Origin of the sequence: Streptomyces sp. NPDC015532 (assembly GCF_043078065.1) — a bacterium.
Lineage (GTDB): Bacteria > Actinomycetota > Actinomycetes > Streptomycetales > Streptomycetaceae > Streptomyces.
The window spans coordinates 1-115,343 of sequence record NZ_JBIBSY010000021.1 but is presented as its reverse complement, the minus strand read 5'-3'; the positions used below and the strand labels follow the sequence as shown (position 1 = coordinate 115,343).

Sequence of the window (115,343 nt, the reverse complement as noted above, 5' to 3'; positions counted from 1 at the left end):
CCGCGGCACCGGCGCGCCGCTGCGCTACATGGACAAGCCCTCCAGAGACGGTTCCTCCCGCGACTACTGGGACTCCTCGCTGGGCGGCATCGACGTCCACTACTCCTCGGGACCCGCGAACCACTTCTTCTACCTGCTCTCCGAGGGGAGCGGTGCCAAGACCGTCAACGGGGTGTCGTACGACAGCCCGACCCATGACGGCCTTCCGGTGGCGGGCATCGGCATCGAGAACGCCGCCGCGATCTGGTACCGCGCGCTGACGACCTACATGACGTCCACGACCGACTACGCCGGTGCCAGGACCGCGACCCTGCGTGCCGCGGGCGATCTCTTCGGGGCCTACAGCCCCACCTATCTCGCGGTCGCCGACGCCTGGGCGGGCATCAACGTCGGTGACCGCATCGCCCTGGGCGTCAACGTCTCCCCGGTCGCCGACCAGACCTCGGGGGTCGGCCAGGACGTGTCCCTTCAGGTGAACGCGTACACCACCAACACCGACGCGAGCCTCGCCTACACGGCCACCGGACTGCCGGAGGGCCTGTCCATCGGAGACACCGGACTGATCACCGGGATCCCCGTCACGCCAGGGACCAGCGACACGACGGTCACGGTGACCGACAGCACCGGCGCGGCCGTGTCGGTGGCCTTCCACTGGCGGATCGCGTACGTCTACGCCAACGGCACCCGGGTCGACATCCCCGACGTCGGCCCGGCGGTCGAGTCGCCCATCACGATCACGGGCCGGCCCGGCAACGCCTCGGCGACCACCGAGGTCCACGTCACCATCGTGCACACCTACCGCGGTGACCTGACGGTCGATCTGGTCGGCCCCGACGGCACCGTCTACTCGCTGCTGAACCGCAGCGGGGGCTCGGCCGACAACGTGGACCAGACGTTCACGGTGGACGCCTCCGCGCAGCCGGTCGACGGCACCTGGAAGCTGCGCGTCCGCGACCTCGCGTCGATCGACGTGGGATACATCCAGGAGTGGAGGATCACCCCCTGATCCCCGACTGACCCGCGCCCGTCCGGATCGCCTCGCGGTCCGGACGGGCGAGTTCTCCCGGCCGAGTGCCCGGGGGTGTCGCGCCGTTGTGACGGCGGACGCCCCCGGGCACTCGGCCTTTTGCCGTCCCCGACCGTGTTTCGCCTCGGTTTCTGTGCGCTCTCCGCGTGCTCCGCGCCTTCAAGGCTTGACGGATCAGGGCGGTCTCCCGGCCGTCCGCGTCGACGCCCATCCAGGTCAAACCCCGTGAAGTGGCCCATCAACAGGGGCCCAGCGCACACGAGTTGAAGAAACCCGTGTCACGGGACTTGCCACTCTGATGGTTCATTACTTAAATCAAATCGTGAACTAAGAGGGCCGTAAGGCCAGTTCACATCGATCCCGCCCACATGGCAGAGCTGTGTCCACAGCTCCCGATCCACTGTGTCCGCTCCGCTCGTCACCCCACCCGCATGGAGTCACGGCATGAAAATCAGAACCCTGGGTGTCGCGCTGGCCGCTATGGCCGCGCTCGTCACCCTGCCCTTGCAGAGACCGGCCGCCGCGGCCGATCTCCCGCTGTCCCAGGGCAAGACGGCCACGTCCTCGTCGGACGAGAACGGGGGCACTCCCGCCGCCTACGCCGTCGACGGCGACACCGCCACCCGGTGGTCCTCGGCCGCCACGGACGCCCAGTGGCTCCAGGTCGACCTCGGTGCCTCGGGCACGATCACCAAGGTCGTCCTCAACTGGGAGGCCGCGTACGGCAGCGACTACCGTATCCAGACGTCGCCGGACGGCAGCACCTGGACCGACATCAAGACGGTGACCGGCGGTGACGGGGGCACCGACACCCTCGACGTCTCCGGCCAGGGCCGCTACGTCCGGATGACCGGAGTCCACCGCGCGACCCCGTACGGCTACTCCCTCTGGGAGTTCCAGGTCTTCGGCACCGGCGGCACCAGCACCCCGACGACCTGCGACACCGCCAACGCGGCGCAGGGCAAGGCGGCAACCGCCTCCTCCACCGAGAACGCGGCCGGCGCCGCCTCGGCGGCCTTCGACGGCAACACCGCGACGCGCTGGTCCAGCGCCTTCTCCGACCCGCAGTGGGTCCAGGTCGACCTCGGTTCCTCCAGCGACCTGTGCCGGGTCGACCTCAACTGGGAGGCGGCGTACGGCAGGGCCTTCCAGATCCAGTCCTCCACGGACGGCCAGAACTGGACCGTCCTGAAGTCCGTCACCGACGGCACGGGCGGCACCGCCTCCTACGACGTCTCCGGCAAGGGCCGCTACGTACGGATCTACGGGACGACCCGGGGCACCGCGTACGGGTACTCGCTGTGGGAGGTCGCCGTGCACACCGGCACAGGGACCAGCGTCCCGCCCGTGCAGGGCGGCGGAGACCTCGGGCCCAACGTCATCGTCGTGGACCCCTCGACGCCCGATCTGCAGGGCAAGTTCGACCAGGTCTTCGCCCAGCAGGAGTCGAACCAGTTCGGTTCCGCCCGCTACCAGTTCCTGATGAAGCCGGGCACGTACAACGGCATCAACGCCCAAGTCGGCTTCTACACCTCGATCTCGGGCCTCGGCCTGAATCCCGACGACACCCACATCAACGGCGACATCACCGTGGACGCGGGCTGGTTCAACGGCAACGCCACCCAGAACTTCTGGCGTTCGGCGGAGAACCTGTCGATCACCCCGGTCAACGGCACGGACCGCTGGGCCGTGGCCCAGGCCGCGCCCTTCCGCCGCATCCACGTCCAGGGCGGTCTCAACCTCGCCCCGAACGGCTACGGCTGGGCCTCCGGCGGCTACATCGCCGACTCCAAGATCGACGGTACGGTCGGCCCGTACTCCCAGCAGCAGTGGTACACCCGTGACAGCTCCGTCGGCGGCTGGACCAACGGTGTCTGGAACATGACCTTCACGGGCGTCCAGGGAGCACCGGCGACGAACTTCGACTCCGGCCCGTACACCACCCTGGACACCACCCCGGTCTCCCGCGAGAAGCCCTACCTCTACCTGGACGGCAGCACCTACAAGGTGTTCGTGCCCTCCAAGCGCACCAACGCCCGCGGCGTCTCGTGGCCCAACACGGCCGGTACGTCGATCCCGCTCGACCAGTTCTACGTCGTCAAGGCCGGCGCGACCGCGCAGACCATCAACGCGGCGCTCGCCCAGGGCCTCAACCTGCTGTTCACCCCGGGTGTCTACCACCTCGACCAGACGATCAACGTGACCCGGGCGAACACCGTCGTCCTCGGTCTCGGGCTGGCGACCATCGTGCCGGACAACGGCATCGACGCGATGCACGTGGCGGACGTGGACGGCGTCAAGCTCGCCGGATTCCTCATCGACGCGGGCCGCTCCAAGTCCGACACCCTGCTGCAGATCGGCCCGTCGGGCGCCTCTGCCGACCACTCCGCCAACCCGACCACCATGCAGGACGTGTTCGTGCGGATCGGCGGCGCGGGCCCCGGCCTCGCCACCAACTCGGTCGTGGTCAACAGCGACGACGTCGTGATCGACCACACCTGGCTCTGGAGAGCCGACCACGGCGAAGGGGTCGGCTGGGACACCAACCGCGCCGACTACGGCCTCGTGGTCAACGGTGACGACGTCCTGGCGACCGGCCTGTTCGTCGAGCACTTCAACAAGTACGACGTGCTGTGGAACGGCGAGAACGGACGCACGATCTTCTTCCAGAACGAGAAGGCGTACGACGTGCCCAACGCCGCCGCCATCACCCATGACGGCATCGTCGGATACGCGGCCTACAAGGTCGCCGACTCCGTGTCCGTGCACGAGGCATGGGGGCTGGGAAGCTACTGCAACTTCACCACGGATTCGTCCATCGTCCAGGCGCACGGCTTCCAGGTCCCGGTGAAGACCGGGGTCAAGATGCACGACATCCTGGTGATCTCCCTGGGCGGCAAGGGTCAGTACGCCCACGTCGTCAACAACACCGGCGCACCCACGTCGGGGTCGGACACCGTCCCGTCCAAGATCACTCAGTTCCCGTGATCCTGAACGTCGCGGGCTGACAGGAAAGCGGGTGCCGGTGCTCCCCCCTGTTCGGGGGGGAGCACCGGCACCCGCGCGCGTCGCGCGTCACGCCCGGGGCGCGCCAGGTGGACCTTCCCGGCGGCCGGCCGGCGTCACCCTTGACGCCTTCGCGGCAGGGGTCACGACACGTCGGCGGCAGTCTCCTGGGCGGCGTCCTCGGACGCCGGGTGATCGGGACCGTCGGCCGGGGCGGCGGCGCGCAGTGCCGCTTCGACCCGGCGGTTGCTGGTCATGGATGCCGTGACGGCCGTCATCGCCAGGAGGAGGCCGGCGGCGGCGTAGAGCGGGGTGCGGATGTCGTAGGTGGTGGCCAGCCAGCCGCCGAGGAAGGCGCCGACGGGGGCGGCGCACATGGCCAGCATGCGGGAGGTGGAGGCGACCCGGCCCATGAGGTGGGCGGGGACGATCGCCTGCCGGAGGGAGGGCGCGAGCACCATCGTGGCGCCCATGCCGGCTCCGCAGACGGCGAGCGCGAGGCCGGCCACGTACGGGTTCGGGGCAGCGGCCAGGCCCAGGATGGCCAGCCCTTCGACGGCGGCCGTGCAGGTCAGCGCGGTGCCGGTGCCCAGTCGTCGGCCGAGGAAGGAGGCGATGCCCGCGCCGAGAAGACCGCCGGTGGCCTCCGCCGTGAGGAGCAGACCGAAACCGTAGGTGTCGATGCCGAGGCGGTCGTGCGCGAAGAGGGCGAGGACGGTCTCCACGGCGAGGAAGGAGATGTTCCCGACCGCCGGGCGGAGCGCGAGCCCGAGCAGCACCCGGTCCCGGAAGACGTACGAGGCCCCGGCACGCGCCTGGCGAAGCAGCGACTCGCGGACCTCCGGCACGGGCCGGGGCATGGCGGGCAGCGTACGGACGAGCAGGGCGGAGAGCAGGAAGGACACCGCGTCGGTGAGCAGCGGAACCGCCCGTCCGAGCGCGAGCAGCGCACTGCCCGCCGGCGGCCCCGCGAAGCCGGACATGGCGGTCTGGGCGCCACGCAAGCGGGAGTTGGCGCGCTCCAGGAGTGCGGGGTCGCGGCTGAGCAGATCCGGCAGATAGGCGGTGGCGGCCGTGTCGAAGAAGAGTCCGCCGATGCCGAGCAGGAAGGCGACGGCCGCGAGCAGGGGAATGCTCAGCGTGTCGAGCGCGGCCGCCGCGGCGGGTATCGCGAGCAGCACCGCACGGGCCGTGTCCGCGACCCACATCGTGCGCCGGCGGTCCCAGCGGTCCACCAGCGCACCGCCGAGCACCCCGAAGAGCAGCCACGGCAGCGTCCCCGCGGCCGTGACGACGGCGAGCGCCATCGGATCGCGCGTCAACGTCAACGCGATCAGCGGCAGCGCGGCGTGCGACACCCCGTCACCGAGCGAGGACACCGTCTGCGCGGTCCACAGCCGTCCGAACCCGGTCGGCAACTTCCGTATCTCTGAAGTCACTTGGTGCCCCCCTTGGTCTGCTCGCCCTGTGCCGGGTGGAAGAGTGCGAAGACGAGTGAGGAGTCCGGCAGCGACGGATCGGACAGCTTCCGGTACTCGTCCGCCAGTGCCCCCAGCCGCGCCCCCAGCTCCGCGAACTGCTCGTCGGTGAGCCGCAGATGCGCCATCCGCACGTGCCGCTCGCCATCCGCCGGCGACGCCTCCAGGTCCGCCACCGCGTGGCGCATCAGCACATCCGGCCCTCCCTCGCCCGGGTCCGGCAGCGCGATCGACCCGGCGGCCATGGCGTAGTACCGCTCGGTGACGCCCCGGACCTTCCGTGTCCGGACCACCTTGACCAGGCCGGCCCGCTCCAGCAGCCGCACGTGATAGCTGGAGCTTCCCTTCGCAAGGCCCACCCGCGCGGCGATCTGCGTGATCGTCGCGGGCTCGAAGCGGAGCACGGCCATGATCCGGTGACGCGTGAGATTGGAGACGGCGCGCAGTTGTTCGTCCGTCGTGACGTGAAACGTCTCGGGGAGATCATCGGTAGGCATGCAGCAATGGTCAACGATTCTTGACCATTGCGCAAGGGGTTTCGCGCGACTCGCCGGAAACCGCTGTTTCGGCGCGCGAGATCTTCCCGGGGACGTGACGACCACTCAGGAGGCCGCGTACCGCGCGGACATGCTCGTCGCCGACCCGCTCGCGCGCGCCGAGAAGTCGCGGACGGCGGTGATCGGTCCTGTGGTCCGGAGGTGGCTGAACGGTGCCGGCTTCGTCGACCCGGTGTCGGGGGCCGTCAAGGAAGACGCCTCACATGGCGGTGCGAAGGTGGCGACATGACGGATGGGAGGCGGGTGGACCAGCCGGTCCACCCGCCTCCCATCGCTGCCTTGGGCCTCGCCCACGCTTCCCGCGTGCCCGGACGGCGCTCAGGCGGAGCGGTGTCCTGGGCCGAGGGCCGTGGTGGCCCCCGTCGTGCCGCGGGGTGTGGTGAGCCGCATGTCATGGGCCCGGGGCGCTTCATGGTCGGGCGGCCCCGCCGGCTCCACCTCGGCGGCGTGCGCGAGGAGGCGACGGGCCAGTTCACGTGCCTCGGCGGGGGTGAGCGAGGCCCACACCCCGTGCTCGTCGCCCTGGTCAGGACCCACGTCCAGCGTCACCCGGCCGATCGGCCGGCCCGGCGTGGCCAGCCGCAGCTCCTTCACGAGGATCCTGCGGCCGCACGAGGTCACCAGGGGCAACTCGCCCGCCCCGGCCGCGCGTAGCCGCCGCTGTCCGGACGCCGTCATCGCTCTCACGCCTTTCCACGAGCAGAACCGCCGGTGGGTCCACCGCCCTCGGTGGAACTCCGCGCTCCGGCATCTGCCGGCCTGTTCAGGTCAGCGTCGAGTGGTACCGGTTTGTTCCCGGCCTCCGCGTGCCACGCCCCCTCGCGAGTGGACGCCACGAGCCGCCCGCCGGCCGCGCGGGACCCGAACACGGGGCGGTGTGCCCGTGGTTGGCGAATCCCGGCTCGGTACGGGGGTAGGGAGCGTCCGGCGGACCGAGCGGCCCGCGGCCGGTCCGCGTCAGCGCGGGGTGGAGCCCTTGGCGCGCAGCGCGCCGAGGCGTTCCAGGAGCAGGCCCTCCCGGGTGGACCAGGGAGAGACCTCCACACTCGTGGCCCGGCAGGCCTCCATCAGGGCTTCCGCGACGAGCGCCCCGGCCAGGGACTGTCCGGCCCGGTGACGTGAGATGCCGGGCAGGCGGCCGCGGCCCGCGGACCCGTTCTTGGCGAGAACGCCCACCGCGGCCCGTACCTCGTCGAGTGTCAGCCGCTGCGGGGTCCGGGAGCGGTCGCGGCCGGCGGTGGTGTAGCGGGCGAGCTGGGTGAAGGTCTTGGAGCAGGCGAGCACGCGCCCGTCCGGGTCGGCGCGCGGCAGGTCGGCCACCTCGGCGAGTCGGTCGCTGAGGTGGTCGCGCACCTCGGCGAGCCGCCGCTTCGAGGACACGGCCTCGTCCAGCTTCCAGGCGCGGGTGACCGTTCGGGCACCCAGCGGCAGGGAATGGGTCGTCCGGGGCTGCCTGGACGACCCGGACGCGACCTCCACGGTCCCGCCGCCGATGTCGAGCACCAGCAGGGAGCCGGTCCGTTCTTCCGCCCAGTGGCGTGCGGCCACGTAGGCCAGACGGGCCTCCTCCTCGCCGGTCATCACCCGCAGCCGGGTGCCCGTGGCGCTGGCCACCTGGGCGAGGACCTCGTCGCGATTGGGCGCGTCGCGAATCACCGACGTGGCGAACGCGTACACCTCCGGCAGGGCCCCCCGGCTCTCGGCGAGCGTCTCGGCCACCGCCCGCTGCACGCTTCGTACGCCCGATTTGTCCAGCCGTCCCGTGGCGTCCAGTGTCTCGTGCAACTGGAGCCGCACCTTTCGGGACAGCACCTCCTCCATCGCGACCCCGGCGCGGCGCCGCGCCACGGTGAGCAGAACGCTGTGGCACCCGACGTCCAGTACACCTGCCTGACGCACTGTGTTAACCACCCGTTTCCTGCCGAAGGGGACCCCGCGAACTCACCATTGTCCCGTAAGGCAGCCGTGGTGACGCGACACGATTTCGTTTCGGCTCGTCAGGGGCGTGCCGAGGACCGGCGGGGCGCCCCGGCGACGCCGGGCGGCCGTCCGAGGGGACTTCCCGCGCGCTGTCGTGCCCCCGCCGTCGCACCGGGGGCGGGGGACCGGTGTCAGGTGGCGGAGCGGCTCATGTCACTGTCCGGCGTGTCGGCCAACGTCACCACGGCGGTGATCCGTTTGCCGACGGGTTCCCGGTGCGCCTCGAAGGCGTGGCACACGGCCATGACGATCTCCAGCCCGTGCTGACCGACGCGGCCGGCGTCCGCCGCGCGGGCCACCGGAAGGGTCGGGTCGGAGTCCCACACGGTCGCCCGGACGGCGCCCTGGCCGACCTCCAGCGACAACAGGCACGGTCCGCCCGCGTACTTGACCGCGTTGGTCACCAGCTCGCTGACGACGAGAGGGACCATGCCCATCACCCGTCCGGAGACGGGCAGTCCGGCGACCGCCTGCACCCGCGTCAGGAAGTCGCGGGTGAACGCCCGCGCCTCGGCGATGCACGCGGAGTCACCGTCGTACGCGACTGAGGCCTCGATGAGCGCACCCCGCTGTTCCTGCTGTTCCGCTTCTCTCACCTGCTGACCCATACGATCCGTCCCGCGTTCGCCTCTTCGACGTTCGGCGTATGCCCCGGAAATCCGGCTTCACTCCACCCGGCCGCGCATTCGTCCGCGGAGCACCGCGACAGGGTGCCGGCGCGGTCAGGCGTCGGCGACCGTCACGGCGACGGGGGTGCCGGCCTCGATCGTGCGGCTGACCGTGCAGAGCCGGTCGTGCGAGGTCTTGACGGCGCGGGGGAGGATGGCACGGGCGCGGTCGCCCGGCTCGCCGTCCGGGAACGCCACGGAGAAGGTGACCGCGAGGTCGGTCATCCGGTTCCCGAGCTCGTCGCTGATCTTGTCGCCGGTCACGGTCAGGGTGAACGCCGTGGGCTCCACATGACGGCCGGTCGCGACGTCGACGTCGGCCGCGGTGCAGCCGCCGATGGCCGCGAGCAGCAGTTCGACCGGGGTGAACTCGTCCTCCCCGCCGGCTCCGGAGCCGGTCCCGAAGGCGATCGTCCCGCCGCGCGCGTTCGTCGCGGTGAAGTGTCCGGTGCCGGTCCGCTCGACGGTGACGCGGCGCAGGGTGTCGTCAGTCATACCGCCGAGCCTAAGGTCGCGCCGCGTCGCCCGCCTTGCACGTGCCCTCGGGCCGGTCGGGCGGGTTCGGCCGGACGACACCGAGGTCGTAGGCCAGGATGACCGCCTGGACACGGTCGCGGACGCCCACCTTCGACAGGACGCGGCCGACGTGCGTCTTGACCGTCGACTCCGCCACGACGAGGCGCCCGGCGATCTCGTTGTTGCTCCAGCCCTCGCCGATGGCGACGAAGATCTCGTACTCCCGCTCGGTGAGGGCTCGGAGGCGAGGGTCGTCCTGGGGCCCCGCGCCCGACGGATCGTGCGGGAGGTGCCGGGCGTAGGCGTCCAGGAGACGCCGGGTCAGGGCGGGGGCGATCACCGCGTCCCCCGCGGCGACCGCCCGGATCCCGGCCAGCAGTTCCTCCGGATGGGCGTCTTTGAGGAGGAACCCGCTGGCTCCCGCGCGCAAGGCGGCGTGGGCGTACTCGTCCAGGTCGAACGTGGTCAGGATCAGCACCCGGGACCGGCCGCCGGAGGCGACGACCCGGCGGGTGGCCTCGATGCCGTCCATCCCGGGCATCCGTACGTCCATGAGGATCACGTCCGGGCGCAGTTCGGCGGCCCTGCGGACGGCGTCGGCGCCGTGCGACGCCTCGCCGACGACCGCGGTGTCCGGTGTGCTCTCCAGGAGCATGCGGAAGCCCAGGCGTTGCAGTGGCTGGTCGTCGACGATGAGCACGCTGGTCACACGGCACCGCCCGTGACGGCCGGCCGAGCCAGATCGGTCCCGGCCGGAGGGGTGAGATCCAGGGTGGCCCGCAGTGTCCATCCGCCGTCGGGGCCGGGCCCCGCGACGACCGTTCCGTCGTAGAGGGCCGCGCGTTCTCTCATACCGGGGATGCCGTGTCCTTCGTCGTCGTGCGGCCGGGTGCGCCCGGTGCCGCTGCCCGGGCCGGTGTCGTGGACGTCGATGCGCAGCAGCGCCTCCTCGACGCCCACCGAGAGATCGACGCGGGTCCCGGGGCCCCCGTGCTTGAGGGCGTTGGTGAGAGCCTCCTGGACGATGCGGTACACGGCGAGCTGGACACCGCGGTCCAGGGTGCGCAGTTCGCCGCTGCTGCGGTGCACGACCACCGGACCGGCGGCCCGGATCCGCTCGCACAGGGCGTCGATGTCGCCGATCCCCGGCTGGGGACTCAGCTCGGGCGCGCTGGGAGTCGCGGGCTGCTCGCGCAGCACGCCGAGCATGCGGCGCAGTTCGCCGAGCGCCTGGCGTCCGGTGTCACCGATGAGCAGCAGGGCCTGCTTCCCGCGTTCCGGCGCGAGGTCGTTCGCGTACGCGCCGCCGTCGGCCAGGGTGATGATGACGGAGAGGTTGTGGCCGACGATGTCGTGCATCTCGCGGGCCACGCGGGTGCGTTCGGCGGCGGCGGCCAGTCTGCTGCGCTGGTCGCGCTCCACCTCCAGCCGGGTCGCGCGGTCCCGCAGAACGGCGAGCTGGCCGCGCCGGATCCGGACGGCGAGTCCGAGCGCGACGGCCGCGGTTATCGTGCTGAAGAGGAAGAACAGCGCGTCGAGCACATGGACGCCGGCCGGCAGTCGCACCGCGACCAGCCCCAGCGCACCGGCCGTGACCGCGCAGGCCAGGGGCAGCCGCCGCAGCTCTCCGTGCAGGACCAGGCTGTAGAGGGCGATCAGCACGGCGACGTCGGCGCGCAGCCAGACCCCCAGCGCCAGCTGGAGGATGAACACCGCCGTGATCACGGAGAAGGAGAGGAAGGGCCTCCTGCGCCGCCACAGCAGGGGCAGCACCAGCCCGGCCTGGAGCGCGAGCGTTCCCGGCAGGTTCAGGTGGGTGAACTCGGTGTCGAAGGGATGGTGCCGGCCGTCCCCGTCGTGCACCAGGTCCGGCAGGCAGAACAGGATCGCGACGGCGGCCGTCACCACGGCGTCGAGGATCCAGGGACGATTGCGGTCGCCCCGCTTGAGCCGGCGGCCGAGACGGGACAGCGCACGGGCCAGCGGGTGGTTCCACGGCAGTTCCGCCTCCGCGAAGGGCGGGTCGTCCGCCGGCGCGCGCGGGGCGGTGTCGTCGCTGTTCATGGGAGTCACTGGTCCGCGCTCATGGGTCTCACCTGTCCATTGTGGATCCGGACGCTGTGGGTCCGGCCGCGTCTCCGTACGCGCCCGCGGGCTTACTCGTACGGGCGTGACCGCGGGTCTTCGTACGCGCCTCAAGGGTTCCCCGTACGGGCGTGACCGCGGGTCCTTCGCGGTGCCCGTGCCGGGTGCCGGGGACCGGACGGCACGGCCCCCGACCGGGTGATCCGGCCGGGGCGCCGTGCCGGCCGCGATGCGTCGGGCGGGTGGCCGGTGCGGTGTGTCAGGCGTCCGTGCGGACGAGACGACAGGCGGCGCCCGCCAGCGCGAGCACGGTCCAGCCGAGGAAGACCACCAGCCCGGCGGCGGGTGACAGCGAGGTCGTGTCATGGGTCAGGGCGAACATCGACTCGCCCGCATTGCTCGGCAGGTACGGGCTGATGTCGTCCTGCCACGAACTGGGCAGCAGCGAGATCAGGCCGGGCACCAGCATCAGCGAGGCGACCAGGACCGAGATGCCGCCGGCGACCGAGCGGAGCAGAGCGCCCAGCGCGGTGCCGATCACGCCGACCAGACCGAGGTAGAGGCCCGCGCCCAGCAGGCCGCGGACCACGCCCGGGTGGGACAGCGTGAGGGCCGCGGGCGTGCCCGAGACCAGGCCGCTGTCGATCGTGAACGCGACGAAGACGCCGACGGTGGCGACGACCAGGGCGACCAGGCCGAACACCGAGGCCTTGGCCCACAGGACCGGCAGCCGGCGCGGTACGGCGGCCAGCGTGGAGCGGATCATGCCCGTCGAGTACTCGCCCGCGGTGATCAGGACGCCCAGCACACCGAGGGCGAGCTGCGCGAAGTTCGTACCGAAGACCGAGAGGCTGAGCGCGGTGGCCGCGACGTCGTCGCGGTGCAGGGGGCGGCCGGAGTTCAGCTCGGACTTGTAGTGCGCGGCGGCGATCACGCCGAACGCTACGAGGAAGAGCAGTCCGAGGCCGAGGGTGATCCAGGTGGAGCGCAGGGACCACAGCTTGGCCCACTCCGAGCGCAGCACCCGGCGCCCGGTGACCTTGTACGCCGGACGTGCCGCTCGTGCGGGCCCGGTCGCGGGGCTGTCGGTGACGGTGACGGTACTCATGCCGCTCTCCCGGGGGTCTCGACGGTGGCGCCGGCCTGGTACTCCACGGCGTCGCGGGTGAGTTCCATGAACGCCTCTTCGAGGGAGACGGTCCGGGAGGCGAGCTCGAACAGCGCGATGCCGTGCTCGGCGGCCTTGAGACCGATCTCCCGCGCGGACAGCCCCGTGACCTGGAGCTTCTCGGAACCGGCCGCGCCGGCGATCTCGACTCCGGGGCCGGCCAGCACCTCGCGCAGCCGGGCCGTCCGTTCGGACGCCACGGTGACGGTGTCACCGCCGGCCCGCTGGACCAGCTCCCGCACGGTGGTGTCCGCCAGCAGACGTCCCCGTCCCACGACGATCAGGTGGTCGGCGACCAGCGCCATCTCGCTCATCAGATGGGAGGAGACGAAGACCGTACGGCCGTCCGCCGCGAGCCCGGTCAGCAGGTTGCGGATCCACAGCACGCCCTCGGGGTCCAGTCCGTTGACCGGTTCGTCGAGCATGATCGTGGCCGGGTCGCCGAGGAGAGCCGCGGCGATGCCGAGGCGCTGGCCCATGCCGAGGGAGAAGGCGCCCGCGCGCTTCCTGGCCACGGACCGCAGACCCGTCTGTTCGATGACCTCCTCCACCCGGCGGCGCGGAATGCCGTGAGTGTGGGCCTGGGCCATGAGGTGGTCGAAGGCGGAACGGCCGGGGTGGATCGACCTGGCCTCCAGCAGCGCGCCGACCTCCTGGAGCGGGGCGGTGTGCTCCGCGTAGTGCTTGCCGTTGACCGTGACGCTGCCGCCGGACGGGGCGTCGAGACCGACGATCATGCGCATGGTGGTGGACTTGCCCGCGCCGTTGGGGCCCAGGAAGCCGGTGACGGTGCCGGGCTTCACGACGAAGTCCAGCCGGTCCACCGCCGTCTTCTCCCCGTACCGCTTCGTCAGCTGATGTGCCTCGATCATCGATGGTCCCTTGCTTTCGGGGGCAGGCCCCCCACCTGACTGCTGCTCACCCACCACGCTAGAAGCCCGCGGTCCCGGATCCGTGGTACCGGAGAGCCCGGTCGGGGCAGGCGCGTAGTACCGCGGTATCACTGCGGCTACGGCTCGCGGATGACAGGACACGGGCGGCGCGCCCGCCGGGCTCCGGTGGACGCCCAGATCCCGCGCCCGCCGAAATGGCAGGGCTGACAATTGACAGACCCGGCGCCGGTGGTGAGGGTGTCACCATGCCAGAGAGAACCGAAAGGCCCGGTCTGCGCGAGCGGAAGAAGGAAGAGACCCGGCGCGGACTGCGCGAGGCCGCCGGACGGCTCTTCGCGGAGCACGGTTTCGCGCAGACGACCGTGGCCGGCATCGCCGCGGAGGCGAACGTGTCGGAACGGACGTTCTTCCGCTACTTCGACAGCAAGGAAGCCCTGCTTCTCCCGGACGGGATCGAGCTCTTCGCGCGCATAGAGGAAGCCTTCCTGGCGCGGCCCGACAGCGACACCCCGCTCGAAGCGGCCTGCGGAGCCATCACCGACGCGGTCGCCTACTTCGCCACCAGCAGCCTGACCGCGCTCGCCCATCCGCTCGGCGAGATCCGCGAACAGGCGCGCGAGGGACTGTCCCGGCAGTTCCAGCAGTTCGAGGCACGTCTGACCGCACTCGTCCTGGAGCGCCTTCCGGAGGGGGCTCCGGACGCAGACCTCCAGGCCGCCGTGATCGCCAACTGCGCGCTCTCGGCCGCGCGCGCCGTCCTGCGGACCCTGCGCGACCGCCGTACGGCGGGCGTGCCCGTGGAACCCGACCGTCTGCTCCCGCAGGCGTTCACCTTTCTGACCATGATCGGAGCAACCCCCTCGTGAACCGTCGCCGTCGTCTCGCCGTCACCGCCGGATGTCTGACCGCCGTGATCGCGGCAGCCGTGACCACCGACCTCGTGGTGGAGCACAAGGTGCGGGGCCGGGTCGCGGAGAGCGCCGAGTGCCGTCTCGGCACGACCAAGGGGGTGCGGGTCGACCTCGACGACACCCTGGCCGGACTCAAGGCGCTCACCGGCACGGTCGGCGCCGTCCATGTCAGCGCCGAGGGAGTGCGCCGCCAGGGCACCGACATGGACGTCGACGCGCACCTGCGCGACGTGTCGACCGGCGGTGCCACCTCGGGCGGAACCGCCACCGCCACCATCGCCTACGACGCGTTGGACCGGAGCGCCGGTGTACGGGAAAGTGCCGGCGCCGACGGGCTGAGGACGGGAACCGACGGCAGGCGCCTGACCCTCACGGGCGCCGCGGGCGGTTCCGGGCTGCCCGTCACGGTCGTCACCACGCTGTCCACCACGTCCCACAGCCTGACCATCACCCCCGCGAGCGTCCTGGCCCTCGGCCGCGAGATACCGGTGGCGGCGCTCTCCGCGCTGCCGGGCGGCTCGGGGCTCGCCGGCAGGCTCAAGCCGCGCACCATCGACATTCCGGAGCTCCCCCGGGGCACCGCACTCGTCGGAGCCCACGCCGAGAGCGCCGGTCTCGTCCTGGACTTCAAGGTGGCTCCCACCGGTGCGGAGCGGGCGGTGAGGACGGCGAGCGCGGCGTCCGGGTGCGCGTCCGGGCGGGCGCAGGCCGACAGCTGACCCGCGGCCGCGTGGTCCGTCCGCGATGCCCTGGACCTCTTTTCGCGCCGCGCCGCGCCGCGTGGTCCCGTCCGCGAGGCGCGGGTCAAGGTCCAGGGCAGGGGATGCCAGAAAATGGCATGGATGACAATTGACGGCACTGTCACCTTCCCGGTTTAGTTGTGGCAGCCCTGTCACTTCTCTGGAGGCGCGGTGTCCCTTCCTCCTGCCCCCCTGTCCCTGGCGCCTCTTCCCGTCACGCCCCGGCCGTCCGCCCTGCACCGCACAGGCACCTTCTGTGCCCGGCGTCCCGTGTGGGTGATCACCGCCTGGCTGCTGGTGCTGGCCGCCGCGTTCGCGGGCCGGCACGCGGTCGGCGCGACCTTCGGCGACGAGGTGAGCCTTCCCGGCAGCGGGACGGCCATCGGCGCCGGCCTGCTGGAGAAGTCCGACCCGACGGCGGGCGCGGCCGGCGGGAAGGTCGTGTTCCACACGGACTCGGGCACGGTGTCCGACCACGCCGCCGCACTGGAGGCGACACTTCGGCGCTTGACCAGGCTGCCCCGTGTCACCGCCGTCGCCGCACCGGTGACCAGCACCGACGGCGCGACCGCGTACACCGCCGTGTCCTTCGACCGCAAGCTCAAGTCCCTCGGCCACGGCTACACCGAGCGGCTCGACGAGGCGACGGCTCCCGCCAGGGACGCCGGGATCGGTGTCGGCTACGGAGGGGACCTGCACGACATCGTGCGCGCCCCCGCCGACGACGCCGCCGCCGAGGCCACCGGTGTCGGCGCCGCGCTGATCGTGCTGCTGCTCGCCTTCGGCAGCGTCGCCGCCGCCCTCATGCCTCTGCTCACCGCCCTGATCAGCGTCGGCGTCGGCCTCGGCGTGGTCGGCATCGTGGCCGGCACGCTCACGTTCGCCACCTCGGCGCCGACCCTGGCCACGATGATCGGGCTCGGCGTGGGCATCGACTACGCGCTCTTCCTGATCACGCGGTTCCGTCAGTACGTGATCGACGGGGACGACCCCCGCACGGCGGTCGGCCGCACGACCGCCGTCAGCGGGAAGGCGGTCCTGGTCGCCGCCGGCACCGTGGCCGTGGCCCTGCTCAGCCTGTACGCCTGCGGACTCACGATGATCGGGCGGCTGGGGCTGGCCGCCACCGTCGCGGTGGTCGTCACGGCGGCCGCGGCGCTCACGCTGGTGCCCGCGGCGATGGGGCTCGTGGGCTCCCGCGTCGACGTACTCCGTGTCCGCCGCACGCCCGTCGCCGAGAGTTCCGGGGACCACGACGGATGGCACCGTTACGCACGCCTGGTCGCCCGCCACCCGTGGAGGTTCCTCTCCGCCGGACTCGCCCTCGTCGCCCTCTGCGCGATACCGCTGTTCTCGATGCGTCTCGGACACATCGACGACGGTGCGGATCCGGTGGGCAGCACCACCCGCGACGCCTACGACTGGACGGCCCATGCCGACGGTCCGGGATTCGGGCCGGGCGTCAACGGCTCGTTCACCCTGGTCGTCGACCTCGCCCACGCGACCGTGTCCTCCGACCGGATCGCGGACCGGGTCACCGACGGACTGAGCGGGACGGACGGGGTCGCCCGCGTCGCGCCACCGCGCCCCAGCCCGGACGGCAAGGTCCTCGTCACCACCGTAGTCCCCGCCACCGGACCTCAATCGGCCGGCACGGCGGCCCTGTTCGACACGCTCACCGGCACCGCCGTGCCCGCCGCGCTCGAAGGCACCGGCGCGACGGGGTACTTGACCGGCAGCACCGCGGGTCATCTCGAGTTCCGCGACACCGTCACCGAACGCCTGCCGCTCATCATCGGCATCGTGCTGGTCTCCGCGTTCCTGCTGCTCACGGTCGTCTTCCGCAGCCTGGTCATCCCCCTCAAGGCGGTCGCCCTGAACCTGCTCACGACCGGTGCGTCGTACGGCGTCCTGGTCGCCGTCTTCCAGTGGGGCTGGGGCGACGGCCTGCTCGGCCTGAGCGAGTCCGTGCCGATCGAGTCCTACGTCCCGATGATGATGTTCGCCATCGTCTTCGGCCTGTCGATGGACTACGAGATCTTCCTGCTCTCGCGCATCGCCGAGGAATGGCACGCGACCCAGGACAACGAGCGGTCGGTCGGCACCGGACTCGCCCTCACCGGACGGGTCATCACCTGCGCCGCGTTCATCATGACGGCCGTGTTCCTGTCCTTCACCGGCTCCCCGGCCGTCGTGGTGAAGATGCTCGCCCTCGGCCTCGCCGTCAGCGTCGTCCTCGACGCCACCGTCATCCGCCTGGTCCTGATGCCGTCGCTCATGTTCCTGATGGGGCGGGCCAACTGGTGGCTGCCGGGATGGCTGGACCGACGCCTGCCCCGCGCGACCGTCTGATCCGGAACGACGGCCCGCGGTGCCCGCGCCTCGGACCGGGAGCCGGACCGCTCCGCCGGGAAGCGCCGATGTCGGGTCGTGCCAGTGCGGCCGTTATCATCCGATAGTGTCGTTTTCTTAATATTTCTTTCCTGTGTGGCTTTTCCTCCGGGGTGGCCGATGTCCCGCAAGCTGCCGACGGGCGACGACGACGAGCTGCTCGCCAGGCTCGGATCGCTGACCGCCCAGGCACGTGAACGCGCGGAGTTCCAGCGCTCACAGGTCGAACTGGCCATCGCGCTGCAACGCGGCATGCTTCCGGGGGACCTGCCCTCCGCCCCGGGTTTCGACGTGGCCGTCCAGTACGCGCCCGCCTGCTACGGCCTCAACGTGGGCGGGGACTGGTACGACGCCTTCAGACTGCCCGACGGGCGCATCGGCCTGTCCATAGGCGACGTGCAGGGCCACAACATCGAGGCCGCCGCGTTCATGGGGCAGGTCAGGGTCGGCCTGCGCGCCCTCGCCTCCGTCACCAGCGAGCCCGGGGAACTGCTCGCCCGGACCAACGACCTCATTCTGTCCATCGGCTCCGACCTCTTCGCGACCTGCACCTTCATGCGGCTCGACCCGGTCACCGGCATGCTGGAGAGCGCGCGGGCCGGGCACATACCCTGCGTCTGGGCGTCGGCGGACGGGAAGTCCGGCATCACCGAGGACGAAGGCGGGCCGCCCCTCGGCGTCGAGGCCGGGACGCGGTACCCGGTGACCCGGCACCGCCTCACCACCGGCGGAGTCTTCGTCCTGCTGACCGACGGTGTCGTCGAGGGCCCGTCGATGAACGTGGACGAGGGTCTCGACCAGGTCGTACGGCTCGCCGGAGTCGCCGCCGTCGCGGGTCTGTCGGCCGGTTCGCTGGCCGCCGCGGTCATCAAGGGCGCCGAGCGTGTGGGCCACGAGGACGACGCGGCCGTACTCGTCGTCCGCCACGGCGCACCCGCGGCCCGGTTCCGGTGAAGCGGCCGTCGTCCGGTTCGCCTCGCCGACGGGGCCCCGACGGTGTCTGATGACTCTGTGGTGGCTGCACAGAAGATGCGCCGACCGGCCGTCGTCGCGCTTCAGACCCTGGGGATCGCCGCCTGCTACTACGGAGCAGGACGGCTGGGACTCATGCGGCGGCTCACTGTCGAAGGAGCGGTGTTCACACCCATCTGGCCGCCCACCGGCGTGGCCGTCGCCGCCCTGCTGCTCCTGGGGATCCGGGCGTGGCTCGGGATCGCGATCGGGGCCCTCCTGGTCGTCCTGTCCCTCTCCTCGTTCACCTCGCTCCAGCTCTCCGCGGCAGGCATCGTCGCGGGCAACACCGTTGCTCCGGTCTGCGCCTACCTCCTGTTGCGCGCCGTCCACTTCCGCGCCGATCTCAGCCGGTTCCGCGACGGTCTCGCCCTGGTGTTCCTGGCGGCCCTGGGCGCCATGACGATCAGCGCGACCGTGGACGTCGGCCTGCTGGTGGTCACGGACAAACTCGCCCTGGGCGACTTCTGGCCGGTCTGGCTGGCCTGGTGGGTGGGCGACGCGATGGGCGTCCTGATCGTCACCCCGGTCATCCTGATGCTGTACGCCCTGCGAGCCCCGCTGAGACTGACCCGGTGGAAGGAGGCCGCCGTGATCCTCGTCGCGGCCGCCGTCATGGTGCCGGTCGCCACCCGCAGTTCCATCAGCATGCTGTTCCTGATCTATCCGCTGCTGATCTGGGCGGCCCTGCGATTCGAGCTCCCGGGCAGTGTGGTGTGCGCCCTGTTCGCCTCGGTCATGGCCACCGTCGCGGCCACGCAGGAGGTGGGCCCGTTCTACCGGCTGAGCCACACCGAGGTCATGATCAAGCTCCAGGCCTTCAACGGAACCATGGCCCTGACGGCCCTCCTCCTGTCCGCCGTCATCACCGAACAGCGCAACACCAGACGCTCCGTGGAACGGGCCTGCCAGGAACTGGTGGAGGTCCTCGAACACCTGACCGCAGGGAATCCCTCGCCCCGACCGCCTCCCCTGGAGGAGGACGGCCACGCCTGACGGCGGCACGGTTGCGTCGTCCGGCCCGGTGCCGCCGTCGGGCCCGGTGGGGAAAGATGAGACCACCAGCGAAGAACCACCGATGCGGAGGTGCGGGCACATGCAGCACGAGCGAGCGGGCCGTCCGGCCGGTCCCGAGGATCTCGTCGACGTGGCCCGGTTGGTCACCGCGTACTACGCGCTCCACCCCGACCCGGCCGAACCCGGCCAGCGCGTCTCCTTCGGCACGTCCGGACACCGCGGTTCGTCCCTGGCGACCGCGTTCAACGAGGACCACATCGCCGCGACGAGCCAGGCCATCTGCGAGTACCGCGACGGCCGGGGCATCGACGGCCCGCTCTTCCTGGGCATCGACAGCCACGCGCTCTCGGAACCCGCGAAGGTCACCGCCCTGGAGGTGTTCGCGGCCAACGACGTGACCGTGCTCCTCGACAGCGCGGACGGCTACACACCCACCCCGGCGGTGTCGCACGCCATCCTCACGCACAACCGCGGCCGCTCCAAGGGCCTCGCGGACGGTGTGGTGGTCACCCCTTCCCACAATCCGCCCGCCGACGGCGGCTTCAAGTACAACCCGCCGAACGGAGGCCCGGCGGGCTCCGAGGCGACCTCCTGGATCCAGGACCGGGCCAACGAACTCATCAGGGACGGCCTCAAGGACGTACGCCGCATCCCCTACGCCAGAGCGCTCGCCGCTCCCGGCACCGGTCGCCACGACTTCCTCGGCACCTATGTGGCCGATCTGCCGCAGGTGCTGGACCTGGACGCGATCCGCACGGCCGGGGTCCGCATCGGCGCCGACCCGCTGGGCGGGGCCTCGGTCGCCTACTGGGGCCGTATCGCCGAGCAGCACGCGCTCGATCTGACCGTCGTCAACCCGCTCACCGATCCCACCTGGCGGTTCATGACGCTGGACTGGGACGGCAAGATCCGGATGGACTGCTCCTCGCCGTACGCGATGGCCTCCCTCATCGAGCGGCGCGACCGTTTCCAGATCTCGACGGGCAACGACGCCGACGCCGACCGCCACGGGATCGTCACCCCGGACGGCGGCCTCATGAACCCCAACCACTATCTCGCCGCCGCCATCGCCTACCTCTACTCCCACCGCGAGCGGTGGCCGGCCGGGACGGGGATCGGCAAGACCCTGGTGTCCTCCGGAATGATCGACCGGGTCGCCGCCGATCTCGGCCGCCGGCTGGTCGAGGTGCCCGTCGGATTCAAATGGTTCGTGGACGGGTTGGTCGACGGCTCGCTCGGGTTCGGCGGGGAGGAGTCGGCGGGCGCCTCCTTCCTGCGCCGTGACGGCTCGGTGTGGACCACCGACAAGGACGGCATCATCCTGGCCCTGCTCGCCTCGGAGATCACGGGAGTCACCGGGAAGACGCCCTCCGAGCACTACGCCGGACTCACCTCGCGCTTCGGGGAGCCCGCCTACGAGCGCATCGACGCCCCGGCGTCGCGGGAGGAGAAGGCCCTCCTCGCCAAGCTGTCGCCCGCGCAGATCACGACCGACGCGCTCGCCGGGGAGGCCGTCACCGCGGTGCTCACCGAGGCGCCGGGCAACGGCGCGCCCATCGGCGGCATCAAGGTGACCACCGAGAACGCCTGGTTCGCGGCCCGTCCGTCGGGCACGGAGGACGTCTACAAGATCTACGCGGAGTCGTTCCTCGGAACCGATCACCTGCGCCGGGTGCAGGACGAGGCGAGGGCGGTGGTCTCGGCGGCCCTGTCCGGCTGACACCACGCTTCGGGCCGAAGGCGCCGTGGCCACCGCGACGCCTTCGGGCCCAGGGCGCCGTGGGTCACCGCGGCACGGCGCCCTCAGCCGTACATCGCCACCCGGTACAGGGCCGCGAGGGCCTCGTCGATGGGACGGGGCTGCGGCAGGCCGGAGGAGTCGAGCCTGTCGGCGAGGCCGCTGGTGTGGTTGAGCAGCATGCGGACCGTGATCGCCTCGCCGCGTCCGCCGGGAACCAGCGCCGGACGGATCGCGGTCCTCGTCTCCGCGCTGATCGCGTCCGAGGCCGGGGTCCGCACGGTGAGCCCCGAAGAGCGTGAACAGGGCCTGGAGCTGTTCCGCGTGGCGGTGCTCGGCGCCGACCCCGAGCGCTTCCCGGCGCTGGCCCCCTTCGCCCGTGACCTCCGCCCGCTCGGGACGGACCGCCGCGCCGAGTTCGAGGAGATCCTCACCGCCCAGCTCGACCAGATCGAAGCCGCGGTCCGTCCGGGCCGGCATCCGCTCGGTCCGCGGGAGCCGGCCGACGGCTGAGCCGCCGCGGGCGTGGCCGGTACCCCCGGGCGATTCGGCGGCATGATGGCCCGTATGCACATCCGTATCGACGCCGTCGACCTCCCCGGCCTCCGTTGCCCGGCCCCCGAAGGCCGCGGCACCGTCCCGGCGTACGACAACATCCACGTGGCGGTGCAACGCCGTGACCGTCCGGCCGAACTGCTCGATCCGCAGCCGGGCGACGGCACCTTCGCGACCTGGACCCTCCCGTGCACGGCCGCGCCCTCGCCGACGGGGATCGAACTGAAGGGCCCCTACGTGCAGGACCGGCTGGGGCACCGGTTCATCTATCTGTCGTGGGGCACGGTCGACGGGGCGGGCGTCTTCAGCATGTTCCGCCGCGCCAAGCTCATGCTCGACGCGGTCCCCGCGGAGGTGCTCGACGCGGCAGCGCGCGAGGGTCTCCTCGTCGGGCGGCTGGGGCTGACCGACGCGCTCGGAGGCCCGCGGTGCGCCCGTGTCGCGCCGCCGGACATCGAGTGGACGGCCGAATCGCCCGGGTGATCTCCGCGCGCACCCGAGGTGGTGGCGCGCCCGACGGGTCCGGCGGCTCTCCGAGTTAGAACCTCTAACGAAAACTCTTGACGCTCACACTCCTTCGTTATAGCTTCTAACTAAAGCGATAGCAGATAACTCGCACGGAGCGCAGTGGAGGTCGTCATGAACGCCGAAGGACTCGTCGAGGTCGTCCTGCCGGGCAAGGTGGAGCCGGAGGGGCTGGAGATCCGGCACGGCGCCGTGCCGGTCGCGGGCCCCGGCCAGGTCGTCGTACGGATGGAGGCGACCGGCGTCTCCTTCGCCGAACAGCAGATGCGCCGCGGGCGGTACTACGACCAGCCGCCGTTCCCCTTCGTTCCCGGCTACGACCTGGTCGGCACGGTTCTCACCACGGGCGACGGCGTCGACCCGGGCCTGACCGGCACCCGGGTCGCCGCGCTGGTCAAGGTCGGCGGCTGGGCCAGTCATGTGCGGGTGGAGGCGGCCGACGTCGTCCCGGTGCCCGACGGCATCGGGGCGGCCGAGGCGGAGACCGTGGTCGTCAACGGCATCACGGCCTGGCAGATGCTGCACCGCAAGGCACGGATCGGCGCGGGCCGGACCGTTCTCGTGCACGGCGCCAACGGCGGCGTCGGTTCGGTCCTGGTCCAGCTCGCCCGCGCCGCCGGCGCCCAGGTGATCGGTACGGCCTCGGCACGTCACCACGACTCCCTGCGCGAACAGGGCGTCACCCCCGTCGACTACCGCACCGAGGACGTCGCGGCGCGCGTCCGCGAGCTCGCGCCCGGCGGGGTCGACGCCGTGTTCGACCATGTCGGCGGTCGCAGCGCCGTCGACTCGTGGCGCCTGCTGGCTCCCGGCGGCACGCTCGTCTCGTACGGCAGCGCCTCCACCCGGGACGACACGGGGTCCAAGCAGTGGCCCGTGCTCAAGCTGCTCGGCCGTGTCTGGCTGTGGAACGCCCTGCCCAACGGCCGCCACGCGTACTTCTTCAACATCTGGGCCGGGCGCGCCCTGTCCCGGACCCGGTTCCGCGCCCGGCTGCGCGCCGACCTCACCCAGGTCTTCGGCGCCCTCCAGCGCGGTGAGGTCACCGCCCGGATCGCCGCGCAGCTGCCGCTCAGCGAGGCCGCCGCGGCCCTGCGCCTGGCGGAGTCCGGCACCGTCGCCGGAAAGGTCGTCCTCAATCCGTAGGCCGGGACCGCCGCTCGGAGCCGCGGCGGCCGTCGGGCAGGCCCTAAGACGGCTCCTCGACGGTCATCTCGCCCAGGAGGGACCAGTCGTCCTGGGGGATCTTCATGTTCACGATGCGCGGTGTCGTGGTCAGGTGGCGAGGCAGGGCCTGCTGGGCCGCCTTGAAGTGCGCGGACTGGACGTGCGACGCCCCGGCCTCGTCGTCCCGGAAGGCCTCGACCAGGACGTACTCCGTCGGATCGTCGAGACTCCGGGACCAGTCGAACCACAGGCAGCCGGGCTCGGCGCGGGTGGCCGCCGTGAAGTCGGCCGTGATCTCCGGCCACTTCTCCGCGTCCTCGGGGCGGACGCTGAACTTGACGGTGATGAAGATCATGAGGGCTCCTCGGATCGGTGTCGAGCCATTCTGTGCCGTCCCCGGCAGGTGAACACCAGGGACCTGTGGGCCGATCGGCGGAACCTCCCCGCGCCGTGGCGCGATGCTCCGGCAGGACCTGGTCGTACGACCGCCCGTCACCTGACTCCCGGGGCCTCGGCTTCGGGCCGCTCCTCGGTGAGTTCGGGTTCCAGACCTTCCCCGATGTCGGCGTGGGGCCTGCCCGTGTCGGCCCGCCAGGCCTCGAACGCCCAGGCGGTGAGGGCGACGACGGTCAGACCGAGCAGCCAGCCGCCCAGCACATCACTGAACCAGTGAACGCCCAGCGCGACGCGGGTGAAGCCGACGCCGACGACCGAGACCACGGCGGCCACCCAGCACAGCGCGCGCCAGGAGCGCGGCACCATGGGCAGCAGAACCAGCAGCAGGACGGCGAACGAGGTGGTGGCGGTCATCGCGTGGCCCGAGGGGAAGGAGAACCCGGGCGCCCGGGCCACCGGATCCTCCAGCGACGGACGTGCCCGCTCGACGACCGTCTTCACCAGGAGCCCGATGAACCCGCCGGCCACCGCTGTCACCGCCGACCACGCGGCCAGACGCCAGGCCCGGCGGTACACCAGCCAGAGGGTCAGCAGCGCGACAGCCGTACGCAGGGTCACCGGATCCCAGACCCGGTCGGAGAGGAAACGCAGCGTGCCCGTCCAGGCGGGATGCTCCAGGGCGACCTCGTGCAGCCGGCGGGCAGCGCCCGCGTCCAGCCGGCGCAGGGGACGCCACTGGCCCTCGACCAGGACGAGGAGCAGGCCGAACGGCACCGCCGCGACCGCGGCCACCGCGGCCGAGCCGAGCAGCCGGGCGCCGAACCGCCGGTCGGCCACCCGGCGGCGTTCCCTCAGGTTCCGGACCGTTGTGCGCGCCATTCAGACTCCTGGGTCGGGCTGGACCGGACCGGGGCGCCGCGCGCGTGAGGCCTCCAGCTGGGCGGCGAAGGACAGTCCGAGGAACAGGGCGATCGATGTCAGGTAGGCCCACAGCAGCAGCGACATGAAGGCGCTGAGAGGGCCGTAGACCGTGTCGAAGCTGCCGCTGACCCCGAGATAGAGGCTCAACAGCCAGGTCAGCGTCGTCCACAGCACCAGGTACACGGCGGCACCGAAGGCCAGCCAGGTGTAGCCGGGCTGGCGACGACGGGGCGAGCGGCGGAAGATCGCGCTGGCCGAGATGAGGGCGAGGATCAGGCCGAAGGGCCAACGCAGGATGTCCCAGGCGGTCTTGGCGGCTCCGTCGAGGTGGTAGACCGTCACGACGGCGGACGCCAGATCGCCGCCTGCCACCATCAGGACGAAACCGAGGCCGAGCGGGATGCCCGCGCTCAGCGACATGACCAGGCCGCGCAGATACTTCCGGTGGAACACGCGGTCGCGTTCGTTCCCGTAGATCCGGTTGGCACCGCGCTCGATCTGGCACATCGCGGTGGTCACGTTGACCAGGGAGAAGGCCAGCCCGAACCACAGGGCGACCTGCCCCCCGTCGCCCGCCGTGTGCCGGCTGCGGCGCAGCGCGTCGTCCACGACCTCGGCGCTCGGGCCCGCGGCGATCCGGCGGATCGTCAGTTCGGCGACGCTGCCGATGTTCTCGGAGTGCACGACCGAGGACAGACCCACGAACGCGATGGCGAGCGGGACCAGGGCCAGGACCGTCTGGAGGGCGAGCGCACGGGAATGGCTGAACCCGTCGGCGTAGCGGAACCGGATGAACGCGTCGCGCAGCAGGGGCCAGCCGCCGTACCGGCGCAGCGACGCCAGGGCCTCGTCGGCGGAGAGTTCGTCGCCGGCCATGACATGGGTCTCCGGGACCTTCGTCGCGGTCCCCATTCACTTCTCCTGGGAGGGCAGCAGGACGGTCAGGGCGCCGGGGCGGACCTCGGCGGTGAGGCGCCGGCCGGGGCTGACCGGATCCCCGTCGAGCTCCCTGGACTGCGGCGCGTCGAAGGTGAGTTCGGCCCGCCGGAAGGTGAAGAACTCCACGGGGAGCCCGTGGTGGTCGTCGCCCTCGGCGGTGAGCGCGCGTACGGGGGACGGCCGCCGGGGTGTGGCGCGTCCGCGCAGCAGGGTCCGCAGGGCCCGCAGCCAGCCGCCGGGTCCGCGCGGGTCGAGGACCAGGAGGTCGAGCAGTCCGTCGTCGGGACGGGCGTCGGGCAGCAGGGTGACCCCGCCCTGGACGGTGCCCACGTTGGCGACGAGCACCATGCGGGCCGTGCGGCGGAATTCGGGGGATCCGTCCAGCCGGATCGTCACCCGCATACGGGGCGTGCGCAGTGTTGCGAACCCGGCCAGCGCGTAGGCGGGCCAGCCGAGGGTGGCCTTGGCGCGCGGATCGGTGTGCTCCATCATCGCGGCGTCGAGCCCGGCCCCGGCCATGGCGGCGAACCGGGTGGCGGGCAGGCCGTCGCCCTCGATGCCCGCGAGGTCGAGCCGGTGCGGAGCGCCGCCCAGCGCGGCTTCGAGCGCGGCGACGGGGGAGAGCGGCAGACCGAGATTGCGGGCCAGCAGATTGCCGGTGCCGCAGGGGACGACGGCCAGGGGAACGCCGCTGTCGGCCAGGGCGTCGGCGACCGCGCGGACCGTTCCGTCCCCGCCGCAGACGACGACGAGTGTCGCTCCCTCGCGGACCGCGCGGGCGCTCTGTCCGGCCCCGGGATCGTCCGCTGTGGTCTCCAGGAACACGGGGTCGCGGTGGCCGTGGCGTTCAAGGGTCTGCCGCAGTTCGTGACGCTGGGACTCGTCGGTCACCGTGGGGTTGAGGATCACGGCGGTCGTACCGGTCGTACCGGTCGTACCGGTCGGACGCTCGGCGACGGTCCGTGCGGAGGGGGTGCCGCCCGTGGACGGCACGGCGGTCACCGAGCGGTCGACCAGCAGGGCGCGCCCCACGATCAGCAGGGACAGCCCGCCGTTGACGAGGCCGCCCAGGACGTCCGTGGGGTGGTGCATGCCCCGGTAGAGCCTGGCAGCGCCCACGAGCAGCGGCAGGAGCAGCAGCAGTCCGGCCACGACCCTGCGCCAGGGCCCGCGGACCCGCGACAGCACGAGAACCGCCAGACCCGCGTAGAGCGCGGTCGCCGCCCCGGTGTGCCCGGAGGTGTAACTCGACGTGGGCGGCGACGCGTCGAGGCGGTCCACGTCCGGCCGGTGACGGTCCACCGACTCGGTGATGGCCAGGAAGACCAGCGACTGGAGCGAGACGGCGACGGAGAGGAAGATCGCCTGCCGCCACATCGGGAGGCGGGGTATCAGGAGCAGCCCCAGGCAGGTCAGAAGCGTGAGGGCGACGATCGTGAGGGTGTTGCCGGCCTCCGAGGCGATGGACGACACGGTGGTGAGGGTGCCCGTGCGGACCTGTTCGAGGCGCTCGTTCACGGTGTCCTCGGCCGTCAGCGGCCACCATCCGCGGGCGGGACCGGTGATCAGCAGTCCGAAGCCGACCATCGACGCCGCCTGGCACGCGGTCAGTGCGGCGATGCGGGCGGTGGTCCGGCCGGTGCCCCGGGGCAGGGCGAACGAGCGGGTGGAGCCCGCGGCTTCGGTGTGGCCGCCGGTCACGTCGGCGGCTCCGTCCGGTACGGCGGTCGGCATCGGGGACTCCCAAGGGGCAGGCGCGGTGTGGCCGGTTTCCGCCCGGGAGGCGCTTCCTCCCGGGTCCACCGCCGTTTGCCCCGGATCGCCTCGGACAGGCCTGGCACGGCGTGGATCCGGACGAAAGCCCCCGGTCGTCGCGGTCGTCCCGCCCCGGACGGAGCGATCGCGTCGCGCCGGGGGAACGGCTCCGCCCCGGGCGGAACGACCATGAGGTCGTTCCGCCCGGGGCGGTGGGTTCCGGGCGGACGGTGCCCGGCGGCCTGCGAGGACCGGTCAGCGGCCCCCGGTGCTCGGCTCAGCCGTGGTACGAGACGTAGCCGTTGCCGTCACGGTCGTTGGCCGACTTGGAGTACGCGTGGGAGTCGGCGTGGGCTCCGGACGACTTGTACAGGTAGATGCTGTCCTTGTCGTTGTTCCAGATGAAGTTGCAGTTCTGGCGGTAGACGACGTTGCCGGCGTCCGAGTCCGTACCGTGGCCGCCGCGGAGCTTGATGTAGTCCCCGGGCTCCAGGTAGTGGTTCGCCGGGAAGGTGAACTTGTTGCCCGTCGCGTCCTTGACGACGTAACCCCTCAGGTTGACGGTCGTGCCGGACGAGTAGTTCTTGATCGTCAGGTACTCGTTCTTCGTGTTGCCGCTGGAGCAGCTGTTGGAGTCCCGGCCGGGCGCGTCGTACTGGACGCCCTTGATCTTCAGCGCGGACGAGTACTCCGTGGCCTGGGCCGGAGCCGTGGCGATGGCGGCGAGCGTGCCGGCAGCGGCGGCGGTGACGGCCAGGGCAGTGCGGATACGCATGAGGAATCCCCCCTCAGTGGTGCGGATGGAGCTCCAGGAGCATACCGATGGTGTGATCAATGGATGACGGAGATGTGTGGAACTCGTGAGCGTCCGCCCGCCTCGGGCCCGCTGTGACTTCTCCCACCTCCTCTTGTCCCGGCAAGAAAGGCATACCTAAGTTCTCTCCCATGGCCCCACAGAACCCCTCGCTCCCCACCGGCCCCGATTCCGGGCCGGTCGAGTTCTCCGTCGACCTCACCGCCCACGAGGTGCTGCGGCAGGCCCAGGTCCTGGCCGCTCTCGGCCCCGACTGGGACCCCATGGAGGTGATGCGCCAGGAGGAGGCCGCGTACGCACTCCTGTACTCCGGTCTCGACGAGCGGCAGCAGCGCGTCTACGACGAGCTCGTCGCGGCCGGCGTGCTTCCCCGTCGCGGAGACGGCCGTGCTGCCGCTTGACCCGCAGGCGGACATCGGGCGGCGCGCCTGGGTGACCTGCCCGAACTGCGCCGACAGCCGCGGATGCGCCTCCTGCGAGCAGCGGAGGTCGTGCTCGGCCCACTGGCGCTACCTGCTCTCCACCACCGGAAGCCTGCTCCACCTCCAGTGCCCCTCGTGCACCCATGTCTGGGCCCACGAGACCGGATTCGGCGCCACCCGCTCCTGGTGGAGCCGCGTCACGGGCGGCCGCCCCGGGCACTGACCCGGCGGGCGGGTATCGCGGGCGCGGGATGCGCGCACCCCTGATGACCCGCATGTCACGGCGGGGTTATCCTCAGGGCCCCAGGCGGGTCGAACTCGTCCGACGCGCCGCTGTGGGAAGATCGCAACCCCGCACGGCAGCAGTCCGGGCCCGCGCACGCCATCGCTCGTATATTCGAGGACGTTCGCGCGGCCCACCGGTGAATGACGGACCGGCCCGCGCGGGTAAAGAAACTCCATGCGCGTCTGCGCGAACATCCCACTGCCGAAGGACTGCCGGTCTTGGACCTCCCACACTCAGAATCTCCTGCCGCGCGACGTCCGGGACGCTCGTGGACCGTCCGCATCTCCGGCCACAGCGACCGCACCGCGTCGGTCACGTGCTCCTCTCCCTGCGCCATGCCGCCGCGGTCCCGTGACCTCGCCGCGCTGCGCCGCTTCGCCGAGGCCCATGTCGGGGCCCACGCCCGCGCGGCCACCGTGCACGCGGACGCCGCCTGCGCCTGCCGCCAGGCGCAGTGCGCCGCCCACGAGGGCAGCCAGACGCACTGCATGGGCAGTGTGCTGCTCGTTCTGCGCCATGATCCGGCCATTGGCCAGGTGTGGAACCTGATGGAAGTCTGCGCCGCCTGCGCCCCGTTGATGACACACACCCGCGTCGTGGGGCGCGCGGTGCCGCGCACCCGTACGCCGTCCACGCCTCCCGCGCCGACGGCCGCCGCCGGTGCCCCCGCGGTCGCTCCGGCGGTCCCCGGCGGATTCAGCGCCCCGAGCGGCCCCGGCTTCAACAGCGCGGACGCGCCCCCGGCACCGTCACGTCGCCGTGCCGGCGGACATGGCCGCCCGCAGCCCCGGCAGGGCCGACGGGACCAGGGCAGATCTCGGGGCTGACCACCCGGCCGCCCGCACCGGGCCGACCCGCGGTCCCACCGCCACCGGGCCGGCCCCGCGCACAGGTCCTACCGGAGGGGGGCACAAGGCCCGGGTCGGGACATTTCCGTGAACAGCACCTGTTCGGTTGAGAGTTCATCATCGACTGAAAGAGGTTGCATGACTTTGCGCAATTCTTGCAGGCGTTGCAAGGTGGCACGCGCCGCGGCTCCACGGCCGCCGCTCCCGCCGACATGAAGGACGCCTCCATGGTCACCACCAGTCGCCCCATCCATCCGCGCGGGCTCAGGACGGCTCTGGGTCTGTCCGTCGCGATTCTGGGCCTGCTCGGTGCCGCCCAGGTGCCCGCCGCCGCGCGAGACGCCGGGCAGGGGGTCCTCGCGGGCGACGCCGTCGACGCGTCACCCGTCCCGGACTGCGTGCACTACTACAGCGACTGGCGCTACACGACCGTCGTCAACGACTGCGGCACCACCGTGGACGTCACCGTCCAGTACACCGACGGCCAGGGCGCCCCGTGCCGCACCGTGCTTCCCGGCGCGATCGCCACCTTCGCCGGCTACGGCCCCCAGCTCAACTACGTCACCGGTCTGAGCGCCTGTACTCCGTCGAGCGTGTGACGTCCCCGCACACCCGGCCGGCCCGGGTCAGGTCAGGGGCACTGGTAGGTGAGCTTCGTCGACACCGTGCGGCGCACCGGTGACAGCAGGTGCAGCTCGGCGCGTGCCGCGTAACTGCCGTTGCCCTGGAACGTCCACAGCAGGTGCAGTCGCGCCCGCTTCTGGTGACGCGTCAGATCCTCGTGCAGGACGCCCGAGGAGGTGCCGTCGCTGCGGACCCAGCGGTACGTGATCTCGCCGGGGCTGCCGTTGGTGGTGACCGTGCCCGTGATGTCGGCGGTCTCGTCGCATCCGGGCGAGGGGGTCACGGCCGCCACGGTGATGCCCTCCACCCCGAGGGACGGCGCGGGGCGATGCCACAGGAGCAGGGCGACGACGGCCAGCAGCACCACGGCCGGCAGCGCGTGCCGCCGCCAGGTCCTACGGCGTACCGGCACGGCCGGAGGAGTCACGGCCACGCGGCGCATGGTGTCGGCGTTCACGCCGGGTCCGAAGCGCAGCAGGGTGCCCTCGACCCGGTCGGGCGCGACGGCCCCGGCCGCCGTTCCCGACAGCGCAACCGTCGGCGAACTCCCGGTGAGGGAAAGCGTGTCGGAGGAGTCAGGACGCTGGATCCAGTGGCTGGCCAGCACGGTCGCGCTGTAGTCGTCGTCGGGGGAGTGGGCGCCCGGGGCGCCGGAGTCGTCGTTCATCGCAGGGAGCACCGCCGGGTCAGGAGCTGTTGCCAGGCACCGCCGTCGGCGGAGGCCGGCTGGGTGTCGGCCCGGACACCCCAGTAGCAGCCCGCTGCCTGGAACGTGTGGTCGAGGGCGATGGTGTACTGGGTCGAACCGCTGCGCCGGTACGTCTCCGCCGCCCCGTCCTGGGTTCCGGCCTGGCCGCTGACCTCACCGGTGAACCACGCGACCGTGAGGGTGACCGGCCCGGTGCCGTCGGTGGTGATGGTCGCCGTCGCCGCCGCGGTCGCCGTGCCCGTCTGCCGGAATTCGCCGAAGGCGACGGACTTGACCTTGACGCCGAGCGTGGGCGAAGGGGACGTCGTGGCGGGCTCGGACGTCGTCGTGGCCGGTGGCGTCGGAGGCGCCGCGGTGGCCGACGCGGACGCCGGACCGGACACCGACGCGGACGGCTGCGCGGTGACGTCCGTGGCCGAACCGGAGGGCGAGGGCGGAGCCGACACGGAGGCCGAGGAGGACGGCGTCGGTGAGCCGGGGTCCGCCGTCGCCGTGGGGCCGCTGTCACCGGCCGGCTGCGCGCTGGTGGTGGCCAGTGCCTCCGCGGCCCTTCGGGGCGTGCCGAAGTCCGGGGCGTGCCGGTCGACGCCGTACGTCAGCAGGAGGGCCGCGACGAGCGCGGCCCCGGACACGAGCAGCGCGCGGAGACTCGGCTGCCAGGCCCGGATCCAGTCGGGTGCCCCGCCGAGGACCGTGCGCGCCGCGTCCGTGGCGTGGCGCGGAACGGAGGGGGCGGAGGGGAGCAACAGAAGGCACAGGGCCGCGAGCGCCGCGAGTCGCCGGCGGCCGCGCTCCTCCCAGTCCGGACCGTACGCGCCGCCGGCCGTGGCCTCTAGTTCCGCGACGAAGTCCTCTGCGTGGGCGGGCCGTTGACCGGGAGCCTTGGCGAGACCGCGCTGGACGAGGGAGCGGACCGGCGCGGGGACCTCGTCGGCGGGAATGGCCCCGTCCACGTGCTGGAGGGCGAGTTCGGCCAGGTTCTCGCCCGTGTAGGGCTTGCGGCCGGTCAGGCACTCGAAGAACGTCGCGGTCGCGGCGTACACGTCGGCGGCGGGGGAGGCGGGCGCGCCGGTCCACTGCTCGGGAGCCATGTACGACGGCGTGCCCGCGATACCAGCCGTGGTGCCGTCGGTGGCGGCGATCCCGAAGTCGACGAGCTTCGACGTGCCGTCGAGGCGGACGAGGACGTTCTCCGGCTTGTAGTCACGGTGGACGACGCCGATGCGGTGGGCGTCGGCGAGGCCGAGCAGCGAGCCCTTGAGGAGGACGAGGGCGGCTTCCGGATCGAGCGGGGCCTGCCGGCCGAGCAGGGCCCGCAGACACACCCCGTCGACGAGTTCCATGACGATGGCCGCGCCCTCGGGCCCCTCCACGTACTCGTAGAGACCGGCCACATGGTCGCTGCGCAGCCCGCCGAGCAGCCGCGCCTCCGCCCGGAACTCCTGCACGAAGCCCGGACGGGTGCGCAGCGACTCGCTGAGGTACTTGACCGCGACCGGATGGCCGGTCTCCTCGTGCACGGCCAGCGCGACGCGTCCGCTCGCCCCCGAACCGAGCTCGCGGGACTCGGTGTAGCCCGGTACCGCCCAACCGCTCATGACCCATGCCTCCCCGGGACGTGGGGCCCGTGAGGCATTCCGGTGCCCACGCGCTCCAGTCGTGTGCTGTGAGACACGATCGGGGCCGCTTCGGTTGCAGGCGGCGCGGAACGGATCGCCGGGTGCCCGCTACCCCAGTTCGGCGAGGTCCTCCGCGGTCAGTTCGAGCGCTCCGGCGGCGATGTTCTCCTCCAGGTGTGCCAGGGAGCCGGTGCCGGGGATGAGCAGGATGTTGGGCGACCGGGCCAGCAGCCAGGCCAGGGCGACCTGGGGTGTGGTCGCCCGGTGGCGGGAGGCCACGGCCTCCAGGTGCTCGGCGGTGACCGGCTGGAAGCCGCCGACCGGGAAGAAGGGGACGAAGGCGACGCCGGCCTCCGCGCACGCGTCGACCAGGGGATCGTCCCCGCGCTGGGACAGGTTGTAGAGGTTCTGGACACAGGAGATCGGCGCGACCTTGCGGGCCTCGGCGAACTGGTCGGCCGAGATGTTGGAGACGCCCAGATGCCGGATCAGTCCCTCGTCCCGCAGCGCCAGCAGCGCTTCCAGCGGCTCGGCCAGGGAGGCGGTGCCGGCTTCGCCGACATCACCCATCCGGAGGTTCACCACGTCCATCCGGTCCAGGCCGAGCGAGCGGAGGTTCGCCTCGACACCGCGGCGCAGATTGTCGGCGGTCAGGCCCGTCTTCTCGTCCGCGGGCAGGGTGATGTCGGCGCCCTCCACCAGGGCGCCCACCTTGGTCACGATCACCAGGTCGTCCGGATAGGGGTGCAGCGCCTCCCGGATCAGCTCGTTCGCCGACACCCCGTCACGCGCGTAGTAGTACGAGGTGTCGATGTGGTTCACCCCGAGCTCCACGGCGCGGCGCAGAATGCCCAGCGAGGTGTCCCGGTCCGGCCGCTCACCCCTCGGCCAGCCGGTCAGTTTCATCGCGCCGTATCCGATACGCGCGACGCCCAAGTCGCCGCCGAGTTCCCATCGTTCAGTCGTCACGATCACCACCCTACGGGTCACGGGGCGCGGGTCGCGGGTCGTACGCGTTCGCATGAGGGCGCACGGCACGCGTCCCACCGCGTACGTCCCGCATCCGCACGGGGCGCGACACTCCGGTGCGCGCCCTGTGTGAGGCGCTCCAGTGAGTCGGTCGAGGACAAGCCGGGGCATACGGGAGACGCTGCCCCTGAGCACCCTGCGGACCCGACCACCGAGTCAGCTCCGTTTCCCGGCCCGCACCCCCGCGGCCCCGCACCAAGGAGTCACCCGTGACCGAGTCACCGTCGACCTCGGCAACCGACGACGCGTACCGCTTCGAGGACCTGCGCGCCCTGTTCATCAACTGCACCCTCAAGCCGGCACCCCAGCTGAGCCACACCGAAGGGCTGGTCGACAAGAGCAGCGCGATCATGGAGGCGCAGGGAGTCACGACCGAGGTCGTCCGCGCCGTCGACCACGACATCGCCCCGGGTGTCTACCCGGACATGACCGAACACGGATTCGCCACGGACGACTGGCCCGCCATTCAGGAGCGGGTGATGGCCGCCGACATCCTCGTCCTCGCCGGGCCGATCTGGCTCGGTGACAACAGCTCGGTCACCAAGCAGGTCGTCGAGCGGCTCTACAGCGGCTCGGGACTGCTCAACTCCGCGGGTCAGTACGCCTACTACGGGCGCGTCGGCGGCTGTCTGATCACCGGCAACGAGGACGGTGTGAAGCACTGCGCGATGAATCTCCTCTACAGCCTCCAGCACCTCGGCTACACCATCCCGCCGCAGGCCGACGCCGGCTGGATCGGGCCGGCGGGACCCGGCCCGTCGTATCTCGACCCGGGTTCGGGCGGCCCCGAGAACGACTTCACCAATCGCAACACCACCTTCATGACCTGGAACCTGATGCACATGGCGGCCCTGCTGAAGCGGTCCGGCGGTATTCCCGCCCACGGCAACCAGCGTTCGCGATGGGACGCGGGCTGCCGTCCGGACGCCCCGAACCCCGACTACCGCTGAGTCACAGATCCCGTGCGGGCCAGTCCAGCAGCCGGGCGCCGATGACCGCGGTCTGGAGCGTGTAGCGGTGCGCGGGGCCGGTGGGGTCGGCGCCGGTGAGCTGGTGGATGCGTTCGAGGCGGTAGGTCAGGGCGCGCACGCTCAACGAGAGCCGGCGGGCCGCGGCCGCGGCGACGCAGCCCGTGTCGAAGTACGCGGTGAGGGTGTCCAGGAGCGGCTGGGCACCCCCGCGGGCCGCGGTGAGCGGTCCGAGCGTGACGAGGACCAGGTCGGCCATCGCCTGGCGGTCCCGGGTCAGCACCGGGTACACGAGCAGGTCGGCGGCGCGCAGTACGGGCGTGTCCAGGCCGAGCCGCTCGGCGAGTTCGAGGGCGTTCAGCGCCTCCTCGTAGGACTGCACGACCCCGCCGGGGCCGGGCCGGGGCCGGCCGACGGCCACCTGTCCGCCGGCGGTGGCCGCGTGCGCCTGCTGGGCGAAGTGGGTGAGGATGTCGTCCTGTTCGCCGGGCGCGATGCACAGCATCCTGCCGTCCTTCGTGGTGAACAGGATGCTGCGGTCGCCGAAGCGGGCGATGAGCGCCCGCTCCACCTGGCGGGGTACGGGCGCCGATTCGTCGTAGGCCGTCGGTCCCTGCGCGACGGCGACGGCGTGCGTGGGGGAGAGCCGCAGACCGAAGCGCTCCGCGCGCTCGGCCAGACGGCCCAGGTCGCTGCGCCCGTAGAGGAGGTCGTCGATGAACTCGCGCCGGGCGGCCTCCTCCTTGCGCACGGCGAGGAGCTGGGCCCGGCCGTACCCCTCGGTGAAGGCGTCGATGACCTGCTGGACCGCGGCGAGTGCGCTGTCGGCCGAACCGGGCGAGGCGGGCCAGGCGGCACGGGCGGCGGACAGGTGGGCGCTGACGAGGGCGGGCAGGCCGTGGCCGGCGTCGGCGGCCTCTTCGCCCAGGCAGCGCCGGGACTCGATCTCGTCGCGGGTCAGGCGCCTGCCGGTGGCGGAGACATCCGTCAGTATCCGGGCGTAACCCTCCAGGTACCGCTCCGGTATCCGCCGGTCCATCAGTTCGCCCCCGGTTTCTTGACGGCCCGGTGTCGACTTCTTGACGGTGACCGGCACGCAGAGCCTAGGCAACACTGCCGGGAACCGGCAATGCGCCTGCCGCGCACGGCGATGGACGATGGCGGCAGGGGAGCACGGCGGATGGTCCTGTGCCGGACACCGGCAGCGTCGACGGCTGTCCGGCACGGGACCGGGAAGCGCGTGCTGTCGGTGCCGCGGGCCGGCGGAGCGCCGGGCTCAGGGCGCGGGCCAGTTGCGCAACAGGGCGTCGAGGGCGTCCAGGACGCGCGCCCAGCTTTCCGCCGAGTCGGGGGCGCTGTGGCTGAAGCCCCCACTCGACTCCAGGCTCACATAGCCGTGGAACACGCTGCCCAGCATCCGGACCGCGTGTGTCTCATCCGGTTCCGTGAGGTCGTAGCCCCGCAGGATCGCCCGCATCATCCGCGCGTGCTTGACGCCCGCGCTCGCCGCCGCGGTCTCGGGGTCGAGCCTGAGCTGTGCGGCGGCGTAGCGGCCGGGGTGCTCCCTGGCGTAGTCGCGGTAGACGTTCGCGAAGGCGGTCAGCGCGTCCCGGCCGGCCCGGCCCGCCAGCGCGGCGGCGCCCCTCTCGGCGAGTTCGTCCAGGGCGAGCAGGGCGATGCGGGTCTTGAGGTCCTGCGAGCTTTTCACGTGCGAGTACAGGCTCGCCACCTTGACGTCGAACCGCCTGGCCAGCGCCGAGACGGTCACCTGGTCGAAGCCGACCTCGTCGGCCAGCTCCGCCCCCGCCCGTGTCAGGCGTTCGGCGTTCAGTCCCGCGCGACCCATGTCCTTCCTCTCCCTCGACGTAACCGATTATGCATTTGCCTAAAGCCTTTAGGCAAATTACCGTGAGCCTTATGAAGCCGTTGACCGAGCAAGAGATCCGTGCCGCGTTCGTGAACTGCACCAAGGGCGAGGCGAAGCGTCTCTCCGTCCCGCGCGACCTGGCGGAGCGGCCCTGGGACGACCTGGACTACCTCGGCTGGCGGGACCCCCAGGCGCCCGATCGCGCCTACGTCGTGGCCGAGTCGGGAGACGGCCCGAAGGGCATCGTGCTGCGCTGCCCCAGCACGACGGCGGGGCAGTTGCGGCGCAGCATGTGCTCGGTGTGCGTGACCACCCACACCGGAGGCGTCTCCCTGATGGTCGCGCCCAAGGCGGGGAAGGCCGGGCAGCAGGGCAACTCGGTCGGTGCCTACCTGTGCAGCGACCTCGCCTGTTCGCTGTATGTGCGGGGCAAGCGGGACGCGGGCGTCGGAGGGCGGCTGCACGAGTCGCTGACGCCGGAGGAGAAGATCCAGCGGACCGTGGCGAACCTCGCGGCGTTCATCGCCAAGGTGACGGCCTGACCCGTGCCTCGGCCGGCGGCGGGCCGCGGCGCGAACGCCGCGGCCGCGGCACCGGACTTCACCGGCTCCCGCGGGACCTCGTCAGGTCCTCGGGGCGGCGCCGAACGCCTCAGGGAGAGAGCGCGTCAAGTGGTGTGGTGTGTGGTCGCGCGGGACACATGTCGAGGGTCCTCGCGAGCTCCGGACTGTTCGCCCGTAGCGCCCGTAAGCCCGTAGCGCCCGCGAGGCCGCGTGGATGGGCAAGTCCCGCACGGTTGACCGGGGTAGACCTGGTCAGTCGCTGTCCTTCTTCGCCTCTGCCTTGACCTTCGTCTCCGCCTTCACCGGCTGTTCCGCGGCGGGCGACGGCTCGTCGGCGTCGACGGCCGTGTAGAACACGGAAGTGCCCTGCTTGGCGCGGTGGGCATGGCTCTTGGCCACAAGGTTCTCCAGCGTGGTCCGGACGACGTTGGTCTGGATGCGCCGCTCGGGGTGGATCTGGACCAGCGCCGTGGAGACCTCGGCGGCGGAGCGCGGTTCCCGCTGCTCCGTGAGGTAGCGGCGGATGAGTTCGATGAGGGTGGGCTGCGTCGAGACGGCCTCGGCCACGGGCTTCTTGGCCGCGGACGTCCGCGCCGTGGCCTTCGCGCTGTCGGCCTTCTTGGTCCGTGCGCGCTTGCCCTCGGCGGACTTGCCGGCAGACTTCTGACGGGGCACAGAGGTCGTCGCCGCCGGCTCGGGGCCGGTCTCGACGGGCGCGGCTGCGTCTCCCAGCGCCTGACGCAGGTTGGTCAGGACGGTGTGGTCGTGGCGCAGAGCGTCCAACTGCTCCTGAAGCGCCTCCATTTCCCCACTGATCCGCTCCTGCTCCTTGGCGTTGCGCTCCAGGTCGGCGACGACCTGGGCCGTGTACTGCGATGTCAGTTCGGTGGGAGTCTTGGTGTCGGGCACGATGGGACCTCTCTTCGACGCGCGGTCGCACATGAACACACCGGGAAGGTGCCGTGGGGCAGGGCGTGTTGGTGTCGACCGGGCTGCATGGCTGGGCGACCGCACGTGGTGCGTATGCCCCGGCTTACAGATAGTACGGACAGTGTTGGCCCGTTGTTCCTTTCGCGTGCGGGTTCGCCCCAAAGGGGAGTTCGGGTCGTTCCTCGGGACGGGCTCCCTCCCCGTCGTCCGGGCTCCGTTCCGGGCACATGAGTGCCCTGCCCGAACTCCTCGGCGGCGCCGGCGTGGAGGGCCCCCGCGATGCGCGGGAAGGATCGGTGGTGGTGCTGACTGTACGCATGGCTCGCGGGTACACGACCGTACGAGAGGACACGGACGACACCAGCGGAAGCGAGGACGGGCCATGGCGGTCAAGGCGATGGGCTGGGCGCACTCGTTCCCGGCCTCCGGAGGGGTGAGCGCCGGTCGGCGCTGGACCCGTGGGCACCTGGAGTCCCTGGCGTGGACGGCGGAGGAGCCCGAGACGGTGGACGCCGTGGTGCTGACGGTGTCCGAGCTGCTCACCAACGCCCACATCCACGCCCGGAGCGACGCGCATCTCGTTCTCACCTGGGACGGCGACTGCCTGCACGTGAGTGTCCACGACGAGGACTCCACCCTGCCGCTCCAGCGTGACCCGGAGCCGGGAGCGCTGTCCGGCCGCGGGGTGGGCATCGTGCGGATGCTCGCCGACGAGTGGGGCATGAAGTGCCAGCGGCACGGGAAGACGGTCACGGCGTGTTTCCGCCCGTCCGGCGCCCGGCAGCGCGGTGACGGCGGCTGAGGCCCGCTTCCTCCCCGCCGCCGGACGCACTGCTTGCGAGTCCGCCCGGACGGCCCACCCGTCGGGCAGGGGCGTGGCCCGCCGCCTATCGTGAACGGGTGAGTGGCTCCAGCGTTCCGCCCGACGGCGGGGATGACGCACACCGGTCGGCACATCACCGGACCGACTACGCGGGCGCCATCTACGGCTCCATCCTGGCCGCCTCCGTGGTGGCCACGGCCGGAACGACAGGGGACTACCCGCGCCTCCAGGCGGTCGTGCTGCTGGTGGTCAGCGGCCTGGTGTTCTGGGCGACCCATGTCTACGCGCAGATCGCCGGGGAACGCATCGTCGGCCAGCGCTGGTCGCTGCGCCAGATCCGCCGGATCGGCACGCACGAGTGGTCCATCGTCGAGGCGGCCACCCTTCCCGCCGCCGCGGTGGCCCTCAGCGCCCCCTTCGGGACGAGTGTGGGCACGGGCCTGTGGATCGCGCTGGGCATCGCGGTGGCCCAGCAGGTCATGTGGGCATGCCTCGGAGCCGTCCGCGCCGGCGCCTCCCGCGGGCTGGTCGTCGCGGAGGGCTTCGTCAACCTGGCCCTGGGCCTGATCATCGTCGCCGCCAAGGTGGTCCTGCACTGAGCACCCGAGAACGCCCGTGACCCCGGACGACTCGTTAGCCTGGAGCGGAGGGGGAGGCTCGGGTAAGGGCCCAGAGGAGGCCGGTATGGCCGGTACGGCGGACATGAACTCCGGGGTCGGAGCCGACGGCGCCACCCGTGGCGCGCCCGGCAGCGCGTACGGCACGGGCACCCACCGCTACCTGCCCATCGCCGACCACGGGCTGATCGGGGACCTGCGCAGCGCGGCCCTGGTCGGCACCGACGGCACCATCGACTGGTACTGCTGCCCGCGCTTCGACGCGCCCAGTGTCTTCGCCTCGATCCTGGACGCCGACCGGGGCGGCTGCTTCGAACTCGCCGCGGACGTTCCGGCACGGACGAAGCAGTTCTACTTCCCGGACACGAATGTGCTGATCACCCGGTTCTTCGCGGACGACGGGGTCGGGGAGATCCAGGACTTCATGCCGGTCGTCGACGACTCGCGCGAGGCCGACCGGCACCGCCTGATCCGCCGGGTGGTGTGCGTCCGGGGCACCCTGCCCTTCCGCGCGCGCGTCGCCCCCCGTTTCGACTACGGGACGGTCCCGCACACCGTGCACGTCGACGTCGGCCAGGCCGTCTTCACCACACCCGCGCTCAAGCTGGCCCTGACGTCCACGGTGCCCGTCGAGGTCGCGGGGCAGGACGTGTGGTCGCTGTTCAAGCTGCGCGAGGGCGAGACCGCGGTCTTCGCCCTCGACCGGATCACCGACGAGGTGGCTCCGCGGTTCTGCGCCGTGACGGAGGCGGAGCGGGACTTCAAGGCCACCGTGCGCTACTGGCGGCACTGGCTGTCGCAGTCGCGCTACCGGGGCAGATGGCGGGAGATGGTGCACCGCTCGGCCCTCACCCTGAAGTTGCTCACGTACGCCCCCACCGGCGCCATCATCGCCGCGCCGACGACCAGCCTGCCCGAGCGGATCGGCGGTGAGCGCAACTGGGACTACCGCTACGTGTGGATCCGCGACGCCGCGTTCTGCGTGTACGCGCTCCTGCGCCTGGGATTCACCGACGAGGCCGAGGCCTTCATGGGTTTCCTGTCCGAGCACGTCCAGGGCGGCGTCCCGGAGAACGTCGGCCCCGACGGCCCGCTACAGATCATGTACGGCATCGACGGGCGTCGTGACCTGCCCGAACGCGAGCTGACCCATCTTGAGGGCTATCGCGGGTCCGCGCCCGTACGCGTCGGCAACGGCGCCGTCGGCCAGCTCCAGCTGGACATCTACGGCGCCCTCGTCGACTGCCTCTACCTCTACGACAAGTGGGGGCAGCCCCTCTCCAGCGCGCACTGGGACAGCATCCGCGGACTGGTCGACTGGGTGTGCGCGAACTGGGACCAGCCCGACGAGGGAGTGTGGGAGACCCGCGGAGGCCGTAAGCCCTTCCTCTACTCGCGTGTCATGTGCTGGGTGGCCATCGAACGTGCCATGCGGCTGGCCCGGCACCGTGGCCTGCCCGCCGACGTGCTGCGCTGGGGTGAAGCCCGCGACGCGATCTACCAGCGGATCATGAGCCAGGGCTGGTCCAGCAGCCGCAACGCCTTCACCCAGTGCGAGAACAGCGACATCCTCGACGCGTCGCTGCTGATGATGCCGCTCGGGAAGTTCATCTCCCCCACCGACCCCAAATGGCTCGCCACCCTCGACGCCCTGGGCGAGGACCTGGTGTCCGACTCCCTGGTCTACCGCTACGACCCGCAGACGAGCCCCGACGGTCTCCAGGGCGACGAAGGCACCTTCTCGATCTGCTCGTTCTGGTACGTGGAGGCACTCACCAGGGCGGGCCGTCTCGACGAGGCCCGGCTCGCCTTCGAGAAAATGCTCACCTACGCCAACCACCTCGGCCTCTACGCGGAGGAGATCGGCCACACCGGCGAACAGTGCGGCAACTTCCCCCAGGCCTTCACCCACCTCGCCCTCATCAGCGCCGCCTTCAACCTCGACCGCAGGCTCGGCTGACCCCTCGCGGAGCCGTCGCCGAGCGCGGGCCGGTGCGGGGCGGTGCGCTCAGGGCGCGGTGAAGAGGCCGGGGAAGCGGGGCGCGAGCCAAGGCTTGCGGCCACGGACGAGGATGCGGCCGCGGAGGATGGGGCTCACCTGTCCCTGGCGGCCGAGTGCCATCAGGAGGAAGGTGACCGGCTCGATGGAGATGGTGCAGTCCGGTCCCGCCGGTGGCCGCTCGTCGACGCTCACCACGCCGTCGGCCAGCGTCACGCCGAACGCGCCGCCGCCCCACAGCCGTATGGCGTAGCGGGCGTTCATGCCGGCGGTGTTGCGCGGTTCGGCCACCCGCGGCATCGCCGTGAGCAGGAACGGCAGGGTCAGCTCCACCCGGTCCCGGTCGAGCATGTGGGGCCGCCCCAGCGCGCGGGCGAGGTCGTAGCCGTGGCCGAGCATGTGTGTGAGCAGATACGAACCCAGGTCCTGTGGGCTCATCGAGCCCAGCGGAGTGACCACGGTCCCGTCCGCCGCGCCCTCCTCCAACGCCGTCACGCAGGCGTCGGCGTGCGTGACGATCATCGCCGCCAGCGGTTCCGCCGCCCGCTCCCCGAACTCCGCCAGTGACCGTTCGTTGGCCGCGGCCAGGCTCTGCGGAGTGCCGTCCCCGTAGGGGCGCGCATGTCCTTCCGCGAGCGCGGCCATCAGCTCGTTGGCCAGTGCCAGATGTGCGGCCGCCTCGCCGACACTCCACGTGGCGCCGGGGATCCGGCGATCCATGTCGGCATCGGAACGCAGCAGTGCGGCGATGTCCTCGGCGGTCTCGCGTATCGCCGTACCCAGCCCCTCGGGCAGCGACCTCCGCACGTCCTGCCCAGCCACTGGGTCCACGTCCTCGCCTTTCCTGCCGGCCTCGCCTCACCCGGGCCGCGGGCGGACCTGATGAGGTGAGGCGCCATGTGCTCACCGGGCGTACAGAAGATCAGGCATCGGCGGCAGCTACAAGACCCTGAACAGGGAGAACGCACTTCAGAGACGGACCTTCGGCGGAAAAGCGGTCATTTGTGCCGTCGTCGTCCCGCGACCGTGGCGGCGGGCGGCCGTCTCGGGTCGCTTACCTCCCGGGTAATCGACTCCTGCGGGCGCGGCTGCCAGGGTCGGTCGGGTACGGATCCCGAGAGGCCGGAGGACACCATGACCGCGTACGCCATAGCTCATCTGCGGGAAGCCGCACCGCACCCGGACATCGCCGAGTACATCGAGCGGATCGGCCCGACCTTCGAACCGTACGACGGCCGCTTTTTGGTGCATGCCACGCGGCACGAGGTGGTGGAGGGCGGCTGGCCCGGCCATGTCGTCGTGATCGGCTTCCCCGGCATGGCCGAGGCGCGTGCCTGGTGGGACTCACCGGCGTACCAGGACATCGCTCCGCTGCGTTCGCGGCACATCGAGGGGGACATCATCCTGGTCCCGGGTGTGCCCGAGGGCTACGACCCGACGGCCACCGCGAAGGTGATGAGGGAGGCGCTGCGTGCCGGCCCCGAGGCCGCGCGGTGAGGGGGCGGCGCCGCCCGGATCCCGGGTGACGCCGCCCCCTCGGCGCGGCAGCCCTGCGAAGCCGGACGGAGCGCCCGTGGGCGCACCCCGTCCGGAGCCGATCAGGTGGTCAGCAGGTGCCTTCGTCCTGCCACGGACCCCACTCGGCGCCGGTCGGCGTCTCGTTCTGGGTCCACCACTTGGCCTTCCAGTTGTGGTGGTTGTACGAGGCCTCGTCGCCGGCTGTGTAGACGGTCCCCGCGTTCCAGGCCGTCTTGCAGGCGCTGCTCGGCGGCGTGGGAGTCGGGGTCGGCGTGGGCGTCGGGGTGGGGGTGCCGGTGGGCGGGGTCGCGCCGGCGAACTTCACCGAATACTTCGCGAAGTCCCAGGAGTTCTGGGCCACGCTGGAGCAAGTACCCGACGTACGGCCGCCGTTGTCGGCGGGGGAGCACTGACGGTCGCGGTTGAGGGACCAGAAGGTGAAACGGTCCATCTTGTGGCTCGTGGCGAAGTCCAGCACCGTCTGGAAGTCGGCCTGGGAGAAGAACTCGCCGGTGTCACTACGCCCGTTCATGCCGGAGAAGCCCTCATGGGCGTAGGCGGTCGCCTGGTCCCAGCCGAAGGTCGACTGGAGGATCGTGTTGAAGTTGGCGAGCGCGCTGGTCTGGGACGCGGCGCCGTTGAAGCCGCCGTCGAAGGGCATGATGGAGAAGTTGTTCGGGGTGAAGCCCTGCGCCTTCGCCTCCAGCAGCATCTGCTTGCCGAACCAGCCCGTTCCGTCCGCCGTGCCGGCGGTGGTGACGGACACGTACAGGCCCGGGTTGTTCTGCTGAAGGATCTTGGCGGCGCCGATCTCGTTCTTGATGGCCGCCGTGTTCTCGTACTCCGGCTCCTCGAGGTCGAAGTCGACCGCGTGCAGGCCGTACTTGGTGATGACCTGCTGGTACGCGGCGGCGGTGGAGGCCGCGTCCGAGCAGGTCTGCCCGAGCTTGGTGCCGCCGTAGCCGCCGATCGAGATGGAGACGTCGCCGCCCTTGGCGCGGATGGTGTTGATGACCGACTGCACGGCGGTGTCCGAGGACACCGCTGCCGTTCCGCCCCAAGTGGGCGAGCAGCCACCGCCGTTGGGGGCGAGGACGAAGGCGAGCTGGAACGCCTTGAGACCGGTCGCGTCCATGATGGCGCCCGCGTCCGGCGGATCGTTGTCCAGCGGCATCAGGTAAGGGGCGGCGGCGTACCAGCGGTTGTTGAGCGCGGTGGTCGCGCCCGAGGCGCTGCCCGCGACGAGCGCGGTCGTGCCGACCGCGGCCAGGCTCACGGCGGCGGCCGCGCCCAGACATGCGCGAAGACGTCTCACTGTGCCTCCAGAGGGGTGGGGGAGTCCCCAGCTTCCGGGCTCTGTCGCGATCACGTCAATACGTTGGACTAGACCAAGCGGGCCTTTGGACTAGACCAGACGAACTCTTTACTCAACCGCCGTTCGCGCATGGCTAGCACACCGCTCTCATGCGGCTCGCGCACGGCTCGTACGCCGCTCACATGCGGCTCGCGCAGGAGCCGCATGTGGCTCGCCCGCGGTCCGTGGCTCCGGCTTGTGTGTCCTGACGGACCGTCGCCGGTGTCAGTACGGCAGGCCCTCCGACGCCGCGCGCAGTGCCGCGTGCATGCAGGCGGCGAGGTCCTCCTCCGACGCCTGTGCCTCGTCGGCGAAACGTACGGCGAAGTCCTCCGCCGCCGCGCGCAGCGCGCCGTTGACGGTGGCCGCGTGCACCTTCACCCGTAGATCGTCGGTGCTCCCGCCGGAACGCCGGGCGAGGACTTCGGTGAGGACGGGGAGCGCGTCGTCGTGGGCCTGGAGCCAGACGGCGCGCAGTGCGGGCTCGGTGGGTGTCATGCGGATCAGGTCGAGGACCGCGGGGTCGGCGGACGGCAGCGTCCCGTGGCGGCAGGAGCGCGTGAGGAAGTCCAGCAGGCCGGTCTCCGGTGGCCAGTGCCGCAGCTGATCCGTCGCGGCGTCGAGTCCCGCCGTCAGTAACGGGCGTACGCAGCTCTCCTTGGTGGGGAAGTGGCGCCACAGGGTGCGGGTCGAGACGCCCACCGCCTCCGCGATCTGGTCCCCGGTGGTGCTCGTGACGCCCTGGGAGACGAACAGGCGCACGGCCTCACGGGCTATGTCCAGACGGAGAGCCTCCTTGCGTCGTTCGCCCAGTGACGGCCGCGCGGCCGGCGCGGCCTTCGTGGCCCGGTCTGCGGGTGCCGCTTCGCGCACCGTCGCCCCACCACCCCTGTCTGTCCGACCGGAGGCAGCATAGCGAGGCGCTCAGAAATGACGCACGCAGACATCTTGTCACTGAGTGACATCCGCTCCTACTCTCCTGATGTGACTCGGGAGTAACTAGCGGGCGTCGAAAGGGACTTCGACCTCCGCCGCTGCCGGGAACCGATACAGGCACAAGGCGGCACGGGACAGCGAAGGACAGACAGCACGGAACGGCGGAGCCGCAGCCACGAGCCCCCGGGCTCCGCCGAACACGACCCCCGAGCCCTGCCGCCTCGCCCGGCGTCGTACGACGCGCGGGTGGACGCCGCACCACACGCCGCCCGGCCGACGGCGCGTCGGCGGTGTCCTTGTCCTGTCCACCTCCGCGATGCGGCCGGGCGGGGTCCCGTCCTGCCCTCTTCCGCGTCCCGGCACAGCTCTTCCCCCCTCACCGATCCGTGACCGTCACCGGCAGTCCCGCCGTGGCGGCCCCGGCCGGCATCCCCAGCCGCACCAGCCACACCCGGCGTCACGCCATTGACGCCGTCGGCCGCCCGCACGACCCCCACGTTTTGACGAAGCAGGGAGTGAGCCGCATGGAACGACCCCACAACACCCATCAGCCGCGTCCGGCGTCCGGCCGGCGCCCGGAGCGGGCTCTGCCCTCCGCGCACCCCGGAATCTCCACGCGCCCCGGGCCCTCCTCACGCCCCGGGCTCGCCGCACGGAACCGCGGCCGCCTCCTCGCCACCGCACTCGCGGTTCTCGCCTGTCTGAGCGTCCAGGCGATCCCCGCGGCGGCGGCCGGTGCCGGCGACGTGGTGTCCCGTGGCGTGACCATCCCCGCGTTCTACACGCCGCCCGCGAACCTCCCCGCGGCCAACGGCGCCCTGATCCGCAGCGAACCGCTCCCCCTCGCCCTCAGCCTGCCCGGCCTCGACGGTCCGCTCCCCGGCACCGCGACCCGCCTGATGTACAAGTCGACCGACTCCAACGGGCGGCCCGTCGCCGTGACCGGCGCCTACATCGAGCCCTCGGCCCGCTGGAAGGGCGACGGCCCGCGCCCCCTGGTGGCCGTGGCCCCCGGCACCATGGGCCAGGGCGACCAGTGCGCGGCCTCCATGGGGCTCGAACACCCGATCAGCCTGAACGACGAGACGGTTTCGGTCGGTTACGAGGACCTCGCGATCTACCGGCTGCTGGCCTCCGGCGTGGCGGTGGTCGTCACCGACTACGTCGGGCTCGGCGCGACCGACCGGCTCCACACGTACGTCGACCGCCTCGACGGCGGCCACGCGCTGCTCGACGCGGTCCGCGCGGCCCGCGCGCTGGCCGGAACGTCGGTCACCTCCGCCTCGCCCGTCGGCCTCTTCGGCTACAGCCAGGGCGGCGGCGCCAGCGCGTCGGCGGCCGAACTCCAGCCCTCCTACGCCCCGGACATCACCCTGGCCGGCACCTACTCCGGCGCGCCGCCCGCCAATCTCACCGAGGTGATCAAGGGCATCGACGGAAGCGCCCTCGCCGGCGCCCTGGGCTGGTCCCTCAACGGCTTCCTCCAGTCCGACCCCGACCTTCAGGGTTTCGCGGACGCCCACATCAACGCCGCCGGGAAGGCCGCGCTGAACGACCTCTCCACCATGTGCGTCGGCGACGCGATCCTCGGATACGCGTTCAAGAAGAGCACCTCCTGGACGACGGACGGCCGCTCCGTCAGCGACCTCGTCGCGAGCACACCCGCCCTCCAGGCCACGCTCGCCGACCAGCGCATCGGCAATCTGAAGCCGACCAGTCCGGTACGCCTGGTCACCGGCGTCCAGGACGACATCGTTCCGCACGCCCAGGCACGTCAACTCGCCGTCGACTGGTGCCGCAAGGGCGCCGACATCACGTACGACGCCGTCGTGCTGCCGAACCTCGGCGACGGACTTCTCCTCAACCATGTCGCGCCCCTCCTCACCGACCAGGGCGACGCCATCTCCTGGCTCACCGACCGCCTCTCCGGCAGGCGCGCCACCTCCAACTGCTGGACGATGCCCCTCCAGCCCTGACCTGCCCCGTGCGGGCCCCGGCGTCGATCCCCGGCGCCGGGGCCCGCGTGTGTCCGGCCGCCCCGTCAGGCGCACCCTCCTTCGCGTCGGAATGCTCGACTCCTCTTCCCTCCAAGGGAGTTGAGAGGCAAAAACACCGCTGGTGCGAGGCAACCCTTCGGCCTCCTCGTCCGTCCTCGTGGGACGGGGGAGCCCTTCGGGACCGATGTGGCGACGGGGGCGCATGCCGACCAGGAGGAGAAGAACCTTGTTCCGAGTCCGGCGAATAGGGGTCGTCGCTGCGCTGTTACTCGCAGCGGTCGCGGGATCGCCAGGATCGACCCAGGCACAGCACAACACCGCCGGCTCCGCGCGGTCCACGGGATCGGCCCCGGCGGAGAACGCCGACGGCGGACTTCCCGCCGGGTGGAGCGTCACCGGAGGGGGAGCGGCGCGACAGCTGGTCTGGCGCTCGGCCGAGCCGGTGCCCATCAGCGACTCGGGCGTCGCGTTCTATTCCGGGGACCGGTTCCTCGGCCGTCCCCTCGGCGCGCCGGACGGCCGCTCGTTCCGGCTCGCGCTGGGCCCGGCACAGGTGGGGAAGCCGTCCGACCTCCAGGCGCGGGCCGGCGAACGGCGTCTGGACGCGGCGGGCGCCGGGCGCAACCGGTCCGCCGGGCCGAAGGAGCCCGGAGAACGCTCCGGCCTGTCGGCCCAGCCGTCGGCCCGGGTGCCGGTGAACACCGTCGACCCTGGCAGGCCGGGTTCCTACCGGACGGCCACCGGTGACTACAAGCTCCCCTCGGTCCGCCTGCCCGGCCTGGCCGAGCGCGTGGAGATGCGTGCCGTGGTGGTCGCGCCCACGAACGCCCCGGGACACCGGCCGCTGGCCCTGTTCCTGCACGGCCGCCACGCCACCTGCTACACCACCCGCGGCCACGACCCCAGCGGAGAATGGCCCTGCCCGGCGGGCAGCAAGCCCATTCCGAGCTACCGGGGTTACCTCGCCGACCAGAAGCTGCTGGCCTCGCAGGGATATGTGACCGTGTCCATCGCCGCCAACGGCATCAACGGACAGGACTACGCGGCGGAGGACGGCGGCGCGCAGGCCCGGTCGTCGCTGGTGCGGCAGCACTTGGCCCGTTGGGCGAGCTGGTCCGAGCACCCGGCCTCCGCGCCCCCGGTCGTACGGCGGGCGGCTCCCGCGGACCTGTCACGCGTCCTGCTGGTCGGCCACTCGCGCGGTGGCGAGGGCGTGAACCGGGCGGCCATGGACAGCCTGTACGGTGCCCCGGCCGACCAGGACGGCTATCACGGGCCGGTGCGCTGGCACATCCGCGGCACCGTCCTCATCGGCCCCACGATCTTCGGGCAGAACCCGGCGCCCGACGTCCCCTCCGCGACGATCCTGCCCGGCTGCGACGGAGATGTGTCCGACCTCCAGGGCGAGATGTACGCGGACGCGACCCGCGGAGTGAGCCGCGGTGCCGCTCTGCACAGCGCCGTCTACATCGTCGGCGCCAACCACAACTTCTTCAACAGTGAGTGGACACCGGGCCAGGCCCAGGCGCCGGCGGAGGACGACTTCTGGAACGGGGACGAGCGCGACCGGGTGTGCTCGCCCGGCACCGCCACGAGGCTGACCGCCCGTCAGCAGCACACCGCCGGCTCGACCTACATCGCCGCCGCCGCGCGGCTGTTCGTCGCCGGTGACGACCGTGTACGGCCGCTGCTCGACGGCACGGGTCGGCGCGCGCCCTCCGCCGGTCCCGTCCGGGTTCTCACCCACGCGGTCGGCGGCCGCCGGACTCCGGCGTTCCTTCCGGACGGACACGTCTCCGTCGACGGCGGCAGGCTGTGCCAGCAGGTGACCGAGACCGTGTCGGAGGCCTGCCTCGGCTCCGGCAGGAGCGGTGTCTCGCCGCACTTCGCCACCTGGGCGGCGTCGCAGGAGCCGGGCCGGCGGGCCGTGGCACTGCGATGGACGTCCGCCGGTCACGCGGTCCGGGTGACGTCGGCGAGGCCGGTCTCGATCGCCGGCTCCCGGGACCTGGCGCTGCGTCTGATCGTTCCGCCGAACACCAGGGACGCCCGGTTCGACATCGGACTGACCGACACCTCGGGCCACCGGGCGACCCTGGGGCAGGTTCGTCTCGACGGCCTGCCCGGAACCGACCGCACCGCCTCGTTCTGGGGCCAGGAGGTCCGGCTGCCGCTGGCCGCCGCCATCCGTGCGGGGGTCGATCCCCACCGGGTGAAGTCCCTGGAGATCGTCCCGCGCACCGGCTCCGGGCAGGCGTGGCTCGTCGACTCGTGGGGATGGCGCGCCGGAACCCCCGCGGTCCCGGCGACGGACCTGGTACGCGTCGACATCGGCCGGCTGACCGTCGACGAGGGCGGCCCGGGCGTGCGGACCTACCACGTGCCGGTGAAGGTCACCGGCCGGGGGAAGGGCACGCTCCGGCTGTTCGTCGCCGATCCGGAAACGGGCCGGACCATCTCGCGCGAGGTGACCGTGGGGCCCGGTCAGAGCCCCGAGGTGCCGGTCGAGGTCCGGGGCAACACGCGCTACGGCTACGACGTGTCCCACGACATCTTCGTCAAGGCGGTCCACGGCGCCGTGACCGGTGCCTACCGGGGTGGTGTCACCGCGCGGAACGACGATCCGGCGCCCACCGTCGCGGTGACCCCGGCCGCCGCCAGTGCCGTCGAGGGCGGGAGCCTGACCTGGCGGATGTCGCTCTCCGAGGCTGCCGACGTGGAGGTCGGCGCCGACGTCGTCATCCTGCCCGTCGCCTCGGGCGCCGAACTGTCCACCACCGACGTCGATCCCGAGTGGCTGCGGAACAACACCGGCGAGGCACCACTGCCGTCACGGCCCCTGTCCCGGCTGCGCGGACTCTTCCTGTACCCCGACATCCCGCCCGGCCGGACGAGCGCCGAGATCACCATTCCCGTCGTCGCTGACACGGTGACCGAACCGGCGGAGACGGTACGGCTGCGTCTGCGGCTCTACGACGAGGAGAACGGCACACAGCACGAAGGCCCGGAGTTCACCGGCACGGTGCACGACCGCGCCTAGCCCACCCCCGCCCCGCACGCCGACCGGATCCGGCCCCCCGGAACTCCGGCCGGCGCGCGGGGCGGGTGCTCAAGTGCCGACTCAAGTGCCGATGACGCATCGAGGACTTGAGTCGCTGAGCCCTTGCGGGCCCTAGAACTCCTCGTGTGTCGTGGGGTCGCCGCCGAGGCGTCGGCGGGGGCGGTCGGTGACGGCCGTCATCTCGGCGGGGGTCAGCTCGAACCCGAAGATGTCGAGGTTCTCCCGCTGCCGCCCGGGGTCGGCGGACTTGGGGATGGGCACGGCTCCGAGCTGTGTGTGCCAGCGCAGCACCACCTGACCGGGCGTCACGCCGTGGGTCTCGGCGATCTTCCCGAGCCCGGGGTCGTCCAGGAGGGCGGAGCCGCGGCCCAGGGGGCTCCAGCTCTCCGTGACGATGCCCCTGTCGTCGTGGAAGGCGCGCAACTCGTCCTGGGGAAGCGAGGGATGGAGCTCGATCTGGTTCACCGAGGGCAGCACCCCGGTCTCCGCCTCCAGCCGGGTGAGGTGTTCGGCCGTGAAGTTCGAGACGCCGATCGCCCGCACCAGACCCGCCGCGCGGAGCTCGATCATCGCCTTCCAGGAGTCCACGTACTTGTCGACCCGGGGCAGCGGCCAGTGGATGAGGTAGAGATCGATGGAGGCGAGTCCGAGACGGCTCCGTGACTCCTCGAAGGAGGCGAGCGTCTCCTCGTAACCGTGGTGCCTGCCGGGCAGTTTGGTGGTGACGACGATCTCCTCGCGAGGGACGCCCGAGCGGGCGACGCCCCGTCCGGTGCCGGTCTCGTTGCGGTAGTTGGTCGCCGTGTCGACGAGCCGGTAACCCATGCCGAGCGCGTGGCTCACGGCGTCCTCGGCCTGCGCGTCGTCCATCGGCCAGGTGCCGAGGCCGACGGCCGGGAGCTTCGTACCGTCGTGGGCCGTGCGGCCCGGGATGCTGATCACGAGGAGCCCTTCCGAAGCTGCGAGAGGTACCCGCCCATCGTGCACGGCTGCCGCCGCCGTGGCGACGCGGGCGCGCCGCCACCGACAGGACCGCCGGCAGTGCCGGTGCCCCGTCGGGCAACGCTCGCCCCCGTCGCGACGCCCGGCACGCTCCGCCGAGCCCTTCGAGCCGGGGAGCCCCGCGCCATGGCCTGCCCGCGTGAACCTGGACCGGATCGGCGTGGCGCCTTGCGTTCTTACCGGGCGCCGGGAGCAGCCGGCAGCCGGGCGCCGGGAGCAGTCATGAGCCGGGAGCCCGGCCGAAGGGCGCCGCGCCGCGCGTCCTGGACGACGTACGGGTGCACCGGCCCGCTCGACGGACGAGCGGGCCGGTGCGGTCGGGTCAGGCCGTGTGCAGCCGGAGCCCGTAGCGGTTCAGAATCTCGTTCACGGGCTGGTACCAGGTCTCGCCTCCGCTGGTGCAGTTGCCCCAGCCGCCGGAGGTGACGCCCTGTGCCTGGTCACCGCTGATGAACGAGCCGCCCGAGTCGCCGGGTTCGGCGCAGACACTCGTCTTGGTCATCTGGTGCACCGCGCCCTGGCTGTAGTTGACGGTCTCGTTCTTCGCGAGGACGGTGCCGCAGTGCCAGTGGGACGTCGAGCCGGAGCGGCAGATCGACGCTCCGACGGGCGCCTCGCCCGAGCCGCGGACGAGCTGGTCGGAGACGGTGCCCCAGCCGAGGACGACGGGTACCGTCCACCACCCGCTGCCCACGTTGACCCAGGCGTAGTCGTTGTCCGGGAACGAGGAGCCCTGGAAGTTGCCGATGTAGCTGTTGTCCCAGCCGCGCACGGAGGCGCCCGGCTGGGCGCAGTGCCCGGCGGTGACGAAGCCGCCGTACACGGAGAAGCCTATGGAGCAGCGGACGTTGCCGGTGTAGTAGGGGTCACCGCCCACCGTGCCGGCCGCGAAGGTGCTCGGCGCCTTGTCCGTCTGCCGTACGACGACGGGACCGGCCGCCCGGGCACGGGCGACGAAGGACCGGACATCGTTGTCATTCTTGTGTGCGGACACCACGTCGACGACGACGGAGCCGGCCCGGGGGTCGACGTGCCAGCTGCCCACACCGGCCGGGGCGTCGAGCGCGTCGATGCGTGCCTTGGTGGCGTCGAGCTGTCGTTGACTGTGTCTGACGAGGGTGACGCGCGCGCCCGTCGCCTCCACGGCATCCCGGGAGGCGGCTTCGGTGACGGCCACGACGAGCTTGCCGCTCTTCGCGTCGAACCAGGAGCCCCCGTAGGCGGCGCCGGCCACGCGCCGGGCGGTGGTCTCGACGCCGCGTGCGGCGGTTTCCTGGGCGAGTCGGGCGGTCGCCTGCCGTTTGGTGAGTCCGAGGTCGTGCTGCATGGCGGAGACGAGGGCCGAGGAGGCGGGTGCCCGGGATGTCGTGGCGGTGAGGGGGGCCTCGTCGGCCGCGGCCTGGGTGAGTCCGAGTGTCGCGGCGCTGACGAGCAGGCCGGCGGATGAGACGATGCGCAGAACTGTGGTGCGTCTCACGGGAGTTGCCTTTCGTCGATCCGATGGTCGGTGAGTGGGGCGAAGGGCAGGAGAGAGCGCTCTCAGAGTTGCGTGAACGAGGGTAGTGGGAGGCTCTCACCAGGTCCATACCAATGCACGGACCGCTCATCCGGATCGGCCCGAAGTGCGGGGCTTCAGGTGCGTACGGCCGCCGGGGCCGCTTCCCGGGGCCGGCGTCGGACTGCCCCCGGGGTGGTTCTCGGAGTCACTTTCCGTCAGAGTCCGGTGGCGCAGTGATCGGTTCTCCGTGATCTTGAGGCCTAGGGTGAACAGCGTCTGATCACCGTCGTGTTGGCAGTAGGCTCACCCTGTTGCGGCGCCCCGATGATCACTCATGCTCGGCAGGGAATCGACCCGTGGCGATCGACGAAATCCCAACGGCGTGAGGATGAAGCACAAGTGCTGATAGCGGGGCGGTATCGGCTGCAGGCCACTCTCGGGCGGGGCGCGATGGGGGAGGTGTGGCGGGCCTACGACGAGATGATCGGCCGGTCCGTGGCCGTGAAGCTGCTTCTCTCCCAGGACGCCGACCCGACGGCCGCGGCCCGGTTCCGCCTGGAGGCCCAGACCGCCGGCCTGCTCAACCATCGCCATGTGGTGGGTGTTCTGGACTTCGGGGCCTACGACAACCGGCTGTTCCTCGTGATGGAGCTGGTCGAGGGCGACAGCCTCGCCGGTGTCCTCACCGACGCCGGGAGGCTCCCCGCCGACCGGGTCGCGCGGATCGCGGCCGAGGCCGCCGCGGGGCTGGCCGCCGCGCATCAACAGGGGATCGTGCACCGGGACATCAAGCCGGGCAACCTGCTCCTGGACGCCGAGGGAAGCCTCAAGATCGGCGACTTCGGGATCGCCCGCTTCATGGACGATCCGGCGGGCGGTCTGACGGCGACCGGGCAGATCGTCGGCACCAGCCTGTACCTGGCTCCCGAACGGGCCCTGGGCAAGACCGCCGGGCCGCCCTCCGACATGTACTCGCTGGGCTGTGTCCTGTACCAACTCCTCACCGGACGACCGCCGTTCCAGGCGGCCAGCCCTGTCGCGGTCCTCCACCACCATCTCGACAGCGCCCCCACTCCGCCGCGCGAGCTCGGCGCCGATCTGCCGCCCGCCTTCGAGAACCATCTGCTCGGCCTTCTCGCGAAGCAGCCCGAGGACCGGCCCACCGCGCTGGAGGCGGCCGCCTGGTACAGCTCGGGCTCCTGGCAGGGGCGTGCCGAGCCGCTCCCGGCGGTGATGCCGGAGCCGGGGCGCCACCGTCAGGCCGTCAGGGCCGCGAGCCCCGCGACCACCTACGCTCTGCCGTCCGTGCCGAGGGACACCGCGGGCGGCGGACACCGGTCGCGCCGACGCCAGCGCTCGGGGGTCGGCGAACTCCTCGCCGACCGGCGAAGAGTCGTGGGCGCGGCCGCCGGAGCCGTGGTCTTCCTGCTGGCGGTGCTCGTGGGGGTGGCGGTGTTCTCGCCCGACAGCAGCTCCGCGGAGACCCCGGAGCCAGGCTCGACCGTCGGGGTCACCACGTCCGCTCCCGCCGCCACGGATCCGTCAGGCCCACCCGCCGGCTCATGACCGGCCGGGGGTGCCTCCCGGTGAGGTTGCGTGGGCTTTCCGGTGTCCGGGAGGGTGTGCGGGCGGGTCGTGACCCGGCCGGTCCAAGGGTGCGGTGAATGAGATAACTCCCCTGTATTTGTGGGGAGTTCTTCGATCTGGCACATGTGAGACGTGGCGCTTTCGTGCCATCGCCCGCTGTTCCCTCCGCAGGTCCGGGGCCGGTAGAAAACGGTCCATGATCTTCCGCATACCTCCCAGCCGCAGTGGCCGAAGGCCACTCGCGGCAGCGGTCGGCACCTTGGCCGTTCTGACGTCCCTGGCCGGGCCACCTCCCCTCGCGGTGGCCGACGATTCATCAGCGACCGGCGCGGCGAAACCCGTTGCGGCCTCCGGATCGGGGCAGCACACCGTCACTCTTCTCACCGGTGATGTCGTACGCGTCACCGGCCTCTCCGGCGGCCCGCAGACCGCCGACGTGACCCGTCCGCCCGGCGCTCTCGGAGGCGTACGCACCGAGACCGTCGGCGGGGATCTCTACGTCTACCCGGACGAGGTGCTGCCCTATCTGGCCGCGAACCGGCTGGACCGGCGGCTGTTCGACGTCACCGCCCTGATCGAGCAGGGCTACGACGACGCCCACAGCGAAGGCATCCCGCTGATCCTGGGCTACGGATCCAAGACCCCGTCCTCCGCGCAGGGCACGCCCAGCGGCGCCACTCGCGTGCGCGACCTGCCCGCGATCCACGCGACGTCCGTACGCGCGGCCAAGAAGCAGGCCCGGAAGCTGTGGCGGTCCGTCGCGCCCGCGGCCTCCGCAGGCGGCGCCTCCGCGGAAGCCCTGAACGGATCGGCGTCCGGTACTCCCAAGCTCCGTGAGGGGCTGTCCAAGATCTGGCTGGACGGCCGGGTCAAGGCCACCCTGAAGGACAGCACCGCGCAGATCGGCGCGCCCGACGCCTGGGGCAAGGGCCTCGACGGCAAGGGCGTCAAGGTCGCCGTGCTGGACACCGGCGCCGACTCCCACCACCCCGACCTCGCCGACCGGATCACCGGGTCGCAGAGCTTCGTCCCCGACGAGACCACCGAGGACGGCCACGGCCACGGCACCCACACCGCCTCCACCGTCGGCGGCAGCGGCGCCGCCTCGGACGGCGCCGAGCAGGGTGTGGCACCCGGCGCCGACCTGCTGATCGGCAAGGTGCTCTCCGACGCCGGCTACGGCCAGGACTCCTGGATCATCGCCGGCATGGAGTGGGCCGTCGACCAGGGCGCCAAGGTGATCAGCATGAGCCTGGGCTCCTCGACGCCGTCCGACGGCACCGACCCGATGAGCCAGGCGGTGAACCGGCTCACCGACGACAGCGGCGCCCTGTTCGTGATCGCGGCCGGCAACTCCGGCGGTGAGGCGAGCATGGGCAGTCCCGGCGCCGCCGACGAGGCGCTGACCGTCGCGGCCGTGGACTCCGCCGACAAGCGGGCGTCCTTCTCCTCGCAGGGCCCGCGCCTGAACGACTACGCCCTCAAGCCCGACATCTCCGCGCCCGGCGTCGCCGTCCTGGCCGCCAAGGCGGGCGGCAGCGCCGCGACCGGCTGGTACCAGTCGATGAGCGGTACCTCGATGGCGACGCCGCACGTCGCGGGCGCCGCCGCGATCCTCGCCCAGGAGCACCCGGACTGGACGGCGCGGCAGCTCAAGGACGCGCTGATGAGCACGTCCAAGGAACTGTCCGCCTACACCGCCTACCAGGTGGGATCGGGCCGCGCCGACCTCGGCGCCGCCACCGCCGCGACGGTCACCGCGACCGGCTCCGCCTACTTCGGCATCGACGCCTGGCCGCACGACGGCGCGAACTCCGTCGACCGGACCGTCACCTACACCAACACCGGCGACTCCCCGGCAGAGTTGCACCTCGCGCTGAACGCCACCGTCGCCGGCGGCCCGTACGACACCGACCCGACCGCCGACAAGGGCAAGCCCGCCCCCGACGGGATGTTCACCCTCTCCGCCGACACCGTGACCGTGCCCGCCCACGGCACCGCGACGGTCACCGCCACCGCCAAGCCGGGCCTGGGCGCCGACGGCCGCCGCTACCTCGGCCGGATCACCGCCGCCGACGCCTCCTCCGGCGCGACGCTCACCCGTACCCAGGTGGGCCTGTACCGCGAGGACGCCCGCCACACCCTGCACGTCACCCTGAAGGACCGTTCCGGCAAGCCCACTGCGGGCTGGGTCGAGATCCAGCGCTTCGGGGCCGACGAAGACCCGTACTCCCAGACCATCGATGACAGCGGCACGCTCGACCTGCGGCTGCGCGAGGGCACCTACAGCCTGGTGACCTACCTGGACGTGCCCGGCAGCCACGGCCCGGACTCGGTCGGCATGGCGCTGATGGGCGACCCCGAGGTCGTCCTCGACCAGGACCGTGACGTGGTCCTCGACGCGAGCCGCACCCGCGAGGTCACCGCGGAGGTCCCGCGCAGGACCGAGGACCGGGTGCTGTCCATGAACTGGTACCGCGCCGACGGCTCGGACCTCAACCAGTACGGGCTGGGCATCCTGGAGGTGCAGTACCTGCTGGCCGCCAAGTACGACAGCATGTTCGTGCTGCCCACCCGCAAGGCGACGACGGGCACCTTCGAGTACGAGACCCGCTGGCGCAAGGCGGTCCCGTTCCTCACCCTCACCCACGACGGCCGTGAGCTCCGGCCGATGGGCCAGGGCGGCTCCGCGCTGTACGACGGTCACCAGCGTCTGGACGTCGTGTACGCCGGTACCGGCACCGCCGCCGAGTACGCGAAGCTGAGCGTCAAGGGCAAGGTGGCGCTGGTGACCCGTTCGGACGTCATCTCCGCCGCCGACCGGGCACAGGCCGCGGCCGATGCCGGGGCCGCGCTGCTGATCGTCGTCAACGACCGGCCGGGCAAGCTGCTGGAGTACGTCGGCACCGCGGGCAGCCAGTACAGCGCCGTGCCGGTGTTCTCCCTCACCGCGCGCGACGGCGCGGCCCTGATCGCCGACGCCAAGCGCGGCCGGGGGCGACTGGACGTCGAGGGTGTGCCCAACTCCCCGTACGTGTACGACCTCTCCGACGCCCACCCGGGACAGATCCCGTCCACCGGGCTGACCTACCGGCCCCGTTCGTCCGATCTGGCCACCGTGGACATGCGCTTCCACGGCACCACCACCACGCCCAGCGGCGAGTACCGGTCGGGCTTCCGTCCGTACCGCAAGTACGGCTCCGGGTTCCTGCAGCGCTTGGACATCCCCGGCACGCGCACCGACTACGTGTCGACGCAGCCGGGCGCGCGGTGGGTGGAGAACCTGGCCACCGGGCCGGGCATGGTGCTCTCCTCGCAGAGCGTGCGGAACGCGTACAAGCCGGGATCGCGGCAGGTCCGTGACTTCTTCGGGGCGGTGACGCGGCCCGCCAACGGCGGCACCTACTGGTGGTCGCAGCGGCAGAAGGCCCAGATCGCCTTCAACGTCCAGCCCTGGGCCGACAGCAGTGCGGGACAGCACGCCGGCGTCATGCAGAGCACTGACAAGAAGAGCCTGAAGGTCTATCAGGACGGCACTCTGATCAAGACCAGCGCCTCGCAGGCCGCCACGATCTACCCCGCGCCGACGACCCCGTCGGTCTACACCCTCGACCTCACCGCCGAGCGGGACGCGGACACCTACCGGCTGTCCACCCGCACCCACACGGTCTGGCAGGTGAAGTCCGACCCGGTCACCGACCCGACGAAGATCGAACACATGGCCGTGCTCCAGATGGACTACGGCGTCGCCACCGACCTCGCGAACGACGCCCGCGGCGGCCGTCAGACGCTCACGCTGACGCCTCGCCACATCGAGGACGCGGTGGGCACCGGGAAGATCCAGGGCGCCGCGCTGTCGGTCTCGTACGACGACGGCATCACGTGGAAGCCGGTCAAGGTCACGGGCAAGTCCGGTACCTGGACGGCCTGTTACGACGCCCCGCACCACGGCTACGTCTCGCTGAAGGCCGAGGGCTGGGACGACGCGGGCAACCGCATCACCCAGGAGGTGATCCGCGCCTACGGTCTGAAGTAGTCCGCGAACGGAGGCTGTCGCCCCGGACCGTCGGCCGCCCCGCCGGCGGCCGAGCGGCGACAGCCTCCGTACGCATGGGCGATCGCGCCTGTGTTCCCACCGGAACGACAGACCGTGTCCGCGCTCGGTGGGCAACCAATAGGGGTGTCCGGCTGTCCTTTGGACGAGGATCCCGGAAGGGGGTGCCGATGGGGCTGGTGCGTGTCCTGCTGCCGTTGCCGCGCGCGGCGGCCCGGCTCGGCCCCGGCGCCGGGCGCCGGCTGCTCGGCGCCGCGCTGACACACTGCGTGGCCCCCGGCTGGGTGCTGCTGCGGCCGCCCCCGCCGCGGCGTCGGCTGGCCTGGGCCGAGGAGGCGACGGCCGTGTACCGGGCGCTGGCCGCGAGGGAGCGGGCCCGCCCGCGCGACCGCGATCTGCTGGCCCGCAGTCTTGTCTGGCACGCCTACACGCTGGTGCTCGTCGGCCGCTGCGAGCAGGCCTGCACGGTGCTGGACGCCGCTTCGGCCGTACCGGGCGCGCGGTGGGGGCCGGCGCAGCGGGCCCTCCATCTGCATCTGCGGGCGCAGGCCCGGTTCGGCCTGGCGCGACCGGGCGACGCGCTGGTCGCGGCGGAGGAGTGCGTGGCCGCCTACCGGCGTCTCGTCCTCACCCGCCGGGACCGGACCCTGGGCACCCTGCCGGGCGCGTTGCGCACCTACGCCCTGGTGCTGGCGGCCCTGGACCGCACGGAGGAGTCCGTCGCCGCCTACGAGGAATGCGTCGGGCTGTTGCGGGACATGTCGTTGCGCGAGGCGAGCCACGTGATCCTGGTGCGTGTACGCGCACTGTGCGAACTCACCGCGGGGCTGGTGGTGTCGGGCCGGTACGAGGAGGCGCTGTCCGTCGGCAGGGAGGCCCGGGACGCCGCCGACCCGATCATGCTGCGGGTCGCGCCCGAGGTCGTACGGCCGCTGAGGGTGAGGCTCTTCACGGACCTGGCCCGTTGCCTGGCGGCCACCGGGGACCGGTCCGCCGCGCGCGCGACCGCGGAGGAGTCCGTCGCCGAGGCGCGGAGCCTGGTGGACCGGGACCGGACGACCGGTGTACCTCTGCTCGTCCTGGCGCTGGACTGCCTTGCCGACCGGCTCGGTGAACTGGAGCGCCGCGCAGCCGAGTCGACCTGCCGACGGGAGGCGGTCGACCTGTGCGTCACGCTCGTCGCCGAACGCCCGGACGCCTATGACTCTCTCCTCGCCGTGTGTTGCGAGCGGCTGGCCGACTGCCACACGGCGGCGGGCGACCGCGCTGACGCGGTCCGGGCCGGCGAACGTGCCGTGGCCGCCCACCGGCGTGCGGTGGAACTCGACCGGATGGCACAGGAGCCGCAGCTCGCCCGTGCGTTGGCGGACTTGAGCAAGCTGCGGCTGGACGACGGCGACCTCGACGGCGCGGTCGGGGCCGCACGGGAGGCGGTCGCTCTCACCCGCCGCCCCGCCGAGTCGGACCGGCCGGCCCGCCCCGCCGTGACGGCCGGCCGTCTGCGGGTGCTCGGCCGCGCCCTCCGCCGCGCAGGCGACCACGGGGCGGCCGTCGCGTGCTACGCGGAGTCGGAGTCCCTCCTCGTCGACGAGGAGGCGGGCCCCGGGGCCGGTCCGTACGCGGCCTCCCTGGCCGCCGCCCGTTCCGGTCTCGCCCTGGCGCTCGACGAGGAGGCGCGCGCCCACCTGGCCGACGGCCGGGCCGACGACGCCGTCACGGCGCTGCGCGCTCTGCTCTCCCTCACCCGCCGCACCGGCCAGTCATCCGTCCACGCCCGCTGCGTCACGGCGTTCACCGACGCCCGCGCGGAGTACCCGGACACGCTTGTCTCCGCCTGGACACGAGCGACCGGGCAGGACTTTCCGACGTTCGTGTACCGCTTGTCCGGCACCCTGGGCGGGGAGCGGCCGCCGGGCGGGAACTGATCGCGGCGGCCGGTCCGGCCGGTGCGCGCCCCCGGTGCGGATCGCCTGATCGCCGGACCGCCGAGCCGCACCGGCGCTCCGGTCGCGCGTCGCCGGTGAGCGAATATGGTGGAACTCTGACAAAACGGAATGTATAGGTGGTCAACTGACTACGGAAGTGTCATGGGTGCATCGCTGGGCGGACATGGCCGACCGGACGCGGAGCTGGACAAGGCCGTTCTCGGAGCGCTCTTCTCCGAGTCGACCGTGGGTCTGCACGTCCTCGACACACAGCTTCGCCTGGTGCGCTTCAACACGGCGGCCCGCTACGTCAAGGCGTTCGCCCTGGAGAAGGCGCTGGGGCGTCACCCGAGGGAGTGGGGTGGTGACTTCTACGCCGGAAACTACGAGTCGACACTGCTCGCGGTGCTGGAGACGGGTGTGCCCGCGCTGGACGTGGAGGTGCGCGGCCATCTGAGTTCCGACCAGGCCGAGATCGTGCTGTCGGTCTCGTGCTTCCGGCTGGAGGACGCCACCGGCGCGGTCCTGGGTGTGGCGACAGCGGTCGTGGACATCACCGAGCGCAAGCGGGCGGCGGCACGACTGGCCCTGCTGGAGCGGGCGGGCGGGCGCATCGGCACGACGCTGGACATCTTCCGTACGGCGCAGGAGTTCGCCGACGAGATGGTTCCCGCGCTGGCCGACACGGTCGTGGTCGAGGTCCTGGACTCCGTCCTGCGGGGCGAGGCCGGCGCCCCGGGGACCCTCTTCGAGTACGGGGCCCTGCGATGCACGAGCCGTCGTGCCTCCGCCATGGACGCCGAGCGGTACCTGCCCTCCATCGGCGAGGCGATCGGTCTGTCCGTGGCCACGCCCTTCGCGCAGTGCCTGTCCGACCTCAGGCCCCGCATCGTCCAGCGGCTGACCCCGGACGCCGACTGGATGGACCGGGAGCCGGTGCGAGGGAGGCGCCTCACCGAGGCGGGGGCGCATTCGCTGCTCGTGCTGCCGCTCATCGCCCGCGGATCCGTGATCGGGCTGGCCCACTGCTACCGGGACAGGACCCCGCACGCCTTCGACGACGGCGACCTCGCGCTGGCCGCCGAACTCGCCGACCGGGTGGCCCTGTGCCTGGACAACGCCCGGCTGTACGCGCGGGAGCGTTCGGCCGGGCGGGTTCTCCAGCTCAGTCTGCGGCCGGCCCGGGTCCTCGGCCACGACGCGGTCGAGACCGCGTACAGCTACTGCCCGCTGGGCGCGGGCGGCGACTGGTTCGACGTGATCCCGCTGTCCGGTTCGCGGGTGGCCCTGGTGACCGGTGACACGGTGGGCCGGGGCCTGGAGGCCGCCGCCACCATGGGCGAGGTGAGGGCCGCGATCAGCGCGCTGGCCGTCCTGGACCTGGCCCCCGAAGAGGTCCTGGAACGGCTGCACGCCCTGGTGACCCGACTCCACGGAGAACGGCCGCGGCGCCCGGACGCCGCGGTGGACGCGGAGCGCCAGGACACCACGTGTCTCTACCTCGTCTACAGCCCCGTGACCCGCCGCTGCGCGGTCGCCAGCGCGGGGCACCCGCCTCCGGTGGTCGCCATGCCCGACGGCACCGTCGAATACGCCGTGGTGCCCTCGGGGCCGCCGCTGGGACGCGGGCTGGCGAAGTACGGCACCGCCGAGTTCGACCTCGCCGAGGGCAGCATCCTCCTGCTGGCCAACACCGCCATGCTGCGTGCCGTCTCGGACGACCCGGAGGAACAACTGGAGCGTATCGGCAGTGCGCTCCAGCCCGTCGACCGGCCGCTTCAGGAGACCTGCGACGAGGTGCTCTACAAGCTGGCACCGGAACAGATGGAGAACGACGCCGTCCTGCTGCTGGCGCGTACCCGGGGTCTGGGACCCGACCAGGTCGCCTCCTGGACGCTGCCCAACCACCCCGCGTCCGTCGGCGAGGCACGCTCCCGCGCCGAGCGCGCGCTGGCGGACTGGGGCCTGGAACAGCACGCCTTCACCGTCACCCTGGTGGTCAGCGAACTCGTCACCAACGCGGTCCGGTACTCGGACGGCCCCATCTCCGTGCGCCTCATTCTCGACGGCTCCGCGGTCGCCTGCGAGGTGACCGACGACAGCAGCACCGTGCCGCACCTGCGGCACGCCGAGGAGGTCGACGAGGGCGGCCGGGGCCTCTACCTCACCTGGCAGGTCAGCCGGCGCTGGGGGACCCGGCCCGAGTCCCGCGGGAAGACGATCTGGGCCGAGATCGCCCTGTCCGAGGAGGAGTGAGAGCGCCGAGGGCCCTCGCGGCCCCGCGGGACCGCCGGCCCGGTGTGCCCGCACGGGCCGGCGTGCCGTGTCGGCCGTCCCCGCCGGGCCGGCCGGCCGTTACGCTCGCAGCGCCATACCGGGCCCGATGACATGGAGGACAGGACGGCGGGGATCAATCGCGAGCGTGCCGTCAGGACCTTGACGTTCTGGCTGCGTCCGGCGTTCGCGCTGCGCGTCGTCGGCCGGTTCCAGAAGATCGTGGGCTTCGACCGCTCGATGGCCCTGGCGTCCAGCGCGCTCACCGCGCTGATCCCGCTCACGATTCTCATGGGCGCCGTGCTGAGCAGCTTCTCGGACTACGACGCCGCCGACCGGATCGTCCAGCGCTACGGCCTCACCGGGCAGGGCGCCGAGGCGGTCAAGTCGCTCCTGGCCCCCGCCGAGAGCACCAGCGCGAGCGTGGGCGTGTTCGGGAGCCTGTTCCTGATCATCTCCGTACTGAGCTTCGCGCGCGCCTCGCAGCGGCTGTTCGAGCAGACCTGGGAACTGACCCCGCTGAGTGTCCGCAACACGAGGAACGGCCTGTGGTGGATCCTCGGGCTCGCCGGCTACGCGGCCGTCACCGGGTGGATGCACGCGGTTCTCGGGGGGAGCAAGCTGGGCGTGGTGGCCTCGGTGTGCGAGATCCCGGTGAGCGTCGCCTTCCTCGTCTGGAGCGGCTGGGCGCTGTCCGCGAAGCGGATCCCCTGGCGCGACCTGATGCCCTTCGGCGTCACGGCGGGTGCGGCGACCGCGCTCTACTCGGTGGGCGCGACCGTCTATCTGCCGCGCCTGTTCAACTCCTACGCCGCCCGCTACGGGGCGGTGGGCGCCGTCTTCGCGATGATCTCGGCGCTGTTCGCCGCGATGTTCGTCATCGTCGCGTCGGCTGCGCTCGGGCACGAGATGCGCGATGAACTCGTCCGGATCCGCGCGGGCGACCGGCCCTCCGACGACGAGGTCCGCCGCGAGTGGGACAGGGTGGTCGGTCAGGCCCGGTCGCGGTGGCGCACCACGCGCGAGCAGGTCTCCTCCCGCCGGCGCTCCAAGGACACGAAGAAGGGGTAGGGCTGCTTCGCACGGGCTCCTTCGCACGGGCTCCTTCGCACGGGCTATTTCGCGCGGGCGACGAGCAGGGCGACGTCGTCGTGGTCGTCGGAGTTGCGCAGTCCGTACAGGAGGAGGTCGCAGATCTCCTCCAGCGGCCTGTCCGCTTCGTCGAGGAAGGAGAGCAGGACGTTCAGGCGGTCGTCGATGGGATGCAGCCTGGTCTCGACGAGACCGTCCGTGTAGAGGACGAGCAGATCATTCGGGTTGAGTTCGATCGTGGTGGTCTCGAAGGGGACGCCACCGACGCCGAGGGGGGCGCCCGAGGGCAGGTCCAGCAGTTCGGGGGCGGCGCCGGAGCGCGCCAGCGCGGGCGGCATGTGTCCGGCGTTGGCGATGCGGCACCGCTTGCTGTGGGGGTCGTACACGGCGTAGATGCACGTCACGATGTAGTGCTCCAGATCGCACGTGATCTTGTCGAGGTGCTGGAGCACCTCGCCGGGGTCGAGGTCGAGGTCGGCGTAGGCGCAGGTGGCGGTGCGCAGCCGGCCCATGGTGGCGGCGGCGTCGATTCCGTTGCCCATGACGTCGCCCACGACCAGCGCGGTCCGGTCGTCGGCCAGCGGTATCACGTCGTACCAGTCGCCGCCGACCTCGCTGGTGGCCTGCGCCGGCTGATAGCGGGACGCGACCTCCAGACCGGTGAGATGCGGTGGATGCTCGGGCAGCAGGCTGCGCTGGAGCGTGACGGCGGTGTTGCGCACGCTCTGGAACCAGCGGGCGTTGTCGATGGCCACGGCGGCGCGGGTGGCCAGCTCACCGGCGAGCACCACGTCGTCCTCGTCGAAGGGGAGCGGATTGCGGGTGCGCTTGAGATCGAGGGCGCCGAGCACCTCGCCGTGCGCGATCAGCGGGACCGCGAGGTAGGAGTGGACGCCGGCCTGTGCCAGCAGGGCCGTGCCCTCGGCGTCGCGGGCGATGCGCGGCAGATCGCGCTCGCCCACGTGCCGCACCAGGACCGGCCTGCCGGTGTGCACGCACAGGGTCACCAGGCGGTCACCGTCGTACGTCGCCAGGTCGCCGGGAGAGTCGGCGGCGCGCAGGGCCACGGTGGGGTGCGAGGCCTTGAGGGCGAGGGCGCGGAAGAACTCCGGGCCGCTGTCCGGCCTGCGCTTGCGGCGGCAGGCGAGGACGGAGTCGAGAACGTCCACGGCGACCACGTCGGCCAGTTCGGGGGCGGCGATGTCGGCCAGTTCGCGGGCCGTCTGCTCCACCTCCAGGGTCGTGCCGACCCGGGTGGAGGCGCTGGCGACGAGCGCGAGACGACGCCGCGCGCGGTCGGCCTCGGCGGCCGCGCGATGGCGTTCGGTGACGTCGACGACCGAGGCGGCCGCGCCCAGGATGCGTCCGCCCGGGTCCTCCAGCCGGTAGAAGGAGAGGGACCAGGCGTGTTCGTGGTCGGGATCGGAGGGCGGGCGGCCCACGTGGTACTGGTCGAGCAGCGGTGTGCCGGTGGTGAGCACCTGACGCAGCGCCGACTCGACGGTGTCCACGTCGGGGAACGGCAGCGTCTCCCGCAGATGACGGCCGACATGGTCCTCGGCGGGGATGCCGTCGATCCGTTCCAGCGCCGGGTTGACCATGAGATACCGCAGGTCGGGGTCCATCAGGGCCAGCCCGATGGGTGACTGGTTGATCAGCTGCTCGCACAGGGCCAGGTCGGTCTCGACGCGCTGGAGCAACGTGTGGTCGGCCGCGATGCCCAGGGCGTAGACGTCCCCGAGATCGTCCAGGAGCCGCATGTTGCGGAACTCCATGAGGCGGGTGCTGCCGTCCTTGTGCCGGATGGGGAACGCGCCCGCCCAGCTGCGTCCCGTCTCCAGGACATCGGCGAACAGTTCGCTGACGGACTGCATGTGCTCGGGGTGGATGATCAGGCGCGCCGCGTACTTGCCGAGGGCCTCCTCCGCCGTGTACCCGATCAGCTCCTCGGCCTGCGGGGTCCAGAACACGATGCGTCCGTCGGCGTCGAGGACCAGCGCGCCCACGTTCAGGACGTCCAGCAGGCCGGTCGGCCGGGACCGCCCGGGTTGTTCGGGACCGCCCGCACCGTCGGACTGCGTGGACTCGGCTGTCATCCCTGGCCCTCCTCCACCGGCCGGCGTGATGTGCCGGGCTCCGTGGCCGAGGCCGGGCACGTGTGTGCCGACTCCGGCCCTTCCATGCTGCGCCCTGCCCCCGGCCTTGCCCACTCCAGAGCCGTCCATTGGCATGTTCAAGCCGAGACTTCGGGGCCGTGTGACGCCGTGCCGGAGGGCGATCGGCCGGTGGGCCTGCACATCCGGCGGACAAGCAGGAACATGGTCGTGTAGAGGATGAGAGCTTCATGGTTTCTTCGCAGGAAGGTTCCGGCGCGCCCGTGTCCGAAGGACCGGGCGATCCCCTTGACGCGTCCTCCGACGCGGCGGCGGTGGTGTCCGGCGAGGGGCTGGTGACGGCCTGGACCAAGGGGGCCGAAGCCCTGCTCGGCCATCCGGCGGCCGAGATGGTCGGCTCCTCGGCCGCGCGTCTGCTCGCCCTGCCCAGGGACCCCTCACGGGTGGCGGCGGTCGCGGAGCGCTGCCGCGGCGGAACGGGCTGGAGCGGACACATCCCCCTGCGGCACCGCGACGGCCGGCGGGTCGACGCCGACCTGCGCGTCTCCGCGTCGTTCCAGATGGGCGGGAACGAGTGCTTCCTGATCTCGGCACGGGACCGCAGACGGCCGTGGACCGTGGGCCCGGCCTTCCTCGACGGGTTCCTGACCCGGTCGCCGGTCGGCATGGCGGTGCTCGATCTGCAACTGCGCTACGTCTGGATGAACGACACCCTGGAACACCTGGGCGGTGTGCCCCGCGGGCAGCGGCTCGGACGGCGGCTGACCGAACTGCTGCCGGGGCTCCAGGCGGAGACCATCGAGGGACTGATGCGCAAGGTCCTGGCGACCGGCGAGCCGATGATCGACTACGAGTACCTGGGATGGAGCTGGGCCGACCCCCACCGCCGGCACGCCTACTCCTCCTCCTTCTTCCCGCTCCTCGCCGCCGACAAGTCCTACACCGGCGTCTGCTACACCGTCCTGGACGTCACCGACCGATGGAACGCCCGGCAGATCCTGTCGCTGGTCAACGAAGCCGGGACCACCATCGGCGGGACCCTCGACGTCATGCGCACGGCCCAGGAGATCGCCGACTTCGCCGTTCCGCGGTTCGCCGACTTCGTCATCGTCGACCTCCTGGAATCCGTCCTCAGCACCGAGGGCCACGGAGCCTGGCTGTCGGACGCGGGACCCGCTCCCGTCAAGCCGATGATGCGGCGCGCGGGCATGAGCTCGGTGCGGGAGGGATGCCCGGAGGCCGTGGCCCGGATCGGCGACCGGGCGGACTTCCTGCCGCCGCCCCACGACGTGCACCTGCTCACCAGCAGCGAGCCCGTCCTCATCCAGGTCCTCGACCCGGACGACGACCTGTGGATCGCCGAGGAGCCCGAGAGGGCGGCCAGCATCCGCCGGTACGGGCTGCACTCCCTCATCTCCGTGCCGATGCGGGCGCGCAACACCGCCCTCGGACTCACCACGTTCCTGCGCTCGCTCAATCCGGTCTCGTTCCAGCCCGACGACGTCCTGCTGGCACGCGAGGTGGTGGCCCGCGCGGCCCTGTGCGTCGACAACGCCCGCCGCTACACCCGCGAACACACGGCGGCGGTCACCCTTCAGCGCAGTCTGCTGCCCCACGCCCTGTCGGGGGGAACAGCCCTCGAAGTGGCTTCCTCCTATCTGCCGGCGGACCCGAGCGGCGGGGTCGGCGGCGACTGGTTCGACGTCATCCCGCTGTCCGGCGCCCGGGTCGGCCTGGTCGTCGGCGACGTGGTCGGCCACGGCATCACGGCGGCGGCCACCATGGGCCGGCTGCGCACCGCGGTGCAGACCCTCGCCGACATGGAGCTGCCCCCCGACGAACTGCTGGCACACCTCGACGACCTCGTGCTCCGGCTCAGCGAGGAACGCGGCCAGGAACAGCGCGCCGACCTGAGCACCAGCGAACAGGACGCCGACCGGAACACCACCGCGTCCTTCCTCGGAGCGACCTGCCTCTACGCCGTCTACGATCCCGTCACCAGGCGCTGCACGATGGCCCGGGCCGGACATCCGCCCCCCGTGTTCGTCGCCCCCGACGGGGGCGTCTCCTTTCCCGAGCTGCCCGCCGGTCCACCGCTCGGCCTCGGCGGGATGGCCTTCGAGAGCCGGGAGATCGAGCTCGACGAGAACAGCCTGATCGGCCTGTTCACCGACGGCCTCGTGGCGGGCGCGCACTACGACATGGAGCTCGGTATGGCGCAGCTCGGAGAGCTGCTCGCCCGGCCCGATCCCGACCTCGAAGCGCTGTGCTCGTCCGCGGTGCGGCACCTCGTGCCCGTACCGCAGCCCGATGACATCGCCCTGCTCCTGGCCCGCACCCACGCCCTGGGGGACGACCATGTCGTCTCGTGGGAGGTGCCGGTGGACCCGGCCGCCGTCTCCGAGATGCGGGCCCGCGCCACCCACGCCATCGAGGCGTGGGGCCTCGGGGAACTGACCATGACCACCGAGCTCATCGTGAGCGAACTCGTCACCAACGCGATCCGCTACGGCGTCCCGCCCATCCGGCTGCGGCTGCTCTGCGACACCCGGCTGACCTGTGAGGTCTCCGACGCCAGCAGTACCGCCCCGCGGCTCAGACACGCCCGGAGCACCGACGAGGGCGGCCGGGGCCTGTTCCTGGTGGCCCAGCTCTCCCACCGCTGGGGTGCCCGTTACACGGCGGAGGGAAAGATCATCTGGGCCGAACAGGAGATCCCCTGAGGACTCCCGGCCCGCCGGGGCCTAGAGCTGGGGACCACCGTCCTCGTCGCCCGGATCAACGCCGTGGGCTTGGCACCAGGAACGGTAGGCGGCGACCGCCGTCGGCAGGGTGGGGAACATCCGCTCCTCGCCCACGGACGCGCTCAGCCCGTAGGCGTCCAGATCGTCGCGCAGATCCTGCTTGACCCGGGCCATCGCGAACTCGACGCCCCGCTGCCCGAGTTCCCGGCGCAGCTCGTCCAGCGAGTCCAGGGCGGTGATGTCCACCTCCACATTGGCCTCCGCGTTGAGGACGAACCACCTGACGGGGACCTCCTGTTCGGCCACCGCGACGAGGGCGCTGCGCCGGAAGTCCTCCGCGTTCGCGAAGAACAGCGGGGAGTCGTAGCGGTAGACCAGCAGACCCGGGATCACCCGGGCCTCGGGGAAGTCGTCGACGTCGTGCATGCCCGCGAGGCCCGGCACCAGCCCCTGGACCGCGTCGTGCGGGCGCGCCACCCTGCTCAGCAGCTCGGCCACCGACAGACCCACGGCCACCAGCACCCCGTAGAGGATGTCGAGAGCGAGGACGCCGACGAGACAGCCGAGGGCCAGCAGGAGTTCCCGGAGCCGGAAGCCCGCCAGCCGCCGGAAGCCCGCCAGGTCGATCATCCGGATCGCGGCGTAGACGACCAAGGCGCCGAGGACGGCCGTGGGCGTGTCGGTGAGCAGGGGACTGAGGAACAACAGCACGGCCAGCACGAAGACCCCGGCCGTGAGCCCGTACACCTGGGTGCGCGCGCCCGCGGACTGCGCGAGGGCCGTACGGCTCGCGCTGCTGCTCACCGGGAACCCCTGAAGGGTGCCCGCGCCGAGGTTCGCGGCGCCCAGGGCCAGCAGTTCCTGGTTCGCGTCCATCCCCGTACCGTCGTCGTCGGTCGTGAAGGCACGCGCGGTGAGGATGAAGTCGGTGTACCCCACGAGCAGCACGCCGACCGCGGGCAGCAGCAGCTGGGGCAGGACGTCGAGAGGGGGGAGGTCCGGGCGGGGCAGCCCGGCCGGGATCTCCCCGATCACCGCGAGGCCGTGGTCCTGGAGGCCGAAGGCCGCGACCACGGCCGTACCCGCGACCAGGACCAGCAGCGGCCCCGGGACGCGCCAGCGCCAACGCGTGGCCACGTACAGGACGACCAGCGTCGCCGCGCTGAAGACGACCGTGGCGGGATGGACCTCGTCCAGGTTCCCGAAGAAGGAGGCCAGTTTCGGGAAGAACCCCGAACCGTCCGTCGGCACACCGGTGAGCTTCGTGAGCTGATCCACCATCATGATCAGTGCCACGCCCGCCAGATACCCGATCAGCACGGGCCGGGAGAGCAGATCGGCCACGAAGCCCAGCCGCGCCGCCCAGGCCACCAGACACATCAGCCCCACGGCGACCGCGAGCGCCGAGGCCAGCACCGCGTACCGCTGCGGATCGCCGCCGGCGAGCGGTCCCACGACCGTCGCGGTCATCAGCGCCGTCGTCGACTCGGGCCCCACCGACAGAAGCCGGGACGAACCCACGAGGGCGTAGAGCACGATGGCGGGCAGGATCGCCCACAGACCCACGACGGGCGGCAGCCCCGCGACACTGGCGTACGCCATCACCTGCGGCACCAGATAGGCCGCCACCGTCACCCCGGCCAGCAGGTCTCCGCGCAGCCGACTCCGCCGGTAGTGCCTGAGCACCGGGAGACCGGGCAGCACCGGAACAGGGGGGCGCCACCCTCCGCTCGGGGTGCCGTGATGCTTCGACACGGGCCAGTCCTTCGGATCGCGCCGGCGGGCTCATGGACAGGGCCCGCGTGGTCACTCGGTGCGCCGCGCCCTGCGGGCCAGGAGCTTACCCACCTCCCACACGACCAGGAACGCGACGGCGGACAGCAGGGCCCAGCCGAACTGGCGCAGGTCGATCTCCGTGGTGCCGAGGATGCGGCGGAACCCGTCCATCTGCGTCACCAGGACCGCGAGGACGAACTGCGCCAGTGCCGTCCAGTTCATCTGCTTGCTGTCGAAGGTGCTCGGCGTCAGCACCGAGTCCGTCTCGCTGCGGCATTCGAAGGCGGCCACGATCAGACACAGCGCGAACGCGGTGAACGCGATCGAACTGCCGATCTGGAGGCTGTCGTAACGGATTTCGCCCAGCTTGATCAGCCCGAGCAGGATCAGGGTGATCGCCAGCCCGCTGAGCCCGACCGTCACCATCACGGGCCGGGTCAGCACCGACTCGCCCCGGGGGCGCGGCCTGCGCCGCATGAGCCCCGCGCTCTCCTTGTCGAAGCCCAGCGCGAAGCCGAACGAGGCGTTGACGACGAAGTGGATCCACAGCACCTGCGGCGGGGTGAAGGGTTCACCGGCCGCGATGTTGAAAATCGTCGCCCCGAGGAAGGTCAGGACGAACGTGACCAGCAACAGCAGCACGAAGCGGATGTACTTGGTGAGGTTGTCGTAGAGCTTGCGGCCCTGTTCCACCGCGTAGACGATCGTCGTGAAGTTGTCGTCGGACAGGATCATCCGTGCCGCGTTCTTCGCCACGTCCGTACCGCTGCCCATGGCGATGCCGATGTCGGCGGACTTGATCGCGGGGGCGTCGTTGACTCCGTCGCCGGTCATCGCGACGACGGCACCCGTCTTCTTGAGCGTGTCCGCGAGCATCACCTTGTGTTCGGGGGCGACCCGCCCCACCACACCGATGCCGTCGATCCGGGCCAGTCGCTCGCTCTCCGGCAGCGCGGCGAAGTCGGCCCCGAGGACGGCCTCGCCGGGAATCCCGAGCTGACGGGCGATGGCGGCGCCCGTGGTCACGTCGTCCCCGGTCACCATGCGGACCCGGATGTGAGCCGCCTGGGCACTGGCCACGGCCGCCTTGGACTCCTCACGCGGCGGGTCGACCATCCCGACCAGACTCGTCATCCGCAGCTCGGTGACGTAATCGAGCAGGTCGCCGCCGGGATCGAAGTCGGCCGGGTCCAGGTCCCGGGTGGCCGCCGCCATCACCCGGCGTCCCTCCCCGCCCATGCGCTCGCCCTGCTGGTCGGCGCGCCGGGCGAGCTCCTCGTCCCACGGGACGGTCGCGCCGTCCGACAGCGCGGTCGTCGCGCGGGCCGTCACCGCCGGAGCCGCGCCCTTGACGAAGCAGCGCACCACGGGACGCCCGGCCGCGTCCGTCGTGGAGTTGAAGGTGGCCATGAGCTTGTAGCCGGGGTCGAAGGGCAGCGTGGCGAGCCGGGGGAGCCGCTCGCGGGTGGCCTCGATGTCCAGCCCGGCCTTGTGGGCCAGCACCAGGAACGCGCCCTCGGTGGGATCGCCCACGACCTCGCCGTCCACCAGCTTGCCGTCGTTCGCCACGAGGTACGGCAGGATCGCCTCCTCGATGCCCGCGGAGGAGCCCGCGGCATGGTGGATCCTGCCTTCGAGGCCGTACCCCGTGCCCGAGACGGTGTAGCGGTCGGCGGGCGTCACCACCTCGACCGCCGTCATCTGGTTCATGGTCAGGGTGCCGGTCTTGTCCGAGTTGATCGCCGACGTGAATGCCAGGGTCTCCACGGACGGGAGCTCCTTCACGATCGCGTTGCGCTTCGCCAGATTGAGGCTGCCGACGGACAGGATCGCCTGGGTCACCGTGGGCAGGGCCTCGGGAATGGCGGCGATGGCCAGCGAGACCGCGCTGACGAACAGGGCGTCCCACGCCTGGTCGCGGCTGCGCCCCAGCGCGAACATCACGATCATGGTCAGGCCCGCAGCGGCCGTGATCCACAGGGTCAGCGTGTCGAGTTCCTTGGTGAGGGGCGCCTCCTCCTTCTCGGTCGCCGACAGCATCTCCGAGATCTTGCCCAGCTCGGTGCCCTCACCCGTCCCGGTGACGATCACGAGACCGCTGCCGTGGGTGACCGGGGTGTGCATGAACGCCATGTTCGACTGGTCCCCCGGCCCCAGCATGACCTTCGGCAGGGTCGTGGCGTCCTTCGACGCGGGAACGCTCTCACCGGTGAGGGCCGACTCGTCGATCTGGAGCGCGTGAGCCTCGATGATCCGCCCGTCCGCCGGAACCTGGTCCCCGGCGGAGATGTGCAGGACATCGCCGACGACCACCCGCTCCGCCGGGATCTCCGACTCGGTCCCGTCACGCCTCACCCGGGCCGTCGCCGTGAGCATGGACTGGAGCGCGTTCATCGCGCTCTCGGCCTTTCCCTCCTGCCGCAGCCCCACGATCGCGTTCAGCAGGGTCAGCAGGATGAGCAGGATGGCCGTGCTCCACTCGGCGATCGCCAGCGAGACGACAGCGGCCACCACGAGGACGATCTGCATGTAGCTGCGGTACTGCTCGGCGAACCGCAGCCACGGCGGCTTCGCCTTCTCCTCCGGCAGCGCGTTCGGCCCGTTCTCGGCCAGCAGTTCGGCGACCCGGGCGGCGCTGAGTCCGGACGCGGGGTCGACACCGAAGGCCGACGCGACGTCCTGTGGATCACGCGCGTACCAGAGCTCCGGAGCGACGCGCTCCGGAGCCTTCGGGCCGCTCGACTGCATCGCCATCTCAGCACTCCGATCTGGATCCGGTCCGCCGTCCCTGCCCCGGGGAGGTCAGGGCTCACTTCCGCTGATGCTTGCCGGTCCGATGACGGGCCGCGTACGGATCGGCCGGCGCACCCCTGGGAGCGTCGGCCTCCAGTTCCCGCCTCGCGGCCCGGAGATCCTCGCGGGCCTCCTTGCCGACCACCGGGTAGGCGGGGTCGATGTCCATGAGCGTGTGCACCAGTACCGCCGCCGTGGCGATCCGCGCGAACCACTTACGGTCCGCGGGGACGACGTACCAGGGCGCCCACGGCGTGCTGGTACGCGAGAGCATCTCGGAGAACGCCCGCTGGTAGTCGTCCCACCGCCGGCGCTCCCGGACATCGGCGGCGGAGAACTTCCAGTTCCGTTCCGGCACGTCGAGCCGCTTCATGAAGCGGGTGCGCTGCTCCTCCTTGGACAGGTTCAGGAAGATCTTCACGACCTTGAACCCGTTGTCGGTGAGGTAGCGCTCCCAGTCGTTGACGGCCCGGTAGCGGCGGTCCCAGATGTCCGGCCCGCGCGCGTCCGGCGGCAGCCGCTGCCGGTCGAGGACCTCCGGATGGACCCGGACGACCAGCACCTCCTCGTAGTGCGAACGGTTGAAGATCGCGATGTCGCCGCGGGCGGGCAGCTTGGCGGCGTACCGCCACAGGTAGTCGTGGTCCAGCTCCTCGGTGGAGGGCTGTTTGAAGCTGCTGACCTTGACGCCCTGCGGGTTCACCCCGCTCATGACGTGCCGGATCGTGCCGTCCTTGCCCCCGGCGTCGAGAGCCTGGAGACAGAGCAGGACGCCGTACGTGTCCTGGGCCGCCAGCCGTTCCTGGTACTCGGCGAGCAGGGACACGCCCGTGCGCAGCAGCTCCACCCCCTGCTTCTTCTTCAGGCCGCCCTTGTACCGGGGGTCGAAGTCCTTGCCCAGGTTCACCCGTGACCCCGGCTCGACCCGCAGCGGCTCGATGAGCCGCGCGACGCGTTCGGCCCTGTCATCCGTCATGACGACCCGCCCCTTCTTCTGTCACGGTGAGCACCGCGCGGTCATGGGCCCTCACCGGCACCGCCCAGGTCGGACACGGACGCGGGCCGCAGCCGGGCGGGTATCAGCCGGTCCAGCAGGGGAGAGCGGCGCGGGCGCTCGGCGGACCGCTCCAGCGTCGCCGCGGTCCGCGGGCCCCCGTCACCCGCGTCGCCGACGGCCGCCGGCGCGGGGGCGGCCTCTTCCGTGCCGAGGCCGGCGAGCAGCGCGCGGACCCGGCGCTCGATCAGAATGGGGACGTACGTCCTGACCTTCGCCTGCCGGAAGGACCCGCGGGCCGTCGCGAGAACCTGGTCGACGACGGACGGGTCGACCGAGGGGTACGCGGCCTTCAGGCTCGCGGCCAGACGGCGGAGGGCGACCGTCTCGTCGCGGCGGACGTCCTCGGGGGCCGCCGGGTCCGCTGTCGCGGCGGTGTCGGCGGGCGGGGCGGGAACGCGACTCGCCCCGCGTGATGCTCTGCTCTCGTCGGCCGTGGCTTCCGGTTCGTCCGTCTTCATCGTTCGACCACCCGCGCGCTCGCAAGTCCCGAGCCTCAAGGGGCGGAGACCGCAAGGCCAACGGTCACGATCCGGCTGCCCCGAGACGGCTCGACGGCCGGGTACGAGGCCGTCCCACTCATTCTGAGTCCGCCCGGTCGAAACCGCCTCACGGACGATCCGCCCGCCTCGCCGCGGCCCGTGACAGGCCGGCCGGCCCCACCCGCGGTGGGCTGGGGCGTGCGGTGCGCGCGTGACCGCGCCACCCGACCCGCGCCCACAGCCATGGTGCGCCCCCGCGTGGTCCGGTGGACGCCGCGGGAACGAGGGCATGACTGTGGAGGAGGGGACGGGTGGCACGGGTCGGCCCGGAGCCTTGGCCGGCAGCGGCCGCCATGACGGATCGAGAACCACGATCCATCACCAAGGTTCACACAGAAGGGAGTTGGCCGGAATCACGTCAACGCGGGGGCGGACACATGTCATCAACGGCTCGCATCATGTGTGTTTCCCCGCGTGAGGGCCGGGCGTCAGCCGAAGGCCTTGACCGCCTGGTAGTAGGTCCACGCGGTGCTGTTGCACGTGGTCTTCGTCGCGCCGCTGTAGTTGGCGCAGACTCGCTGCAGATCCGCGTAGAGCATGCTGTCGAGCCGGGACTTGTTGGCATCGAAGGAGCCGGCGGCCTTGTAGTTGCGATAGCCGAAGTCGTGGCGGGCGCATGAGGTGGCGAAGGGGAAGCCGAGGGGGTTGTCCGGCGACGTGGAGCAGTAGTCGGTGGACCAGTCGAAGGCGTACGCCGACCAGGCCGACTGGTTGGCGCGGGCGGCCACCCAGGTGTTGTAGCTCGACGCGGTGGTCTGGGTCCAGTTGGACAGGACTTGGGGCTTGTCGGCGGGGGCGGCGCTAGCGGCTGTAGCGGTCGCCGTGACGGCCACCAGGGCCATGACCGAGGCCGCGAGGCCGGTGGCGAGTCTTTGGTGCATCCCAACACCTCCATGAGGCTGCGACCCGCCCATCGGGCTGCAGGTTCATGACACGAATGATCGGCATCGCGACCCTCCTTGCATAGGGCTTTGACTCCAACAATCAATTAACTCGGGGGAGTTGGGGGGTCATGTTTCATGCCTGCGACCACCATGGCCGACTATGGCTGGATGTGTTACTTGGGGTTAGGGGTGTCCTGATCGGATCCCATTGGCTCCCGACGAACGAGGCGGGGCCGAGGAGGTCGACAGCGTCCTCGCCGTGCTGGACGCCGCCGGGCTCGTCACCGGGAGCCGGGGGGGCGGGAGGTGCGGGGGCATGTCCCCGGCTCGGGGCGGTGGGGGAACCATGTGCCCGGCGCGGCGGGGGAACCATGTCCCCCGTTCTCCCGTGTTCACGTCGGTCCCATGTCCTCGTGCGTTCCTGTCCGTCCCCCTGGTACATGTGGGTGGCGCCCCATGTTCATGTGCCCGCCGGGCGTGACCAGATCGGTCCGCTCCCGGACCCGATGAGGTCTGTCCCCGTGACACGCACCCCGGTCAGAGTGGAGACATGACCCGAGCACTGATCGTCATCGACGTCCAGGAATCCTTCCGTGCCCACCCCCTGTGGGAGACCATCTCCGACCCGAAGATCACCGACCAGGTGGACCGGCTCGTCCGCCTGGCCCGCCGTGCCGGCGACACGGTGGTGTGGGTGCTGCACTCGGAGCCCGGCAGCGGCGGCGTCTTCGACCCCGCCCTCGGCCATGTCCGGCTGATGGACGAGCTCGAGCGCCAGGACGGGGAACCGCTGATCCACAAGACCGCGCACAACGCCTTCACCACCACCAACCTCCAGCAGCTCCTCACCGGACGCGGTGTACGCGAGCTCACGGTCTGCGGTATCCGCACCGAGCAGTGCGTGGAGACCACCGCCCGCCTCGCCAGCGACCTCGGCTACGAGGTCACCTTCGTCTCCGACGCCACCGCCACCAACCCCGTCCCGCACCGTGACGCCCCCGACGGGCAGAGCGTGGCGGAACTGCTGGCGGACCCCCGCACCCTCAGCGCCGAGGACGTCATCGAGCGCACCGAGTACGCCCTGGCCGGGCGCTTCGCCACCATTGCCACGGTCGACGAGCTGGAGACTTCCGCCGCGACTCGGGCATGATGACCGGATCGTGAGCCACATCGTCTTCTTCCTGGTGCCCGGAGTCCATCTGCTGGACCTGGCCGGCCCCGCGCAGGTCTTCTCCACGGCCGGCGACTTCGGGCACCCCTACACCCTCGGCTACGTCGCCGAGCAGCCACAGGTCGTCACCGCCCAGGGGCTGCCCCTGGTGACCCGGACCGACTGGCCCGCACTCGGCCCCGGGGACCTGATCGTCGTGCCCGGCTGGCGCGCGCTCACTCTCGGCGACGGCCCCGCCATCGGTGAGGCGGTCCTGCGGGTCCTGCGGGACCACCACGCTCGGGGCGGCACCGTCGCCAGTGTCTGCGCCGGAGCCGACGCGCTCGGCCGGGCCGGACTGCTCGACGGACGACGGTGCACCACCCACCACGACGTCCAGGACGAACTCGCCCGCCGCTACCCCAGGGCGGCCGTGGTCCGCGACGTCCTCTACACACAGGACGACCGGGTCGTCACCTCGGCGGGCATCGCCAGCGGGATCGATCTCGCCCTGCACCTGATCGCCGCCCGGCACGGCCCGGCGGTCGGCGCGCAGGTGGCCCGGGACATGGTCGTCTACGCACGGCGCAACGGCCACGAACCCCAGGCCAGCGCGATGCTCCGGCACCGGTCCCACCTCGACGACACCGTCCACCGGGCCCAGGACCTGCTCGACGCCCGCTTCGACCGGCCGGTGCTCCTGCCGGAACTGGCCGCGGCCGTCGGCGTCAGCGAACGCACCCTCACCCGCCTGTTCGCCCGCGCGACACAGGGCCTCACACCGCTGCGCTACCAGCAGTCCCTGCGGCTGGAGCGCGCCGAGCACCTCATCAGCCACGGCACCACCGTCGACGCCGCCGCCCGCGCCGTGGGCTTCGAGGACGCCCGCATGCTGCGCCGCCTGCGAGCCCGCGCCGCCTGAACCGGGCCCGGCGGTCCTCAGGACTCCTGGCCCGCACCGGTGAGCGTCGTCCGCTGGCGCGCGGCGCGCACGGCCGCCGTCAACGAGGCGATGTCGTAGGCGCCGTGGTGACGGCGGCCGTTGACGAAGAACGTCGGCGTGCCCGAGACACCGCTGAGATCGGCCGACTCCACGTCCATGGCCACCCGGGCCGCGCCCGCCCCGCTCCTCAGGTCCTCGCGGAAGCGGCCGCTGTCCAGGCCGAGCCGGGCGGCGTACCGGAACAGGTCCTTCGGCCCCAGGTCGCCCTGGTGTCCCATGAGGAGGTCGTGCATCTCCCAGTAGTGGTCCTGGCGGGCCGCGGCCTCGGCGGCCTGCGCGGCGAGCTGGGCGTTGGGGTGCACATCGGTGAGCGGCAGATGACGCCACACATAGCGGACGTCCCCGAAGTCGGCGAGCAGTTCGCGCACCACGGACTCGGCCAGACCGCAGTACGGACACTCGAAGTCCCCGTACTCCACGAGAGTCACCGGCGCGTCGAGCGGCCCGCGCACATGGTCGCGCTCCACGTCGACGGGCTCGCTCAGATCGACGATCGTCCGGCCGGTACCGAGGAGGGCCCGCGCGCGGGAGCGCGCGCCGAGCGTACCGATCACCAGGGTGACGACCCAGGTGAGGAGGAACGAGCCCGCGACCGCGGCCAGAATGCCGATCTTCGCCTGCTCCAGCCGGTCGCCGTCGAAGGCCAGCGACGCGATCAGCAGCGCCACGGTGAAACCCACGCCGGCCAGCGTGCCGCCCGCGGTGATGGCGCCCCAGCCCACGGGCGGGTGCAGCCGTCCCCGGCCGGCGCGCGTGGTGAGCCAGGTGCCGCCGATGATGCCCAGGGGCTTGCCCAGCAGGTAGCCGAAGAAGATGCCGAGAGTGACCGGTGAGGTGAAGGCGTCGGCCAGCTGACCGGCGCTCAGGCTGATGCCGGCGTTGGCCAGGGCGAAGAGCGGCACGATCACGTAACTGGTCCAGGGATGGAACATCTGCTGGAGCCGTTCGTTGGGCGAGAGCGTCGAGGCGAGGCCACGGCGCACCGTGCGCTCCAGCTCCGGGGTCGGCTGTTCGCGAAAACGCCGGAACAGCCGGCTGGCGTGCTCCAGATCGCTGCGCTCGGCCGCGTAGGCGTAGGTCAGCATGCCCATCGCGAGCCCCGTCACCACGGGGTCGACGCCCGACTTCAGGAGCGCCACCCAGATCGCCACGCCCAGTACGCCGTACAGGGACGGAATCCGTGCGCCGATCGTGCGCCGCAGCAGAAGGACGACCGCGAACAGGGCCAGCGCCGTCAGCAGCGCGGGCACCTTGATGGTGTCGCTGTAGGCGAAGACGACCACGGCCAGGGCGAGGAAGTCGTCCACCACGGCGATGGCGAGCATGAAGACCCGAAGACTGCCGGGCAGACGGGAGCCGAAGACGGCGAGCATGCCCAGGGCGAAGGCGGTGTCCGTCGACATGGCGGCACCCCAGCCGTGCGCCGCCGAGCCATGACCCGAGGTGATGGCCAGGTACACGACGACGGGGACGACCATGCCGCAGAGCCCCGCCAGGAGCGGCAGGGTGACCCGGCGCCGCTCGCGCAGCTCGCCCAGGTCGAACTCGCGCCGTGCCTCCAGACCGACGACGAAGAAGAACAGCGTCATCAGTCCGCTGTTCACCCACTCGCGCAGGTCCAGTGACACGCCGCCCGACCCGACGCGGATCGACAGCTCCGTGCTCCACACCGTCTCGTACGTGTCAGGACCGATGTTGGCCCAGGCCAGCGCCAGCAGGGCGGCGGCGAGCAGCACGGCGGCGCTGCCGGTCTCCGTCCGCAGGAACGCGTGCAGCGGACTGCGGGCGCGGTTGCCGCACTGCGTCCGGCCTGACATGGGCGATGTGTCGGAAGGCATGGTCACTCTCCGATTCTCGCCCCGGACCCCGTACTTCCCCAGACGACCGCCCGCCCGACCGGTCAGGATTCGAGAAGCGCCGACGGCCCCGCCTCACCTAGCGTGGCGCGTGGAGGCCGGAGGGAGTCGGCGAAGGCGGACCCGGCGTGCCGCGCGAAGCTGGTTGGATCGAGGCAGGCGATGCCGGCGGAGACCGCGAAGGCGGTTCCGCCCGACAGATGGAGACACGATGAGCAAGGCCACGAGGACGGACCCGCGGCCGTCCGCGCCGCATGGTGCCGACAGCCACGATCTGATCCGTGTGCTCGGCGCGCGCGAGAACAATCTCAAGGACGTCAGCATCGAGATCCCGAAGCGCCGGCTGACGGTGTTCACCGGCGTGTCCGGCTCGGGCAAGAGCTCTCTGGTGTTCAACACGATCGCCGCCGAGTCGCAGCGGCTGATCAACGAGACCTACAGCAGCTTCGTGCAGGGTTTCATGCCCACGCTCGCGCGGCCCGAGGTCGACGTCCTCGAAGGTCTGACCACCGCGATCATCGTCGACCAGCAGCGGATGGGGGCCGACCCGCGGTCCACGGTCGGCACCGCCACCGACGCCAACGCGATGCTGCGCATCCTGTTCAGCAGGCTCGGCAAGCCGCACATCGGGCCGCCCAGCGCGTACGCCTTCAACGTCCCCTCGGTGAGCGCGAGCGGTGCCATCACGGTGGAGCGCGGTGCCAAGAAGGCGGTCAAGGCGACGTTCAACCGCACCGGCGGCATGTGCCCGCGCTGCGAGGGCCGCGGCGCGGTCTCCGACATCGACCTCACCCAGCTCTACGACGACTCCAAATCCCTCAACGAGGGTGCCATCACGATCCCCGGCTACGGCTCGGACGGCTGGAACATGCGGCTCTACAAGGAGTCGGGCTTCGTCGACCCGGACAAGCCGATCAGCAAGTACACCAAGAGGGAGCTGCACGACTTCCTCCATCACGAGCCGACCCGGATGAAGATCGCGGGCATCAACATGACCTACGAGGGGCTGGTCCCGCGGATCCAGAAGTCCATGCTCTCCAAGGACAAGGAGGCGATGCAGCCGCACATCCGGGCGTTCGTGGACCGGGCCGTCACCTTCGCCGCCTGCCCCGAGTGCGAGGGCACGAGGCTCAGCGAGGGCGCCCGTTCGTCGAAGATCAGGCGGATCAGCATCGCCGACGCCTGCGCGATGCAGATCAGCGATCTGGCCGACTGGGTCCGCGGCCTCGACGAGCCCTCGGTCGCGCCCCTGCTCTCCGCGCTCCAGCAGACCCTCGACTCGTTCGTGGAGATCGGCCTCGGCTACCTCGCTCTGAACCGGCCCGCGGGCACGCTGTCCGGCGGCGAGGCGCAGCGCGTCAAGATGATCCGCCACCTCGGCTCCTCGCTCACCGACGTCACCTACGTCTTCGACGAGCCCACGGCGGGCCTGCACCCCCATGACATCCAGCGGATGAACGACCTCCTGCTGCGGCTGCGGGACAAGGGCAACACGGTGCTCGTCGTGGAGCACAAGCCGGAGACCATCGTGATCGCCGACCACATCGTCGACCTCGGCCCCGGAGCCGGTACGGGCGGCGGCTCCGTCTGCTTCGAGGGCACGGTGGAGGAGCTGCGGAAGGGCGACACCGTCACCGGCCGCCACTTCGACGACCGGGCCCAGGTCAAGGAGACCTCGCGCGAGCCCACCGGAACGCTGGAGATCCGTGGCGCGTCGGCGAACAACCTGCGGGACGTGGACGTCGACATCCCGCTCGGAGTGCTGGTCGTCATCACCGGGGTCGCGGGCTCCGGCAAGAGTTCCCTGGTGCACGGGTCGATCCCGGCCGACGAGGGTGTGGTGTCGGTCGACCAGGCACCGATCCGCGGTTCACGGCGGAGCAACCCGGCGACGTACACGGGTCTGCTCGACCCGATCCGCAAGGCCTTCGCGAAGGCCAACGACGTGAAGCCGGCGCTGTTCAGCGCCAACTCCGAGGGTGCCTGCCCCACCTGCAACGGTGCCGGCGTCATCTACACGGACCTGGCCATGATGGCCGGAGTCGCCACCACCTGCGAGGACTGCGAGGGCAAGCGGTTCGACGCCTCGGTCCTGGAGTACCACCTCGGCGGCCGGGACATCAGTGAGGTCCTCGCGATGTCGGTGGACGAGGCCGTGGAGTTCCTCGGCGCCGGTGAGGCGCACACGCCGGCCGCGCAGCGGATCCTCGCGCGGCTCGCCGACGTCGGACTCGGCTATCTCACCCTCGGCCAGCCGCTCACCACCCTGTCCGGCGGCGAGCGGCAGCGGCTCAAGCTCGCCACGCACATGGCGGACAAGGGCGGCGTGTACGTCCTCGACGAGCCGACCACAGGCCTGCACCTGGCCGACGTGGAGCAGTTGCTCGGACTGCTCGACCGGATCGTCGACTCGGGCAAGTCGGTCATCGTCGTCGAGCACCACCAGGCGGTCATGGCACACGCCGACTGGATCATCGACCTCGGCCCGGGAGCCGGTCACGACGGCGGCCGGCTCGTGTTCGAGGGCACCCCGGCCGACCTCGTCGCCGCCCGCGCCACCCTCACCGGCGAACACCTGGCGGCATACGTCGGCGCCTGACGCACTCCGCACCGACGCGTGGGACGAGCTCCGGCAGCGGCCGGGACTCGTCCCATGCGGTCGACGGTCAGGGACGTTCCACGGCTGTGTCGATGGTGGTCCGATGGGCGCCGGAGGCCGAACGGCACCTGCGGCGACCGCGGGTGGCAGCCCGTCCGGCCGGGGAGGCGCGGAGCCGGGAGCGTGTAGGTCCGGCCGGGGAGGCGCGGAGCCGGGAGCGTGCCGGTCCGGTCGTGACGGGCGCGACCGGCCCCGGCGGCTCCGCGCGCGCCCGGCCCGGATCGCACCTACGGTTGACGCACACAGTGGCGCCCGGGGACAGCGACTCCCTCGGCCCTCGGCGCACCGTCACCGCATCAGGAGGCCGGCCCCCCATGAGCACAGCATCCGACACCCCCGTCCTGGACACCATCGCCGCCATGACCGTCGACTCCGTCGAGCGGTGCGAACTGCCCCCGGACCAGCTCCTCCTCACGCGCATCGCCGCGCTCGCGGCCTCGGACGCGCCTCCGATCTCCTACCTCGCGCACATCGAGCCCGCCATCCAGGCCGATCTGAGCATGGCTCAGGTGCAGGACGTCCTGGTGGCCATCGCGCCCATCGTGGGTACGGCCCGTGTCATGACGGCGGCCGGCAACATCGCCGCCGCGTTCGGCATGGCGATCGCGGTGGCCGAACGGGAGGTCGAGGCGGACAACTAGGACCTGTCCGGTCGATCACGGTGGAGGATGCCGACGGCCCCTGGTGGCCGCAGATGTGCGTGCCACACCCCGCGTCTCCGCCGTGATCGACCGGACGGCGCTCCTAGGGGCTGTTGTCCGGATCAGGCGGCACCGAGGTGTGGTGTCCCCACTCTGTAGGCACACCACGTGGTCGCCGGGATGACGGTGTCTTCTTCAGGGCACGACGACCGCGCCGCATCGCCCGTGGGGCACGGGCGATGCGGCGCGGCGTGCGGGATCCGCTAGATGCCGTTCTCGTCGACCTGCGGCAGCCCGTACCGCAGTGCGATGGGATTCCACAGGTCGACGAAGTCCCGCTTGGCCTCGGTCGCCTCGGCGTCGTGGGCCCTGGGCAGGTCATCGGTGTAGCGCGTTTCGCTGTGCCCGCACGCTGTGACGCCGAACTCGTCGAGCCAGTCGGCGGTTTGCGACACCCACGAGGCGTAGCCCCGGTCCGCCTTCGCCGATGCCGTCCAGGCTCGCGACAGGTCGCCCAGAGCCTCGGCGAGGTCTCCTTCCGCCCGGGGCGTGAGCAGATCGACCCGCCGGGCGAGGTCGTCGCGTTTCGCCGCCACGTCCAGCAGGTCGTCCTGCGCGTCCTCGACGGGCTTCTTGCCGTGCGAGCAGCTACCGCCCGCGGTGAGGGCCTTGGCCACCCGTCCGCGCTGCGGCGCGTTCTCCTCCAACAGGGTCTGCACCTGAGTGGCGATGTCCGCCTCTGCCGAGTCCGAGGCGGAGGGCGGTACGCCGGTGCCGGACGGCGTGGTGGGCGCCACCGAGGCCGGTGCCGACGAAGGTGAAGGCGCGCCGGCTCCCGGCGGCACGGCGTCGTCGGTGGCGCGAGCCGTGTGCGACGGGGGCGCCGACCGGTCGGAGGTCAGCCAGATCGCGGCCGCCGTGGCGCCACCGGCGAGCACCGCGCTCGCCACGAGGGTCGCCGTGATGACGCCCCAGCCGATCCGCCGCTGTACCGGTCGGGGCTGCTCCGGGGCGTGAATGACCTCATGCGGCGACCCGGGATGCGCCAGGCTGCCGGTCGGCAGACCGGCGAAGACGGCGGCGTGGGTTTCCGCTCCGGCGGGCGCGGTCCGAGGCCGCGCATCGGGGTGTCCCGTGGCGGGTGTCTTGGGGAGACCTGCCACGGGGGCGGGCGCCGGGGGTGCCGGGGGAGTCGCCGGAGGCGTGTCGACCGGGACGACGACCGCGGTGGGCGTCGGCTCGGCGGCAGGTTCGTCCTCCGGTTGCGACGGTTCTTCCGCCGGCTCGGTCTGCTCGGCGGTGGGTTCCGCCGGTGCGTCCTCCGGTTCCGCCTCCCCGGTCGGCTCGGTGGATTCGGCCGGGTCGGCGTTCGGCTCCGGTCGGTCGAGGGCGGCCTCGTCCACCGTTGCCTCGACGGGCCGGTCGACGGCGGCTTCGAGAGGTTCGGGATCCGGTTCCGGTTCCGATTCCGTGTCTGCCGGGTTGTCGATGCCGCCCGGGTCCGTCGGAGGAGTGGGCTCATCGGTGCCGTGCGGCGCCACAGGGGCGGGCGGGACGTCAGGGACCTGCGGCGACACCGGCGCGGCGACGGGCAGAGCGGGGGCGGCGGGAACGGGAACGGGGACGGGGGAGGAAGCCGGAGCGGGGCCGGGGACCGGGACGGGGACGGTGGTCAGGGTGGGCGCCGTGTACCGGGCCCGACCGGGCAGACGTCCGAGGAAGGCCGCGAGTCCGGGCACGTCCTCGATACGGGTGATGCCGAGCCGGCGAGCCGCCGCCGGTACGCCGAACGCGCCGAGGGCCGCCCACACCGTCGCCGCGAACAGCACGCCCGGGATGGCCGGTCCGGCCGTGAGCGCGCCGCCGTCCGTCGGGGAAATGTCCAGAGACCCGCTGAGCGCCATGGCCAGGGACGACGAATCGTCGATGTCCGAGGACAGTTCGAGCCCCACTCCCGCCATGACGGCCAGCAGCAGGAACCCCGAGACGAAGCACACCACGGCGCGTACGGCGGCGGCCGGGCGGGCCGACTCGCGGAGCACACCCGCGCCCAGAATCACGGCGGCCACCACACCGAGCAGCACGGACGCCCAGACCCATCCGCTGAGATCGTGGAGGTCGAACAGGGAAACCGCCGACGACGCCACCGAGCCGTCGCCGTCCTCGCTCCAGGACGAGGAGTCCTGAAGAGCGAGCGTGTTGGTGAACTCGACAGAAGCTCCGCAGGCCAGGCTCAGGAAGGTCGCGGCCAGGTTGGGGGCGAGCAGCAGCGCCGGTATCAGCGCGGAGAGCCCTGCCTGGGACACCACGTAGACCACGGTGCCGAGTCCGGCCACTGAGAGGGGTACGGCCAGCGCGACGCCCGCCCGGCGGGCCGCGCGGAGCCATGCGCCGAGCCCCGGACGCCGGGCGGTCCAGTCTGACATCGATGTCCGGAACAGGGTGGGGAAGAGGACCGCGGACGCCAGCAGCAGGGTCCACCAGGCCGCGCGCAACGGGGAGCAGGTCACGGACACCGTGACGTCCGACAGGTCCAGGACACGGGCCACGTACACGGCCGACGGGTCGGAGGCCTCCGAGGACGTGAGTGCCACGGAGGTACCGGCCGTCCAGGCCAGCAGTACGGACCCGAGCACGGCCGACAGCACGCTGCGCACGCCCAGGAACATGGTCTCCGTGGTGCTGAGCGGCCGGCCGGCGGCGGCCGCGCCCCGCAGATGCAGGCGGGCACCGAACCACAGGGCGGCCGCCCACAGCAACGTCAGACCGAGGGGCATGAAGGAGAGGTCGAGCGACGCCATTGAGGCCGGCTCCCGCTCCGTCAGTTCGACTCCCGGGTGGGCGCCGAGGGCGGACAGGACGACGGCGAGCATGGTGAAGAAGGCGCCGCCGAAGGGGGCGTCCTCGGCCACCGCGGTCGCCGCCAGGGCCAGGGACACCAGCAGCAGGAGAGCCGTAGGCAGGGCGGCGATGCGGGCGGGCGCGATCCAGTCGCCGGCCAGCAGGCGGTTCAGCGCCGTGGCCGCGGCGGACGGAGCCTGCGCTGTGCCCGGAACGGTGGGCGGCGATGAGGGAGGCGGCGGCATCGCAGGGGACGGAGCGGGCACCGGGGCGGCGCTGGGCCGGCCGCACGAAGCGCAGAAGCGGGCCTCGTCGGTCACGGCACCGCCGCAGTGCGGGCAGAAGGCAGGCATGCGTTCCCTTGTCGAAAGCGGGCGAAGAGAGGTGAAGGGTGATGAGAAGAGAAGCGGGATGCGGCCTCCCTGTGGGGAGGCGAAGGCAGAAGAGCGCCCGTCGGTGATGGGACGGGCCTTCTCCCGCGTGTCCGGAGGGGTCTTCCGGCCGGGACGGGCGGGGGACTTCCCGCTACGGAGAGGGAGTGAAGGGACCTGGAACGGCGGCGGCCGGCGTTAACCGTGCCGCGCGGGAAAGACAGGTCGTCAAAGGCTCTCTCAAGTAGTCGGCATGTGAAGATCGCGTGAGGAAGATGTGATCATGAATATCAGGGCGCGGCTTCATGATCAAGAGATCGAGGGCATGTAGCTGTAGGCCGCACGAATCGCCTGAGGCGCCCTTGCCGCGGGTGGAGGGGCGGGGGAGTGGCGTGACGGTCTCAACTCGTCTCATCCGCAGGCGACTTGGTGTGAAGCGGTGCCCGCCCTACGCGCTTCCGCTCGCCGGGATCTCGGGGGACCGGCGCCGGCCTCCGGTTCGGCGGCCGGACGTGCGAAGACCCCGCCACCGGCTGTCGTGCCGGGGCGGGGTCTTGGTCGCGGGGGTCAGGCCGTCTTGATCGTGACCTCGATGTCGCCCCGGGTCACCTTGGAGTAGGGGCAGATCTCGTCGGCCTTCTCCACCAGGGTCTTGGCCGTGGCCTCGTCGACCGAGGGGAGGTGGGCGGTGAGCTCGGCGACGATGCCGAACCCGGCGTCGTTGCGGCCGATGCCGACGCGGGCCGTCACGCTGGAACCGGTGATGTCGATCTTCTGCATCTGGGCGATGATCCCGATCGAGGCGTGGAAACACGCGCTGTAACACGCGGCGAAGAGCTGCTCGGGGTTGGTGCCGCCGCCCGTGCCGCCCAGTTCCTTGGGCTGGCTGACGACGATGTCGAGCTTGCCGTCCTCAGTGGAGACACGGCCCTCTCGCCCGCCCTCGGCGGTGGCGACTGCGGTGTAGAGAGCTTCACTGGTCTTGATGGGCATTTCTTGCGTACCTTCCGTCGGTTTTTCGTTGCCTGGAGCGGATGGACGGCGACCCGAGGGGCGGTGACCGGTGCGTGCCGCCCCCCGGGGGTCAGTGGGTGCCCGGTTTCGCCTCGGCCGGCTGGGTGGCACCGGACGCGGCGCTCTGGGCGGCCTGCGCCTGGGCCGCGGCGGGCGGAGCCTTGATGACGAGCCCGAGGCCCGCGAGCCCGGACAGGGCCGTGGCGATGGAGCAGAAGAGCAGGACGTGCCCGTAGTCGGCCGCGTCGGTGCTCGCCTTGCTGAGCAGCGTGGCCAGCGTCGCGATACCGAAGGCGCCGCCGACCTGACGGGCCGTCTGGTTCAGTCCGGTCGCCGCCGCGAAGCGCAGCGGGGAGACCGAGAGGGCGGCGGCGGTCGACGTTCCCGTGGTGATCGCGCCCATCCCCGCGCCCGCCAGGATGCCGGTGGGCAGCCAGTAGCCGAGGAAGTTGGGCTCGTCCGGCAGGGTGAAGGCGAGGAAGAACCCGGTGCCCGCGAGGACGGCCGCGCCGGCCACCACGACGGCCCGCGGGCCGTACTTCGTCTGGATCTTGCCCGAGTACAGGGCCACCAGCGTCGCCGCGAAGGCGCCCGGGGTCACCGCGAGGCCCGCCTTCAGTTCCGACCAGTGCCAGACCGTGGTGACGTACAGGACGCCGACGAGGAGCCAGGCGAACAGGCAGGCACCGTAGAAGAAGACGGACAGGTTCGCCAGGGCGAAGGTCCGGCTGCGCCAGAGGCCGGTCTCCACGGCGGGGGCCTCGTGGGTCCGCGAGCGCAGCAGGGTGATCGCCATGGCGACGACCCCTCCGGCCAGGCAGCCCACCGTCGCCGCGTCGCCCCAGCCCCAGTCCTCGCCCTTGGAGATGCCGAGGCTGAGCAGGCCGATACCGAGCCCGAGCAGGGCCGTTCCGATCAGGTCCGGCACCTTGCTGCCCTCCGGGCGGGAAGCCCGGGGAATGATGTGCGCGCGGAACAGGAGCAGCAGACCGAACGGCACGTTGATCAGGAACAGTGACCGCCAGCCGAGGGTGTCGACGAGGATTCCGCCGATCGACGGGCCCACCGCGGCGGCGAACGCGGAGGCCGCGCTCCACTTGCCGATCGCGGCCCGGCGTTCCTCGGGCGGCGTGTCCATCAGGACGATGGCGAGAGACGCCGGGATCATCGCGGCGGCTCCGGCGCCCTGAAAGGCCCGGGCGGTCAGCAGGACGGGGAGATTCGGAGCCAGCGCGCACATCAGGGACATCGCGGTGAAGACGGCGATCCCCGCGGTGAACAGGGAACGCCGGCCGATCACATCCGCGAGCCGGCCCGCCGGCGCCAGCAGGGCGGCGAACACCGTGGCGTACACGGTGATCACCCAGGACAGGTCCGCCAGGGCGGAACCCTCGAAGTCCTTGTGCAGATCTGGGATGGCCAGATTGACGATCGTCACGTCGAGGACGGCCAGGAAGGTCGCACTCGACGCGAGGAGCAGCAGGGGCATGTACCCCCGCTTGGCCGCCGCTTCAGCGGGCCCAGCGCTCATCGCTTAACACCTCCAACATACCGATGGTTGGAATGTATCTGTGTGAGTGCTCAGCCGTCAATCGGGTTGTCACCGAGCGCAGCCGACTCGTCGCACATCTCCCCGGTCGCGCCCTTCACCTCAGGCCGTCCCGCCGGTTCCCGGCGTGCTCCCGGTGTCTGACGAGCCGTCGGCCCCCGCCGCCACGGCCGCGTCCACCTCGGCGACGCGGGCGGCCAGTTCGCGGTCCTCACGCTCGCGCTCCTCGCGGCGCTCCCGGTCCAGCAGTTCGGCCTGCGCCTCGTCCGAGGCCATCAGGGCCAGCAGATCGCTCTTGGCCATGTCGAGGACACCCATGTCCTCGTAGGCCTTCTTGACCGCCGGGCCCCACAGTCCGATGTCCTTCACGCAGGGGACGATCCGGGTGAACAGCCGTGAGCGGAACGCCTGCATACGGGGGCCCTTGTCCATGTACTCCATGCACTCGGCCATGTCGAAGCCGAGGTTCTCCCAGACCTCCTGCATGCGGAAGCGGTCCCGCATGAGGTAGCAGCCCTCGACGACGAACTCCTCGCGCTCCGCCCGCTCCCTGGACGTCAACTGCGCGTAGTAGTCCCGCAGGGCGAGCCGCCCGAACGCGACGTGGCGGGCCTCGTCCTGCATGACGTACGCGAGGATCTGCTTCGGCAGCGGCTTGTTCGTCTTGTCCCGCAGAATTCCGAAGGCGGCCAGCGCCAGACCCTCGATCAGCACCTGCATTCCGAGATACGGCATGTCCCAGCGCGAGTCCGAGAGGGAATCGCCGAGCAGGCTCTGCAAATGAGAGTTGATCGGGTATTCCATGCCGATCTTCTCCTTCAGGAAACGGGAGAAGATCTCGGCGTGCCGTGCCTCGTCCATCACCTGGGTCGAGGCATAGAACTTCGCATCGAGATCGGGGACCGATTCCACGATCCGCGCCGAGCAGATCATCGCCCCCTGTTCACCGTGCAGGAACTGGCTGAATTCCCAGGACGCCATGTGCCGGCGCATTTCCTGCCGCTCGCGTTCGTTGAGTTTCGCGTACTGCCGTGAGCCGTACAGGGCGAGCGTGTTCTCCGGAGTGCCGAGCGCGTCGTACGGGTCGACCTCGGTCTCCCACGCGATGCGCGCCGTGCTGTCCCACTGCTTGTCCTTGCCCTTCTGGTACAGGCTCAGCAGCCGGTCCCGGCCCTCGTCGTAGTTCCAGGTGAAGTAGGTGTCGCCGGCCGTGGGCAGCACCCACCGGTCGTCGGCGGTGCGCTCGGCGCCGTGCATGAGGGTCTCCTCCGTATCCGGGGACCGCCGCGCCCATCCGGGCTCACGCCTGGTGCGGCGGTGCGAGAAACGGCAGGACGCCGGCCAGGAGGCCCACTGTGCAGCGGGCCCGTTCCCCGGTGGCCATCTCGCCGTCGTACTCCAGGGACAGGGGCGCGCCGTCGGTGCGCTCCACGACGAAGTGCCGGCCCCGGGTGTAGATCACCCCGGGGCGTTCGACGTGCCGTCCCTCACGGGTCAGGTTCAGCAGTTCGATCAGGTCGCAGGTGCCGTCGAAGACGCACAGGTCGAGCAGTCCGTCGTCGAGCACGGAGTGCGGCATCAGCCGGAACTGCCCGGCCCGGTACCGGCCGCCGCCGATGTTGGTGAGCTGGACGGCGCCCTCGTGCACCACCGCGCCGTCCACCGTGATCCGTGTGGGGTACGGGGTGTGCGCCGCCACGACATCGGCCACCGCCTGGCGGTAGCGGTCGCGGCCCGCCAGACCGGTGAGACGGTTCGCCGTCGCGAGGACATCCGCGACGACACCGGTGCCCGTGCCGAGCAGGGCGTAGGTGTCGCTCTCCTGGATGTGCGCCATGTCGATGTGCCGCACCCGGCGGGCGGGCCCGGACAGCGCCTCGGTCAGCGTCCGCTGCCACGGGCGGTCCGACCAGAGCTCGCGGTAGAAGGAGTTGGCGGTGCCTGCCGGCACACAGAACAGTGCCGGCAGGGCGGCCCCGGGCCGTTCCAGGGAGGCGCGGACGAGCCCCGAGGCCACCTCGCGGGTGGTGCCGTCGCCGCCGGCCACGATCACCAGGTCGGCCCCGTCGGCGACGGCCTTGCCGGCGATCTCCTCGGCGTGACCGCGGTCGCGGGTGCCGATCGCCGTCAGGTCCCCGACCAGTTCCGCGCACCGCCGGGTCAGGGTGCCGGCGTCGACGACGTCGGCACGTCCCGCCCCGGCGACCGGGTTGGTGATCAGTACACCGGAGTCCGCCCACCGGCCTGGCTGCATTCCTGCTCTCCTGGTATCTCGACGGGCAGACGACCGGAACCTGACACGAAGGGGCGGAGAGAGCAGGATTCGAACCTGCGAGGGCGGTGAAGCCCGGATCCGGGATGCTTCCCGGACCCCCGTTGGGCCGCTACGGGAATCTCTCCTCGTACACCGAAGCGCTTGCCTCGAAGGCTTGCGGTCCGGTGCACATCTCCAAGGTGCCAGGGCGTTCTGAGATCTCTCTGACACGGCCCTCTCAGTGGCTGTGCCGCGCCGCCAGATGCGCGCCGAGCTGCTCGAACACCGCTGACGCCAGGACCGCGTGGCCGCGCATCGAGGCGTGCAGCATGTCCGCGCTGAAGACGCTTCGGGAGCCGCTGGCGGGGTGGGCCCACATGTCGATGACCAGAGCGCCGTGCCGGTCGGCCACCTTGCGCACCTGGTCGTTGAAGATCTGGATGCGACCCCTCAGGCCTCCGCCGCCGAGCTGTTCGGGGAAGACCTTGGTGATGTCCTGGATGGTGAAGACGAAGACGTCGGCGCCGCCCTCGCGCAACGGCCGTACCATCGCGTCGAGTTCGGCCTCCACCGCGCCCGCCGAGAAGTCGCGGGCGAGCATGTCGTTGCCGCCGCACACCACCGAGGCGAGGTCGGGACGGAAGTCCAGCGCCTCCTTGAGCTGTCCCGTGCGCACCTCGGCCGCCTTGAGATGGCGCACACCCAGGTTCAGGTACTCCACGCCGGGGCCGACCCGCCGCAGCGCCTCCAGGACCCGCTCCGCCCAGGGCAGGTCCGTATAGCCGGGCGAGGACTCCCCGAGCCCTTCGGCGAGGCTGTCCCCGATGACCGCGAAGCGGGTCCAGGGGGCGCCCTTCAGCAACCGGTCGGCGTCCTCGGGGGACAGGACGTGCTCGTCGGTCTGCTCGGCGGTGGGTCCTTCGGTCGTGGTCATGCTGCGTCTCCGTTCTCCTGCGCGGCGCGCTCGGCCGCGATCAGGCCCATGAAGTCGTCGTCCTTGCAGTAGGGGTCGGCCCCTCCGTAGCGCCGTACGAGCTCGGGGACCCGTACCTCCTCGGTCGGCCAGAAGCCCGCGGAACGCACGGCCGCGGAGGCCGTCTCCGGAGTCATCCCGGTGACGTACGGCTCGCCCTGCGCGCCCACCTTGCGGGCCATCGACAGGGCGCCCTCGTAGGGGGTGGTGCCGTCGATGACGCTCTCGTCCATGTAGTCGAAGACGAGGCTGCTGCCCGGCGCGCACAGGTCCGTGAGGTGGTGCAGGGTGCGCTCGAAGGCGTCGCGGCGCAGGAAGAAGGTGACGCCGAGCCAGCCCACGACACAAGGGCTGCCGGACTGGAAACCCGCGCCGTCGAGGGCTTTCGCGAGGGAGTCGCCGGCCTCGAAGTCGACGGGTACGTACGTGACCGACGGTGCGTCGACCGCCGCGTCCACCAGCGTCTCCAGCTTGGCGCGCTGCGTGGCCGGGTGGTCCACCTCGAAGTAGCGCAGCCGGTCGTATCCGGGCATCCGCAGCGCGGTGGTGTCGTAGCCCGCGCCGAGCAGCACCACCTGGCGGATGCCGGTGGCGACCGCGCGTATCAGCTGGTCCTCGAAGAACCGCTGGCGCAGCAGGATCTCGGCGATGAAACCGCCGTGCGCGGAGTCCATCGCGGTCAGCCGGGCGAGCGCCTCCTCGGACGTCCGGGGCAGCGGGGGCTCGGTGACGAACAGCGAGGCGAAGCGGTCGTCGAGCAGCCGGCGCGCGGGTTCGACGACCGCGTCGGCGGCGCGGGCCCGCGCGGTGAGATACGCGGTGTCGCTGGGCAGACCCGATTGCATTCGGGTGGGCTGGTGCGGTGTCAGCATGGTGATTCCTTTCCGGGAATCCGGCTCGTGGCAGGCGCGGCAAGAGGCCGGCGAGCGAGGAGAACTCGCGTGCCGAATGTCTTACGCGTCCACTTCGGCGCGCCCCTGAGTAACAGCGCGTTCCGTTTTCCGGGCCCGGATATTCCCGTCGTTTGCGAGGGTTCTCGGCCCTCGCGGCGTAACCAGAAAGAAGCAGGGCGGCGCATCAGGACCGCCGTAGGTGCCGATTCGTGAAACGGCCGCCGTGAAGGAGAACGATGACCCTCACCGAAGAACTCGCGGAATGGGCCCACGCCCTGCGGTTCGAGGACATACCGCCGGATGTCGTGGACATAGCGAAGCTGCAGATACTGTCCCAGTGCGCGGCCATGCGCATCGGCGCGACGCATCCCCTGGGCCGGAAACTGGCCGAGGCCTTCGGACCGCCGTTGCAGCCCGATCCCCGGCGCGCGGCCTTCGTGCTCGCCGGGCTCGGATCGTGGCTGCACTTCGACGACACCGCGTTCGCCGGGCATCTGTCCAACTCGACGGTGGCCGTGCCCATGGCGTACGCGCAGAGCCAGGAGCTGGACGGGCGCGCGCTGCTGACCTCGGTGATCGTGGCCAACGAGTGCGCCGCGCGCGTCACCGCCTCGGCCACCCTGGGGCCCTTCCGCGGGCAGAGCGCCACCTTCACCCATGTCGTCGGCGCCGTCGCGGGGCGGCTGCGCGGGGAGAACGCCCCCGCGCGGCGCTGGGCCGACGCGCTCGGTCTCGGCCTGGGGCTGCCGCCGCGTACCGTGCCGATCGGGTTCCTCGGCGGTGACGCCAAGGTCTTCAGCGCCTCGACGCCCGTGTCCGTGGGACTGGACGCGTGCGACGCCGCGGCGGCCGGCTTCGAGGGCAGCCGGGAGATCCTGGAGCATCCGGAGGGATTCCTGTCCCGCTTCGCGGCCGTACCGCTGCCCGCGGCGGTGACCGCCGGGCTCGGGCGCCGCTGGCACACGCACACGACGTCGTTCAAGGTGCACCCCGGCGGTCCCGGCATGGACGCGGCGGTCGACTGCGGACTCGAACTCCACCGGGAGCTGGGGCCGGTCCGGGCGCGGGACGTCACCGGGATCACCGTGGACACCTCGCTGTACACGGTGCTGGTGGACGCCCAGGCGGGGGCGCATCTGCGGGGCGCCGACTCGCCGGTGAGCGCGCTCGTCTTCGCCCTGCCGTACCTGCTGGCGACCGTCCTGCTCACCGGTGACCTGACGACGGAGGACTTCGCCGCGCCCGGGGTCGCGGACGAGGAGCGATGGCGCCTCGCCGGGCTGGTGAGCACACGCCTCGACGACGCCATGACCTACGACCTGTTCCACAGCGAGGTTCCCTTCGGGGAGGCGCTTCGGCAGGCCGGTCCCCGGGCCGCCGAGTGGCTGCGGCCCTTCGGCGCGCGCCTGAAGGGCGACGGGCAGTGGCTCGTGGACCTGGTGGGCGAACTGGAGCCGCCGAGCGAGGACTTCCGGTCCGCACGGAAGGTGACGGGAGCCCGCGTGACTGTCGGCTTCCGCGACGGCCGCTCGGTGAGCCGGCGGGTGGACATCCCCGTGGGGGCGGTGGGAGGACCCCCGGCCGCCTCCCTGGTGCGCGAGAAGTTCCTCGGCACCGGAGGGAGCGCGGACACGGCGGACGCGCTGGCCGCCCTGGAGTCGGCCTCCGCCCAGGAGGTCACGAAGCTGCTGAACGCCGCCCTGGAGCGGACGACCACATGAACCGCCCGCAGGCCGGGACATCTCGGGCCCGCGGCCCCGCGCGCCACACGGGCGCCCGGGGCTGGAGCCGTCCCGTCCGTAGCCGTCCTGCCTGGGGCCGTCCTGTCCGGAGTTGTCCCGGCCTGGGCCGCGCCTGCGGCCGTCCTGCCCGGGGCCGGAGATGTCCCGTCGGGAGCCGGGCCGTCCGGGGCTGTGCCCGTGGTTGTCCTGCCCGGCGCCGTCCCGTCCTGAGGTGTCCCGTCCAGCGCCGTCCTGTCCGGAGTTGTCCCGGCCGGGGCGGTGCGGCGAGGGGATGTCCGGCTGGGGGAGGACTGGCCGGGCTCGGGACGGCTGCCGCTTTCCGGGCGGGTGGTCGCGGTCCCTCCAGCCGTCCGTCTGCCGGTCCGTGTCCATCGTCTCGCCGTCCCGCCTGTCGTGATCGCGTCCGCCGCGGCCCGGTCGGCCGGATACCGGCGGTGCCCGGGTTCCGTCCGGTCGTGCCCTTCGCCCCTCAGCCCGTCAGCGCCTCCTCGTACCAGCGGCGCAGCCTGGCCCGGGCCTTGGTGAAGGCGCTCTCGGCCGCCTTGAGGGAGATACCGCGCCGGCTGGCGAACTCGCGGGTGCTGATCCCGTTGAGCCGGGCCACGATCACCTGGTGCTCCCGCCCGGCGAGCCGGTCGACCTGCTCCAGCGCCCAGGCCTCCTCCTGGGCGGCGCAGATCAGCTCCTCCGGGCTCGCCATGACCTCGGCCCAGGGACCGCGCAGCAGCCGGCGGGCGCGTTCGTCGCGACGGTGGATGTCGGTGCAGAGCCGCAGCGTCACCGTGGTGAGGAAGGGGCCGACCCGGCTCTCGTCCAGGTCGCGGAAGGTCGCCGCGCGGATCAGGGCCTCCTGCGCGCAGTCCTCGGCCTCCTGGTCCCCGGACAGGCGGGACCGCGCGAGCCGGTGGATGCGCTCCCGGTGCGGGAGCAGCAGTTCCCACCGGTCCGCGGGGACCTGTACGCCGGAAAGTGCGGGGCTGTGCATGGCTGATGACCTCCTTGCCGGATACGGCCAGAGGGGCTGGGGACATGCCGCGGGCCTGGACTCGGGGTTGGCGCCCTGCGGCCGTGATGTTACATTCCAACCGATGGTATGTCTATGAGATCCGGGTTCGGTGAACTCTCGGTACGAGGGGGAGGCGCTAAGATCGAACGGTGGATGTTTTCGGGGGGTCAGGAGGGCGGGTCGGATCCATGGGCAGTCAGCAGCGAGTGCGCCGATCGCAGGAAGAGCGTTCGCGGACGACGACGAACGAACTCCTCTCCGCCGCTCGTAAGCTCTTCGCCAGAGACGGGTACACCGCGACCTCGCTCGACGCGATCTGCGAGGAGATCGGGGCGAGCAAGGGCGCGCTCTACCACCACTTCAAGAACAAGCGGGACCTGTTCCGCGCCGTCTACGAGGCGGAGGAGAACCGGCTGTCGAGCGCGATCGCGCAGACGTTCACCCTCCACGAGGACCCCTGGGACGGTCTGTACGAGGGCATGCGCGAATTCCTCGTCATGTCGATGGAGCCGAGCACACAGCGGATCACCCTCATCGACGCGCCCGGGGCACTGGGCTGGGCGGAGATGCGGGCGATCCGTTCCGACTGCCGGCGCATGATCGCCTACGGTCTCGGTCAGCTCCTCGGCAGGGACCGTCCCCGCGCCGACGTGACCGCCGTCGCCTCGATGGTGCACGGCGCCGCCTGCGAGAGCGCGGTCGCGCTGGCCCACGCCGACGGTGAGGCGGACGAACTGCTCGAAGCCACGCTGCGACAGTTCCGCCGGCTCTTCACTTCCATCGCCTCTTCCGTCACCGAGGCCTGAAGGCACTCCCGCCCGACGGGCCGGGTGGGAGAACCTTCCTGCCTGTGAGGCCGGGTGGGAGAACCTCCCTGCCCGACGGGCCCGGTGGGAGAACCGTGCCGGCCGGAGGGCCGGGTCCCGGGTGGCTCCCACCGGTGGAACCGGCCGAAGGCTCACCGGCACGCGTCACCGGCGCCGGTGAGATGGGCGCCGAGGCCCTGGATCACCGAGGCGGCGGCGATGGCATGGCCCCGCATGGTGGGGGCGCTGCCGTCGGCCCCGAACACATCCCGGTCCGCGGCCGCCGGATGCTCGGCGAGATTGACGTAGATCGCGCCGTGCCGGAGGGCCACCGCCTGCTTGCGTTCGGCCAGTTCGCGCAGCCGGATCCGCAGACGCTCGGTCTCCTCGCTCGACCGGGGGCTGAAGCGGGTGATGTCGAACCAGTTCACCAGCAGTACGTCGCCCCCGCTGTCGCGCAGTGGTGCGACGACCCGGTCGAACTCCGCCTCCACGCTGTCGGCGTCGAACGGTTCGCGTACCAGTTCGGCTCCGCAGCATGTCAGTGCCGTCAGATCCGGCTTGAACTCCAGGACGCGGCCGAGTTGTCGCGACCGTATCTCGGCCGCGAGCCGGCCCTTCCTTCCGAGGTTGAGATACGCCAGGCCGGGCTGGATCCGGCGCAGCGAGGCCGCCACCCGATCCGCCCAGCCGTCGTGGCCGTAGCCCTCCGCGGGCTCACCCCGGCCGTCGGCCACCTCGTCGCCGATCACCAGGAAGCGCCGCCAGGGCGCCCCCGTCAGTAACGTCTCCGCCTGCGCGGTGCTCAGACAGAACCGATCACCGTTCTCGCGCCGCAGCGCCGTCTCCGTGCACATGTCTTCCCCCGTGTGTCGCACTCTGTGGTTCGGCGAGTGCACACCGTACTCCCTGAATTCGAGCGTCCGTCCGGCGCTTTCGCGCCGTACGGCCCGTCGTACGGCTTTCGTGGTGCTGTCTCCGCCTCACACCGATTTGGTGACCCGCAGGACCTGCCAGATGGCCCCGAAGCTGGCGCCGCGCTCGAAGGCCAGATATTCGGGAAGCACCACCTGCGGACCCCACTTCTCCTTGTACGCGAGCTGGGTCGAGGCCGGGTAGACCGCGTGGCCGTGCTCGGCCAGCAGCCGCATGAACCGGCCCGTCAGCCCGCTCGCCCCCTCCGGCTCGTGCCGCGGGTCGAGGCCGGTGAACGGGGTGAAGCCGAAGTGCAGCCAGCCCGCGCCCTCCTGGATGAAGGTCTCCGTCGCGTGCAGGTTGACGGCCTCCATCACTCCCGGCGGGGCGTCCGGCAGCCGCCTGCTGAGATCGTGCAGCCAGCCGGGCCTGCTGCCGTGCGCGGGGCTGTACGAGATGTACGAGACCGGCCCGGAGTCCAGCGTGCCGACGAACAGCCGGCGGTGCTTCTGCGCGGGGCCGCCGAGCTGGCCGACCAGGAACTCGATCTCCTTGACGTGCCGCCCCTTGGAACGCAGCCAGGCCTTGTCGATGTGCTCGATGTCGCGCGCGCACGTCTCCCAGTCCGTCTCGGCGACCGTCAGACCGCTGCGCCGCGCGCGCGAGATCTTGTTGCGCAGTTTCACGAACTTCGATCCGCGCAGGCTGAACGCGGAGAGGTCGAGGGAATACGACGAGCCCACCTGGTTGATGGTGAACCCCTCCGCGCGGAACAGGTCGATGTCGTCACGCTGCAGCTGGATCCCGACGATCGTGCAGCGTTGTTCGCGCGCGAAGGAGCGGAACGCGCGCAGGAGGGACGCCTGTTGCTCGGGGGCGGCGAACACGCCGCCGAACTGGACGAGATGACGGCCGGAACGCCGGTAGACGACGAAACCGTCGCCGCCGTCCTCACGGAAATACTGGTTCCCCTCGTTGAGCGCGAGGAACGCGCTCGGATTGTCTGCGTGCTTCTCCACGGCCGACAGCAACCGGGGGAGCACATCGCCGTTCGTGTCCGCCGTGGGCGTCGCCGTCCGCCGTGTCCGTGATCGATTCACCGCACCGCCCTCCAGAGATCTACAGGAACGCACGGAACTCTTTCAGCGGGGTCGTGAAGGCGGCTGAAACAACCGTCTCAGAACCGTCTCAGCTCTATCTCAGAGGCCTTGGCGAAGGTTGCCGACGAATCGAAGTCGCTCTACAGAAGGCGGGGGACCTGGGGTGACCAGCGTTCAGTTGTCCGCTCCGGCCGGCCGGCGGCGCGGCGGGATGCCCGCACGCCGGCTGCGTACGTACCGGTCCTATGTGAACGGAGAATGCCTGGACGGCGGCGAGTGGGTCTATGTCGTCGGCGCCGACGCGCTGCTCGACGACGCGTTCGCGAGCCTGAGCCTCAAACGGAAGCTGGAGCGCGGGCTGGCGGAGCCGGCCGAACTGCCCGGCAGCATCGTCGCCAAGGTGGCCAAGGCCGACCGCGCGACCGTCGAGTCGGCTGTGGAGGCCGCCGCCGAGGCCGCGCCGCGGTGGGCGGCGTTCCCCCTCGACGTGCGGCTCACCGAGCTGGGCCGCCAGATCCACCGGCGCATCGTGGAGCGCGCCCAGGAGATCGTCGACGTGCTGGTGGAGGAGGGGCATCCGCTGCCGCTGGCCCGCTGGCAGGTGTCGGGCATGCTCGACTGCTTCGGGCCGCAGTCCCTGGGTTTCTACCGGTCGCAGATGCTCCAGGAGTTCCGGCAGGGCGACAGGCAACTGGCGGTGCGCAGGCTCCCGGACGGCGTGGTGTGTCTCAACCCGCCGCAGAACGCGCCGCTTTCCAGCACCCTGCTGGGCGCCACCGCGATCATGGCGGGCAACGCGCTGGTGGTCCGCGCGCCGCGCAGCGCCCCGCTCGGGGCGATGTACGTCCTGCACGAGATCGTGATCCCGGCACTGGAGGAGATCGGCGCCCCGCCCGGCACGCTGAACGTGGTGTGCGGCGACCCGGCGCCCATGCTCGCCGCCTGGCTGCGCAGCCCGAAGGTCGACGACATCATGTATTTCGGGAGCAGCGAGAACGGCATCACCTTCGAGGAGAAATGCGTCACCGCCGGCAAGAAGCCCATTCTCGAACTGGCCGGAAACGACGCCGTGGTGGTGTGGAAGGACGCCGATCTCGAACTCGCGGCGGAGGCGATCACGGAAAGCTTCTTCGGTTCGGGACAGCTCTGCATGATCCCGAATCAGGTGCTGGTGCACCCTGAGGTCGCCGATCGGCTCATCGCGAACATCGTCCGCCTGGCCGGCCATATCCGTCCCGGATACGCCTGGGAGGAGGACGTCCTCCTGACACCGGTCCTGCGGAACGAGAAATTCTTCTCCTGTCTGCGGGACGCGGTGGACAACGGCGCGGAGATCGCCTGCGGCGGGCACGCCATGCAGATCGACGAGACCCGCGACGCGGCCGGAATCTTCCTGGAGCCCACGGTGGTCGTGGTCCGCGGTCTGAAGGACGCCCGGGAAACAGACGCCGTGCGCGACGAGACGTTCTTCCCGCTGATCCCGGTCGTGGTCGCGGATCCCGCCCCGGACGGCGAACTCATCGACAGCTTCATCGAATTCGTCAACACGAACGCCTACGGTCTGCGGAATTCCGTGTGGGCCACCGACCGTGCGGTCGTCGACGCGTTCGTCACCCGGATCACCGTCGGCGGAATCCTGAAGGTGAACGACTCGCACATCGGCTTCCTCCCCTATCTGCCGACGCACGGCGGTACGGGTCTGACCGGAGGAGTCTTCGGCGAGGCCAACTACCCGATCCTGCGCACCTCGCACGTCCAGGGGCTCAGCGTCAGCACCGGATCGCGTCCCCGCGACGCGGTGTTCGGCGCCTGGCGGGCCATGGACCGGCGAGAGTCCTGAACACCCCGTCCGCGCACTACGAGAGAGCTGCCATGCGCCCACTGGATGCCGCGCGCGAGACGTGCGAGAAATTCATGCCCGGACTGCTCGCCGAACTGGGCGAGTTCCCGCTGACCGAACTGGAGTCCCCGGACTCTCCCGCCATCGCGCTGTTCCGCGGCCACGGAGGACCCCAACTGGTCATCCCCAAGACCTACGCCGGCTCCGGCGCGGGTCCCCGGGAGGCGCTTCAGGTCACCCGTGCCCTGGCCGCGGCGGCGCCCTCGCTGGCGGTCGCCACGACCATGCACCACTTCTCCGTGGCCACCCTGTTCACCCTGGCCGACAGCCTCCAGGCCAGTGGCGCGGAGTGGGCCCTGCTGGAGGGGATCGCGGAACAGAACCTGCTGGTCGCCTCCGGCTTCGCGGAGGGCCGCACCGGACAGGGCATCCTGACCCCCTCGATGCGGGCCACGGTCGTCGAGGGCGGCTACCGGATCAACGGTGCGAAGAAGCCGTGCAGTCTGTCGCACTCGATGGATCTGCTCACCGCGAGCGTGTCCGTGCCCGGTGACGACAACTCGGCCGTCCTGCTGATCCCCAAGGGCGTCGAGGGACTGAGCGTGCATCCCTTCTGGGGGAACCCGGTCCTCGCGGGCGCGGAGAGCGACGAACTCCGGCTGGAGGACGTGTTCATCAGCGAGCAGCAGCTCATGCGGACCGAGGACGCCGAGCCCGGCGCCATGGACAGCCTCCAGACGGTCGGCTTCATCTGGTTCGAACTGCTCATCTCCGGTTCGTATCTCGGCATGGCGAGCGCCCTCGCCGAACGGGTCGTGGAGCGCGGCCGGGGCACCGACTCCGAGCGCGCCCGGCTGCTGTGCCGGCTGGAGGGCGCGGCCCTGCTGCTGGAGGGCATGGCGCGGATGATCGAGCAGGAGGAGACCGGCGACGAGGCGCTCGCGAAGTCCCTCATCGCGCGGTACGCGGCGCAGGACGCCCTGGCGGAGTCGGTGCACCAGGCCGTCGAACTGCTCGGCGGGATGGCGTTCATCGGCTCGCCGGACGTGGCCTACCTCGCGGCGGCCTCGCACGGCCTGTCCTTCCACCCGCCGTCCAGGTCGAGCATCGCCGGACCGCTCCTGGAGCATCTGGCCGGCAAGACGCTGCGGATCGCGTGAGGCCCCCGATGACCCTCACTCCGGCAGCCGCCGCCACGCCCGCACCGTCACCCTCGCCGGCCGCGCCTCCGGTGTCGCCCTCGCCCACCGCGCCCGAGGTCACCGCGGCCTCGGCGGGGAACCCGGCCTCCGCGGGCACCCCCGGCACGGCCCCCGCCCCCGCCTCCTCCCCCTCACCCTTGACCCGTGAAGAACTCGGCCGGCTCTACCGGCGCCGTCTCAACAAGGGCCGGGCCGTCCTGGGGGAGATGTTCGGCGGGCACATCGAGACCGAGTCGCTCGGCGCCTGGGTGTTCACCGCGGAGGGCCGCCGGTTCCTCAACTGCGGTGGCTACGGCGTGCTGTTGACGGGGGCCAGGCACCCCACCGTGGTGCGGCACGTGTCCGAGCAGCTGAACCGGCACCCCGTCGCGACCCGGGTGTTCCTCGAACCGCAGGCCGCGCTGGCCGCCGAGGCCCTGGTGGAGGTCTGCCCGCCCGGCCTGGAGCGGGTGCACTTCGCGGGCTCGGGCGCCGAGGCCGTCGAGTGCGCGATCAAAATGGCCCGCACGCACGGCAGACGGCACCTCGTCGCCACCGTGGGCGGCTATCACGGCAAGACCATGGGAGCCCTCAGCCTGACCGGCCGTGACGTCTTCCGCGAACCCTTCCGCCCCCTGCTGCCGGACGTGGAGCACGTCGCCTACGGCGACGCCACGGCCCTGGAGGAGGTGCTGCTCCGCCACCCGGGCGACTGCTGTGTCGTGATCGAACCCGTCCAGGGCGAGGCCGGCGTGATCCTCCCGCCGGACGGCTATCTCACCCGGGTACAGGAACTGTGCCGCCTGCACGGGGCGTTCTTCGTGCTCGACGAGGTGCAGACCGGACTCGGCCGGCTCGGCGCCTGGTGGGGCGCCGACCGGGAGGGCGTCACCCCGGACGCGCTGCTCGTGGGCAAGGGGCTCAGCGGCGGGATCGTCCCGGTCTCGGCGGTGGTCGCCACCCCCGCGGCCTTCAAGGTCTTCGACCGGGACCCCTATCTGCACACCTCGACCTTTTCCGGGGCACCGCTGGCGATGGCGGCGGCCCGGGGCGCGCTCGCCGCGCTCCACGAGGACGGACTCGTCGAACGGGCCCGGGTCCTCGGCGACGAACTGCTCGTCGGGCTCGGGGAGATCGCCCGCGGACACTACGGCGACGGCCTGCGCGAGGTACGCGGCCGGGGCCTGCTCATCGGCTTCGAGTTCGCCCGGCCCGGCGCGGCCGGAGACCTCCTGATCGAGGTGGCGGAACAGGGCGTCATCGCCAACCACTCGCTCAACTCGGACCACGTCCTGCGGCTCACCCCGCCGGCCGTGCTGTCCCGCTCCGACATCGACTTCCTGTACGAGGCCTTCGACCGCGCGTGCGGCAGGCAGGCCTCCGCGTACGCAATCTCATCGGAAGGTGGCATCGGCCATGCGTAGTGCTCATGTGACCCTCGGCGTACCGGGGGTGACTCCCCAGGCCGCCTTCGCCCGGGTCAAGGACTTCGCGGCGTACCCGGATCTCGTCGACGTCGTACGGTCCGTGACGGTCCGTCGGACGAGCGACACGCACGAGTCCAGCGACTGGGAGGTGTACTTCCGCAACGGCATCCTGCGCTGGACGGAGACCGACCGGCTCGACGCGGCGGACCTGACCATCGAATTCGCCCAGACCGAGGGAGACTTCGACGAATTCTCCGGAACCTGGGCGATCACCGCCGACGGCGACGGCTGCCGGATCGCCTTCGACACCGCGTTCGACTTCGGCATCCCCTCGCTCGCAGGGATCCTCGACCCGGTGGCGGAACGGGTGTTCAAGGAGACCATCGCCCGCGTGGTCCGGGGACTGTTCCCGAACGCCGAGGTGATCGGCGACGAGGCCGTCGCCAGGGCGCTCGCCGCGGTGCTGGAAGCGGCCGCGGCGGCGGGAGGAGCGCGCTGATGGACGCCAAGAACCTCTTCGAGACGCCCGCCACCTACAGGCTGCACCGCGCCGAGTACGCGCTCGGACTGGTCGTGAGCGGCGTGCTGTTCTTCACCCACCTGGGAGACGTCTCCTGGGCCCCCTTCGTCGGCCTGTTCCTCTACATCGACCTGATCGGCTACATCCCCGGCGCGATCGCCTACCACCGCAGTACGACCAAGGACATCTCCAAGGTCTACTACGTGCTCTACAACACGATGCACAGCCTCGTCACCCAGGGACTGGTGGCCCTGGTGTGGATCTGGGCGTTCGGCGCCGAGTGGGCGCTGCTCGCCCTGCCGATCCATCTCTTCGGCGACCGGGCGCTGTTCGGGAACTTCCTCAAGAGCTTCAGGCTGCCCTTCGAGCCGGTCGAGGACCCCGGATACCTCCGCTTCCGGGCCGAGTTCGAGGGCCGGGGCGCCCGGCCGGCCCCGGTGGCCGCACACCTGGATGCGAGGACCTCATGAGGGAGGCCCTCGCCGCCGGGCGCCGCGGCGGCCCGGCGGGCACCCAGCAGACCCGGTCCACGGTCCGCCGGCTGGCCACCGGCGTCGCGGTGCTGACCTGCGGCGACCCCGAGACCGTCGAAGGGGTCACGGTGAGCACCGTGGCGCTCGCCTCGATGGAGCCGCCGATCATCTCCGTCGCCCTGCGGGAGGACAGCAGGGGACTGCGCACCCTCCTGGCCCACGACGGCTTCGTCGTCAACGGGCTCGCCGCCGGACAGGCCTTCCTCGCCGACCACTTCGCCTCGAAGAAGCGCGGACGCGGCCTGGCCCAGCTCCCCGCCGACACCTGGGCGGGCCTCAGCTCGCACGGGGTGCCCCGGCTCAAGGACGCCGTCGTCTGGCTGGAGTGCCACATCGTCCGCAGCACCGCCGTCGGCGACCACCGGGTCGTCTTCGCCGGTGTGGCACGCGGCTCACAGGGCGCCGGGACTCCTCTGGTCAACTTCGCCGACGAGCTGCGGCCCGGCCGTGCCGCCATCCGACCGCTGTCCGTGGAAAGGGATCGATGACCGTGTCCACCACACCCTCCGAAGCCGACTGGGAGCACGCTCCCTCGCTCGTCGACGGCGCCATGAACCTGGAACTGACCGCGGACTCCTGCGACCTGCGCTACTGGCTGCGCTCCGTCCCGCAGGGCACCCTGCGCGGTCACGCCCTCGGCCACGCAGACGACGTACGCCCGTTGCCGGTGATGTCCGAGCCGGGCCCCCTGAACAGCGCGCTCAGCCAGGAACTGGCCTTCCGCTCCATCGCGGAGGAGAAGGCCACCCGGGCCATCGCCCACATGGTGGCGCTCGCCCCCGACAACGCCTCGCTGGAGTTCTACTCGACGCAACTGCTCGACGAGGCACGGCACGCCATGGTCTTCCGCCGCCATCTCCTGTCGCTCGGCATCGCCGAGGACGACCTGTGGACGGCGATCGACCGGCTGGCCGGGGCCGACAGCGAGCGCGTCCTCGTACCCCTGGAGGAGTTCGGCCTGCGCGCGCTGCGCGACCGTCGGGACTTCATCGGCGGCGTCGTCATCCTCACGGTGCTCGTCGAAGGCGTGCTCGCCCCCTCCGCGGAGCTGAGCGAGCGCAAGTGGCGGGTGTTCGACCCGGCCGCCGCCGACATCGAGCGCGGCGCCGGCATCGACGAGATCCGCCACCTCACCGTCGGCAGCTCCATCGCCCGGGAGCACCTGCTGCGCCACCCCGAGGACAAGCCGCGGATCCTGGAACTGATCCAGGAGGGCTACGGCCTGTGGGAGAAGCTGCCCTCGCAGGACCTCGTGATGCGCCGCGAGGAACTGTTCCAGCAGGGCCTGGAGCGGCACGGCGACCTGGTCGGCGACTACGAGGCCTGGCCCGGCCGCCGGCTGATCGACACCACGGCCGAGGAACGGGCCGGGACGGCGCACGAGTGGGCCGACAAGATGCAGCGCGCGCGGCTGGCGTACATGGGTCTCGAGGACGCCCTGTGACCGCTCGGGCCGCGGTCGTGTGCGGGCTGGGTTCCTGGCTGCCGCCCAAGGTGGTGACCAACGACGAACTCGCCCGGGAACTCGACACCTCGGACGCCTGGATCCGGGCCCGCACCGGCATCGGCGCCCGGCACATCCTCGACGACGACCTCGCCACCTCGGACCTCGCCGTCGAGGCCGGGGCACGAGCCCTGAAGTCCGCGTCGGACATCGCCGTGGACGCGGTGGTGCTGGCCACGGCGACCCCCGACCACCCCCTGCCGGCGACCGCCCCGCGGGTCGCCGCCCGGCTCGGACTGGGCCCCGTACCGGCCTTCGACGTGGCCGCCGTCTGCACGGGCTTCCTGTACGGGCTGGCCACCGCGGCCGGATTCATCGCCGCCGGGTCGGCCGACTCCGTCCTGGTCATCGGCGCGGACGCGTTCTCCCGCATCCTCGACCCGGCGGACCGCTCCACCCGGGCCATCTTCGGCGACGGCGCCGGAGCGGTCGTCCTGCGGGCGGGCCGCCCGGACGAGCCCGGCGCGCTCGGCCCGATCCGGCTGGGCTCCGACGGCTCGGCGGACCACCTGATCCAGGTGCCCTCCGGGGGCTCCCGTGACCCGCTGCGGCCGGCCACGGCCGGGCAGGGCGACCCCTACTTCAGGATGGCCGGCCAGGCCGTGTTCCGGCATGCCGTGGAATCCATGGCCGAGTCCTCCGAACAGGCCCTGCACGACGCGGGCTGGACGGTGAAGGACGTCGACCTGCTCGTCGCCCACCAGGCCAACGTACGGATCATGCACGCCCTGGCCGACTGGATGGGCCTGGACCGGGACCGGTGCGCGATCCATCTCGACCGTGTCGGCAACACCTCGGCCGCCTCCGTGCCGCTGGCCCTGGCGGACGCCGTCGCCAACGGCACGCTGCGCCCCGGCCGGCGCGTGCTGATGACCGCGTTCGGCGGCGGCCTCACCTGGGGCGCCTGCACGCTCCGCTGGCCGGCCGTCGAGGCGTACTGACCGCCACCACCCGTAGCCCACCCACCACCTCGCACACCACGACGAACGGAACGAGGAGAGACATCCCATGAGTGACACCAGCGATCGTCTGGTCGCCCTGCTGGTACGGGTCTGCGGCCTGGAAGCCGACGAGATCGCGCCCGACGTGACCTTCCGCAAGCTCGAAGTGGACTCGCTCGCCCTGGTCGAACTCGGCCTGGCCGCCCAGCAGGAGTTCGGCGTCCCGGTCAAGGACGACGATCTGGAGCTGGACGCCACGGTGGCCGACGCGACGGCGATGCTCGACAAGAAGCTGGCCGGGCAGCCGGGAGTGACGGGCTGATGCCGGACGTCAGGCCGCCGTTCTCCGCCGCGGTCACCGGGATCGGCATGGTGACCGCGGCGGGCATCGGCACCGACGCCTCCTGGACGCGCATCCTGCGGGGCGAGACGACGGAAGCGAGCGAGGTGCCCGCGCTCGCGGGCACCCGCGCCGGCTTCGGCTGCCATGTGCCCGACTTCGACCCCGCGAAGGCGCTGGGCCGGCGCAAGGCGTTGCGCCTGGACCGGAGCAGCCAGCTCGCGCTGGCCGCCGCGGCCGAGGCGCTGGCCGACTCGGGCCTGGACACGGCCGGATGGGACGGCGCCCGGGTCGGCGTGGTCATCGGCAGCGGCATCGGGGGAGCGGCCACCTGGGAGAAGCAGCACCACGTGCTGCTCGACCAGGGCTTCGACCAGGTCTCCCCGATGCTGATTCCGATGCTCGCGGTGAACATGACCGCCGGATACATCGCCATGGAGTTCGGGGCCAGGGGCCCCAACCTGGTGACCGCCACGGCCTGCGCCTCGGGCACCACCGCCATCGGCACGGCACGCGAGCTCCTGCGCGCGGGCACCTGCGACGTCGTCGTCACCGGCGGCACCGAGGCCTGCCTGATCCCCTCGATCGTCTCCGGCTTCAGCCAGATGGGCGCCCTCTCCGCCCGCCGCGACGCACCGGCGAACGCCTCACGCCCCTTCGACGTGGACCGGGACGGTTTCGTACCCGCCGAGGGAGCGACCGTACTCGTCCTGGAGCGTCCGCGGGACGCCCGGGCACGCGGCGCGTCGGTGCACGCGGTGATCAGCGGATACGGCGCCAGCGCCGACGCCCACCACGCGACCGCTCCCGATCCGGAGGGCCGCGGCGCCGAACTGGCGCTCCGTACGGCGCTGGCGGACGCGGGAGTCGGCGCCGACGAGATCGATCACGTCAACGCCCATGGCACGTCCACCCCCCTCAACGACGTGACGGAGGCCCGGACGCTGCGCCGAGTGCTCGGCGACCGTCCCGCGGTCACGTCCGTCAAGGGCGTGGTCGGTCACTCCCTGGGCGCGGCCGGCGCCATCGAGGCCGCCATCACCGCGCTCACCCTCGAACACCGGCTCGTGCCGCCGACCGCGAACCTGCACAGTCTGGATCCGGAGGTCGAGATCGACGTCGTGGCCAAGGGCCCCCGCGACCTGACGGGCGAGCTGGCGGTGAGCACCTCGTTCGGGTTCGGCGGCCAGAACGCGGTGCTGGTCCTCGGGCGTGCCTGAGGCCGGGCGCCCGCCACGCTCGACCGCCCACGGAACCGGAGGGGGATCGGAGGGAATCGGAGGTCACGTCTGGGAGAGGATCTCGCGGAACACCCTCCTGAGCTGGGGAGAGGGCTCGATGCCCAGTTCCCGCACGAGGCGTTGACGGGTACGGCTGTACACGTTGATCGCCTCTCCCTGACGGCCCGAGCGGCACAGCGCGGCCATCAGCTGCCGGCAGAAGTGCTCGCGCAGGGGATAGCGCATGTGCAGGCGCTCGGCCTCGGGGATGACCGCCTGGTGGAGACCGAGATCGAGCTGCGCGTCGATCTTGCGCTCGTGCGCGATCAGCCGGCTCTCCTCCAGGTGGGTGTAGGCCATCCGGCAGATCATCCCCTGGCCGGTGTCGAACAGGGCGGGCCCCCGCCACAGGGCGAGGGCGCTGTTCAGCGTGCGGATGACCGCGCCGGGGTCCTCTTCGAGGAGTGGCGCCGCGGATTCCACCAGGGCGGTGAAGCGCAGGGCGTCGATGTGGTCGGCGGGGAGCTGGAGCCGGTAGCCGGCGGGCGTGGTCTGCACGACCCCGCGCAGGTGTTCCCTGCCGATCCGGGTCACGAGAATGCGCCGCAGCCGCGCGATGTGCCCCTGAAGCGAGTTCACCGCGTCCCTGGGGGGCCTCTCCGCCCAGAGTTCGTCGATCAGTTCGTCCCGGGAGACGACTTTCCCGCCGGCCAGGGCGAGCGCCGCGACAATGGTGCGCAGTTTCTCGCCCGGTATGCGGAAGCGGATGTCGTCCTCGTCGATGATTTCCAGCGGTCCCAGCAGTTCGATCCGCACGGCCCGTCCTTTCTCTGTGCAAGAGTTGGGATTGTTCAGGTGCGGTTCCCGGCCTTTCGGTGTTCACCTCGGCCGGATGCCGAGGTGAACACCTGGAATCCCGTCTACTTCAGTTCGTCCTCTGTGGCGCGTGCCGTCCACTCGGCGAATGTCTCCGCCGCGTTCTTCCGGCCCGCCAGATAGGCGCGGGTCACGCGCTCGACGTAGTCGGGCAGTTCGGCCGCCGTGGTCCTCAGGCCGCGCAGCTTCCTGCCGAAGCGGCCGTCCTCCCCCTCCCGCAGGGCGAGACCCCCGCCGAGGTGCACCTGGAATCCCTCGGTCTGGGTGCCGTCGGCGCCGGTCACGAGCTGTCCCTTGAGCCCGATGTCGGCGACCTGGGTCCGCGCGCAGGCGTTCGGGCAGCCGTTCACGTTGACCTTGATGTCCAACGCCTCACCGGCGAGCCGTCGTTCGAGCTCGCCGATCAGGGTGGCCGCGCGCTCCTTGGTCTCGACGATCGCCAGCTTGCAGTACTCGATGCCGGTGCAGGCCATGGTGTCGCGCCGCCAGGAGGACGGCTCCGCCTCCAGGCCGACGGTGCGCAACGCCTCGACGAGCGGGGCCGGATCGGTCACGTCGAGCACCACGATCTTCTGGTACGGGGTGAGCCGGACCCGTGCCGAGCCGTGGGCCTCGGCGAGGTCCGCGAGGCGGGCCAGCGCGTCGCCGGAGAGCCGTCCGGCCACCGGGGCGGCACCCACGAAGTACCGCCCGTCGCGCTGCCGGTGGACCCCGATGTGGTCGAGGGGAGCGGCCGGCAGCACCGGGGCCGGACCGTCCACGAGCGGGCGGTTCAGGTACTCGTCCTCCAGCACCTTGCGGAAGCGCTCCACGCCCCAGTCGGCCACCAGGTACTTCAGCCGCGCGCGGCCGCGCAGCCGGCGGTAGCCGTAGTCCCTGAACAGCCGGGTCACGCCCACCCACACCTCGGGCACGTCCTCCAGCGCCACCCAGGCGCCCAGCCGCTCGGCGAGCCGCGGGGAGGTGGACAGGCCGCCGCCCACCCAGGGGTCGAACCCCGGGCCGTGGTCGGGATGGACGCTCCCGAGGAACGCCAGATCGTTGATCTCGTACGGTATGTCGGGGAGCCAACTCACCGCCGTCTTGTACTTGCGCGGCAGGTTGGACAGCGTGGAGTCGCCGATCCAGCGGGCGGTGATCTCCTCGATCGCCGGGGTGGCGTCGAGGAGTTCGTCCGCCGAGACGCCCGCGACCGGGCTGCCGACGACGACGCGCGGGCAGTCACCGCACGCCTCGGTGGTGGACAGTCCCACCTCTTCGAGCCGGCGCCAGATCTCGGGGACGTCCTCGATCCGTACCCAGTGCAACTGGATGTTCTGCCGGTCGGTGATGTCCGCGGTGCCCCGGGCCCACCGGACCGAGATGTCCGCGACGGTGCGCAGCTGCCGCAGATCGAGGCGTCCGCCGTCGATGCGGACGCGCAGCATGAAGTACGTGTCCTCCAGCTCCTCCGGGGCGAGAACGGCGGTGCGTCCGCCGTCGATACCGGGGCGGCGCTGGGTGTACAGCCCCCACCAGCGCAGACGGGAGCGCAGATCGTCCGGGTCGATGGAGGCGAAGCCGTGATGCGCGTAGACCTGTTCGACGCGCTCCCGCACCCGCAGCGGGTCCTCGTCCTTCTTGATCTCCTCGTTCTGGTTGAGGGGCTCGCGCCGCCCGTGGGCCCACTGGCCCTCGTCGCGCGAGCCCTCGCGCCTCGCCCGCAGTGCGGGCGACGCCGGCGCCGTGTCCGTCATGGTGTGCTGCCCTTCTCCGGCCTCTTGCCGGCCGCGGATCGCGGGCCGGCCTCGGATCGTCATGGCCCGGGCTGCCTCAGCGGTCCCGAGACGGCGGTGATCATTCCGCTATTGAGCCAGTCCGCGCCCCGGTGCTCGTGCGCGGGCATGCCCGGGATGTACACCTCGGCCGCCGCGTACATCAGGGCCGGGGCGAAGTCGCCACCCAACTGCCGCTGCCAGGCCTCGTATCCGGCGGCGCTGGGCACCTCGCCGGGGAACCGCCTCGACAGCGCCGACAGATAACGCTCGGCGGCGGGGCCCCGCGGGTCGTAGCGCAGCGGGATGATCTGGCCCGCGCTGGGACCGAGTACGGGCGGCGAGAGCAGCCAGGGCGCCAGGTAGGTGCCCTCGGCCTTGACCCGGCCCGTCCCGACGTCCTTGACCTGGGCCCCGGCGAGCGCCCAGCCCGTGACCACGATCAGCGGAGGCGCGCCGCCCTCGCCGGGTGCCACCACGGTCAGCCGCTCGCGGGCCGCGGCCTCGCGGACCACGGCCGCGGCGGCCCGGTCACGGGGCGAGGCGTCCGCGCGCAGGGCGACGGTCCGTGCCCCGCGCGCCGCCAGGAAGCGCACGGTGGACCGCAGCAGGCCGGCGTCGGCGGTAGCGAGACGGTCGGCGGGACAGGAGGACCAGGGCCGTGCGCTGCCGGCGAGCAGGGCCCCCAGGGCCGCGGACGCGCACTCGGGTCCGTCGGTGCCGCGCAGCGTGGCGGACGCGGCGGACGGCTCGTGGCCCGTGTCGACGTCCAGCGAGGCCGGGGAACCGTTCACGGAGAGATACAACCGCTGGTCACCGGACTTCAGGGTGACTCCCACCCAGGTCCGCTCGGAACCGCCGTACCGCCGGCCGGCGGTGAGCCGGGCGGGATCGGTGCCGGCGGAGGCGTTGTCCGCGGCGATGCCCACCAGGTTGAACCCGGGACGGTTCGGAACGACGAGGACCGGTACACGCTGCGCCCCCGCCTCGGCTGTACGCAGCAGGGGTACGCCCGGTGCGCCCGCTTCGGGCCGCCCCGCGTCGTGCGACACCGTCATGCCCACCAGGACCGAGGTGATCACGATGACGGCGAAGGAGGCGAGCACGGTGCGTCGGCGGCGCATCCGCCCGTACCGCAGTTGCAGCATGATCAGGCCGATACCGCAGGTCAGGACGAGCGCGCCCAGCAGGATGCCGTACAACGGACGGAAGTCCTGCGCGGCTTGGGCCAGGTGCCCGCGGCGGCCGGCGGCCGCCGCGGACAACTGGATCGAGAAGGTGTTGCTCACCGCAGTGCGCCGTCGCTCACGACGAACAGCACACCGTGGGGACGGGCGTCACCGGTGTCGCCGTGCGGCCACGACGTCCGGTTGAAGCTGACGCAGGTGTCCCCGGTGACCTCGTCACGGAACCGCTTGTCGAGGGAGATGCCCGCCTTCCCGCCCAGGTCGAACATGCACACCCGGTGGTCGCCGTCGCCGCCGAAGGCGCCGGCCAGGAAGTAGTTGGCGGTGGCGACCCGCTTGACCTGGGTGGCCTCGCGGTAGTCGCCGTCCTTCCCCTTGGTGAAGTTGTCCATCGCGCCCCAGTGAGGACCGCCGTCGGTCGTGTCCCGGATCGGGACGGTGCCGACCAGGCCGGGACAGTCGCTCTCGTCGCCGCCCTTGTAGACCTCGTCGAGTTTGTCGATGGAGCACCGCGGGTCGTCGCCCGACGCGAGCAGCTTCCGGATGTCCAGCACGTAGACCATGCCGGTCGTCCGGTCCAGCGGCTTCCCGTAGGGCTTCGACGCGCCCATCACCGTGTGGAACAGGTAGCGGTCGTCCGGACTGACCGCCAGCCAGCTGGAGTTGTCGCCGCCACCGGTCACCGAGCCGTCGGGGGCGAAGGTCTGGTACGGCGTCGTGTCGTCCAGCACCTCCTTCCACTTCGGCTTGGAGGACGTGATGTCCGGCGTGTAGTAGACGGCGCCGCCGGTCATCGAGGAGACGAACGCGCCCTTGTGGCCACGCTTGTTGGGCAGCGCCGTCTCCATGAGGACCCGGGACTCGCCGAAGATCGGATCCGACTCCTGGGCGAGCCTCGGCCCGTCCGCCATCTTGGACACGGACTTCAGCTTCGGGTCGGCCCGGTTGCTGATGTCCCAGACGCGGACCGTCTGCCGGGCGAGGTCCTCACGCAGTTCGACCTCGGGAGTCACGAAGTTGCGTGCCTCGACGAAGTCACTGGCGACCATGATGTTCATGTCCTCGCGCACGGCGATGCCGTGCGGGTTGGCGCAGCTCGCCTCCGTCAGCACCGGTACGTTGCCGCACTGGACCGGGTCCTCGCCGCCCTTGACGGCCGCGGGGATCTCGGAGATGGTCCTGCCGTCCTTGCCGAAGTAGACGATCTCGCCGGGCGAGCCGGCGGCACCGTTGCCCTCACGCACCTCACCGTTGGTGTACGTGCACGGCCCCGTGACGTTGGGTCCGCCCATGTACGTGCCGTACGCGGTGCCGTCGCGCAGCACCTGGTAGGCGTCCGGCAGCGTGCCGCACGGGGTGTCCGTGGGGACGTTCACGCCGACGAGCTTCACGGCCGGCAGGGCCTTCGTGTCGAACACGAACGTCGTGTCGGTGAGGATGCCGCCCGCGAACAGCCGGGCGCCCTTGTGCCAGAGGTACTGCATGTGATGGGGCTCGTTGCCCTTGCCCGGCCCCATCGTCACCGTGTTGACGACGTCCCCGTAATGCGGTGAGTCGGGCGTCGCGTCGATGACGGTGAGGAAGTCGGGCGTCGTGTGGTCCACCGGACCCGCCCAGGCGAGCAGCCACTCACGCCCGTGTCCGCCCGCCGTGGGAAGCAGATGGTTGGTGGCGGTGTAGGTGGTTCCGTTGGTTGCGGTGAACCGGGAGGTCCACGAGGTGGCGGCCTCCGGTGATGCCTGACCGGCTCCACCGAGCAGGGCGGTGGTCAGCCCTAAGGTCAGAAGAACCACGGACAAACGCCGTGGGAACCCTGTTCTTCGGAGCCTGGATAGTCTCATCGTGCAAATGCCCCTCTTCTGGAACTTGCGGTTCGGGTCCCCCGGTCGCAGACATGCGCATTGGCCCCGGACCGAGGGGCTCTGGGCAAGAGATTTCTCCGGATCATCGTGGTTCGCTGCCCGTGATCCCGCAGCGGACCGCGAAATCCATCCGTGACTATCTCAAACCCCGCTGACCGGGCGCTGACACGGCGCTTGCGAGGCCGGACTCCGGAACATGTCAGCGCCGTGTCAGTGGCCTATCCGCGGCCGTTGCTAGGGTGACCGGCACTGTCGAACTCCGGAAAAGGGAATTTCTCCCCGGGTCTTTATCCGTCGCCCGAAGAACCCTTTGTCAAAGTGCTTCCGGACAGGAGAAATCGATGAATGAACGCGAGTTGCTCCACCCCTGCCCGTACTGCGAGTACAAGGGGCTCTTCAGAGCCGGTGAGGGGCACGACACCTGGGAATGCGGCGCTTGCGAGCGCGCGTTCAGCTTTTCGTTCCTCCGGCTGCTCGGCCTCGTGGCGCTGGGCGTCGGCCAGGGAGCCACACATGAAGGGCGCTGATACGGGCGGGTCCACCGAGCTGCGACTGCTCGCCGAGCGTGCGGGGCGCGACCTGGAGGACGCGTCCGCGCTGGAGATCCTGCGCTGGGCCGCGGACACCTTCGGCGAGGGGTTCTGTGTCACGTCTTCGATGGAGGACGCGGTGGTCGTCCATCTCGCCTCCCGCGCCAGGCCGGGTGTGGACGTGGTGTTCCTCGACACCGGCTATCACTTCCCGGAGACCATGGGCACCCGTGACGCGGTCGAGGCGGTGATGGACGTCCATGTCATCACGCTCACCCCGCGCCGCACGGTCGCCGAGCAGGACGCCGAGTTCGGGCCGCAGCTGCACGACCGCGACCCGGATCGGTGCTGCGCGATGCGCAAGGTCCAGCCCCTCGAAGAGGGCCTGACCGCGTACGACGCGTGGGCGACCGGGCTGCGCCGCGACGAGTCGGAGACCCGGGCGAACACCCCGGTCGTCGGCTGGGACGAGAAGCGCCGCAAGGTCAAGATCTCCCCCATCGCCCGCTGGACGCAGGCGGATGTCGACGCGTATGTCGCCGAGCACGGGGTCCTCACCAACCCGCTGCTGGCGGACGGTTACGCCTCCGTGGGCTGTGCGCCGTGTACGCGGCGGGTGCTGCCGGGTGAGGACGCGCGGGCCGGCCGCTGGGCGGGCCGCTCGAAGACCGAGTGCGGGCTGCACGGATGACGCCGACCACGAAGGCCGCGTCCGTCTCGGACCCCACGATTTCCCAGGAGCGGCAAGTGACGACCGGTGCCACGATCTGGCTCACGGGTCTGCCGAGTGCCGGCAAGACCACCATCGCCTGCGAACTGACGGGGCTGACCGGCGTCGACGATCCCTATGAGGCGCCCGAGTCGCCCGACCTGCGCATCGAGTCGCACACCCAGACCGTGCGGGAGTCCGCCGCCGCGCTGCACGCGCTGCTCGTGGAACGGGGGCTGGTGTGAGCGCGCCCGCCGCTGAAATCACTCTGTTCCTCTCCCACTTGGACGCGTTGGAGTCGGAGGCTGTGCATATCTTCCGTGAGGTGGCGGGGGAGTTCGAGCGGCCGGTGATCCTGTTCTCCGGTGGCAAGGACTCC

95 protein-coding genes, 1 tRNA gene and 2 pseudogenes (1 of these 98 running past the window's edge) are annotated in these 115,343 nt (G+C 71.5%); 50 read left to right on the top strand and 48 right to left on the bottom strand.

The genetic code is table 11. The features are described 5' to 3' along the window. Positions 1–1,006, top strand: the end of a protein-coding gene (locus tag ACF07B_RS39005) for a M4 family metallopeptidase (RefSeq protein WP_392182398.1). It extends 1,310 nt beyond the left edge of the window; only the last 1,006 of its 2,316 coding nucleotides appear in the window; the start codon falls outside the window, past its left edge; the stop codon is at positions 1,004–1,006. A 465-nt stretch (positions 1,007–1,471) separates the two neighbouring features. Then, positions 1,472–4,015, top strand: coding sequence for a discoidin domain-containing protein (locus ACF07B_RS39000; RefSeq protein ID WP_392182397.1), 2,544 nt, complete (start codon positions 1,472–1,474; stop codon positions 4,013–4,015). A 161-nt stretch (positions 4,016–4,176) separates the two neighbouring features. Here the strand turns inward: ACF07B_RS39000 and ACF07B_RS38995 are convergent, their stop codons facing one another. Together ACF07B_RS38995 and ACF07B_RS38990 are read right to left on the bottom strand one after the other, a co-directional pair. Further along, positions 4,177–5,472 (bottom strand): MFS transporter, encoded by a 1,296-nt coding sequence (locus tag ACF07B_RS38995; RefSeq protein WP_369483204.1) that lies wholly within the window; start codon positions 5,470–5,472, stop codon positions 4,177–4,179. Beyond that, positions 5,469–6,008, bottom strand: a complete 540-nt coding sequence (locus tag ACF07B_RS38990; protein WP_369483203.1) for a helix-turn-helix domain-containing protein — start codon at positions 6,006–6,008, stop codon at positions 5,469–5,471. Before ACF07B_RS38990 ends, ACF07B_RS38995 begins: the two co-directional genes overlap by 4 nt. Before the next feature lie 94 nt (positions 6,009–6,102). On the opposite strand from ACF07B_RS38990, the gene ACF07B_RS38985 reads away from it, so the two are divergent. Next, the gene (locus ACF07B_RS38985) at positions 6,103–6,297 is read left to right on the top strand and encodes a hypothetical protein (protein WP_392182396.1); all 195 of its coding nucleotides are present in this window, start codon (positions 6,103–6,105) and stop codon (positions 6,295–6,297) included. 89 nt (positions 6,298–6,386) lie between these two features. On the opposite strand, the gene ACF07B_RS38980 is transcribed toward ACF07B_RS38985, so the two are convergent. From ACF07B_RS38980 to ACF07B_RS38945, 8 genes are all read right to left on the bottom strand, one after another. Continuing rightward, positions 6,387–6,746, bottom strand: coding sequence for a hypothetical protein (locus ACF07B_RS38980; RefSeq protein WP_392182395.1), 360 nt, complete (start codon positions 6,744–6,746; stop codon positions 6,387–6,389). 279 nt (positions 6,747–7,025) lie between these two features. Beyond that, positions 7,026–7,967 (bottom strand): Ppx/GppA phosphatase family protein, encoded by a 942-nt coding sequence (locus ACF07B_RS38975; protein ID WP_384242652.1) that lies wholly within the window; start codon positions 7,965–7,967, stop codon positions 7,026–7,028. 212 nt (positions 7,968–8,179) lie between these two features. Continuing rightward, a complete protein-coding gene (locus ACF07B_RS38970) occupies positions 8,180–8,656 on the bottom strand; it encodes an ATP-binding protein (RefSeq protein WP_369483200.1) in 477 nt (158 codons plus the stop codon). Positions 8,657–8,770: 114 nt separating this feature from the next. Beyond that, positions 8,771–9,211, bottom strand: coding sequence for an OsmC family protein (locus tag ACF07B_RS38965; protein WP_392182394.1), 441 nt, complete (start codon positions 9,209–9,211; stop codon positions 8,771–8,773). Positions 9,212–9,221: 10 nt separating this feature from the next. Then, positions 9,222–9,941 carry a response regulator gene (locus tag ACF07B_RS38960; RefSeq protein ID WP_392182393.1) on the bottom strand — a complete coding sequence of 240 codons (720 nt, stop codon included), beginning with the start codon at positions 9,939–9,941 and terminating at the stop codon, positions 9,222–9,224. Continuing rightward, complete coding sequence (locus ACF07B_RS38955) at positions 9,938–11,296, bottom strand: sensor histidine kinase (protein WP_392182392.1); 1,359 nt, start codon at positions 11,294–11,296, stop codon at positions 9,938–9,940. Before ACF07B_RS38955 ends, ACF07B_RS38960 begins: the two co-directional genes overlap by 4 nt. Before the next feature lie 280 nt (positions 11,297–11,576). Further along, entirely contained in the window at positions 11,577–12,425 is an 849-nt protein-coding gene (locus tag ACF07B_RS38950; RefSeq protein WP_392182391.1) for an ABC transporter permease, read from the bottom strand. Then, positions 12,422–13,357: an ATP-binding cassette domain-containing protein gene (locus ACF07B_RS38945; RefSeq protein WP_369483195.1), complete on the bottom strand. Its 936-nt coding sequence runs from the start codon at positions 13,355–13,357 to the stop codon at positions 12,422–12,424. The genes ACF07B_RS38950 and ACF07B_RS38945 overlap by 4 nt, the downstream gene beginning before the upstream one ends. A gap of 266 nt (positions 13,358–13,623) precedes the next feature. On the opposite strand from ACF07B_RS38945, the gene ACF07B_RS38940 reads away from it, so the two are divergent. The 9 genes and pseudogenes from ACF07B_RS38940 to ACF07B_RS38900 all read left to right on the top strand — a co-directional run bounded on the left by ACF07B_RS38940 (position 13,624) and on the right by ACF07B_RS38900 (position 23,412). Then, on the top strand, positions 13,624–14,244 hold the full coding sequence (locus ACF07B_RS38940) for a TetR/AcrR family transcriptional regulator (protein ID WP_392182390.1): 621 nt from the start codon (positions 13,624–13,626) through the stop codon (positions 14,242–14,244). Next, a complete protein-coding gene (locus tag ACF07B_RS38935) occupies positions 14,241–15,008 on the top strand; it encodes a hypothetical protein (protein WP_369483193.1) in 768 nt (255 codons plus the stop codon). The genes ACF07B_RS38940 and ACF07B_RS38935 overlap by 4 nt, the downstream gene beginning before the upstream one ends. A gap of 192 nt (positions 15,009–15,200) precedes the next feature. Beyond that, positions 15,201–17,381 (top strand): MMPL family transporter, encoded by a 2,181-nt coding sequence (locus tag ACF07B_RS38930; RefSeq protein ID WP_392182389.1) that lies wholly within the window; start codon positions 15,201–15,203, stop codon positions 17,379–17,381. Positions 17,382–17,540: 159 nt separating this feature from the next. After that, positions 17,541–18,374, top strand: a complete 834-nt coding sequence (locus ACF07B_RS38925) for a PP2C family protein-serine/threonine phosphatase (protein WP_392182388.1) — start codon at positions 17,541–17,543, stop codon at positions 18,372–18,374. 57 nt (positions 18,375–18,431) lie between these two features. Next, positions 18,432–19,427, top strand: coding sequence for an MASE1 domain-containing protein (locus ACF07B_RS38920; protein WP_392182387.1), 996 nt, complete (start codon positions 18,432–18,434; stop codon positions 19,425–19,427). A gap of 100 nt (positions 19,428–19,527) precedes the next feature. Further along, entirely contained in the window at positions 19,528–21,168 is a 1,641-nt protein-coding gene (gene pgm / locus ACF07B_RS38915; RefSeq protein WP_392182386.1) for a phosphoglucomutase (alpha-D-glucose-1,6-bisphosphate-dependent), read from the top strand. 246 nt (positions 21,169–21,414) lie between these two features. Beyond that, positions 21,415–21,699, top strand: a pseudogene (locus ACF07B_RS38910) (hypothetical protein); the annotation flags it as partial. A gap of 54 nt (positions 21,700–21,753) precedes the next feature. After that, positions 21,754–22,224, top strand: coding sequence for a DUF5990 family protein (locus tag ACF07B_RS38905; protein ID WP_392182385.1), 471 nt, complete (start codon positions 21,754–21,756; stop codon positions 22,222–22,224). A gap of 156 nt (positions 22,225–22,380) precedes the next feature. Next, entirely contained in the window at positions 22,381–23,412 is a 1,032-nt protein-coding gene (locus ACF07B_RS38900) for a medium chain dehydrogenase/reductase family protein (RefSeq protein WP_392182384.1), read from the top strand. A gap of 43 nt (positions 23,413–23,455) precedes the next feature. On the opposite strand, the gene ACF07B_RS38895 is transcribed toward ACF07B_RS38900, so the two are convergent. From ACF07B_RS38895 to ACF07B_RS38875, 5 genes are all read right to left on the bottom strand, one after another. Next, positions 23,456–23,788 (bottom strand): putative quinol monooxygenase, encoded by a 333-nt coding sequence (locus tag ACF07B_RS38895; RefSeq protein WP_369483185.1) that lies wholly within the window; start codon positions 23,786–23,788, stop codon positions 23,456–23,458. A gap of 137 nt (positions 23,789–23,925) precedes the next feature. Further along, entirely contained in the window at positions 23,926–24,708 is a 783-nt protein-coding gene (locus ACF07B_RS38890) for a phosphatase PAP2 family protein (RefSeq protein WP_392182383.1), read from the bottom strand. Beyond that, positions 24,709–25,662 carry a YihY/virulence factor BrkB family protein gene (locus ACF07B_RS38885; RefSeq protein ID WP_392182382.1) on the bottom strand — a complete coding sequence of 318 codons (954 nt, stop codon included), beginning with the start codon at positions 25,660–25,662 and terminating at the stop codon, positions 24,709–24,711. After that, complete coding sequence (locus ACF07B_RS38880) at positions 25,663–27,423, bottom strand: diacylglycerol kinase family protein (protein WP_392182381.1); 1,761 nt, start codon at positions 27,421–27,423, stop codon at positions 25,663–25,665. A gap of 298 nt (positions 27,424–27,721) precedes the next feature. Beyond that, the gene (locus tag ACF07B_RS38875; protein ID WP_392182380.1) at positions 27,722–28,219 is read right to left on the bottom strand and encodes a lamin tail domain-containing protein; all 498 of its coding nucleotides are present in this window, start codon (positions 28,217–28,219) and stop codon (positions 27,722–27,724) included. A gap of 170 nt (positions 28,220–28,389) precedes the next feature. On the opposite strand from ACF07B_RS38875, the gene ACF07B_RS38870 reads away from it, so the two are divergent. The 4 genes from ACF07B_RS38870 (at position 28,390) to ACF07B_RS38855 (ending at position 30,413) form a co-directional block, all read left to right on the top strand. Beyond that, positions 28,390–28,659, top strand: coding sequence for a DUF6400 family protein (locus ACF07B_RS38870; RefSeq protein ID WP_392182379.1), 270 nt, complete (start codon positions 28,390–28,392; stop codon positions 28,657–28,659). After that, on the top strand, positions 28,646–28,903 hold the full coding sequence (locus tag ACF07B_RS38865; protein WP_362402275.1) for a hypothetical protein: 258 nt from the start codon (positions 28,646–28,648) through the stop codon (positions 28,901–28,903). Before ACF07B_RS38870 ends, ACF07B_RS38865 begins: the two co-directional genes overlap by 14 nt. Positions 28,904–29,301: 398 nt before the next feature. Continuing rightward, positions 29,302–29,793: a hypothetical protein gene (locus tag ACF07B_RS38860; protein WP_392182378.1), complete on the top strand. Its 492-nt coding sequence runs from the start codon at positions 29,302–29,304 to the stop codon at positions 29,791–29,793. Positions 29,794–30,041: 248 nt separating this feature from the next. Then, complete coding sequence (locus ACF07B_RS38855; protein ID WP_392182377.1) at positions 30,042–30,413, top strand: alpha-amylase; 372 nt, start codon at positions 30,042–30,044, stop codon at positions 30,411–30,413. A 32-nt stretch (positions 30,414–30,445) separates the two neighbouring features. Here ACF07B_RS38855 and ACF07B_RS38850 read toward each other — a convergent pair whose 3' ends face one another. The 3 genes from ACF07B_RS38850 to ACF07B_RS38840 all read right to left on the bottom strand — a co-directional run bounded on the left by ACF07B_RS38850 (position 30,446) and on the right by ACF07B_RS38840 (position 33,672). Further along, the gene (locus tag ACF07B_RS38850; RefSeq protein WP_392182376.1) at positions 30,446–31,105 is read right to left on the bottom strand and encodes a hypothetical protein; all 660 of its coding nucleotides are present in this window, start codon (positions 31,103–31,105) and stop codon (positions 30,446–30,448) included. Next, a complete protein-coding gene (locus ACF07B_RS38845) occupies positions 31,102–32,745 on the bottom strand; it encodes a protein kinase (RefSeq protein ID WP_392182375.1) in 1,644 nt (547 codons plus the stop codon). The genes ACF07B_RS38850 and ACF07B_RS38845 overlap by 4 nt, the downstream gene beginning before the upstream one ends. A 129-nt stretch (positions 32,746–32,874) precedes the next feature. Further along, positions 32,875–33,672, bottom strand: coding sequence for an oxidoreductase (locus ACF07B_RS38840; protein ID WP_392182419.1), 798 nt, complete (start codon positions 33,670–33,672; stop codon positions 32,875–32,877). Between the two features lie 332 nt (positions 33,673–34,004). Between ACF07B_RS38840 and ACF07B_RS38835 the strand changes: the two genes are divergently transcribed. After that, a complete protein-coding gene (locus ACF07B_RS38835; RefSeq protein WP_362402289.1) occupies positions 34,005–34,745 on the top strand; it encodes a flavodoxin family protein in 741 nt (246 codons plus the stop codon). 1 nt (position 34,746) lies between these two features. On the opposite strand, the gene ACF07B_RS38830 is transcribed toward ACF07B_RS38835, so the two are convergent. Further along, on the bottom strand, positions 34,747–35,805 hold the full coding sequence (locus ACF07B_RS38830; RefSeq protein WP_369483207.1) for a PucR family transcriptional regulator: 1,059 nt from the start codon (positions 35,803–35,805) through the stop codon (positions 34,747–34,749). 234 nt (positions 35,806–36,039) lie between these two features. Continuing rightward, complete coding sequence (locus ACF07B_RS38825; RefSeq protein WP_392182374.1) at positions 36,040–36,609, bottom strand: TetR/AcrR family transcriptional regulator; 570 nt, start codon at positions 36,607–36,609, stop codon at positions 36,040–36,042. 71 nt (positions 36,610–36,680) lie between these two features. Here ACF07B_RS38825 and ACF07B_RS38820 point away from each other — a divergent pair, with 71 nt between their 5' ends. Continuing rightward, positions 36,681–37,172, top strand: a complete 492-nt coding sequence (locus tag ACF07B_RS38820) for an FBP domain-containing protein (protein WP_362402295.1) — start codon at positions 36,681–36,683, stop codon at positions 37,170–37,172. Positions 37,173–37,445: 273 nt separating this feature from the next. On the opposite strand, the gene ACF07B_RS38815 is transcribed toward ACF07B_RS38820, so the two are convergent. Beyond that, complete coding sequence (locus ACF07B_RS38815) at positions 37,446–38,102, bottom strand: hypothetical protein (RefSeq protein WP_392182373.1); 657 nt, start codon at positions 38,100–38,102, stop codon at positions 37,446–37,448. Between the two features lie 403 nt (positions 38,103–38,505). Here ACF07B_RS38815 and ACF07B_RS38810 point away from each other — a divergent pair, with 403 nt between their 5' ends. From ACF07B_RS38810 to ACF07B_RS38800, 3 genes are all read left to right on the top strand, one after another. Then, positions 38,506–38,925, top strand: a complete 420-nt coding sequence (locus ACF07B_RS38810; RefSeq protein ID WP_392182372.1) for an ATP-binding protein — start codon at positions 38,506–38,508, stop codon at positions 38,923–38,925. A gap of 98 nt (positions 38,926–39,023) precedes the next feature. Then, positions 39,024–39,545, top strand: a complete 522-nt coding sequence (locus ACF07B_RS38805) for a hypothetical protein (protein ID WP_392182371.1) — start codon at positions 39,024–39,026, stop codon at positions 39,543–39,545. Between the two features lie 85 nt (positions 39,546–39,630). Next, positions 39,631–41,523 (top strand): glycoside hydrolase family 15 protein, encoded by a 1,893-nt coding sequence (locus ACF07B_RS38800; protein WP_392182370.1) that lies wholly within the window; start codon positions 39,631–39,633, stop codon positions 41,521–41,523. A 48-nt stretch (positions 41,524–41,571) separates the two neighbouring features. Here the strand turns inward: ACF07B_RS38800 and ACF07B_RS38795 are convergent, their stop codons facing one another. Then, a complete protein-coding gene (locus ACF07B_RS38795) occupies positions 41,572–42,393 on the bottom strand; it encodes a maleylpyruvate isomerase family mycothiol-dependent enzyme (protein ID WP_392182369.1) in 822 nt (273 codons plus the stop codon). Between the two features lie 303 nt (positions 42,394–42,696). Here ACF07B_RS38795 and ACF07B_RS38790 point away from each other — a divergent pair, with 303 nt between their 5' ends. Beyond that, on the top strand, positions 42,697–43,059 hold the full coding sequence (locus ACF07B_RS38790) for a DUF1330 domain-containing protein (RefSeq protein ID WP_392182368.1): 363 nt from the start codon (positions 42,697–42,699) through the stop codon (positions 43,057–43,059). A gap of 109 nt (positions 43,060–43,168) precedes the next feature. On the opposite strand, the gene ACF07B_RS38785 is transcribed toward ACF07B_RS38790, so the two are convergent. Together ACF07B_RS38785 and ACF07B_RS38780 are read right to left on the bottom strand one after the other, a co-directional pair. Then, positions 43,169–44,395 carry a carbohydrate-binding protein gene (locus tag ACF07B_RS38785; RefSeq protein WP_392182367.1) on the bottom strand — a complete coding sequence of 409 codons (1,227 nt, stop codon included), beginning with the start codon at positions 44,393–44,395 and terminating at the stop codon, positions 43,169–43,171. A 264-nt stretch (positions 44,396–44,659) separates the two neighbouring features. Next, entirely contained in the window at positions 44,660–45,307 is a 648-nt protein-coding gene (locus ACF07B_RS38780; protein WP_369485969.1) for a TetR family transcriptional regulator, read from the bottom strand. 587 nt (positions 45,308–45,894) lie between these two features. On the opposite strand from ACF07B_RS38780, the gene ACF07B_RS38775 reads away from it, so the two are divergent. Further along, positions 45,895–47,346: an alpha/beta fold hydrolase gene (locus tag ACF07B_RS38775; RefSeq protein ID WP_392182366.1), complete on the top strand. Its 1,452-nt coding sequence runs from the start codon at positions 45,895–45,897 to the stop codon at positions 47,344–47,346. Positions 47,347–47,593: 247 nt separating this feature from the next. Further along, on the top strand, positions 47,594–50,407 hold the full coding sequence (locus ACF07B_RS38770) for a hypothetical protein (protein ID WP_392182365.1): 2,814 nt from the start codon (positions 47,594–47,596) through the stop codon (positions 50,405–50,407). A gap of 132 nt (positions 50,408–50,539) precedes the next feature. On the opposite strand, the gene ACF07B_RS38765 is transcribed toward ACF07B_RS38770, so the two are convergent. Together ACF07B_RS38765 and ACF07B_RS38760 are read right to left on the bottom strand one after the other, a co-directional pair. Beyond that, positions 50,540–51,370, bottom strand: a complete 831-nt coding sequence (locus ACF07B_RS38765; protein WP_392182364.1) for an aldo/keto reductase — start codon at positions 51,368–51,370, stop codon at positions 50,540–50,542. Between the two features lie 382 nt (positions 51,371–51,752). Then, positions 51,753–52,907: a S1 family peptidase gene (locus ACF07B_RS38760; RefSeq protein WP_392182363.1), complete on the bottom strand. Its 1,155-nt coding sequence runs from the start codon at positions 52,905–52,907 to the stop codon at positions 51,753–51,755. A gap of 420 nt (positions 52,908–53,327) precedes the next feature. On the opposite strand from ACF07B_RS38760, the gene ACF07B_RS38755 reads away from it, so the two are divergent. The 5 genes from ACF07B_RS38755 to ACF07B_RS38735 all read left to right on the top strand — a co-directional run bounded on the left by ACF07B_RS38755 (position 53,328) and on the right by ACF07B_RS38735 (position 63,839). After that, positions 53,328–54,494, top strand: a complete 1,167-nt coding sequence (locus ACF07B_RS38755) for a serine/threonine-protein kinase (RefSeq protein WP_392182362.1) — start codon at positions 53,328–53,330, stop codon at positions 54,492–54,494. Positions 54,495–54,711: 217 nt separating this feature from the next. Further along, positions 54,712–58,551 (top strand): S8 family serine peptidase, encoded by a 3,840-nt coding sequence (locus tag ACF07B_RS38750; protein WP_392182361.1) that lies wholly within the window; start codon positions 54,712–54,714, stop codon positions 58,549–58,551. Between the two features lie 188 nt (positions 58,552–58,739). Continuing rightward, positions 58,740–60,494, top strand: coding sequence for a hypothetical protein (locus ACF07B_RS38745; protein ID WP_392182360.1), 1,755 nt, complete (start codon positions 58,740–58,742; stop codon positions 60,492–60,494). A 162-nt stretch (positions 60,495–60,656) separates the two neighbouring features. Further along, positions 60,657–62,750 (top strand): SpoIIE family protein phosphatase, encoded by a 2,094-nt coding sequence (locus ACF07B_RS38740; RefSeq protein ID WP_392182359.1) that lies wholly within the window; start codon positions 60,657–60,659, stop codon positions 62,748–62,750. 132 nt (positions 62,751–62,882) lie between these two features. Next, the gene (locus ACF07B_RS38735) at positions 62,883–63,839 is read left to right on the top strand and encodes a YhjD/YihY/BrkB family envelope integrity protein (RefSeq protein ID WP_392182358.1); all 957 of its coding nucleotides are present in this window, start codon (positions 62,883–62,885) and stop codon (positions 63,837–63,839) included. Between the two features lie 44 nt (positions 63,840–63,883). On the opposite strand, the gene ACF07B_RS38730 is transcribed toward ACF07B_RS38735, so the two are convergent. Next, positions 63,884–65,956, bottom strand: coding sequence for a SpoIIE family protein phosphatase (locus ACF07B_RS38730; RefSeq protein WP_392182357.1), 2,073 nt, complete (start codon positions 65,954–65,956; stop codon positions 63,884–63,886). A gap of 248 nt (positions 65,957–66,204) precedes the next feature. Between ACF07B_RS38730 and ACF07B_RS38725 the strand changes: the two genes are divergently transcribed. Continuing rightward, positions 66,205–68,697, top strand: coding sequence for a SpoIIE family protein phosphatase (locus tag ACF07B_RS38725; RefSeq protein WP_392182356.1), 2,493 nt, complete (start codon positions 66,205–66,207; stop codon positions 68,695–68,697). 21 nt (positions 68,698–68,718) lie between these two features. On the opposite strand, the gene ACF07B_RS38720 is transcribed toward ACF07B_RS38725, so the two are convergent. From ACF07B_RS38720 to ACF07B_RS38700, 5 genes are all read right to left on the bottom strand, one after another. Continuing rightward, entirely contained in the window at positions 68,719–70,473 is a 1,755-nt protein-coding gene (locus ACF07B_RS38720) for a SulP family inorganic anion transporter (protein WP_392182355.1), read from the bottom strand. 51 nt (positions 70,474–70,524) lie between these two features. Continuing rightward, positions 70,525–73,248, bottom strand: a complete 2,724-nt coding sequence (locus ACF07B_RS38715) for a cation-translocating P-type ATPase (RefSeq protein WP_392182354.1) — start codon at positions 73,246–73,248, stop codon at positions 70,525–70,527. A 55-nt stretch (positions 73,249–73,303) separates the two neighbouring features. Then, complete coding sequence (locus ACF07B_RS38710) at positions 73,304–74,263, bottom strand: polyphosphate kinase 2 family protein (protein WP_392182353.1); 960 nt, start codon at positions 74,261–74,263, stop codon at positions 73,304–73,306. A gap of 41 nt (positions 74,264–74,304) precedes the next feature. Continuing rightward, a complete protein-coding gene (locus ACF07B_RS38705; protein ID WP_392182352.1) occupies positions 74,305–74,802 on the bottom strand; it encodes a three-helix bundle dimerization domain-containing protein in 498 nt (165 codons plus the stop codon). Positions 74,803–75,311: 509 nt separating this feature from the next. Continuing rightward, positions 75,312–75,764 carry a phospholipase gene (locus ACF07B_RS38700; protein WP_369483145.1) on the bottom strand — a complete coding sequence of 151 codons (453 nt, stop codon included), beginning with the start codon at positions 75,762–75,764 and terminating at the stop codon, positions 75,312–75,314. A gap of 553 nt (positions 75,765–76,317) precedes the next feature. Between ACF07B_RS38700 and ACF07B_RS38695 the strand changes: the two genes are divergently transcribed. Both ACF07B_RS38695 and ACF07B_RS38690 read left to right on the top strand, forming a co-directional pair. Then, a complete protein-coding gene (locus tag ACF07B_RS38695; protein ID WP_392182351.1) occupies positions 76,318–76,917 on the top strand; it encodes an isochorismatase family protein in 600 nt (199 codons plus the stop codon). Between the two features lie 10 nt (positions 76,918–76,927). Then, positions 76,928–77,839 carry a GlxA family transcriptional regulator gene (locus tag ACF07B_RS38690; RefSeq protein ID WP_392182350.1) on the top strand — a complete coding sequence of 304 codons (912 nt, stop codon included), beginning with the start codon at positions 76,928–76,930 and terminating at the stop codon, positions 77,837–77,839. A 17-nt stretch (positions 77,840–77,856) separates the two neighbouring features. Here ACF07B_RS38690 and nhaA read toward each other — a convergent pair whose 3' ends face one another. Next, positions 77,857–79,758 carry a Na+/H+ antiporter NhaA gene (nhaA, locus tag ACF07B_RS38685; protein WP_392182349.1) on the bottom strand — a complete coding sequence of 634 codons (1,902 nt, stop codon included), beginning with the start codon at positions 79,756–79,758 and terminating at the stop codon, positions 77,857–77,859. A gap of 229 nt (positions 79,759–79,987) precedes the next feature. Between nhaA and ACF07B_RS38680 the strand changes: the two genes are divergently transcribed. Together ACF07B_RS38680 and ACF07B_RS38675 are read left to right on the top strand one after the other, a co-directional pair. Continuing rightward, positions 79,988–82,375 (top strand): ATP-binding cassette domain-containing protein, encoded by a 2,388-nt coding sequence (locus ACF07B_RS38680; protein WP_392182348.1) that lies wholly within the window; start codon positions 79,988–79,990, stop codon positions 82,373–82,375. A gap of 374 nt (positions 82,376–82,749) precedes the next feature. Then, positions 82,750–83,076: a carboxymuconolactone decarboxylase gene (locus tag ACF07B_RS38675; protein WP_362402379.1), complete on the top strand. Its 327-nt coding sequence runs from the start codon at positions 82,750–82,752 to the stop codon at positions 83,074–83,076. A 263-nt stretch (positions 83,077–83,339) separates the two neighbouring features. Here the strand turns inward: ACF07B_RS38675 and ACF07B_RS38670 are convergent, their stop codons facing one another. The 8 genes from ACF07B_RS38670 to ACF07B_RS38635 all read right to left on the bottom strand — a co-directional run bounded on the left by ACF07B_RS38670 (position 83,340) and on the right by ACF07B_RS38635 (position 92,950). Next, positions 83,340–86,270 carry a hypothetical protein gene (locus tag ACF07B_RS38670; RefSeq protein ID WP_392182347.1) on the bottom strand — a complete coding sequence of 977 codons (2,931 nt, stop codon included), beginning with the start codon at positions 86,268–86,270 and terminating at the stop codon, positions 83,340–83,342. 585 nt (positions 86,271–86,855) lie between these two features. Then, on the bottom strand, positions 86,856–87,281 hold the full coding sequence (locus ACF07B_RS38665; protein ID WP_362402385.1) for an organic hydroperoxide resistance protein: 426 nt from the start codon (positions 87,279–87,281) through the stop codon (positions 86,856–86,858). 91 nt (positions 87,282–87,372) lie between these two features. Next, positions 87,373–88,833: a DHA2 family efflux MFS transporter permease subunit gene (locus ACF07B_RS38660; protein ID WP_392182346.1), complete on the bottom strand. Its 1,461-nt coding sequence runs from the start codon at positions 88,831–88,833 to the stop codon at positions 87,373–87,375. A gap of 120 nt (positions 88,834–88,953) precedes the next feature. Then, complete coding sequence (locus ACF07B_RS38655) at positions 88,954–90,108, bottom strand: ferritin-like domain-containing protein (RefSeq protein ID WP_369483136.1); 1,155 nt, start codon at positions 90,106–90,108, stop codon at positions 88,954–88,956. A 43-nt stretch (positions 90,109–90,151) separates the two neighbouring features. Further along, entirely contained in the window at positions 90,152–91,105 is a 954-nt protein-coding gene (locus ACF07B_RS38650; RefSeq protein WP_392182345.1) for a diacylglycerol/lipid kinase family protein, read from the bottom strand. A gap of 54 nt (positions 91,106–91,159) precedes the next feature. Next, positions 91,160–91,251, bottom strand: a tRNA-Ser gene (locus tag ACF07B_RS38645). A gap of 92 nt (positions 91,252–91,343) precedes the next feature. Next, on the bottom strand, positions 91,344–92,039 hold the full coding sequence (locus ACF07B_RS38640) for an SGNH/GDSL hydrolase family protein (protein WP_392182344.1): 696 nt from the start codon (positions 92,037–92,039) through the stop codon (positions 91,344–91,346). Next, on the bottom strand, positions 92,036–92,950 hold the full coding sequence (locus ACF07B_RS38635) for a class I SAM-dependent methyltransferase (RefSeq protein WP_392182343.1): 915 nt from the start codon (positions 92,948–92,950) through the stop codon (positions 92,036–92,038). The genes ACF07B_RS38640 and ACF07B_RS38635 overlap by 4 nt, the downstream gene beginning before the upstream one ends. A gap of 257 nt (positions 92,951–93,207) precedes the next feature. Between ACF07B_RS38635 and ACF07B_RS38630 the strand changes: the two genes are divergently transcribed. Beyond that, positions 93,208–94,692, top strand: coding sequence for an MmgE/PrpD family protein (locus ACF07B_RS38630; protein WP_392182342.1), 1,485 nt, complete (start codon positions 93,208–93,210; stop codon positions 94,690–94,692). 490 nt (positions 94,693–95,182) lie between these two features. Here the strand turns inward: ACF07B_RS38630 and ACF07B_RS38625 are convergent, their stop codons facing one another. Further along, positions 95,183–95,698 (bottom strand): RNA polymerase sigma factor, encoded by a 516-nt coding sequence (locus ACF07B_RS38625; protein WP_392182341.1) that lies wholly within the window; start codon positions 95,696–95,698, stop codon positions 95,183–95,185. Between the two features lie 209 nt (positions 95,699–95,907). Between ACF07B_RS38625 and ACF07B_RS38620 the strand changes: the two genes are divergently transcribed. Beyond that, on the top strand, positions 95,908–96,525 hold the full coding sequence (locus ACF07B_RS38620) for a TetR/AcrR family transcriptional regulator (protein ID WP_392182340.1): 618 nt from the start codon (positions 95,908–95,910) through the stop codon (positions 96,523–96,525). A 152-nt stretch (positions 96,526–96,677) separates the two neighbouring features. Here ACF07B_RS38620 and ACF07B_RS38615 read toward each other — a convergent pair whose 3' ends face one another. Continuing rightward, positions 96,678–97,382 (bottom strand): SGNH/GDSL hydrolase family protein, encoded by a 705-nt coding sequence (locus ACF07B_RS38615; protein WP_392182339.1) that lies wholly within the window; start codon positions 97,380–97,382, stop codon positions 96,678–96,680. Between the two features lie 126 nt (positions 97,383–97,508). Then, positions 97,509–98,459 carry a bifunctional lysylphosphatidylglycerol flippase/synthetase MprF gene (locus ACF07B_RS38610; RefSeq protein WP_392182338.1) on the bottom strand — a complete coding sequence of 317 codons (951 nt, stop codon included), beginning with the start codon at positions 98,457–98,459 and terminating at the stop codon, positions 97,509–97,511. 292 nt (positions 98,460–98,751) lie between these two features. Here ACF07B_RS38610 and ACF07B_RS38605 point away from each other — a divergent pair, with 292 nt between their 5' ends. The 10 genes from ACF07B_RS38605 to ACF07B_RS38560 all read left to right on the top strand — a co-directional run bounded on the left by ACF07B_RS38605 (position 98,752) and on the right by ACF07B_RS38560 (position 108,046). Next, on the top strand, positions 98,752–100,380 hold the full coding sequence (locus tag ACF07B_RS38605; RefSeq protein ID WP_392182418.1) for an aldehyde dehydrogenase family protein: 1,629 nt from the start codon (positions 98,752–98,754) through the stop codon (positions 100,378–100,380). Between the two features lie 32 nt (positions 100,381–100,412). Next, positions 100,413–101,540 (top strand): acyl-CoA dehydrogenase, encoded by a 1,128-nt coding sequence (locus ACF07B_RS38600; RefSeq protein WP_392182337.1) that lies wholly within the window; start codon positions 100,413–100,415, stop codon positions 101,538–101,540. Between the two features lie 8 nt (positions 101,541–101,548). Further along, positions 101,549–102,985 (top strand): aspartate aminotransferase family protein, encoded by a 1,437-nt coding sequence (locus ACF07B_RS38595; protein WP_392182336.1) that lies wholly within the window; start codon positions 101,549–101,551, stop codon positions 102,983–102,985. Continuing rightward, positions 102,978–103,487 carry a type II toxin-antitoxin system RatA family toxin gene (locus tag ACF07B_RS38590; RefSeq protein ID WP_392182335.1) on the top strand — a complete coding sequence of 170 codons (510 nt, stop codon included), beginning with the start codon at positions 102,978–102,980 and terminating at the stop codon, positions 103,485–103,487. Before ACF07B_RS38595 ends, ACF07B_RS38590 begins: the two co-directional genes overlap by 8 nt. Continuing rightward, entirely contained in the window at positions 103,487–103,978 is a 492-nt protein-coding gene (locus ACF07B_RS38585) for a hypothetical protein (protein ID WP_369483127.1), read from the top strand. Before ACF07B_RS38590 ends, ACF07B_RS38585 begins: the two co-directional genes overlap by 1 nt. Next, on the top strand, positions 103,975–104,529 hold the full coding sequence (locus tag ACF07B_RS38580; RefSeq protein WP_392182334.1) for a flavin reductase family protein: 555 nt from the start codon (positions 103,975–103,977) through the stop codon (positions 104,527–104,529). The genes ACF07B_RS38585 and ACF07B_RS38580 overlap by 4 nt, the downstream gene beginning before the upstream one ends. After that, positions 104,526–105,485, top strand: coding sequence for a VlmB-like protein (locus ACF07B_RS38575; protein WP_392182333.1), 960 nt, complete (start codon positions 104,526–104,528; stop codon positions 105,483–105,485). Before ACF07B_RS38580 ends, ACF07B_RS38575 begins: the two co-directional genes overlap by 4 nt. Then, a complete protein-coding gene (locus ACF07B_RS38570) occupies positions 105,482–106,486 on the top strand; it encodes a beta-ketoacyl-ACP synthase III (protein ID WP_392182332.1) in 1,005 nt (334 codons plus the stop codon). The genes ACF07B_RS38575 and ACF07B_RS38570 overlap by 4 nt, the downstream gene beginning before the upstream one ends. A 67-nt stretch (positions 106,487–106,553) precedes the next feature. Then, positions 106,554–106,808 carry an acyl carrier protein gene (locus tag ACF07B_RS38565; protein WP_392182331.1) on the top strand — a complete coding sequence of 85 codons (255 nt, stop codon included), beginning with the start codon at positions 106,554–106,556 and terminating at the stop codon, positions 106,806–106,808. Continuing rightward, positions 106,808–108,046 carry a beta-ketoacyl-[acyl-carrier-protein] synthase family protein gene (locus ACF07B_RS38560; RefSeq protein ID WP_392182330.1) on the top strand — a complete coding sequence of 413 codons (1,239 nt, stop codon included), beginning with the start codon at positions 106,808–106,810 and terminating at the stop codon, positions 108,044–108,046. The genes ACF07B_RS38565 and ACF07B_RS38560 overlap by 1 nt, the downstream gene beginning before the upstream one ends. A gap of 63 nt (positions 108,047–108,109) precedes the next feature. Here the strand turns inward: ACF07B_RS38560 and ACF07B_RS38555 are convergent, their stop codons facing one another. From ACF07B_RS38555 to ACF07B_RS38540, 4 genes are all read right to left on the bottom strand, one after another. Continuing rightward, a complete protein-coding gene (locus tag ACF07B_RS38555; protein ID WP_351860456.1) occupies positions 108,110–108,862 on the bottom strand; it encodes an AfsR/SARP family transcriptional regulator in 753 nt (250 codons plus the stop codon). Positions 108,863–108,966: 104 nt separating this feature from the next. Next, positions 108,967–110,658: a nitrite/sulfite reductase gene (locus ACF07B_RS38550; RefSeq protein WP_392182329.1), complete on the bottom strand. Its 1,692-nt coding sequence runs from the start codon at positions 110,656–110,658 to the stop codon at positions 108,967–108,969. Between the two features lie 59 nt (positions 110,659–110,717). Beyond that, a complete protein-coding gene (locus ACF07B_RS38545; protein WP_392182328.1) occupies positions 110,718–111,965 on the bottom strand; it encodes a hypothetical protein in 1,248 nt (415 codons plus the stop codon). Then, entirely contained in the window at positions 111,962–113,656 is a 1,695-nt protein-coding gene (locus tag ACF07B_RS38540) for a hypothetical protein (RefSeq protein WP_392182327.1), read from the bottom strand. Before ACF07B_RS38540 ends, ACF07B_RS38545 begins: the two co-directional genes overlap by 4 nt. A 410-nt stretch (positions 113,657–114,066) precedes the next feature. On the opposite strand from ACF07B_RS38540, the gene ACF07B_RS38535 reads away from it, so the two are divergent. From ACF07B_RS38535 to ACF07B_RS38520, 4 genes and pseudogenes are all read left to right on the top strand, one after another. Continuing rightward, positions 114,067–114,252 (top strand): hypothetical protein, encoded by a 186-nt coding sequence (locus ACF07B_RS38535; protein ID WP_369483119.1) that lies wholly within the window; start codon positions 114,067–114,069, stop codon positions 114,250–114,252. Next, positions 114,239–114,946: a phosphoadenylyl-sulfate reductase gene (locus tag ACF07B_RS38530; protein ID WP_392182326.1), complete on the top strand. Its 708-nt coding sequence runs from the start codon at positions 114,239–114,241 to the stop codon at positions 114,944–114,946. The genes ACF07B_RS38535 and ACF07B_RS38530 overlap by 14 nt, the downstream gene beginning before the upstream one ends. After that, positions 114,943–115,209 carry an adenylyl-sulfate kinase gene (locus ACF07B_RS38525; RefSeq protein ID WP_392182325.1) on the top strand — a complete coding sequence of 89 codons (267 nt, stop codon included), beginning with the start codon at positions 114,943–114,945 and terminating at the stop codon, positions 115,207–115,209. The genes ACF07B_RS38530 and ACF07B_RS38525 overlap by 4 nt, the downstream gene beginning before the upstream one ends. After that, positions 115,206–115,343: pseudogene (locus tag ACF07B_RS38520) on the top strand (sulfate adenylyltransferase small subunit); the annotation flags it as partial. The gene ACF07B_RS38525 and the pseudogene ACF07B_RS38520, both read left to right, overlap by 4 nt.

What these genes read in the sequence shown, in the direction of transcription:
- ACF07B_RS39000 (WP_392182397.1), top strand. Translation starts at nt 1,472, where the DNA reads ATGAAAATCAGAACCCTGGGTGTCGCGCTGGCCGCTATGGCCGCGCTC.
- ACF07B_RS38990 (WP_369483203.1), bottom strand. Translation starts at nt 6,008, where the DNA reads ATGCCTACCGATGATCTCCCCGAGACGTTTCACGTCACGACGGACGAA.
- ACF07B_RS38980 (WP_392182395.1), bottom strand. Translation starts at nt 6,746, where the DNA reads ATGACGGCGTCCGGACAGCGGCGGCTACGCGCGGCCGGGGCGGGCGAG.
- ACF07B_RS38970 (WP_369483200.1), bottom strand. Translation starts at nt 8,656, where the DNA reads ATGGGTCAGCAGGTGAGAGAAGCGGAACAGCAGGAACAGCGGGGTGCG.
- ACF07B_RS38965 (WP_392182394.1), bottom strand. Translation starts at nt 9,211, where the DNA reads ATGACTGACGACACCCTGCGCCGCGTCACCGTCGAGCGGACCGGCACC.
- ACF07B_RS38955 (WP_392182392.1), bottom strand. Translation starts at nt 11,296, where the DNA reads ATGAACAGCGACGACACCGCCCCGCGCGCGCCGGCGGACGACCCGCCC.
- ACF07B_RS38950 (WP_392182391.1), bottom strand. Translation starts at nt 12,425, where the DNA reads ATGAGTACCGTCACCGTCACCGACAGCCCCGCGACCGGGCCCGCACGA.
- ACF07B_RS38945 (WP_369483195.1), bottom strand. Translation starts at nt 13,357, where the DNA reads ATGATCGAGGCACATCAGCTGACGAAGCGGTACGGGGAGAAGACGGCG.
- ACF07B_RS38940 (WP_392182390.1), top strand. Translation starts at nt 13,624, where the DNA reads ATGCCAGAGAGAACCGAAAGGCCCGGTCTGCGCGAGCGGAAGAAGGAA.
- ACF07B_RS38925 (WP_392182388.1), top strand. Translation starts at nt 17,541, where the DNA reads ATGTCCCGCAAGCTGCCGACGGGCGACGACGACGAGCTGCTCGCCAGG.
- pgm (WP_392182386.1), top strand. Translation starts at nt 19,528, where the DNA reads ATGCAGCACGAGCGAGCGGGCCGTCCGGCCGGTCCCGAGGATCTCGTC.
- ACF07B_RS38905 (WP_392182385.1), top strand. Translation starts at nt 21,754, where the DNA reads ATGCACATCCGTATCGACGCCGTCGACCTCCCCGGCCTCCGTTGCCCG.
- ACF07B_RS38900 (WP_392182384.1), top strand. Translation starts at nt 22,381, where the DNA reads ATGAACGCCGAAGGACTCGTCGAGGTCGTCCTGCCGGGCAAGGTGGAG.
- ACF07B_RS38895 (WP_369483185.1), bottom strand. Translation starts at nt 23,788, where the DNA reads ATGATCTTCATCACCGTCAAGTTCAGCGTCCGCCCCGAGGACGCGGAG.
- ACF07B_RS38890 (WP_392182383.1), bottom strand. Translation starts at nt 24,708, where the DNA reads ATGGCGCGCACAACGGTCCGGAACCTGAGGGAACGCCGCCGGGTGGCC.
- ACF07B_RS38885 (WP_392182382.1), bottom strand. Translation starts at nt 25,662, where the DNA reads ATGGGGACCGCGACGAAGGTCCCGGAGACCCATGTCATGGCCGGCGAC.
- ACF07B_RS38880 (WP_392182381.1), bottom strand. Translation starts at nt 27,423, where the DNA reads ATGCCGACCGCCGTACCGGACGGAGCCGCCGACGTGACCGGCGGCCAC.
- ACF07B_RS38875 (WP_392182380.1), bottom strand. Translation starts at nt 28,219, where the DNA reads ATGCGTATCCGCACTGCCCTGGCCGTCACCGCCGCCGCTGCCGGCACG.
- ACF07B_RS38870 (WP_392182379.1), top strand. Translation starts at nt 28,390, where the DNA reads ATGGCCCCACAGAACCCCTCGCTCCCCACCGGCCCCGATTCCGGGCCG.
- ACF07B_RS38860 (WP_392182378.1), top strand. Translation starts at nt 29,302, where the DNA reads ATGCCGCCGCGGTCCCGTGACCTCGCCGCGCTGCGCCGCTTCGCCGAG.
- ACF07B_RS38855 (WP_392182377.1), top strand. Translation starts at nt 30,042, where the DNA reads ATGGTCACCACCAGTCGCCCCATCCATCCGCGCGGGCTCAGGACGGCT.
- ACF07B_RS38850 (WP_392182376.1), bottom strand. Translation starts at nt 31,105, where the DNA reads ATGAACGACGACTCCGGCGCCCCGGGCGCCCACTCCCCCGACGACGAC.
- ACF07B_RS38845 (WP_392182375.1), bottom strand. Translation starts at nt 32,745, where the DNA reads ATGAGCGGTTGGGCGGTACCGGGCTACACCGAGTCCCGCGAGCTCGGT.
- ACF07B_RS38840 (WP_392182419.1), bottom strand. Translation starts at nt 33,672, where the DNA reads ATGAAACTGACCGGCTGGCCGAGGGGTGAGCGGCCGGACCGGGACACC.
- ACF07B_RS38825 (WP_392182374.1), bottom strand. Translation starts at nt 36,609, where the DNA reads ATGGGTCGCGCGGGACTGAACGCCGAACGCCTGACACGGGCGGGGGCG.
- ACF07B_RS38820 (WP_362402295.1), top strand. Translation starts at nt 36,681, where the DNA reads ATGAAGCCGTTGACCGAGCAAGAGATCCGTGCCGCGTTCGTGAACTGC.
- ACF07B_RS38810 (WP_392182372.1), top strand. Translation starts at nt 38,506, where the DNA reads ATGGCGGTCAAGGCGATGGGCTGGGCGCACTCGTTCCCGGCCTCCGGA.
- ACF07B_RS38800 (WP_392182370.1), top strand. Translation starts at nt 39,631, where the DNA reads ATGGCCGGTACGGCGGACATGAACTCCGGGGTCGGAGCCGACGGCGCC.
- ACF07B_RS38790 (WP_392182368.1), top strand. Translation starts at nt 42,697, where the DNA reads ATGACCGCGTACGCCATAGCTCATCTGCGGGAAGCCGCACCGCACCCG.
- ACF07B_RS38775 (WP_392182366.1), top strand. Translation starts at nt 45,895, where the DNA reads ATGGAACGACCCCACAACACCCATCAGCCGCGTCCGGCGTCCGGCCGG.
- ACF07B_RS38750 (WP_392182361.1), top strand. Translation starts at nt 54,712, where the DNA reads ATGATCTTCCGCATACCTCCCAGCCGCAGTGGCCGAAGGCCACTCGCG.
- ACF07B_RS38745 (WP_392182360.1), top strand. Translation starts at nt 58,740, where the DNA reads ATGGGGCTGGTGCGTGTCCTGCTGCCGTTGCCGCGCGCGGCGGCCCGG.
- ACF07B_RS38740 (WP_392182359.1), top strand. Translation starts at nt 60,657, where the DNA reads ATGGGTGCATCGCTGGGCGGACATGGCCGACCGGACGCGGAGCTGGAC.
- ACF07B_RS38735 (WP_392182358.1), top strand. Translation starts at nt 62,883, where the DNA reads ATGGAGGACAGGACGGCGGGGATCAATCGCGAGCGTGCCGTCAGGACC.
- ACF07B_RS38730 (WP_392182357.1), bottom strand. Translation starts at nt 65,956, where the DNA reads ATGACAGCCGAGTCCACGCAGTCCGACGGTGCGGGCGGTCCCGAACAA.
- ACF07B_RS38725 (WP_392182356.1), top strand. Translation starts at nt 66,205, where the DNA reads ATGGTTTCTTCGCAGGAAGGTTCCGGCGCGCCCGTGTCCGAAGGACCG.
- ACF07B_RS38715 (WP_392182354.1), bottom strand. Translation starts at nt 73,248, where the DNA reads ATGGCGATGCAGTCGAGCGGCCCGAAGGCTCCGGAGCGCGTCGCTCCG.
- ACF07B_RS38710 (WP_392182353.1), bottom strand. Translation starts at nt 74,263, where the DNA reads ATGACGGATGACAGGGCCGAACGCGTCGCGCGGCTCATCGAGCCGCTG.
- ACF07B_RS38705 (WP_392182352.1), bottom strand. Translation starts at nt 74,802, where the DNA reads ATGAAGACGGACGAACCGGAAGCCACGGCCGACGAGAGCAGAGCATCA.
- ACF07B_RS38700 (WP_369483145.1), bottom strand. Translation starts at nt 75,764, where the DNA reads ATGCACCAAAGACTCGCCACCGGCCTCGCGGCCTCGGTCATGGCCCTG.
- ACF07B_RS38695 (WP_392182351.1), top strand. Translation starts at nt 76,318, where the DNA reads ATGACCCGAGCACTGATCGTCATCGACGTCCAGGAATCCTTCCGTGCC.
- nhaA (WP_392182349.1), bottom strand. Translation starts at nt 79,758, where the DNA reads ATGCCTTCCGACACATCGCCCATGTCAGGCCGGACGCAGTGCGGCAAC.
- ACF07B_RS38680 (WP_392182348.1), top strand. Translation starts at nt 79,988, where the DNA reads ATGAGCAAGGCCACGAGGACGGACCCGCGGCCGTCCGCGCCGCATGGT.
- ACF07B_RS38675 (WP_362402379.1), top strand. Translation starts at nt 82,750, where the DNA reads ATGAGCACAGCATCCGACACCCCCGTCCTGGACACCATCGCCGCCATG.
- ACF07B_RS38670 (WP_392182347.1), bottom strand. Translation starts at nt 86,270, where the DNA reads ATGCCTGCCTTCTGCCCGCACTGCGGCGGTGCCGTGACCGACGAGGCC.
- ACF07B_RS38665 (WP_362402385.1), bottom strand. Translation starts at nt 87,281, where the DNA reads ATGCCCATCAAGACCAGTGAAGCTCTCTACACCGCAGTCGCCACCGCC.
- ACF07B_RS38660 (WP_392182346.1), bottom strand. Translation starts at nt 88,833, where the DNA reads ATGAGCGCTGGGCCCGCTGAAGCGGCGGCCAAGCGGGGGTACATGCCC.
- ACF07B_RS38655 (WP_369483136.1), bottom strand. Translation starts at nt 90,108, where the DNA reads ATGCACGGCGCCGAGCGCACCGCCGACGACCGGTGGGTGCTGCCCACG.
- ACF07B_RS38650 (WP_392182345.1), bottom strand. Translation starts at nt 91,105, where the DNA reads ATGCAGCCAGGCCGGTGGGCGGACTCCGGTGTACTGATCACCAACCCG.
- ACF07B_RS38640 (WP_392182344.1), bottom strand. Translation starts at nt 92,039, where the DNA reads ATGACCACGACCGAAGGACCCACCGCCGAGCAGACCGACGAGCACGTC.
- ACF07B_RS38635 (WP_392182343.1), bottom strand. Translation starts at nt 92,950, where the DNA reads ATGCTGACACCGCACCAGCCCACCCGAATGCAATCGGGTCTGCCCAGC.
- ACF07B_RS38630 (WP_392182342.1), top strand. Translation starts at nt 93,208, where the DNA reads ATGACCCTCACCGAAGAACTCGCGGAATGGGCCCACGCCCTGCGGTTC.
- ACF07B_RS38625 (WP_392182341.1), bottom strand. Translation starts at nt 95,698, where the DNA reads ATGCACAGCCCCGCACTTTCCGGCGTACAGGTCCCCGCGGACCGGTGG.
- ACF07B_RS38620 (WP_392182340.1), top strand. Translation starts at nt 95,908, where the DNA reads ATGGGCAGTCAGCAGCGAGTGCGCCGATCGCAGGAAGAGCGTTCGCGG.
- ACF07B_RS38615 (WP_392182339.1), bottom strand. Translation starts at nt 97,382, where the DNA reads ATGTGCACGGAGACGGCGCTGCGGCGCGAGAACGGTGATCGGTTCTGT.
- ACF07B_RS38605 (WP_392182418.1), top strand. Translation starts at nt 98,752, where the DNA reads ATGCCCGCACGCCGGCTGCGTACGTACCGGTCCTATGTGAACGGAGAA.
- ACF07B_RS38600 (WP_392182337.1), top strand. Translation starts at nt 100,413, where the DNA reads ATGCGCCCACTGGATGCCGCGCGCGAGACGTGCGAGAAATTCATGCCC.
- ACF07B_RS38595 (WP_392182336.1), top strand. Translation starts at nt 101,549, where the DNA reads ATGACCCTCACTCCGGCAGCCGCCGCCACGCCCGCACCGTCACCCTCG.
- ACF07B_RS38590 (WP_392182335.1), top strand. Translation starts at nt 102,978, where the DNA reads ATGCGTAGTGCTCATGTGACCCTCGGCGTACCGGGGGTGACTCCCCAG.
- ACF07B_RS38585 (WP_369483127.1), top strand. Translation starts at nt 103,487, where the DNA reads ATGGACGCCAAGAACCTCTTCGAGACGCCCGCCACCTACAGGCTGCAC.
- ACF07B_RS38580 (WP_392182334.1), top strand. Translation starts at nt 103,975, where the DNA reads ATGAGGGAGGCCCTCGCCGCCGGGCGCCGCGGCGGCCCGGCGGGCACC.
- ACF07B_RS38575 (WP_392182333.1), top strand. Translation starts at nt 104,526, where the DNA reads ATGACCGTGTCCACCACACCCTCCGAAGCCGACTGGGAGCACGCTCCC.
- ACF07B_RS38565 (WP_392182331.1), top strand. Translation starts at nt 106,554, where the DNA reads ATGAGTGACACCAGCGATCGTCTGGTCGCCCTGCTGGTACGGGTCTGC.
- ACF07B_RS38560 (WP_392182330.1), top strand. Translation starts at nt 106,808, where the DNA reads ATGCCGGACGTCAGGCCGCCGTTCTCCGCCGCGGTCACCGGGATCGGC.
- ACF07B_RS38550 (WP_392182329.1), bottom strand. Translation starts at nt 110,658, where the DNA reads ATGACGGACACGGCGCCGGCGTCGCCCGCACTGCGGGCGAGGCGCGAG.
- ACF07B_RS38535 (WP_369483119.1), top strand. Translation starts at nt 114,067, where the DNA reads ATGAATGAACGCGAGTTGCTCCACCCCTGCCCGTACTGCGAGTACAAG.
- ACF07B_RS38530 (WP_392182326.1), top strand. Translation starts at nt 114,239, where the DNA reads ATGAAGGGCGCTGATACGGGCGGGTCCACCGAGCTGCGACTGCTCGCC.
- ACF07B_RS38525 (WP_392182325.1), top strand. Translation starts at nt 114,943, where the DNA reads ATGACGCCGACCACGAAGGCCGCGTCCGTCTCGGACCCCACGATTTCC.